Source organism: Roseobacter fucihabitans (assembly GCF_014337925.2).
Lineage (GTDB): Bacteria > Pseudomonadota > Alphaproteobacteria > Rhodobacterales > Rhodobacteraceae > Roseobacter > Roseobacter fucihabitans.
The window spans coordinates 92501-207843 of record NZ_CP143423.1; the positions used below are offsets into that span (position 1 = coordinate 92501).

The 115343-nt window shown below is 57.6% G+C and carries 96 protein-coding genes, 1 tRNA gene, 2 rRNA genes and 7 pseudogenes (1 of these 106 cut by a window edge); 70 read left to right on the plus strand and 36 right to left on the minus strand.

The window, feature by feature from the left end; all coding sequences use genetic code 11:
* Positions 1-386 precede the first annotated feature (386 nt).
* Both ROLI_RS00475 and rrf read left to right on the plus strand, forming a co-directional pair.
* Positions 387-3753, plus strand: a 23S ribosomal RNA gene (locus ROLI_RS00475).
* A gap of 88 nt (positions 3754-3841) precedes the next feature.
* Positions 3842-3956, plus strand: a 5S ribosomal RNA gene (rrf, locus tag ROLI_RS00480).
* 266 nt (positions 3957-4222) lie between these two features.
* On the opposite strand, the gene ROLI_RS00485 is transcribed toward rrf, so the two are convergent.
* On the minus strand, positions 4223-4720 hold the full coding sequence (locus ROLI_RS00485; RefSeq protein ID WP_187430664.1) for a hypothetical protein: 498 nt from the start codon (positions 4718-4720) through the stop codon (positions 4223-4225).
* Between the two features lie 222 nt (positions 4721-4942).
* On the opposite strand from ROLI_RS00485, the pseudogene ROLI_RS00490 reads away from it, so the two are divergent.
* Positions 4943-6120 (plus strand): annotated as a pseudogene (locus tag ROLI_RS00490) (IS3 family transposase).
* Positions 6121-6414: 294 nt separating this feature from the next.
* On the opposite strand, the gene ROLI_RS00495 reads toward ROLI_RS00490, so the two are convergent.
* Both ROLI_RS00495 and ROLI_RS00500 read right to left on the minus strand, forming a co-directional pair.
* The gene (locus ROLI_RS00495) at positions 6415-7392 is read right to left on the minus strand and encodes a CoA ester lyase (RefSeq protein ID WP_187427998.1); all 978 of its coding nucleotides are present in this window, start codon (positions 7390-7392) and stop codon (positions 6415-6417) included.
* A 101-nt stretch (positions 7393-7493) separates the two neighbouring features.
* Positions 7494-8087 carry a response regulator transcription factor gene (locus tag ROLI_RS00500; protein WP_262386361.1) on the minus strand — a complete coding sequence of 198 codons (594 nt, stop codon included), beginning with the start codon at positions 8085-8087 and terminating at the stop codon, positions 7494-7496.
* A 251-nt stretch (positions 8088-8338) separates the two neighbouring features.
* On the opposite strand from ROLI_RS00500, the gene ROLI_RS00505 reads away from it, so the two are divergent.
* The 14 genes from ROLI_RS00505 to ROLI_RS00570 all read left to right on the plus strand — a co-directional run bounded on the left by ROLI_RS00505 (position 8339) and on the right by ROLI_RS00570 (position 28604).
* A complete protein-coding gene (locus tag ROLI_RS00505) occupies positions 8339-9583 on the plus strand; it encodes an aminotransferase class V-fold PLP-dependent enzyme (RefSeq protein ID WP_187428000.1) in 1245 nt (414 codons plus the stop codon).
* A gap of 9 nt (positions 9584-9592) precedes the next feature.
* A complete protein-coding gene (locus ROLI_RS00510) occupies positions 9593-10783 on the plus strand; it encodes a malate--CoA ligase subunit beta (protein ID WP_187428001.1) in 1191 nt (396 codons plus the stop codon).
* 2 nt (positions 10784-10785) lie between these two features.
* Positions 10786-11664, plus strand: a complete 879-nt coding sequence (sucD, locus tag ROLI_RS00515; protein WP_187428002.1) for a succinate--CoA ligase subunit alpha — start codon at positions 10786-10788, stop codon at positions 11662-11664.
* Between the two features lie 10 nt (positions 11665-11674).
* Entirely contained in the window at positions 11675-12646 is a 972-nt protein-coding gene (locus ROLI_RS00520; protein ID WP_187428003.1) for a D-glycerate dehydrogenase, read from the plus strand.
* Positions 12646-15282 carry a phosphoenolpyruvate carboxylase gene (locus tag ROLI_RS00525; RefSeq protein WP_187428004.1) on the plus strand — a complete coding sequence of 879 codons (2637 nt, stop codon included), beginning with the start codon at positions 12646-12648 and terminating at the stop codon, positions 15280-15282. The genes ROLI_RS00520 and ROLI_RS00525 overlap by 1 nt, the downstream gene beginning before the upstream one ends.
* A gap of 19 nt (positions 15283-15301) precedes the next feature.
* On the plus strand, positions 15302-16588 hold the full coding sequence (glyA, locus tag ROLI_RS00530; RefSeq protein ID WP_187428005.1) for a serine hydroxymethyltransferase: 1287 nt from the start codon (positions 15302-15304) through the stop codon (positions 16586-16588).
* A 523-nt stretch (positions 16589-17111) separates the two neighbouring features.
* A complete protein-coding gene (locus tag ROLI_RS00535) occupies positions 17112-17954 on the plus strand; it encodes a calcium-binding protein (protein ID WP_187428006.1) in 843 nt (280 codons plus the stop codon).
* A gap of 395 nt (positions 17955-18349) precedes the next feature.
* Positions 18350-20032, plus strand: a complete 1683-nt coding sequence (locus tag ROLI_RS00540; protein WP_187428007.1) for a hypothetical protein — start codon at positions 18350-18352, stop codon at positions 20030-20032.
* Positions 20029-21276 (plus strand): glycosyltransferase family 4 protein, encoded by a 1248-nt coding sequence (locus ROLI_RS00545; RefSeq protein ID WP_187428008.1) that lies wholly within the window; start codon positions 20029-20031, stop codon positions 21274-21276. The genes ROLI_RS00540 and ROLI_RS00545 overlap by 4 nt, the downstream gene beginning before the upstream one ends.
* A complete protein-coding gene (locus tag ROLI_RS00550; protein ID WP_187428009.1) occupies positions 21273-23396 on the plus strand; it encodes a hypothetical protein in 2124 nt (707 codons plus the stop codon). The genes ROLI_RS00545 and ROLI_RS00550 overlap by 4 nt, the downstream gene beginning before the upstream one ends.
* A 53-nt stretch (positions 23397-23449) precedes the next feature.
* A complete protein-coding gene (locus tag ROLI_RS00555) occupies positions 23450-24682 on the plus strand; it encodes a glycosyltransferase family 4 protein (protein ID WP_316247385.1) in 1233 nt (410 codons plus the stop codon).
* Complete coding sequence (locus ROLI_RS00560) at positions 24679-26418, plus strand: type I secretion system permease/ATPase (RefSeq protein WP_262386339.1); 1740 nt, start codon at positions 24679-24681, stop codon at positions 26416-26418. Before ROLI_RS00555 ends, ROLI_RS00560 begins: the two co-directional genes overlap by 4 nt.
* Entirely contained in the window at positions 26415-27728 is a 1314-nt protein-coding gene (locus ROLI_RS00565) for an HlyD family type I secretion periplasmic adaptor subunit (protein WP_187428011.1), read from the plus strand. The genes ROLI_RS00560 and ROLI_RS00565 overlap by 4 nt, the downstream gene beginning before the upstream one ends.
* Positions 27729-27800: 72 nt before the next feature.
* The gene (locus ROLI_RS00570; protein WP_187428012.1) at positions 27801-28604 is read left to right on the plus strand and encodes a CatB-related O-acetyltransferase; all 804 of its coding nucleotides are present in this window, start codon (positions 27801-27803) and stop codon (positions 28602-28604) included.
* Here ROLI_RS00570 and ROLI_RS00575 read toward each other — a convergent pair.
* Positions 28561-29733, minus strand: coding sequence for a hypothetical protein (locus ROLI_RS00575; protein WP_187428013.1), 1173 nt, complete (start codon positions 29731-29733; stop codon positions 28561-28563). The genes ROLI_RS00570 and ROLI_RS00575 overlap by 44 nt on opposite strands.
* Before the next feature lie 89 nt (positions 29734-29822).
* Between ROLI_RS00575 and ROLI_RS00580 the strand changes: the two genes are divergently transcribed.
* The gene (locus ROLI_RS00580) at positions 29823-30473 is read left to right on the plus strand and encodes a hypothetical protein (protein ID WP_222869332.1); all 651 of its coding nucleotides are present in this window, start codon (positions 29823-29825) and stop codon (positions 30471-30473) included.
* 31 nt (positions 30474-30504) lie between these two features.
* The gene (locus tag ROLI_RS00585) at positions 30505-31746 is read left to right on the plus strand and encodes a glycosyltransferase (protein ID WP_316247391.1); all 1242 of its coding nucleotides are present in this window, start codon (positions 30505-30507) and stop codon (positions 31744-31746) included.
* Positions 31747-32742: 996 nt separating this feature from the next.
* Here ROLI_RS00585 and ROLI_RS00590 read toward each other — a convergent pair.
* Together ROLI_RS00590 and ROLI_RS00595 are read right to left on the minus strand one after the other, a co-directional pair.
* Positions 32743-32877: pseudogene (locus ROLI_RS00590) on the minus strand (phosphonate ABC transporter ATP-binding protein); the annotation flags it as partial.
* Positions 32878-33500: 623 nt separating this feature from the next.
* Positions 33501-33577, minus strand: a tRNA-Arg gene (locus ROLI_RS00595).
* A 217-nt stretch (positions 33578-33794) separates the two neighbouring features.
* Here ROLI_RS00595 and ROLI_RS00600 point away from each other — a divergent pair.
* On the plus strand, positions 33795-36194 hold the full coding sequence (locus tag ROLI_RS00600; RefSeq protein ID WP_187428016.1) for a bifunctional diguanylate cyclase/phosphodiesterase: 2400 nt from the start codon (positions 33795-33797) through the stop codon (positions 36192-36194).
* A gap of 86 nt (positions 36195-36280) precedes the next feature.
* Here the strand turns inward: ROLI_RS00600 and ROLI_RS00605 are convergent, their stop codons facing one another.
* Positions 36281-37231 carry a DMT family transporter gene (locus tag ROLI_RS00605; protein WP_187428017.1) on the minus strand — a complete coding sequence of 317 codons (951 nt, stop codon included), beginning with the start codon at positions 37229-37231 and terminating at the stop codon, positions 36281-36283.
* 130 nt (positions 37232-37361) lie between these two features.
* A complete protein-coding gene (leuB, locus tag ROLI_RS00610) occupies positions 37362-38468 on the minus strand; it encodes a 3-isopropylmalate dehydrogenase (RefSeq protein ID WP_187428018.1) in 1107 nt (368 codons plus the stop codon).
* 435 nt (positions 38469-38903) lie between these two features.
* Here leuB and ROLI_RS00615 point away from each other — a divergent pair, with 435 nt between their 5' ends.
* Positions 38904-39515 (plus strand): DUF2306 domain-containing protein, encoded by a 612-nt coding sequence (locus tag ROLI_RS00615; RefSeq protein ID WP_405049018.1) that lies wholly within the window; start codon positions 38904-38906, stop codon positions 39513-39515.
* Here the strand turns inward: ROLI_RS00615 and ROLI_RS00620 are convergent.
* The 3 genes from ROLI_RS00620 to leuC form a co-directional block, all read right to left on the minus strand.
* Positions 39505-40656, minus strand: coding sequence for an endonuclease/exonuclease/phosphatase family protein (locus ROLI_RS00620; protein ID WP_187428019.1), 1152 nt, complete (start codon positions 40654-40656; stop codon positions 39505-39507). The genes ROLI_RS00615 and ROLI_RS00620 overlap by 11 nt on opposite strands.
* Before the next feature lie 261 nt (positions 40657-40917).
* Positions 40918-41523 carry a 3-isopropylmalate dehydratase small subunit gene (leuD, locus tag ROLI_RS00625; protein ID WP_187428020.1) on the minus strand — a complete coding sequence of 202 codons (606 nt, stop codon included), beginning with the start codon at positions 41521-41523 and terminating at the stop codon, positions 40918-40920.
* Positions 41524-41658: 135 nt separating this feature from the next.
* On the minus strand, positions 41659-43065 hold the full coding sequence (gene leuC / locus ROLI_RS00630; protein ID WP_187428021.1) for a 3-isopropylmalate dehydratase large subunit: 1407 nt from the start codon (positions 43063-43065) through the stop codon (positions 41659-41661).
* A 219-nt stretch (positions 43066-43284) separates the two neighbouring features.
* Here leuC and ROLI_RS00635 point away from each other — a divergent pair, with 219 nt between their 5' ends.
* From ROLI_RS00635 to rlmH, 4 genes and pseudogenes are all read left to right on the plus strand, one after another.
* Entirely contained in the window at positions 43285-44616 is a 1332-nt protein-coding gene (locus ROLI_RS00635) for a mechanosensitive ion channel domain-containing protein (protein WP_187428022.1), read from the plus strand.
* A 160-nt stretch (positions 44617-44776) separates the two neighbouring features.
* Positions 44777-44842 (plus strand): annotated as a pseudogene (locus tag ROLI_RS23775) (hypothetical protein); the annotation flags it as partial.
* Positions 44817-45137: a ribosome silencing factor gene (gene rsfS, locus ROLI_RS00640; RefSeq protein ID WP_350340415.1), complete on the plus strand. Its 321-nt coding sequence runs from the start codon at positions 44817-44819 to the stop codon at positions 45135-45137. The pseudogene ROLI_RS23775 and the gene rsfS, both read left to right, overlap by 26 nt.
* A 23-nt stretch (positions 45138-45160) precedes the next feature.
* Complete coding sequence (gene rlmH, locus ROLI_RS00645) at positions 45161-45631, plus strand: 23S rRNA (pseudouridine(1915)-N(3))-methyltransferase RlmH (RefSeq protein WP_187428023.1); 471 nt, start codon at positions 45161-45163, stop codon at positions 45629-45631.
* 30 nt (positions 45632-45661) lie between these two features.
* Here the strand turns inward: rlmH and ROLI_RS00650 are convergent, their stop codons facing one another.
* Both ROLI_RS00650 and ROLI_RS00655 read right to left on the minus strand, forming a co-directional pair.
* Entirely contained in the window at positions 45662-45976 is a 315-nt protein-coding gene (locus tag ROLI_RS00650) for a hypothetical protein (RefSeq protein ID WP_262386342.1), read from the minus strand.
* A 71-nt stretch (positions 45977-46047) separates the two neighbouring features.
* Positions 46048-46740 (minus strand): DUF599 domain-containing protein, encoded by a 693-nt coding sequence (locus ROLI_RS00655; RefSeq protein ID WP_262386363.1) that lies wholly within the window; start codon positions 46738-46740, stop codon positions 46048-46050.
* A gap of 91 nt (positions 46741-46831) precedes the next feature.
* Between ROLI_RS00655 and ROLI_RS00660 the strand changes: the two genes are divergently transcribed.
* From ROLI_RS00660 to ROLI_RS00795, 28 genes are all read left to right on the plus strand, one after another.
* On the plus strand, positions 46832-48280 hold the full coding sequence (locus tag ROLI_RS00660) for an FAD-linked oxidase C-terminal domain-containing protein (protein WP_187428025.1): 1449 nt from the start codon (positions 46832-46834) through the stop codon (positions 48278-48280).
* A 45-nt stretch (positions 48281-48325) separates the two neighbouring features.
* A complete protein-coding gene (locus ROLI_RS00665) occupies positions 48326-49453 on the plus strand; it encodes an FAD-binding protein (protein ID WP_187428026.1) in 1128 nt (375 codons plus the stop codon).
* Between the two features lie 80 nt (positions 49454-49533).
* The gene (glcF, locus tag ROLI_RS00670) at positions 49534-50856 is read left to right on the plus strand and encodes a glycolate oxidase subunit GlcF (protein WP_187428027.1); all 1323 of its coding nucleotides are present in this window, start codon (positions 49534-49536) and stop codon (positions 50854-50856) included.
* A 109-nt stretch (positions 50857-50965) separates the two neighbouring features.
* A complete protein-coding gene (locus ROLI_RS00675) occupies positions 50966-51787 on the plus strand; it encodes a serine protease (RefSeq protein WP_187428028.1) in 822 nt (273 codons plus the stop codon).
* A gap of 3 nt (positions 51788-51790) precedes the next feature.
* The gene (locus ROLI_RS00680; RefSeq protein ID WP_187428029.1) at positions 51791-52552 is read left to right on the plus strand and encodes a serine protease; all 762 of its coding nucleotides are present in this window, start codon (positions 51791-51793) and stop codon (positions 52550-52552) included.
* Positions 52553-52754: 202 nt separating this feature from the next.
* Positions 52755-53222, plus strand: coding sequence for an Hsp20 family protein (locus tag ROLI_RS00685; RefSeq protein WP_187428030.1), 468 nt, complete (start codon positions 52755-52757; stop codon positions 53220-53222).
* A gap of 285 nt (positions 53223-53507) precedes the next feature.
* Entirely contained in the window at positions 53508-54164 is a 657-nt protein-coding gene (locus ROLI_RS00690) for a DUF4157 domain-containing protein (protein WP_187428031.1), read from the plus strand.
* Between the two features lie 44 nt (positions 54165-54208).
* A complete protein-coding gene (locus ROLI_RS00695) occupies positions 54209-55465 on the plus strand; it encodes an ABC transporter substrate-binding protein (protein WP_222869334.1) in 1257 nt (418 codons plus the stop codon).
* On the plus strand, positions 55465-56256 hold the full coding sequence (locus ROLI_RS00700; RefSeq protein WP_187428033.1) for a bifunctional 2-polyprenyl-6-hydroxyphenol methylase/3-demethylubiquinol 3-O-methyltransferase UbiG: 792 nt from the start codon (positions 55465-55467) through the stop codon (positions 56254-56256). Before ROLI_RS00695 ends, ROLI_RS00700 begins: the two co-directional genes overlap by 1 nt.
* Positions 56253-57947, plus strand: a complete 1695-nt coding sequence (locus tag ROLI_RS00705) for a transporter substrate-binding domain-containing protein (RefSeq protein WP_187428034.1) — start codon at positions 56253-56255, stop codon at positions 57945-57947. Before ROLI_RS00700 ends, ROLI_RS00705 begins: the two co-directional genes overlap by 4 nt.
* Complete coding sequence (locus ROLI_RS00710; protein ID WP_187428035.1) at positions 57944-58540, plus strand: hypothetical protein; 597 nt, start codon at positions 57944-57946, stop codon at positions 58538-58540. The genes ROLI_RS00705 and ROLI_RS00710 overlap by 4 nt, the downstream gene beginning before the upstream one ends.
* 180 nt (positions 58541-58720) lie before the next feature.
* Positions 58721-59302 (plus strand): DUF4255 domain-containing protein, encoded by a 582-nt coding sequence (locus ROLI_RS00715; protein ID WP_187428337.1) that lies wholly within the window; start codon positions 58721-58723, stop codon positions 59300-59302.
* Positions 59302-60030 (plus strand): hypothetical protein, encoded by a 729-nt coding sequence (locus tag ROLI_RS00720; protein ID WP_187428036.1) that lies wholly within the window; start codon positions 59302-59304, stop codon positions 60028-60030. The genes ROLI_RS00715 and ROLI_RS00720 overlap by 1 nt, the downstream gene beginning before the upstream one ends.
* A gap of 13 nt (positions 60031-60043) precedes the next feature.
* On the plus strand, positions 60044-62218 hold the full coding sequence (locus ROLI_RS00725; protein WP_187428037.1) for a cadherin-like domain-containing protein: 2175 nt from the start codon (positions 60044-60046) through the stop codon (positions 62216-62218).
* Between the two features lie 29 nt (positions 62219-62247).
* Positions 62248-62706: a phage tail protein gene (locus tag ROLI_RS00730; RefSeq protein ID WP_187428038.1), complete on the plus strand. Its 459-nt coding sequence runs from the start codon at positions 62248-62250 to the stop codon at positions 62704-62706.
* Positions 62707-62710: 4 nt separating this feature from the next.
* Positions 62711-63166 carry a phage tail protein gene (locus ROLI_RS00735; protein ID WP_187428039.1) on the plus strand — a complete coding sequence of 152 codons (456 nt, stop codon included), beginning with the start codon at positions 62711-62713 and terminating at the stop codon, positions 63164-63166.
* Positions 63166-63339 carry a hypothetical protein gene (locus ROLI_RS00740; RefSeq protein ID WP_187428040.1) on the plus strand — a complete coding sequence of 58 codons (174 nt, stop codon included), beginning with the start codon at positions 63166-63168 and terminating at the stop codon, positions 63337-63339. Before ROLI_RS00735 ends, ROLI_RS00740 begins: the two co-directional genes overlap by 1 nt.
* Positions 63340-63342: 3 nt before the next feature.
* Positions 63343-64029 carry a peptidoglycan-binding protein gene (locus ROLI_RS00745; RefSeq protein WP_187428041.1) on the plus strand — a complete coding sequence of 229 codons (687 nt, stop codon included), beginning with the start codon at positions 63343-63345 and terminating at the stop codon, positions 64027-64029.
* Positions 64030-64032: 3 nt separating this feature from the next.
* Positions 64033-65799: a type VI secretion system tip protein VgrG gene (gene vgrG / locus ROLI_RS00750; protein WP_187428042.1), complete on the plus strand. Its 1767-nt coding sequence runs from the start codon at positions 64033-64035 to the stop codon at positions 65797-65799.
* 11 nt (positions 65800-65810) lie between these two features.
* On the plus strand, positions 65811-66101 hold the full coding sequence (locus ROLI_RS00755; protein ID WP_187428043.1) for a PAAR domain-containing protein: 291 nt from the start codon (positions 65811-65813) through the stop codon (positions 66099-66101).
* Position 66102: 1 nt separating this feature from the next.
* Positions 66103-66540: a GPW/gp25 family protein gene (locus ROLI_RS00760; RefSeq protein ID WP_187428044.1), complete on the plus strand. Its 438-nt coding sequence runs from the start codon at positions 66103-66105 to the stop codon at positions 66538-66540.
* Entirely contained in the window at positions 66537-67487 is a 951-nt protein-coding gene (locus tag ROLI_RS00765; RefSeq protein ID WP_187428045.1) for a hypothetical protein, read from the plus strand. The genes ROLI_RS00760 and ROLI_RS00765 overlap by 4 nt, the downstream gene beginning before the upstream one ends.
* A 152-nt stretch (positions 67488-67639) precedes the next feature.
* Positions 67640-71572: a hypothetical protein gene (locus tag ROLI_RS00770; RefSeq protein WP_187428046.1), complete on the plus strand. Its 3933-nt coding sequence runs from the start codon at positions 67640-67642 to the stop codon at positions 71570-71572.
* Complete coding sequence (locus tag ROLI_RS00775) at positions 71569-72426, plus strand: hypothetical protein (RefSeq protein WP_187428047.1); 858 nt, start codon at positions 71569-71571, stop codon at positions 72424-72426. The genes ROLI_RS00770 and ROLI_RS00775 overlap by 4 nt, the downstream gene beginning before the upstream one ends.
* On the plus strand, positions 72423-74588 hold the full coding sequence (locus ROLI_RS00780) for a hypothetical protein (RefSeq protein ID WP_187428048.1): 2166 nt from the start codon (positions 72423-72425) through the stop codon (positions 74586-74588). Before ROLI_RS00775 ends, ROLI_RS00780 begins: the two co-directional genes overlap by 4 nt.
* Complete coding sequence (locus ROLI_RS00785; RefSeq protein WP_187428049.1) at positions 74585-77644, plus strand: contractile injection system tape measure protein; 3060 nt, start codon at positions 74585-74587, stop codon at positions 77642-77644. Before ROLI_RS00780 ends, ROLI_RS00785 begins: the two co-directional genes overlap by 4 nt.
* On the plus strand, positions 77637-78992 hold the full coding sequence (locus tag ROLI_RS00790) for an ATP-binding protein (protein ID WP_187428050.1): 1356 nt from the start codon (positions 77637-77639) through the stop codon (positions 78990-78992). The genes ROLI_RS00785 and ROLI_RS00790 overlap by 8 nt, the downstream gene beginning before the upstream one ends.
* Positions 78989-82267 (plus strand): hypothetical protein, encoded by a 3279-nt coding sequence (locus ROLI_RS00795; protein ID WP_187428051.1) that lies wholly within the window; start codon positions 78989-78991, stop codon positions 82265-82267. Before ROLI_RS00790 ends, ROLI_RS00795 begins: the two co-directional genes overlap by 4 nt.
* 81 nt (positions 82268-82348) lie before the next feature.
* On the opposite strand, the gene ROLI_RS00800 is transcribed toward ROLI_RS00795, so the two are convergent.
* The gene (locus tag ROLI_RS00800) at positions 82349-83827 is read right to left on the minus strand and encodes an NAD-dependent succinate-semialdehyde dehydrogenase (RefSeq protein WP_187428052.1); all 1479 of its coding nucleotides are present in this window, start codon (positions 83825-83827) and stop codon (positions 82349-82351) included.
* Positions 83828-83910: 83 nt separating this feature from the next.
* On the opposite strand from ROLI_RS00800, the gene ROLI_RS00805 reads away from it, so the two are divergent.
* Together ROLI_RS00805 and ROLI_RS00810 are read left to right on the plus strand one after the other, a co-directional pair.
* On the plus strand, positions 83911-84708 hold the full coding sequence (locus ROLI_RS00805; protein ID WP_187428053.1) for an alpha/beta hydrolase: 798 nt from the start codon (positions 83911-83913) through the stop codon (positions 84706-84708).
* A gap of 261 nt (positions 84709-84969) precedes the next feature.
* Positions 84970-85385: pseudogene (locus tag ROLI_RS00810) on the plus strand (M24 family metallopeptidase); the annotation flags it as partial.
* Positions 85386-85743: 358 nt separating this feature from the next.
* Here ROLI_RS00810 and ROLI_RS00815 read toward each other — a convergent pair.
* Positions 85744-85883, minus strand: a pseudogene (locus ROLI_RS00815) (IS30 family transposase); the annotation flags it as partial.
* Between the two features lie 11 nt (positions 85884-85894).
* Here ROLI_RS00815 and ROLI_RS00820 point away from each other — a divergent pair.
* Both ROLI_RS00820 and ROLI_RS00825 read left to right on the plus strand, forming a co-directional pair.
* Positions 85895-86371: a hypothetical protein gene (locus ROLI_RS00820; protein WP_316247386.1), complete on the plus strand. Its 477-nt coding sequence runs from the start codon at positions 85895-85897 to the stop codon at positions 86369-86371.
* A 13-nt stretch (positions 86372-86384) separates the two neighbouring features.
* On the plus strand, positions 86385-87035 hold the full coding sequence (locus ROLI_RS00825) for a DUF1523 family protein (RefSeq protein ID WP_187428054.1): 651 nt from the start codon (positions 86385-86387) through the stop codon (positions 87033-87035).
* Here the strand turns inward: ROLI_RS00825 and ROLI_RS00830 are convergent.
* Positions 87032-87409, minus strand: coding sequence for a histidine triad nucleotide-binding protein (locus ROLI_RS00830; RefSeq protein ID WP_187428339.1), 378 nt, complete (start codon positions 87407-87409; stop codon positions 87032-87034). The genes ROLI_RS00825 and ROLI_RS00830 overlap by 4 nt on opposite strands.
* 72 nt (positions 87410-87481) lie before the next feature.
* A pseudogene (locus ROLI_RS23780) lies at positions 87482-87661 on the minus strand (hypothetical protein); the annotation flags it as partial.
* 132 nt (positions 87662-87793) lie between these two features.
* Between ROLI_RS23780 and ROLI_RS00840 the strand changes: the two are divergent.
* Positions 87794-88094 (plus strand): annotated as a pseudogene (locus tag ROLI_RS00840) (hypothetical protein); the annotation flags it as partial.
* A 9-nt stretch (positions 88095-88103) separates the two neighbouring features.
* On the opposite strand, the gene ROLI_RS00845 reads toward ROLI_RS00840, so the two are convergent.
* Positions 88104-88955: a metal-dependent phosphohydrolase gene (locus ROLI_RS00845; RefSeq protein WP_187428055.1), complete on the minus strand. Its 852-nt coding sequence runs from the start codon at positions 88953-88955 to the stop codon at positions 88104-88106.
* A 146-nt stretch (positions 88956-89101) separates the two neighbouring features.
* Between ROLI_RS00845 and smpB the strand changes: the two genes are divergently transcribed.
* The 3 genes from smpB (at position 89102) to ROLI_RS00860 (ending at position 91786) form a co-directional block, all read left to right on the plus strand.
* Entirely contained in the window at positions 89102-89590 is a 489-nt protein-coding gene (gene smpB / locus ROLI_RS00850; protein WP_187428056.1) for an SsrA-binding protein SmpB, read from the plus strand.
* Between the two features lie 157 nt (positions 89591-89747).
* The gene (gene sseA, locus ROLI_RS00855; RefSeq protein WP_187428057.1) at positions 89748-90602 is read left to right on the plus strand and encodes a 3-mercaptopyruvate sulfurtransferase; all 855 of its coding nucleotides are present in this window, start codon (positions 89748-89750) and stop codon (positions 90600-90602) included.
* Positions 90602-91786: an amino acid aminotransferase gene (locus tag ROLI_RS00860; protein ID WP_187428058.1), complete on the plus strand. Its 1185-nt coding sequence runs from the start codon at positions 90602-90604 to the stop codon at positions 91784-91786. The genes sseA and ROLI_RS00860 overlap by 1 nt, the downstream gene beginning before the upstream one ends.
* 92 nt (positions 91787-91878) lie before the next feature.
* Here the strand turns inward: ROLI_RS00860 and ROLI_RS00865 are convergent, their stop codons facing one another.
* Positions 91879-93201 carry an ammonium transporter gene (locus ROLI_RS00865; protein ID WP_187428059.1) on the minus strand — a complete coding sequence of 441 codons (1323 nt, stop codon included), beginning with the start codon at positions 93199-93201 and terminating at the stop codon, positions 91879-91881.
* Positions 93202-93231: 30 nt separating this feature from the next.
* The gene (locus ROLI_RS00870; protein ID WP_187428060.1) at positions 93232-93570 is read right to left on the minus strand and encodes a P-II family nitrogen regulator; all 339 of its coding nucleotides are present in this window, start codon (positions 93568-93570) and stop codon (positions 93232-93234) included.
* A 255-nt stretch (positions 93571-93825) separates the two neighbouring features.
* Between ROLI_RS00870 and ROLI_RS00875 the strand changes: the two genes are divergently transcribed.
* Positions 93826-96024 (plus strand): transglycosylase domain-containing protein, encoded by a 2199-nt coding sequence (locus ROLI_RS00875; protein ID WP_187428061.1) that lies wholly within the window; start codon positions 93826-93828, stop codon positions 96022-96024.
* 21 nt (positions 96025-96045) lie between these two features.
* Here the strand turns inward: ROLI_RS00875 and ROLI_RS00880 are convergent, their stop codons facing one another.
* Together ROLI_RS00880 and ROLI_RS00885 are read right to left on the minus strand one after the other, a co-directional pair.
* Positions 96046-96645 carry a phospholipid-binding protein MlaC gene (locus tag ROLI_RS00880; RefSeq protein ID WP_187428340.1) on the minus strand — a complete coding sequence of 200 codons (600 nt, stop codon included), beginning with the start codon at positions 96643-96645 and terminating at the stop codon, positions 96046-96048.
* A complete protein-coding gene (locus ROLI_RS00885; protein ID WP_316247387.1) occupies positions 96635-97414 on the minus strand; it encodes a VacJ family lipoprotein in 780 nt (259 codons plus the stop codon). The genes ROLI_RS00880 and ROLI_RS00885 overlap by 11 nt, the downstream gene beginning before the upstream one ends.
* Positions 97415-97853: 439 nt before the next feature.
* Here ROLI_RS00885 and ROLI_RS00890 point away from each other — a divergent pair, with 439 nt between their 5' ends.
* The 5 genes from ROLI_RS00890 to ROLI_RS00910 are packed head-to-tail and all read left to right on the plus strand — an operon-like array spanning position 97854 to position 101450.
* Positions 97854-98312 (plus strand): RidA family protein, encoded by a 459-nt coding sequence (locus ROLI_RS00890; protein WP_187428063.1) that lies wholly within the window; start codon positions 97854-97856, stop codon positions 98310-98312.
* Positions 98309-99076: a glycerophosphodiester phosphodiesterase family protein gene (locus tag ROLI_RS00895; RefSeq protein ID WP_187428064.1), complete on the plus strand. Its 768-nt coding sequence runs from the start codon at positions 98309-98311 to the stop codon at positions 99074-99076. Before ROLI_RS00890 ends, ROLI_RS00895 begins: the two co-directional genes overlap by 4 nt.
* A gap of 47 nt (positions 99077-99123) precedes the next feature.
* Positions 99124-100311, plus strand: a complete 1188-nt coding sequence (locus tag ROLI_RS00900; RefSeq protein ID WP_187428065.1) for a GNAT family N-acetyltransferase — start codon at positions 99124-99126, stop codon at positions 100309-100311.
* Complete coding sequence (locus ROLI_RS00905) at positions 100308-100604, plus strand: 4a-hydroxytetrahydrobiopterin dehydratase (RefSeq protein ID WP_187428066.1); 297 nt, start codon at positions 100308-100310, stop codon at positions 100602-100604. The genes ROLI_RS00900 and ROLI_RS00905 overlap by 4 nt, the downstream gene beginning before the upstream one ends.
* 3 nt (positions 100605-100607) lie before the next feature.
* The gene (locus ROLI_RS00910) at positions 100608-101450 is read left to right on the plus strand and encodes a mechanosensitive ion channel family protein (protein ID WP_187428067.1); all 843 of its coding nucleotides are present in this window, start codon (positions 100608-100610) and stop codon (positions 101448-101450) included.
* A gap of 53 nt (positions 101451-101503) precedes the next feature.
* Here the strand turns inward: ROLI_RS00910 and ROLI_RS00915 are convergent, their stop codons facing one another.
* Complete coding sequence (locus ROLI_RS00915; RefSeq protein ID WP_187428068.1) at positions 101504-101992, minus strand: peroxiredoxin; 489 nt, start codon at positions 101990-101992, stop codon at positions 101504-101506.
* 95 nt (positions 101993-102087) lie between these two features.
* Here ROLI_RS00915 and ROLI_RS00920 point away from each other — a divergent pair, with 95 nt between their 5' ends.
* Both ROLI_RS00920 and rsmD read left to right on the plus strand, forming a co-directional pair.
* Positions 102088-103296, plus strand: a complete 1209-nt coding sequence (locus ROLI_RS00920) for an NAD(P)/FAD-dependent oxidoreductase (RefSeq protein WP_187428069.1) — start codon at positions 102088-102090, stop codon at positions 103294-103296.
* Entirely contained in the window at positions 103293-103850 is a 558-nt protein-coding gene (gene rsmD, locus ROLI_RS00925) for a 16S rRNA (guanine(966)-N(2))-methyltransferase RsmD (RefSeq protein ID WP_187428070.1), read from the plus strand. The genes ROLI_RS00920 and rsmD overlap by 4 nt, the downstream gene beginning before the upstream one ends.
* A 4-nt stretch (positions 103851-103854) precedes the next feature.
* Here rsmD and ROLI_RS00930 read toward each other — a convergent pair whose 3' ends face one another.
* Positions 103855-103995: a hypothetical protein gene (locus ROLI_RS00930; RefSeq protein WP_187428071.1), complete on the minus strand. Its 141-nt coding sequence runs from the start codon at positions 103993-103995 to the stop codon at positions 103855-103857.
* A 39-nt stretch (positions 103996-104034) separates the two neighbouring features.
* Positions 104035-104853 (minus strand): type I methionyl aminopeptidase, encoded by an 819-nt coding sequence (gene map, locus ROLI_RS00935; protein WP_187428072.1) that lies wholly within the window; start codon positions 104851-104853, stop codon positions 104035-104037.
* A 170-nt stretch (positions 104854-105023) separates the two neighbouring features.
* On the opposite strand from map, the gene ROLI_RS00940 reads away from it, so the two are divergent.
* Positions 105024-105215 carry a hypothetical protein gene (locus tag ROLI_RS00940; protein ID WP_187428073.1) on the plus strand — a complete coding sequence of 64 codons (192 nt, stop codon included), beginning with the start codon at positions 105024-105026 and terminating at the stop codon, positions 105213-105215.
* Positions 105216-105285: 70 nt separating this feature from the next.
* Here ROLI_RS00940 and ROLI_RS00945 read toward each other — a convergent pair whose 3' ends face one another.
* The 11 genes from ROLI_RS00945 to ROLI_RS00995 all read right to left on the minus strand — a co-directional run.
* Positions 105286-105588 (minus strand): hypothetical protein, encoded by a 303-nt coding sequence (locus tag ROLI_RS00945; RefSeq protein WP_187428074.1) that lies wholly within the window; start codon positions 105586-105588, stop codon positions 105286-105288.
* Positions 105589-105774: 186 nt separating this feature from the next.
* Entirely contained in the window at positions 105775-107259 is a 1485-nt protein-coding gene (locus ROLI_RS00950; RefSeq protein WP_187428075.1) for a phospholipase D family protein, read from the minus strand.
* Positions 107260-107917: 658 nt separating this feature from the next.
* Positions 107918-109132 (minus strand): 5-aminolevulinate synthase, encoded by a 1215-nt coding sequence (gene hemA / locus ROLI_RS00955; protein WP_187428076.1) that lies wholly within the window; start codon positions 109130-109132, stop codon positions 107918-107920.
* Positions 109133-109197: 65 nt separating this feature from the next.
* On the minus strand, positions 109198-109434 hold the full coding sequence (locus ROLI_RS00960; protein WP_187428077.1) for a hypothetical protein: 237 nt from the start codon (positions 109432-109434) through the stop codon (positions 109198-109200).
* On the minus strand, positions 109431-110156 hold the full coding sequence (locus ROLI_RS00965) for a CbiX/SirB N-terminal domain-containing protein (protein ID WP_262386345.1): 726 nt from the start codon (positions 110154-110156) through the stop codon (positions 109431-109433). Before ROLI_RS00965 ends, ROLI_RS00960 begins: the two co-directional genes overlap by 4 nt.
* The gene (locus ROLI_RS00970) at positions 110140-111687 is read right to left on the minus strand and encodes a nitrite reductase (protein ID WP_187428079.1); all 1548 of its coding nucleotides are present in this window, start codon (positions 111685-111687) and stop codon (positions 110140-110142) included. Before ROLI_RS00970 ends, ROLI_RS00965 begins: the two co-directional genes overlap by 17 nt.
* Positions 111662-112876 (minus strand): heme d1 biosynthesis radical SAM protein NirJ, encoded by a 1215-nt coding sequence (nirJ, locus tag ROLI_RS00975; RefSeq protein WP_187428080.1) that lies wholly within the window; start codon positions 112874-112876, stop codon positions 111662-111664. Before nirJ ends, ROLI_RS00970 begins: the two co-directional genes overlap by 26 nt.
* Positions 112876-113367 (minus strand): Lrp/AsnC family transcriptional regulator, encoded by a 492-nt coding sequence (locus tag ROLI_RS00980; RefSeq protein WP_187428081.1) that lies wholly within the window; start codon positions 113365-113367, stop codon positions 112876-112878. Before ROLI_RS00980 ends, nirJ begins: the two co-directional genes overlap by 1 nt.
* A complete protein-coding gene (locus ROLI_RS00985; RefSeq protein WP_187428082.1) occupies positions 113364-113813 on the minus strand; it encodes an Lrp/AsnC family transcriptional regulator in 450 nt (149 codons plus the stop codon). Before ROLI_RS00985 ends, ROLI_RS00980 begins: the two co-directional genes overlap by 4 nt.
* Positions 113803-114849 carry an Lrp/AsnC family transcriptional regulator gene (locus tag ROLI_RS00990; RefSeq protein ID WP_187428341.1) on the minus strand — a complete coding sequence of 349 codons (1047 nt, stop codon included), beginning with the start codon at positions 114847-114849 and terminating at the stop codon, positions 113803-113805. The genes ROLI_RS00985 and ROLI_RS00990 overlap by 11 nt, the downstream gene beginning before the upstream one ends.
* Positions 114850-114859: 10 nt before the next feature.
* Positions 114860-115343, minus strand: partial view of a cytochrome D1 domain-containing protein gene (locus tag ROLI_RS00995; protein ID WP_187428342.1) — the 3' end only. The gene runs 668 nt beyond the window's last position; the window shows 484 of its 1152 coding nt (coding positions 669-1152); its start codon lies off the right edge, out of view; the stop codon is at positions 114860-114862.

Sequence of the window (115343 nt, forward strand, 5' to 3'; positions counted from 1 at the left end):
GCAGACGATCGTGACGGTCTTTTAGACCGCACGAAATTGACATCGTATAGAGAGATACAATTACAACACTGTTTGATCCCGCCGAGTAAGGCGAAGATCTCAGGTTTGTGCCAATCCCTTTGGGGTGAGGCGAGCGATTTTGCGACTGTTTCCTCGGTCAATCTTTCGTATGCAACCTGAAATGAACAGAGTTGTCCAAGTCAAGTACACTAACCCGAACAATGACGCTGATCTCCTGCACGGATGGTCAGCTATATGCGTTGTTCATTGTCTAGTTCTAAGGAACTAGGCGGGAAAAAGTATGCTTTTGATCCAGGATAAAGGTCATCTTTTAGTTACCAGCTGAGAGGGCCGCGATTGACGCAAGTCTTTCTTTTTCTGGATCAAATCAAGCGCGAAAAGGGCGTTTGGTGAATGCCTTGGCAGTAAGAGGCGATGAAAGACGTGATACTCTGCGATAAGCCATGGGGAGCTGAGAATAAGCTTTGATCCATGGATTTCTGAATGGGGCAACCCACCTGATACTTTGTTATTATTGTTCTTCGGAGCAGCTAATAATGAGGTAAAACAGGTATTTATAGACTGAATACATAGGTTTATAAAAGCAAACCCGGGGAACTGAAACATCTAAGTACCCGGAGGAAAGGAAATCAATTGATACTCCCCTAGTAGCGGCGAGCGAACGGGGATCAGCCGAGCCATGAGTGTGGTTAGAATGCGTTGGAATGCGCAACCAGAGTGGGTGATAGTCCCGTATAAGAAGCATGATTGGACGTATTAAGTAGGGCGGAACACGTGAAATTCTGTTTGAAGATCGGAGGACCACCTTCGAAGGCTAAGTACTCCTTACTGACCGATAGTGAACCAGTACCGTGAGGGAAAGGTGAAAAGCACCCCGACGAGGGGAGTGAAACAGTACCTGAAACCGAACGCCTACAATCAGTCGGAGCTTGACTAGAGTCTAATTTGGATGGAAAAGCATGAGCATGAAATCGCTTATGCTTACCATACCGTTAGTCCTTGCAACTACAGCATCCTTATCAGCCGCCGAATATGTTTTCGGTCTTGGTCAGGATGATGTCAGTGGTCAGGACGCGGAGGCTGCGGCCATTCAGCTCGAAATTCATTCCAACCCGGTACGCGAGTATCGGTGGGGAACGATTTCTGGAATGGTTGCTGCTCAAGTTGACGAGGATGGCGACACCTATCTGGGTGTTGGCTTATCATCGTTGTGGAACACATCAGATAAATGGTTCATCGAAGGAAGCCTGGCAGCAGGTTACTACGGTGAAGGCAATGGAGGAACCGATCTCGGTGGAAATCTTCAGTTCAGAACCCTTGTAGGTTTTGGCTACAGGTTGTCCGATCGGGCACGAATTTCCATCGCTGTTGACCATCTATCAAACGCAGGGATCGAAGACGTTAATCCAGGTCGTGAAGCAATTTGGATACGATACGGTAGATCCTTTTGATGCGTCCAAATTAGTCTCTAGTCTTGTGACGGCGTACCTTTTGTATAATGGGTCATCGACTTGGTCTCACGAGCAAGCTTAAGCCGTTAGGTGTAGGCGTAGCGAAAGCGAGTCTTAATAGGGCGTTGAGTTCGTGGGATCAGACCCGAAACCGAGTGATCTAGGCATGGCCAGGTTGAAGGTTAGGTAACACTAACTGGAGGACCGAACCCACATCCGTTGAAAAGGATCGGGATGAGCTGTGCCTAGGGGTGAAAGGCCAATCAAACTCGGAGATAGCTGGTTCTCTGCGAAATCTATTTAGGTAGAGCGTCATCCGAATACCCTCGGGGGTAGAGCACTGGATGGGTAATGGGGCCTTACCGGCTTACTGATCCTAACCAAACTCCGAATACCGAGGAGTACTAGATGGCAGACACACGGCGAATGCTAACGTCCGTCGTGAAGAGGGAAACAACCCTGACCTACAGCTAAGGCCCCTAATTCATGGCTAAGTGGGAAAGCAGGTGAGACGACCAAAACAACCAGGAGGTTGGCTTAGAAGCAGCCATCCTTTAAAGATAGCGTAACAGCTCACTGGTCTAAATAAGTTGTCTTGCGGCGAAGATGTAACGGGGCTCAAGCCATGAGCCGAAGCTTAGGATGCACATAGTGCATGGTAGCAGAGCGTAGTGTGACATAATTCCATGTGTCCTTACTCCCTTCGGGGATATTGGACACGCGGAGTTTTCTGTGAAGCCGGCGCGTGAGCGATCCGGTGGAGAGATCACTAGTGAGAATGATGACATGAGTAGCGACAAACAGTGTGAGAGACACTGTCGCCGAAAGTCCAAGGGTTCCTGCTTAAAGCTAATCTGAGCAGGGTAAGCCGACCCCTAAGGCGAGGCCGAAAGGCGTAGTCGATGGGAACCAGGTTAATATTCCTGGGCCAGATGGAAGTGACGGATCTCGAGGGTAGTTCATCCTTATTGGATTGAATGGGCTGCTTAGAGGTTCCTGGAAATAGCTCCATCGCTAGATCGTACCCTAAACCGACACAGGTGGACTGGTAGAGAATACCAAGGCGCTTGAGAGAACTATGTTGAAGGAACTCGGCAAAATACCTCCGTAAGTTCGCGAGAAGGAGGCCCAGTTTCTACGCAAGTATTGGCTGGGGGCACAAACCAGGGGGTGGCGACTGTTTATTAAAAACACAGGGCTCTGCGAAGTCGCAAGACGACGTATAGGGTCTGACGCCTGCCCGGTGCCTGAAGGTTAAAAGGAGGGGTGAGAGCTCTGAATTGAAGCCCAGGTAAACGGCGGCCGTAACTATAACGGTCCTAAGGTAGCGAAATTCCTTGTCGGGTAAGTTCCGACCTGCACGAATGGCGTAACGACTTCCCCGCTGTCTCCAACATAGACTCAGCGAAATTGAATTACCTGTCAAGATGCAGGTTTCCCGCGGTTAGACGGAAAGACCCCGTGCACCTTTACTACAACTTCACACTGGCATTAGGCCGAACATGTGCAGGATAGGTGGTGGGCTTTGAAGCGTGAACGCTAGTTTGCGTGGAGCCTCCCTTGAGATACCACCCTTGTTCTGCTTGATGTCTAACCGCGGTCCGTTATCCGGATCCGGGACCCTGTGTGGTGGGTAGTTTGACTGGGGCGGTCGCCTCCTAAAGCGTAACGGAGGCGCGCGAAGGTTGGCTCAGAGCGGTCGGAAATCGCTCGTTGAGTGCAATGGCAGAAGCCAGCCTGACTGCGAGACTGACAAGTCGAGCAGAGTCGAAAGACGGCCATAGTGATCCGGTGGTCCCGAGTGGAAGGGCCATCGCTCAACGGATAAAAGGTACGCCGGGGATAACAGGCTGATACTGCCCAAGAGTCCATATCGACGGCAGTGTTTGGCACCTCGATGTCGGCTCATCTCATCCTGGGGCTGGAGCAGGTCCCAAGGGTACGGCTGTTCGCCGTTTAAAGAGGTACGTGAGCTGGGTTTAGAACGTCGTGAGACAGTTCGGTCCCTATCTTCCGTGGGTGTAGGATACTTGAGAGGAGTTGCCCCTAGTACGAGAGGACCGGGGTGAACGATCCACTGGTGGACCTGTTGTTGCGCCAGCAGCAGTGCAGGGTAGCTATGATCGGAAAGGATAACCGCTGAAGGCATCTAAGCGGGAAGCCCCCCTCAAAACAAGGTATCCCTGAGGGCCGAGGTAGACCACCTCGTCGATAGGCCAGAGATGTAAGCACAGCAATGTGTTCAGTTGACTGGTACTAATTGCCCGATAGGCTTGATTTGATCCAGTAGAAGAGAGATTTTCTAGGATAATCAAAAGCATACACAGCACATTAGAGTGCATGACTTGGATGACAGAGGTTTTTCATGGTTTGGTGGTCATAGCGCGAGCAAAACACCCGATCCCATCCCGAACTCGGCAGTTAAGTGCCGCCGCGCCGATGGTACTGCGTCTTAAGGCGTGGGAGAGTAGGTCACCGCCAAACCTAGTAAAACCTCTGTAAAGTATCTCTCTATCGATGATATTGCACATATAAGTATTATACGCGTGCTGTAGTTTTGGCATTTATCTGTCGGTTTGAGCTTTTCGTATTTAAAACGGACGTGCTTTACCACGCAGAATCGTCATATATTCGTATGCTCCAGAAAATGAACCGCCCGTTGGGGTAAGGTTCATTTTCTGGAAGATTCGAAGATGCGATACTCGACCGGAAAGCATTGCGTTTTTGTAGCGTTGCATCGGATCATCTATTTAACGCCTTCCCACCTGTTTAAGTAGGGTATATATTAGCGGCCCCAATACGGCGATGCCTGATTTGGGCGTTTCTGGCCTAAAAGCGATACCATTGCGCATCGACAGGACGAGGTTACTCCCTCCGAAACGATCCACAATCTGCCCGCACAGTGCATCGAAAATGAGCATCACCCAGCTTCCCACTCTGATAACTTCAGCGGCCGATATGGCCGTATCGCCAAGACCTTCAAGGACCTTTGGGCCGAAGGAAAGATATGTGATGTCGGCTGCATTAAAAACGCCCCATGCGGGCGCAGCGCAGATTATCAAAAGCCACTCAAGGGCCCTCAGCGATGATGCTGATCGGCCGTGTACGGCTGACAGATCGTTTGGAGGTCGATAAAACAGCAAAACACCCGCGGCGGCGAGTAGGCAATAAGTCGAGGCGACTTGGAAAAGGGCTTGCCATGCGTAAGCTAAGGTAAGCGTGATCGACTTGTCCCATGGCAATGCCAAAGGGCCAGCTCATCACGAGAATGCTCATAGCGGTTGCGATCTCACAACCCTCAAATCAATCCGCCACCATTTTGGTGAAGTAGAGCGTGGTGAACAGGAATTCTGCGCCCGCAAATATGCGCCCCAACCCTATGGCCCAGCTTTCTGATGCAATGGATGTGACCTGCGCCCCTTAAACTCCTCCAAATTTGTGTAGAGTCTGCCCACCAGCAGGACGGACAAATGAAGGCACGTTTCACGGACGAACAAATCATAGCAATGATCAAAGAACAGGAAGCTGGTGAGAAGACTGCGGACGTATGTCGGCGGCATGCATTGCCCGGCAGGCGATTGCGAAGCAATCTGCCGGGAGGGGGATCAGCTCAGCAACGTTCTACAAATACAAATCGAAGTATGGCGGCATGGAGCCGTCCGACGCGAAGCGACTGGGTGCGCTTGAGGATGAGAACAGCAAGCTGAAGAAGCTGTTGGCTGAACAAATGTTGGACAACGCCATGTTGCGAGACATCAATTCAAAAAAACGGTGACGCCCGCCCTGAAGCGGCAAGCTGTGGTGCATTTGATGGCGGCCCATCAAGTCAGTCAACGGCGGGCGTGTGATGTTTTACAAGTTGATCGATCCTCGGTGCGATATCTGTCGCGCCGAGGCGATGATGCTGAGCTAAGAGATGCAATCAAACGCGTTTCTCGTGAACGACGTCGGTTTGGGTGCCGCCGCATCCACGTGATGATTGCGCGGGAGGGCTTTGAGGTGAACCACAAGAAAGTGCGGCGCATCTATCGTGAAGAGAGAAGCTTCAGGTGTGTCGCAGGGGTGGCAGGAAGCGCGCGTTGGGAACGAGGAAGCCAATGGCATTGCCCAACGGACCGAACCAGCATTGGTCGTTGGATTTCGTGTCTGACGCGCTGACAGATGGACGTCGGTTTCGCATTTTGGCAGTTGTCGATGGCTTCAGCCGCGAGAACTTGGTGCTGGTGGCCGACACGTCGCTGTCTGGTCAACGGTCGCGCGTGAACTGGATCAGATCATTACTGAACGCGGCATGCCAACGACGATTGTATCGGACAACGGTACCGAGTTCACCAGCATGGCGATCCTCTCAAATGGGTTCAGGATACCGGCATTGACTGGCACTACATCGCGCCCGGAAGGCCCCGGCAGAACGGTTTCATTGAAAGCTTCAACGGCAAGCTGCGCCCCTCTCGTGCATGTAAACATGCACTGCCGGGCAGTGGATGAATGCCTCAACGAAACGCTGTTTGGTGCTTTAGGCGATGCTCGCAAAACGCTCGAAGAATGGCAGGAGGATTACAACTGGCAAAGACCACATTCAGGCTCGGGCAACCTGACCCCGATGGAATTCTCGCACAGAAAGGCGATGGACAAAATGGCCGCCTAACGCCAAAGATCTAACCCAAAGGATTCCGCGCAAAGCCGGATGAGACTTGGGGATCAGGGCATATTTATAGCAGCATCTGGTAAAAAGCCGTGTCAGTACCCGCGGGAGAAACGAAGGTTCTGATAGGTCAAAGGCAATTCATGCACTGACTTTCAATCCGTACCACTCAAGCGAGGCTGCCTGCCGCCTGAAGCCTTGTCGTACTCAGTGCTCGTTTCATTGCAGCCAAAAAGTCAGCAGCCCAGTCACCTGTCATAAGCAGGTTCTGGGCTACTTCGTTTAAATCAAACGGTATTATCCAGCTGCGATTTGCTTGGCTTTTTCGACAAGAACTTCGGCCTGGCGTATGGAAGCGTAGTCAATCAGGCGGCCATCTAGAGAAACTGCGCCCTTTCCGGCCGCTTCGGCTTCGGCCATGGCCTCAATGATACGGTTGGCTTTGGTCACTTCGGCCTCTGAGGGGCTCATCACCTCATTTGCCAATGCAATCTGGCTGGGGTGGATGGCCCATTTGCCTTCGCAGCCCAACACCGCAGCCCGGAATGCAGCGGCTTTGTAACCCTCCGGATCAGAAAAGTCGCCGAATGGGCCGTCCACAGGGCGTAGACCATTCGCCCGCGCTGCCACGACCATATTGGCAATCGCAGAATGCCACATATCGCCCCAATGCACCTGCCGCCCACCATCGTCATCAGGGTCTGTCAGGACCGAGTAATGTTGGTTCACACCACCGATCACAGTGGTACGCGCACGCATGCTGGCGGCATAGTCTGCGACACCGAAATGGAGGCTCTCATTGCGCTTGGATGCAGCAGCAATTTCGTTGACGTTTTGCATACCCAAAGCGGTCTCGATGATATGCTCAAAACCAATGCGTTTCGAGTAGCCCATAGCGTCCTCAATTTGGGTGACCATCATGTCCACTGCATAGACGTCAGCGGCGGTTCCAACCTTGGGGATCATGATCAGATCAAGCCGCTCCCCGGCCTGCTCAACCACGTCAACAACATCGCGATACATGTAGTGCGTGTCCAACCCGTTGATTCGAATCGACATTGATTTGTTACCCCAATCGATGTCGTTCAGACCCTTAATGATGTTCTTACGCGCTTGTTCTTTTTCATCCGGCGCAACCGCATCTTCGAGATCAAGGAAGATCACGTCCACGTCAGATTTTGCAGCTTTTTCAAACATTTGTGGCTGGCTGCCGGGGACTGCCAGCTCCGACCGGTTAAGGCGCGCGGTGGCTTGATCGATGGGATGAAAACTCATTTGCGATAATCCTTGAGGTTGTGATGCGAAGGTCGGACCAACACAGAGGGAAAAATAATTTCCTGTCAAGAATATTCATTCACCCTTTTGAACGCCGTACCTCAGCTGTCGCCCGAACTGCGCGCGCTGATTTGGGCGGAAAAGAAAAATGCAACGGCTTGGGTGCGGCTGGTCACGGAGAGCTTTTCGTAGAGGTTTGAGAGGTGGAATTTCACCGTGTTTGCAGAGATCTCAAACTCTGCGGCTAACTGCCTGTTTGAGAGTCCCCGCGAGAGGGCTTCCAGTAAGGCTTTTTCGCGCTTGGTCAGCTGGTGGATCGGATCGCTCTGAAGCTCGCGCACGTCAAGAAACGGAAAAACCATTTGCCCGGCTGCCACCGCGGCGCAGGTGTTCAGCAATCCCTCCACCGGCCCGTTACGTGGGGTGAACCCAGCCGCGCCCGCGGTCAACGCCTGTCGCGGCAAATCGCCTGCGTTATCGCCGTAGACCAAAACGCGAGGCGCTGTGGCCTGGTCACGCAGGACTTCGATCAATTTTTGCCCACCAAGTGCGGGCAGGTTCCAGTCGATCACGCCAATTTGCACAGGCACCCGCATCACGGTGCCCAGGAAACCTTCTGCGGTCGATGTGGTCGCCACCAGCGAGAATCGGGGGTCGCGGTCGAAAATCTCTGACATGGCGGAAAGCACCAGCATATTGCTGTCCGCAAGTGCGACGGTAATCTGGTCTGGGTGTTTCTTAACATCTTGCAATTGCTGATCTTTCACAAATAACCCACCCTTTAGTATGGGCTTCATCTCGGTATACCTTGGTATTTCAAGCCGTTTAGGTGGGTATTTTCCTACCCAAATAGATACCCAAAAGCAGGAGTAATCTACGTTGCGGTAAAAAACAAACAGACGTTTCATTAAGGTAAGAATTGTTTCCTAATGAGATAGGCAAAACCATGACAAACGCTTCTTCGTTTCCACAACTCGTTATCCCGAACACTTTGGCCGCCGGACCCGGACCTGGCAACACCGATGCTCGCGTGCTGGCTGCCTTTGCCGGCGCAGGCATCGCAGATCACATGCAGCCAGATGTTCTGCGCGGGATGATCGAATGCAAACACATGCTGCGCAGTTTCATGGGCACGACAAACGTGCATACGTTCGGCGTCGCAGGCACGGGTTGGAGCGGGCTTGATTGCATGATGTCCGCCGTGATGCCCGGTGACACAGTTGTCGCGTTTTCAAACGGCACCTTTTCCGGGATTGACGCGCTGACGCTTCGCATGAAGGCCGCCACCCGCGAGGAACTGGCCGCTGACAGTCTGAACCCGCAACCTGCCAGCGTCACTGTGATCGAAGTGCCGCACGGCCAATCCGTCACCGCAGATATCGTTGAGGCCGCATTGGCTGAACACAAACCCAAATGGGCGTTCATGGCGCATTGGGAAACGGGCTCTGGCCGGATCAACGACATCAGAGGTTTCTCAGATGCCTGCGTAAAGCATGATGCGATGGGCCTCGTTGATGCCGTGTCCTCGCTCGGCGTCGAAGATTTCGCGATTGATGAATTTCCCGGTGTTGTAGGCTGGGCGTCCTGCCCGCAAAAAGGTCTGCTTTGTCTGCCCCTGACCTATGCACCAGTGAGCTTTTCTGATCGCTACATCGAGACACTGAAAGCCAACGGTGCCTACACCTATGCCAATCATCCGATCATGGAGGCGCGCCATTGGGGTATCGTCGACGGGCAGGATGTTGAAAAAGGGGCGTATCACCGCACACACTCGGCCTACGCTGTTTCGGCTTTTCACGAGGCGCTGCGGATCAATCTGGCTGATGGTCTTGCAAAACGGGCTCAGGATTACGTGTTCCACGAAAAGGCCCTGCGGGACGCCGTCACGGCCATGGGGTGTGAGGTCACGTCCAACATGACCAGCCTGGTTGTGCTGAACTTGCCCGCCGCTTTTGCCGGGCGTGAGATGGAACTGGTGCAGAACTGCCGCGCAGAGGGTTTTGGCATTTGGCCAACGCTGTCAGCACCTGTGCAAGTCCGCATCGGCATTCTGAACTTACTGACCCAAGCCGCGATCACCGAGATCGTGACGAAGTTCGCACAAGCCATGAACGCAATCGGAGCAGAGGTCGATATCGATGAAGTTCTGGTCGGGCTGGAAGCACATTACCAATCCCGTATCGCGGCCTAGGGGACAAAAATGGACATTCATGAATATCAAGCCAAAGAGATACTGAGCAACTTCGGTGTCGAAATCCCCGCAGGTGCGCTGGCCTATAGCCCGGAGCAGGCCGCTTACCGCGCCCGCGAGATGGGTGGAGAGAAGTGGATCGTAAAGGCGCAGGTACATGCCGGGGGCCGTGGCAAAGCAGGGGGCGTCAAGCTCTGTGACACTGACCACGAAATTCAGGCTGCCTGCGAAGACATGTTTGGCAAAAAACTGGTGACGCATCAGACCGGCCCCGAAGGCAAGGGTATCTACCGCGTCTATGTCGAAGCTGCCGTGCCGATTGATCGCGAGATTTATCTGGGGTTTGTTCTGGACCGGACGTCGCAGCGTATCATGATTGTCGCCTCTGCCGAAGGTGGGATGGAGATTGAGGAAATCTCTGAAAACAAGCCAGAGAGTATCGTGCGCTCTACGGTGGAACCTGCGGTCGGTTTGCGCGATTTCCAGGCACGCGAGATCGCGTTCAAATTGGACATCGAACCGGGTCTGACGCAGGCCATGGTGCGCACCTTGCAGGGTTGCTATCGCGCTTTCCGCGAGTTGGATGCCACGATGGTAGAGATCAACCCGCTGGTGATCACAGCCGACAATCGCGTGTTGGCGCTGGATGCCAAGATGACGTTTGATGACAACGCTCTTTTCCGCCATCCCCAAATCAGCGAGCTGCGCGACAAGAGCCAGGAAGACCCGCGCGAGGCACGTGCGGCGGATCGGGGGCTTTCCTACGTTGGTTTGGATGGAAACATCGGCTGCATTGTGAACGGTGCGGGTCTGGCCATGGCGACGATGGACACCATCAAGCTGGCGGGCGGAGAGCCTGCGAACTTTCTCGACATTGGGGGTGGTGCCACGCCCGAACGGGTTGCCAAGGCCTTCCGCCTGGTAATGTCCGACAAGAATGTTCAGGCGGTTCTGGTCAATATTTTCGCAGGCATCAACCGCTGCGACTGGGTTGCCGAAGGGGTCGTTCAAGCCCTGAAGGAGGTCAAGGTCGAAGTGCCAGTCATCGTACGCCTTGCCGGCACCAACGTTGAAGAGGGGCAAAAGATCCTCGCCAAGAGTGGCCTGCCGATCATACGCGCGACCACCTTGATGGAGGCCGCAGAGCGTTCTGTCTCCGCCTGGAAAAGTGACAACTCCCCAAATCTCAAATTGGTGTAATCATGAGCATTTATCTAAATCGCGAAACACGGGTTATCGTTCAGGGTATCACGGGGCGAATGGCGCAATTCCATACCAAGGACATGCTGGAATATGGCACCAATGTTGTCGGTGGGGTGGTTCCTGGAAAGGGTGGCGAAACCGTCTACGGGGTGCCGGTGTTTGACACAGTCAAAGAAGCCGTAGCCGCCACACAGGCCGATGCCAGCCTTGTGTTTGTTCCGCCTCCTTTTGCCGCGGACAGCATTATGGAAGCCGCCGACGCCGGTATCAGGTACTGTGTATGTATCACCGACGGTATCCCCGCGCAGGACATGATCCAGGTGAAACGCTATATGATGCGGTACCCAAGGGAGCGCCGGATGGTTCTGACGGGCCCTAACTGTGCGGGTACGATTTCACCGGGTAAGGCGATGTTGGGGATCATGCCGGGGCATATTTTTCTGCCGGGCAATGTGGGCATTGTTGGACGCTCTGGCACACTTGGCTATGAGGCTGCGGCTCAGTTGAAAGAGCGCGGCATCGGGGTTTCCACCAGTGTTGGCATCGGCGGTGATCCGATTAACGGGTCGTCTTTCCGCGATATTCTCGAGCAGTTCGAGAATGACGAAGAAACGCACGTCATTGCCATGATCGGAGAGATCGGCGGGCCACAGGAAGCCGAAGCCGCCGCCTATATTCAGGAACATGTGAGCAAACCGGTGGTCGCCTATGTCGCGGGTTTGACCGCACCCAAAGGGCGCACAATGGGCCATGCGGGCGCGATCATCTCGGCATTTGGCGAAAGCGCCTCTGAAAAGGTGGAAATTCTCAATGCTGCCGGTGTAACCGTGGCTGAGAACCCCGCTGTGATCGGCGAGACCATCGCAGGCTTGATGTGAGGTGACGGCCATGATCAAACCCAAAGTTCTCGTGACCCGCCGTTGGCCCGCCGCTGTCGAGGCCCAGCTGTGCGAAAAGTTTGACGTTGTCCTTAACAAGGGCGACGTCCCTTTGATGGCGCATGAGTTCCGTCAGGCTTTTATGGATTTCGACGCGGTTCTGCCAACGGTCACCGATAAAATCGGTGTCGATGCGCTGGATTTGTCTGGCCCGCGCACGAAACTGCTGGCGAACTATGGGGTTGGTTACACGCATATCGACATGCCAAGTGCGATGGCCCACGGGATGACGGTAACCAATACGCCTGATGTTCTGTCAGAATGTACCGCTGATCTGGCGATGACACTGATGCTGATGGCGGCGCGGCGTGCGGGTGAAGGGGAACGCGAAATCCGTGAAGGCCGCTGGAGCGGATGGCGGCCGATGCATCTTGTTGGCACCAAAGTGTCGGGCAAAACGCTGGGGATCGTGGGGTTCGGCCGTATCGGCCAAGAGATGGCCCGCCGTGCGCATCATGGCTTTGGCATGAAAATCATCGTGCACAACCGCAGCCGCGTGGCCCCTGAAGTTCTGGCCCGTTACAATGCTGTTCAGGCGGATGATCTGGATGATCTGTTGCCCCGTTGTGATTTTGTATCTTTGCATTGTCCCGGGGGGGCCGAAAACCGCCATCTGATCAATTCCCGTCGGCTTGATTTGATGCGCCCGGATGCATTCCTGATCAACACCGCGCGCGGTGAAGTGATCAACGAATACGATCTGGTGCAGGCCCTGGCGTTTGAGACCATCGGGGGCGCGGCGCTGGACGTTTTTGATGGCGAGCCAAACATTGCGCAGAACTTACTGGACAGTGACCGCCTGGTGATGTTGCCGCACCTGGGCAGTGCAACCTCCGAAGCGCGTGAAGAGATGGGATTTCGTGTCATGAATAACCTGCAGGCCTTCTTTGAGGGTCAAACACCGCCAGATCGTGTAAACTGATGTCGACGACGACGCTCTCGTCCCAGACGGATGATGACGCCTATGCAACGTCTCTGCGCGAATTGCTCTGGGACCAGCTTTTTCTCACTGTGCAGCAACGTGCACCCGCCATTGCGCCTCTTTTGAAGACCTCGGAACGTATCGAACGATTGGCCGAGGATCAGACCAGTGATTTCCTTCAGGCGGTCAATATCTGGTTTCAATTGACCAAGATTGCTGAAGAGAACGCAGCCGTCCGCGAACGGCGGCAAATCGAGACAATGGACGGTGCTGAATGCGTCGAGGGCAGTTTTGCCCAAGTGATGGTTCGGATTGCGGATGAAGTGCCCGAGTCCCTGGACTATGCCGTCGGGTGCTTGTCGGTTGGTCCAACACTCACCGCGCATCCGACAGAAGCGAAACGTGTGACCATCCTTGAGATTCACCGCCGCATCTACCGCCTGTTGGTTTCGCTTGAAACGCAAAGATGGACCCCGCGCGAACGGTCACGCAAGATCGAAGAATTGCGCGGCGAGATTGATCTGTTGTGGCTGTCTGGTGAATTGAGACTTGAGCGCCCCAGCCTTTCAGACGAAATCGAGTGGGGGTTGCAGTTTTTCCGCGACAGTTTGTTTGACGCGACGCCGGAGTTGTTTGAACAATTCATCACGGCCATGGAGAGCACATTTGAAAACGGCAACACAGCGATCCGCCCTTGTTTGAAATTCCATTCGTGGATCGGCGGTGATCGCGACGGGAACCCGAATGTCAACGTTGAGGCCACCAGGTCGGCGATGGCGCGAGGGCGACAAGCGGCGATCGACAAACATGTCGCTGAGCTCACGGCGGCTGCTCGCCATATCAGCATCAGCCGCGATATCGCGGAATTGCCGGCCTCTCACCTGCAAGCGCTGGATGCTGTTGTCATGCGCGCTGACGATCATACTGCCATTACGCAGCGCAACCCCGGCGAAATATTTCGCCAAGCCATCAGCGCAATCATCGAACGCCTGTCTGATCGCCCGGCCTATGCGCATGTGGAGGAAATGGTCTCAGACCTGCACATCATCGAAGACGCTCTGACGGCAATCGGGGCTGAGCCGCTAAACAAAAAATTTATCCGCCCGATCCGATGGCGTGTCGAAGTTTTCGGATTTCGCACAACGGCTTTGGATATTCGGCAAAACTCGACCGTGACCACGGATGTTTTGGCGGAAATTTGGGACGATGGATCGGAATATGGAACTGCGCTATGGGCTAAACGCCTTCGCGACGAGCTTGCGTCTGAGGCTTTGGCGAAGATCAATATTGAGACTTTGAGCGAACAGGGACAAGAATTGCTGAACCTGCTGAGCACAATCGTTCAGGCCCGTGAGGGGACCGATCCAAATGCGGTAGGCGCGTTTATTCTATCGATGACACGATCCACCGACGATCTGTTGGGGGTTTATCTATTGGCCCGCTATGCTGGTGCGCCTGGCGAGGCACTGGATGTTCCCATCGTGCCGTTGTTCGAAACCATCGATGATTTGCGCAATGCGCCCCGTATCCTGACGGAGCTGATCAACGTACCGACCGCACGGCGTAGCCTCAAGCGGCAGGGCAAACGTGTTGAGATCATGCTGGGGTATTCAGATAGCAACAAGGACGGCGGTTTCATCTGCTCGACCTGGGAGTTGGAACAGGCGCAACGCAAGATCACCCAAGCGCTCGACGCAGTCGGATTTGTGCCCGCGTTTTTCCATGGGCGCGGTGGGTCGGTCAGCCGTGGCGGTGCGCCAACCGGACGCGCAATCGCAGCGCAACCGGCCGGTACGTTGAACGGCGCGATGCGCACAACGGAACAGGGTGAAGTCGTTTCCACAAAATACGCCAACCGTGGAACGGCGCTGAAAGAGCTTGAGCAACTGGCCTCCTCGGCCCTTTTGCATACCGCTTTGTCAAGCAAATCCGCGCCGAAAAACCCCGAATTTGACGACGCCTTGCAGGCGCTGTCGGGAATGTCGCAGGCTGCCTATTCCGCTTTGCTGAACAGGCCTGGCTTTGTTCAGTACTTTCAGGAGGCAAGCCCGGTTGAAGAACTTGCCATGCTCAAGATTGGATCGCGCCCTGCGCGGCGGTTTGGGGCCTCCAGCCTCGCTGATCTGCGGGCAATCCCCTGGGTGTTCGCCTGGTCGCAAAACCGCCATTTGTTGACCGGTTGGTATGGGTTTGGAACGGCTTGCAAGTCCTTTGCCAAGGTGCGCGACGATGCAGGCTGGCGCATGTTGCGCAGCATGTTTGCAACCTCGCCGTTGTTCCAATTGATGGTGGATGAGGTCGAAAAGACCTTGTTCCAGGCCGATATGAAAATCGCGGCCCAATATGCGGAACTTTCCACCGACGTTGAGAACGGTGCCGCAATCTTTGATCTCGTGCAGGCTGAATATGCGGCCTCGGTCGAGGCCATTTGCGCCATCACGGGACAATCGGATCTGGCGTTGCGTTTTCCGAAACTGACCAATCGGTTTGAACGAAACCGCGCCCATCTCGGCACAATCCACACTATTCAGATCAACCAGCTGCGCAGCTTGCGCAACAGTTCAGAACTCACCAACACTGGCCCTCTGCTACAATCAATGAACTGCATCTCCGCAGGCCTCGGTTGGACCGGATAATATTTGACAAGGACATCCTATGACCGCGACCGACATCAAAACGTTCTTTGAGCAGCCTCTCGAGACTCGGGATCCAGAGATTTTTAATGCCATTCAAGGGGAACTTGGACGGCAACGCGAAGAGATAGAACTTATCGCGTCCGAAAACATGACTTCTGCGGCCGTGATGGAGGCGCAAGGGTCTGTCATGACCAACAAATACGCCGAAGGGTATCCGGGGCGACGGTATTATGGCGGCTGCCAATATGTGGACGTGGCTGAGAACCTTGCAATTGATCGCGCAAAGCAATTGTTTGGATGTGACTTTGCCAATGTGCAGCCTAACTCGGGCTCTCAGGCCAATCAGGGCGTGTTTCAGGCTTTACTAAAACCGGGTGATACGATCCTCGGGATGAACCTGGCGTCTGGTGGGCACCTGACGCATGGGGCGGCACCGAACCAATCCGGCAAGTGGTTCAACGCGGTGCAATATGGTGTGCGCAAGCAGGATAACCTGATCGATTATGATGAGGTGCAGGCCCTGGCAAGCGCGCATCAGCCAAAGATGATCATCGCCGGTGGATCAGCGATTCCGCGCGTCATCGACTTTGCCAAGATGCGCGAGATTGCTGACAGTGTTGGTGCGTATCTGCATGTGGACATGGCGCATTTCGCCGGTCTTGTGGCGGCGGGCGAGCACCCCAGCCCATTTCCGCATGCCCATGTTGCAACGACGACAACGCATAAGACCTTGCGGGGTCCACGCGGCGGTATGATCGTCACGAACGATGAAATAATTGCCAAGAAGGTCAATTCCGCCATTTTCCCAGGTATTCAGGGCGGGCCCCTCATGCACGTCATCGCGGCAAAGGCTGTGGCTTTCGGCGAAGCGCTGCAACCCGAATTCAAATCCTACATGAAAGCCGTGCGCGCCAATGCCGACGCGCTGGCGGATCAACTCATCAAGGGCGGATTGGACATTGTGACAGGTGGCACGGACACCCATGTGATGCTGGTCGATCTGCGCCCCAAAGGCGTAACCGGCAACATCACCGATGCCGCCTTGGGTCGCGCCCATATCACCACCAATAAGAATGGCATTCCGTTTGACCCTGAAAAACCGACTGTGACGTCGGGCATCCGTCTTGGCACGCCTGCGGCAACAACACGTGGATTTGGTGAGGGTGAGTTCCGGCAAATTGCAGATTGGATCGTTCAGGTGGTAGATGGGCTCGCGGCCAATGGTCCGGACAGGAATGGCGAAGTCGAGAAGAAAGTGGCGCGTGAAGTGGTTGCGCTTTGCAAGAAATTCCCGATTTATGCCTGAAGGCCTGGCGGGTTGAGTGGCTATCATCAGGCCGCGCTTTGTCTGAGGCCTGATGTGCTCCTCACCGCTGATGTTCGGAAGCCAATTGGAACGGGTGCGATCTAACGATCACCCGTCTAGTGTTCATCAAATACATAATTTTCAGGCCAAAGAGTGCAGTGTTCAAACGACATCGCCTCATGGGGCAGCGTGACAGATTGTATCGTAACACCGCGATGGTAAGCAAGGCGATAAAACGCTGACCGGCGCAGTTGGATTTCAGATAAATTTTAGACGTGTCGTAAATAGAATGCCTGGGAAATGGTCCAGGCCTGCCAGAGTAATTCTTGGCTGGTTGGATCGTTCACAAGATCATAAATCGCCTAAAAATTCAGCATAACAGGCGAAAACCGCAGATGCTGAAAACATGAAATAAGTTGAATCCCTATAGATGATCCGTTGGTCGAAATTTTAACGCTTCGGAAACTTTCTGCAGCGCAAAACGCCGTGGTGAAGTTCTACAACCAGTACAGGGAGTTTTCTAATGGCCACAATCTCAGGCGGGGCATTTAACGATTTTGTTTTTGGCACATCTGCATCGGATTTTATTGCAGGTGGGGCTGGGCATGATGCCCTGTTCGGCGCCAGCGGAGACGACGTTCTGCATGGGGAGACCGGTAATGATTTTATGAATGGCGGGACGGGCAACGATGTCCTGGATGGCGGCGAAGGTAATGATACGCTGCACGGCGGTACCGGCAATGATGATCTTTCGGGCGGTGCGGGCGACGATACGTTGATGGGCAACGCCGGCTCTGACAACATGCGCGGCGGTTTGGGCGATGACCTGATGCGGGGTGGGACCGGCGATGACGCACTTCGCGGCGGCGCGGGCAATGACGAGATGTACGGTGACGCCGGTGACGACAGGCTGCGGGGCGGCAGCGGCGATGATGAAATTAGCGGCGGCACGGGGGATGACCGGCTTTGGGGCGGTGCCGGCGACGACCAGTTGTTTGGCGACAACGGCGACGACCGTCTGATCGGGGGCAATGGTGACGATATGCTGATGGGAGGGGCCGGGGATGACGTTCTGAACGGTGGTCGCGGTGATGATGTTATGATCGGGGGCCAGGGTGATGATCTCTTTGTCTTCTCAGGTGGCGGCGATGTGATTATGGATTTTTCGGAGGGCGACATGTTGCAAATTGCAAGCTCGCTGCCCGGTGTCGTCCTCGACGACGCTTCCAGCATTGCCGATTTTGCGGTGGATCTGGGGCAGGCGGGAACCTTGATTGATTTTGGTCAGGGTGACAGCGTTTTCCTCAATGGTGTGTCTTATGACGATATCGCCGCAGATCCCTCAAAGTTCTTTGAAGTGGTCTGATAGCGAGGTGCTCTGCCTGTCGCGTCCCTGACCTGTACAGGCAGGCCTCTCAAGCCTGGAATGAACCAACAGAAAAGTAGCTGATGTCTGACCCAATTTATTTGGCAGAAAGCCACGATCACGCGAACAGCGGTGTCAGTGCAGACCGGCCCGTCGCGGCGAAAGTCGCATATTTGTCCAAAGACAGATGTGCTATTTTCTTTAACGCCCCCACGGAAGCGGTGGATCAGAAAAACCGTTTGACCGTTTCCGTCGGTGGTCGGCTTCGCTGTACGCCTGTAATGATATTGCGTTTGCCCCTCGAGGGTGCGGGTTTGCGTTTCGTTATCCTGTTGTCGACGGGTGACATGCCAATTCATCGGCAAGATATCAAAATTCATGCCGGTCCGCGCCTGATGGCCTCAGTTGACCCGTCGGCGCTGCAATCCCCCCTCGTTGATCAGTTGAGTCTGGTGTCAAACCTATCAAGCGAGGGGCAAACAAAACTGTTGCGCGCCCTTCTGACCACCGGCCCTTCCTTGTTCAAGAGCAATGCGCAATCGGGCAAGTCCCTGGAGGGGTTCGACCGAATAATCAAACAGCTTTTGTCGTCACTCTGCGTATCACGCTTGCCGCTCAAGAGCTTTCGCGCAGTCGGCAAAGATGCGCGGGTCCTGAGCTATGTGATGCCTGCGGACGCTGATGACGTTGCCTTGACCGATCTTGTCCAAGTGACGGCGGGGCGCGTCAAACGCATTTCAAAATTTAACCTCATGGCCGAAAGGGATGCGAAGGGCGTGACGCTTCACCTCGTGCTGTCAGAGCCGATCGCGCCTGATGCGACATTGATCGGCGTATCGGACAAGCCCCTCCATCTGATGGGGCCGACACGGGATGAGGATTTGCGCCCGTTGCAACCCTGGCTCGACCGTCAGGGTGCGCCTGTCCAGCGTTACATGATCGACGTTCTCAAAAAGCTATGCAGCGATGATCCGATGGCCAATAGCCTGTATCAGGAATTGCGCTGTGCCGCGCGCGATAAGCCGCAGCTGAATATCCTCCATGCCGCGCGATGCGGTGATGGTCTGCTTTATATGATCAAGGCACAGGACCCGCGGGGGCTGCTCTCGAATGCAAGATGGGTTTGTGAGGACATCGAACTGGACGTTCCGCTTGATCGCGCCGTCTGGCATCCGACCCATGGTGACGTTCACGTGGGATATCTACGGGGTTTTCAACTGACGGACCCCTTGCCAAAAACGTTCCACCTCTGGGGTGAAATGCGCTCGCGTCGGGCATTCTTGGCGCAGAGTGTTGAGCCGCATGAGTTTGACGGGCGCATCCCCGAGATTTACGAACACCTCGAAAATAAAATGGTCGACCGTATGCTCGGGCAGGCGTTGGCGGCATCCCTCCAGGGCAGATCGGCACCAAGGGCGACGGTCGATTGGTTCGGCACCCGTCCCGCGGCACCGAAGACCCGGTTGATCGTCTGTGTTAACCAGACTTTTGATCACCCCAGGGCGCTATTGACGCAACTGGCTCAAGAGCCGGGGGCTGATGGCTGTGTCACCTATCTTGTGGCCTCGGATCCCGCGCAAAGATCGGGTTTGCGGCGCATTGCCGAAGACATGAATGCTGTCACAGGTTGCACAGTTGCGGTCGTGGTATTCGACGCAGTGGCGTTGCCCTCTGAACGGCTGCGCGCCGTTTTGACGCTGGAAACTGCCGAGGCCACAATTGTGTTCCCTCGGGCATGGTTGCCAAAAACATCGGGATGGCTGAAGCGGTGGCATACCCTGGTGGCATCCCAAGGCGAGGCTCAAACCGCCAGAATCGCAGGGGGTGGCGGAGAATATTTGGAGTTGTCGCCTGGGCGGTGCCAGATTTTTAACCAAGCCGCTGTAGAGTTTTTCGTAGGGCTTCCTCTAAGATCGGCCTCCGTTGAAGCAGACCTGAACGGGATCAACGAAATGTCCGGTGCCGCCGTTCCGGAAACCGAAAGTGCAATCTGTTATGAAACCGCCTCAGCGATGAGTAACACCCAACGACGTGCGGATGCCGAGGCCGTCGCCCATCTCGCGCAGAGGGCGGAATGAATATACTCGTCATCTGCCACGATCATCCACATTATACGACCGGTGGGACCGAGGTTTTATCCCATGATCTCTGCCAGGCCTATTCGACGGCAGGGGCCAAAGCCACGTTTGTCGCGGCCACAACCGGTTTGAGCAGACCGGATATGCCCGCTGGCAGCTTGGCAAAACTGGGCGATGATTACCTGCTGCGCACGGGGCATTATGACATGTTCACTATGTCCCGAATGGATGGCACGACCTGGGTCTCCTCGTTCAAAGAAATCGTGCAGAAAACCAATCCGGATGTTGTGCACCTGCATGGGCTGGACCGGCTTGGTGCGGACCTGGTCACGTTGCTGCGGCGTATTTTGCCCGAGGTCTCGATCGTTCTGACGCTGCACGATTATCAACTGATCTGCCCGAACGAGGGTCTGTTGCTCACCCGACCCGAGGCCGCATTATGCCATCGGCCGTCGCCCGAGGCCTGCAACCGCTGTTTCAGTGACCTTTCCATTGACCGGCACGTCCTACGAAAGGCACATCTGCTGGGTGTTCTTGGGATGATCGACGCCTTTGTCGCACCGAGCGAAGACCTCAAGGCGCGGTTTGTCGCCTGGGGGTTGGAAGCCAATCGTATCCATCTGCTTCGAAACGGTGTTCCCGAACAGAAACAAGCGCCTGCCAGAACCGTCGACGCCGCCGCCAGGCCGCGCAACCGGTTCGCCTTTTTCGGCCAGTTCGCGGCCCACAAAGGTCTCTACACGCTGCTGGATGCGGCAAGCCGACTTCAGGCCAGTGGCGCGTCCCTGCGCCTCAGCCTTCATGGCCGCATGTTTCATCCGTCCAAGGAGGCGCAAGCTCGTTTCGATCACGCGATGCAAACAGCACAACCCCTTGTTCAAAACCTCGGACCGTATGACCGCTCGGAGCTCACGGACCTGATTTCCGGTTCTGACTGGGTTGTGCTGCCCAGCCTATGGTTCGAAAATGCGCCCCTGACAGTTTTGGAGGCCCAAAGGATTGGTAGGCCAGTGATCTGTACCGATATCGGCGGCCTGGGGGAGTTGGTGCAGGACGGGGTGAACGGCCTGTGCGTACCGCGCGGGAATGCTGCGGCTCTTGCGGAGACTATGGCCCTGGCGGCAAGCGATATCCCTTTGTGGGAACGGCTGGCCGCCAGTGTGCAACCGCCGCCCTCCACGGCAACGGCCGCAGGCGAACATCTCGCCTTGTTTGACCGTCTCAAACGGAAGGCCGCAGCATGACACAGGTCATCACTCCTGAGACGCTCATCCTTCTCCCGGGCGATTTCTGTATTCTTGTTTTCAAGGCGTTGGACGTCGACTTCCCGGACCAGGCGAGGGTCGAAATTGGTGCCCAAACTTCCTCCTGGATGAACATTGGCTGGGAACATGAAGGCCAGAGGCATGCGATCAGCATGATCGGCACTGTCCCTTCCGTGCCGTTTGAGGTGATGTGCGCGGACGGGCAGTTTGCACAGATCGGGCCGGCCCGATCCATGACGCCTGACATCAAGAAGTTGGCGGAGGCCGTGCGCTTTTCGGGTGGGCCTTTGGGTGATGTCTTTCAATTGTTGCGTGCCACGATCGACGAGTTGGCCAATAGTGAAATGACTGAAGTTCTGATGCGGTTCCTGGACCTCACGGCAGAACACAGCGGTTTTGTTGAGATCGCGGCCCTGCCCGAGACAGGTGGCTTATTCCTGCAGGGCTGGTCAAATCCAGAGATTGCGCAAGATTACACGCTCTTGACAGGCACTGGCGAGGTATCCGCCGCCTGCGCGGGCTTTGCGCGCGAGGACCTGATCGCCCCCGCGTCTGGGTTTTGTCTATACGCCCGGAACCATCCGGAGACGTTCCTTAAAACCAAGAGCGTTTTTCTGTGGCGAAACAACGATTTGCGCCGCCTTGATGTCTTGCCCGAACTCCCCGAGCCGATGCGCGCAGAGACGGCCAATGACCATGTTCGCATGATGCTGCCGAGGCTATCCGCCAAACCGTCCGTCATGGCCCAGTTCAAGCGGGTATGCAGGCCGCGATTTCGCGGGCAGGATACGTTGTCTGCCTACGATGGGCCCGTCGCCGTCGGATTGGACAGGGTCTTGCAGGCAGAAGGCGGGTTATTCGTCACGGGTTGGATGCTGGATCCGCTGGCGCAGATTGATCTTGCGCTCATCAAGAGCACATCGAACCTATATGCGCCGATCTGGCCTGACGCCCATAGCCTGCATCGCCCCGATCTGCTTGAGGCTTTCGCTCAGGATCCCCGGTTTGCAGGTCTTCTGGATCCTTCTGAGACGCGGAACGGCTTTTTGTGCTTTGTTCCCGCTGCGTCTGCAAAGGTGAGCAATTCAGAAGTGTATCTGGAATTGGTGCTGCAGGATGGGCAGTGTCTTTTCCTGCCGATCACGCCACGGAAATGCCGTGATCTTGGGGCGGCGCATGCGGTTCTGAACGCGGTGCCCCGGCATGATCCTGCGCTGAACAGTATTCTGGCCAGACATGTGGCCCCTTTTCTCGTTGGACTCACCGCGAAGGCCTCTGAGAGTCGGTCTCAGATGATCCCGATGGGAGAGCCCTATGAGCCAGGCCAAAGGGACGTCGCGGCCTTGATGAGCATGTCCAAACCCGAAGACCTGAAACCCGTCTTCGCCAGTTTGAGCAATACGGCCGAAGCACATCAGATCGAACTGATCGTGATCATCGACGACACGCTTGACCCGCAGGTGGTGTCGACCTTGCAGGATCAGTTTTTGTTTCATGGTCTGACGGGCGGTGTAGTGTCCTGCGCTAAGCATATGTCGCAGGCGGCACGGCTGGATGTCGCGGTTGGCGTGACCAAGGCCGAACATATCTTGTTGTGGGGTCCCCAGGCTTTGCCGCAGACGACAGGGTGGCTCGATCTGTTGCGTCAAGAAGCTGCGTGCCTGCCCGCGCCCGGTCTGGTCTCCCCGCTGTTGTCCTATGAGGATGGGTCCATCCACTTCGGGGGACAGCGCATGGCGGGCCGTCCCGCGCAAGCCATCAGCCAATTGGCCGGTTTCAACCGGACGAACCGAGATACTCTGCATAAAGTCGAAGTCTCCGCAGGGGCGCATGAACTGGCTCTGATCGACCGCGATCTGTTGATTGAGGTCGGTGGGATTGCTGGTCGCCTGCTGGGGGACAAATACACCCATCATGGTCTCGGGGCGCGCCTGCGTCAGCACAACGCCGCTGCCTGGTGCACGCCGCAGGTGGAATTCTGGATGCTGCCCGACCAGGCAACCCCGCAGCAAAGCGGGGCGTCCTCCTTCATCGACAACGTGGATGCGGCAATCATCTCGCATCTCTCCGTTCCGCAGAAAGCGATAGTAACGTTATGAAAACACTTATTATCTCTCATGCGCATCCAGATTTTTCAATTGGAGGCGCGCAGGTGGCGTCTTACAATTTGCATTGCGGTATCAAGGCGCAGGAGGGGTGGCATTCGCATTATCTGGCCGGTGTCAGCCCCCCGGTCGCGGCCCATCCCGAATCGCCATTGATGTCGCTGGAGCGTGCGGCGGATGAAAGCCTGTATTGGTCCGATGATTTTGATTGGTTCTATCTGGGGACAAAGAACCTTGGCAACCTGATGCAGCATTTTGAGCGTTTCCTGTCAGACCTGCAACCTGATGTGGTGAATTTTCACCATGTCATGGGGTTTGGGGTGGAAGCGATCCATTGCATCCGCCGCGTCCTCGGGGATGTGCCTATTGTTTATACCCTGCACGAATTTCTGCCGATCTGCGTGAACCACGGGCAGATGATCAAGACCAAGACCCACGCCTTATGCACCAAGGCCTCGCCCTCGGACTGCGGCATGTGCTTTCCGGAGATCGGGCGCGCGACGCTCAAACGGCGCGAGATTTACATCAAATCGTTCTTTGACCAAGTGGATGCTTTCGTCAGCCCCTCGCATTTCCTGCTGTCCCGGTTTGAGGATTGGGGATTGCCAAAAGACAAGCTGGTGATGATCGAAAACGGGCTGGAAGGCGGTGTCCCGGCACCTATCCGTCCGATCAAGCCGGGGGCACCGCGCAACCGTTTCGCCTATTTTGGGCAGTTGAACCCGTTCAAGGGTATTAAGGTGCTGATCGACGCGGTGACGCGCATTCCTGCGGATGTTTGGGGCGATAGTCTGCTGTATGTTTACGGCGGAAATCTGGAACACCAGCCTGAAGAGTTTCAGGCCAGTGTCAAGGATCTCTTCCGGCAAGCCCGCAACCGTATCCGCTTTGGGGGGTCGTACAAAAGCCATGAATTGCCCGAGCTGATGCGGAACACGGATTGGGTTCTGGTCCCCTCGACCTGGTGGGAAAACGCGCCCGTGGTGATACAGGAGGCGCAATTTCATGGCAGGCCGGTCATCGCGAGCAACATTGGCGGCATGGCCGAGAAAGTCCGCGACCAGATAGATGGCCTGCATTTTCAGGTGAGCAATCCCGATAATCTGGCGGAAACGATGGCGCGGGCGATCCGCGAGCCGCAGCTTTGGGACAGGCTGCACAGCGGCATTCAACCACCCATCACGGCCCCTGACAGCGGTCAGTTTCATGTCGAATTGTTCGAAAAATTGCTGGTGCGCCAGACCGCGGCACGGCGGCTGGCACAAACGGCTGCGGAATGACTTCGTCTGCCGGTTGGCAATCCTACGATGCGGCGCGCCGTGATCTGATCAGGGGCGGAATCGCTGCCGGATCGCTGGGCGTGTTTATCAATATCCTCCACCTGTCGTTGCCGCTGTTCACGATCCAGGTCTATGACCGTGTGTTGTCAAGTGGCAGTCTCGAAACCCTGGGCGCATTGGTGCTTTTGGTGGTGATCATCCTGGGGTTCCAGATCTTGCTGGATATCCTGCGACAACGCATCTTCCTGATCCTCAGCGGGCGGGTCGCAACGCGCCTTGGTCGCCCGGTTCTTGGGGCCGCTGTTGAGACCTCTTTGCGCGAAGGCTCTGCCGGGGTCGCAAGCTCATTGCGGGACGTTAATGAGGTACGCGCATTCGTGTCCAGTGGGTCCCTTGCCCTCCCGGTTGATATCGCGATGACACCTCTGTTTTTGGGCGTTCTGTTCTTATTGCATCCGGGTTACGGATTGGTTGGCCTTGTGGGTGTGTTGCTGCTGAGCGGATCGGCAATCGCGACCGAAATGTTGATCCGGCGCCCAGCAGCAGAGGGCAATCAGGCCGCCGCGACCGCGCAGTCAGAAACAGCCGAGGTCATTCGCCACGCGGAAATCGTGACGGCCATGGGCATGTTGCCCGCACTGGCGCGCAGATGGCGGCGCAATCAAACAGCGGCGATTGAAAAGACCGAAACCGGGCAACGGCTTGTCAAGGCGCTGGGCTCATTGACGCGCGGTCTGCGGTTAATCCTGCAGATCGCCATCGTGTCCGTCGGTGCGATCCTGGTGACATCAGAAGCGGCCTCCGCAGGCACAATCATCGCCGCAACCGTGTCATTAGGACGGCTTTTGATGCCTTTTGAGCAATTGATAGACGGGTGGCGGAAATGGTCTGATGTCATTGAACGCATGGGTCGGATGCGGGAGGTCTGCGATACGGGCGCGGTGGGGCGTGACACGGTCCCTATCGCCATTCAGAACGGCCATTTGACCGTTGATCGACTGACCTACATCCCTTCTGAGAACGCACGGCCCATTCTGCGCAATGTGTCATTTGAACTTGAAACCGGATCAATGCTGGGGGTGATCGGGCCGTCCGGGGCCGGTAAATCAACCTTATCACGGATGCTGGTGGGGGTCTGGAAACCCACGGCAGGCGGGGTATATCTTGATGGGCAAAGCACTTTTAGCCATGAGCGGGGCAGTTTCGGACAGGCTGTGGGCTATCTGCCGCAGGAGCCCACGCTCTTTAACGCCTCGGTGCGCGACAATATCGCCAAATTCGATGACGTGGACATGGCCGATGTGGTGAAGGCTGCGCGTATAGCGGGCGTGCATGATTTGATCGGTAGTCTACCGCAGGGTTATGCCACGCGCATCGGAGCGGGCGGCGTCGAGCTCAGCGGCGGGCAAAAGCAACGGGTGGCGCTTGCCCGTGCCATTGTCGGTGACATTAAATTATTGGTGCTGGATGAGCCTAATGCACATCTGGATGCTGAAGGCGAAGCGGCTCTGGTGGCCGCCCTGTCCCATCTGAAAAACGAGGGAAAGACGATCGTCGTTATCGCGCAAAGGATGTCGATCCTGACGCGGGCGGACCGGCTATTGGTGCTGCGCGACGGTGCTGTTGCGAATTTCGGCGCGCCTGGCGATGTCCTGGAGGCAAACGAAAACCGCAGGGTCCTGACCAATCCGGCGTTGGCCGCAGACGCGCAACAGCAGCAGGAGAAACGATCATGAGCGCGTCGTATCAAGACGACGAAACCCTGACGTCCTATAGGCCGACCCTGATCGCGGCGTTGCTCATTTCACTGGGCATGATATTGGCGATACTCGGCTGGTCGATGTTCGCGCGGCTTGATGCGGCGATTGTGGCGAACGGCATTCTGCACGCGGAAAGTGACCGCAAGACCGTTCAACATCTTGAGGGGGGCATTCTTGCGGAACTGTTCGTGCGCCCCGGCGATGCGATCAAAGCCGGTCAGGTCGTCGCCCGTCTGGATGACACTCAGATTTCGGAAAGGCTGGTGCAGCTGCGCGCAGAGTATGAGTTCAGTCAGTTCACACTTTGGCGGCTCTCAGCCGAACAAGATGGGATCCGCCCGGATCCTGATATCGCTCCAGATCTTGGAGCCGACCAGATTCCAAAACGCCGCGCACAGACCGTGGCGGCGATGGCCCTTTATGAAGCGCGATTGCAAAACCATAATGCTCAGATCGCCGCATTGGATCACCAGATCGCGCAACGACGAGCACAGATAGACGCCAACACGGGCCTTGCGCGATCTTCCGCTGCGCAGCTCGCATCCTGGACCACTGAACGCGAAACGATCAACCGACTGGTTCAAAGCGGGGCTGCGCCGGAACGGCGACTTTGGGAGCTGGACCGCGCAATCGCCGTCAGCGCAGGTACGCGGGATGAGAACGAAGGTCTTATCGCGGCGGCGCGGCAGGATATTGCGCGCGCGGTTTCGGACAAGGAAGCGCTCACGCAGACCCGTCTGGCAAGCATCGCCTCTGAGTTGTCGGATGCGCGCCGCACCCTGCTGACACTCAACAGTCAGATCCGCGCGGCAGAAGACATCAGGGAGCGGCATCTGATGCGCGCCCCTCATGGCGGCCGTGTCGTTGATATTAGTGTTGTGACGACGGGCGCGGTTCTTGGTCCGGGGCAGGTTTTGATGGAAATTCTGCCTGCCGATGATCAGTTGATTGCTTTGGTCAGGCTGGCACCCAACGCGATTGATTCGGTGAAACCCGGCGGTCCCGCCAAGGTGCGCATGATCGCCTACAAACGCAGTGATGCGCCTTTGGTCAATGGCACGTTGTCTTTTGTATCACCCGACATACTCGAAGATCCCGCCACTCAAACCCCCTATTTCGAGGCCCGCGTGACGCTAGACGCCGATGATCTGGGCAAGCTCGACGAGACGCCGATTTCCGCAGGTATGCCGGTGGAAGTGACGCTTGTGATCGGAACGCGGCGTGCGGGAGACTACCTCATCGAACCCTTCGCCCGACATTTCCGGCGGGCCTTCCGGGAAGAATGAAAAAGAACCGTCTTAACAGCAATGCAAGGTTTCAATGGTCTTTGACAGCAAATGAACGAAAAAGGACACCCTATGAGTACAGATGATCTTAAATTGTCGTTTTCTCAGGCACAGCTCAAAACCTTTGCGGAACAGGGGCTCAAGCTCTACGGACTCGCGGGCACATCCAGATTGGCAAAAGGCTCTTTCGTGGAGGGGCCAACCAGCTTGCTGTCGACGGTTACCCCCGGCGCGTTTCTTGAAGTTGGTGCGTTTTGCAATCTCAGCGGTGGCGCGCTCAACAATATCCGCGTGGGGCGGTATTGCAGCATGGCGCATGGTGTCGTGACCGGCAGCCACGAGCACCCGACTGACTGGCTAACGACCTCGCGCGTGTCCTATTATCCTGAGGTGAATGGGTGGGATAAATTGATGCTCGGGGATCGTGCGCGGGAGATTCACGCAAAGAAAAAACCTTTCGCGGCCAGTTGTCCGATCACTACTTTGGGCCATGACGTGTGGATTGGGCAGGGGGCTTTCATAAAATCAGGAATCACCATCGGGCATGGTGCTATTATCGGTGCGCGTGCCACCGTCCTCAAGGACGTGCCACCCTACGCGATTGTGGTCGGTACACCCGGCCGAGTTGTCCGGCTTCGGTTCCAGGACGCCGTCGTAGAAAGATTGTTGGCTGTGAAATGGTGGGACTACAATATATACGATCTGTTTGACGCGCCGATGGATGAAATCGAACAATGTCTTGATGCTCTGGAAGACCTGATCGATCGTCAAAAGGTCAGGAAGTTTTCTGGCATCAAGCTTGACCGCCAAACCCTTGCGGCACCTGACAAGATCATTTCGGCTCTGGCACCTCTACCGCTTGCAGAGGCCAGTTAATCCGATGCCCGATCAGGTCTCTTTGGGTCTGCGCCTTGCAGTCCCCGTTCAGGGCAATGCGCACATAGATCAGCCAGAGTTCTTCCCCGACGGTATCAAACATGCGCGACGTGCTCTGAGGGTTGAGCAGGCTGGGATAGGCGACGGCATAGGGCAGGTCACAATCACGCCGCCAAAGCAGCGGTGCGGCGATCAGAAGTTTCGGGGCCTCCCATCGCAACAGGTCGGTGGATTGCATGGTCCAAATACCAGACACCATCCGCCCATCCGAATGCCGCGCCGTCATCGGTGTAACGGCCAGAAAACGTTTGCCTTGCTTGATAACCGACGAGATAACCGACTTCAGGCCGGGCAATGGCATGCAAACATGACGTTCGGGATCGGCTATCGGTTCGCGGTAAGGATCAGCGAAACGGCCAGTAAAATCCTGTCCGTTCCAAAAACGCCAGCTGTGCGGGTTTCCCTCAATCGCCCGTCGCATCAGACAGACGCCGCGTTTCTGAGCCTTGTAGGTTTCGGCAAAGAAATAGGCATAGAGCCAGCCATCATGCACAAACATATTGCTGGGATTGAAATACCCGCTGCGGCGCGATTGCGCGGGATCATATCGATAGGGCAAGGTTGCGACCGGTGCTTGAGCCACTTCGAAGCTGCGCCCACCATCCACGCTCTGGGCGGCAAGGATCGCATTGCGCCAACAGGGCATATAGCGCGCGGCAGCACAGCGACCCTTGTGGCGATGACCATGGTATTCCGCGTGAACCAAGGCGGCGACGCGCGATCCGTCATCGGTAAAAACCGAGGCAATCCAGCGCCGATCATCGCGCAGGGCGGGATCGGGATTGCGCGCGCTGGTCAGACGTGGCGCACAGTCCCTGGGCATGGAGAGCGACAATGTCTCGCCAACACTGGCGCGCGAAGTTTCGGCCCCCGCGAGAAGATGTACAAGACCCCGATCGTCTCGCCATGCACGCGCCGGCGTATCAACGATGTCCCAGCGTTCGCATCGCTGGCTTTGCCAGTCAAACAGCGGCCCCAGCGGGTCAGGGTCCAACGTCTGTGCCGTGCTAAGGCTGGCGAGACAAAAGCAGGTCAGCCAACAAAACAATGGCGTTATATAGGGTGTCATGATCGGCTCTCCCGCTTTCTGTTTGGCACTGAAACCGAGGGGCACCCGGCCCATGCCAGAATCAGGGGTAGCCGAAGGATATGAACAAAATGATAGAGGTTGCCGCCCCGCCCGGTTCTGACAGTGAAGAGCGCGTCAATGGCATCGTTGACCGTCCGGCAGCCGGCCGTATCGCGGGGTGGGCAATCGACCGCGCAGATCCCGCCGCCCATGTTGTCGTTGACATCTATTTCGAGGAGGCGTTGATCGGTCAGGTTCCGGCAACGGACTATCGTAAAGATCTGCAACGCAATGGCATCGGCACGGGGAGATATGGTTTCAAATTTGATCTGCCTGATGGTATTAATCCTGAAATGTCATTTGCGATCAAGGCAGTAGCACGTACGAAAGACAATACCTTTGCGAGCTTGCGAGGCACCGGGCGCATGGTGCCATCAGAGGATCCCAAGGTCAGAATGAGCCAACGGGCCTATCTTCATACTTGCACCTTGCGGCAGGAGTTTTTGCAGTTATCACGCAAACTGGACGCCGTGGTTCAGGACGCGAAATCGACAAAAGGAGACTCGGATATTCTGGAGCGGATCGAGCTGGTTCAGGCGCGTTTGGAGAGCTTTGTGAATCAACAGCCGACCCATCCGTTGCAGCCTCACAATAGCGGGTTGAAATGGGCGGTTGCCTTTGCGCTTTTGTTAGGAATTTCATCTTTTAGCTTTGGCATCCTGTCATTTTGGTTGGGATAGCGTGACGTCTCCAAAGCCGTCCATTCTGTTTGTGCATGACAGTTACCCCGGACAGTTCGGTGCCTTGGCCCAGTATTTGCACGATCAGGGATGGCGTGTTGCCTTTGCAACGCTCGATGACAATCTCCCCAAAAATGCCCCCTACCAAATGTTCGGGTATACGCCGCATCGCGCGCCATCCGCACAGACACACCCCTATGCGCAATCCTATGACAGGGCCGTCCTGCAGGGACAGGCCTGCGCGCGTCGGTGTGCTGAGGCCAGAAATGCCGGCGATTTGAGTGCAGATATCATCATTTCGCATGTAGGTCCGGGTGCCGGGTTATTCCTGCGGGAAGTGTTTCCAACTGCTTTGATCGTGGCCTATTGCGAATGGTGGTATCAATCACCCGGCATCGATACCCTTTATCTTATGGCTCTTGATGGACACACCGCCAACGTCTCTCTCGATGATCTGATCCTTGCGCGCAGCAGGAATGCGTCGATTTCTGCAGAGCTACTGTCTGCCGATCTTGGCCTGTGCCCCACGCATTTTCAGGCGGATCAGTTTCCAATCGAATTGCGACAGAAAATCAGCGTTTTACATGATGGCGTCGATACGGATTATTATGCGCCACTGGCGCAGAAGGATAGGCTGGGACAGGCAGAGCATCCGGCTTTGGCACAGATTCCAAAGAATGCGCAGCTTGTGACCTATGCCACAAGAGGCATGGAACCTCACCGCGGTTTCCCGCAGGTTTTCAAGGCGTTCTGGGAGATATCGAAAGAGTGGGATAACGTTTATTTCGTACTCGCGGGAGAGAACACCGTCTTTTATGGCTCAGATCAGGATCGACGTGTTGACTGGTTGGAACGCTGCAAAGCGGCATACCCGATCGCGCCTGATCGGCTGATTTTCACAGGGACTTTGAACAAATATGATTACAGGTGGCTGCTGCGCCGTTCCTGCGTTCATGTCTATTGTACGGTTCCGTTTGTGCTCTCTTGGTCGCTGCTTGAAGCGATGTCGGTTGGTACGCGTCTTGTAGTTTCTGATGTTGAGCCAATCCGTGAGGTCATGCCGGATGATGGCGCAATATTTGCAGATTTGTTGATAAAAGACGGGTTGAAAAATGCTCTGTCTTTGGCGCTCTCAGATCAAGAAGCTACGACGCAAGCAGCAAAGGCCACACGCGCCAGGGTCGCGACACACTATCGGTTGGCTGACTTTCTGGACAAACGCCGATGCTGGCTGCTGCACGCGCTTGATGCAAAGAAAAATTCAGGTACCTGACCGGGGATACCAAAGCTGCCCGCTTTCAGTTCTCTGACTTTGTTGTTTAAATTGTGCTCAGACGAATGAAACGGGTGAAAGCGCGATGTCGGCAAGTGTTTGGCGCAGTTAGGGCTGCGCTACGGTGCAACATAGCGAGGCATGTCGGCCGAAGCGTGGTCGAGGTAATTTTGCACATTTCGCTTGTCGACTTCGCGCCAACCCGGTCTTGCCATATAGGTTGAGAACAGCGTCGTCTGTCAGACTCTCGATCCAACAATAACCGTCTTCGGTCGCATCCTTGCTGAGATCGAAACAGACGATTTCCGAGCAGCGAGGGTCACCAGCATAACCGATCAGCAGGATGCCTCTATCCTGCATATGGTGCGGACCAAACGACAGGATCGAAGCCATCTTTAGCACATCTTCGATCAGAACGGCTTCTTCCTGGACTGGGGATTTGGCGTGTTTACGTCTTGTAACGGTCCGACCGGGGGTGATGTGGCGATCCTTGCGATTGAGCACAAACCCGCATTGCCAATACTGCCACGCCATTCCTGAGAGCCGCCGTTCGACCATATAAACAGAGAAAGGGGGGCACCATCCGGCGATTTTCCGCCCAATCAATTCAGAAGTCGGAGGAAAGCATTCGCTCCACGACCCCTGTGCCAGCTGTTAACCGGAACCGACCATTGTAGTGGGCGCGGCGATATCCTTTGGGGTGCCTGCATCACTGTCAGCACTTGAATCAGCCAACAGATCGCCGGGATCAACATCTGTCATATTTTCGGTAGAAGCACGAGTTTCCTCGTTGCCCGCATCGGGTGTGGGCGGGTCAGTCGGAACTGAGGTCGAGATTGCGCGATCTGTCACATTGCCAAGGCTATTGAGACTGCAGACAAAAAAGTCATTTATTTGTATGGATTTAGCTGTACGATGATCGTAAATATGTTCGCTAATTTCGAAACTGATAAGGAATGGAAGGCGGATGAGCAACGTGCCAAAGTGCTTGCGGGGTCTTGTCAGTGGTTCGATTTCGGTGGACCTGACGGCTTTGGAAAAATCCGCTTCTGCACCATAGATGTCTCGGGCTGCGCCGGTCGTGAGTTGCGCAGGCGTGCCATAAAAGACGATCCGACCGTCCCGTAGGCCACCACGCAGTGGCGTTAGCCGGGTCCGGTTCACTTCGCTCAGGTGATACATGCCAGTGGAAGTATGCACGCGCTCCAGAAGTCGTATGGCGCGGCGTTTGATACGGCGCAGGTCAGCCTCGTTGACTAGGTAGTAGGGCTGGACGAGGTCATCCTCGGTGATCAGTCCAGCCTCTAGGTCAGCGTTCTGCGCGTTACAGCGGATCTGTTTGAGGAAACTCTTCCAGCGTGCCTCGACATCGCGAAACTTGGCCACCTCGTCGATGAAAGTGAGATCATGAGACGGAATCGTCGTAGTTGCGCGGGTCATGGCGGAGTCCCTTCTGAGCGCAAAGCTTCGGCCTGCGCATCTGGCCGCACTCGGATGGGCGGGACTAATGAGAGTGAAAGGTTCCGGAGCCTTGAGAGCAAACAGTGATCACGGAGCGTGGCTTGTCAAATCAGCGGCGGGCGGCATGGATGGGCTTCATTAGTGCAAGGCTCCTCATGCCCCCTTATAATACTGAAAAGAATATAGAACTTAATGAATAGCAAAGAATTTACGTCGCCAAAAACCCACGTTTGCGCGCACTATTGATTTCTTTTGCGCGCACATCTGGTTTTTCTGGCAGCAGGCCGATGTATTGGTGATCCCGGCAGGAATTGAACCTGCGGCCCCCAGATTAGGAATCTGGTGCTCTATCCAGCTGAGCTACGGGACCACGCGTTTGATCGATACTCCACATCCAATTTCAATGTAAAGGTGGATGTCTTTGTGACGAATGTTGTCAGTGTTTTGCTTTATGAGGCCGGGTACAGCCCAAAATCAGGCGTCAACCAACCCCATGTCTGAGGCATGAAATCCACCTCGACCGTATCAATCATTCCTAAATACTGAGCCGGTAAAGTGAAAACAGGTGGTGTTGAGGGAGTTGTTTTATGGCGCATGATGCTCGCCAGTCCGCTATTGCGCGCTTATCGGGCGGGGTTTCTTCGCTGCTCGGGCTTCAGGACCTTGATGATAGCCACCTGAACGAAGGGGCTGCCAACCGCTTGCGCCGCGAACAGATACGCGGGTCGATTGAGCAGATGCGTGTATTTCTGGCGGGAAATACTTTTTTTGCGCCAACGCTGTCGATGCAGGCCTGGAACAGCGGAATCAACGCGGTGGTGATTGGCTGGACCGTGGTCATGCTACTTTTCTCCTGGCGGCTTTTTTTTTCCTGGAAAGTGACATACCAAACGGATGGTAACCGCAAGGATATGCGCCGTTTCGTGCTGGAGACCTACGCGAATTCTGCAATGTGGGCTTTGGGTATGGTGTGTTTTTATCCGGTCGTGAGCGGCGATCAAAAGGCTGTTCTGACCTGTATTATGGCGGGTAGCCTCGCCCTTGGCACTGTGGGGTTTTCACGTACACCTGCGGCAGCCTTTCCTTATCTGGGAATGCTAACGCTGGTGAGCTTTCTGGTCGCTTTTGGGACGGGTATCGCGACGGGGTCAAGAACGGATTTTCTAATCTCTTTCCTTGCTTTAGTGGCGGGTGCGGGCGTGTTCAACGCTGTTCTGGAACGCGCAAAATCCTCCATGAAGGCCTTTAATGACCACGAACAATTGGTGCAAAAGAGTGAGGTGATCGATCTTTTGCTTAAGGATTACGAGGAACAGGCGACAGAATGGCTCTGGCAAACAAATAGCGCGCTCTGTATCCAAAGCGCACCGCAGCCGGTTTTGGATATGCTGGGGGTTCCACAACATGAGGCGACGCGATTTTGTTTGCTTGGCGCAATCGAGGGTCGTCTATGTGGCAATAGCCTTGACGAATTTTTACGGCTCAAAAAGGCGATCTCTGATCAAGTCGAATTTCACGACATTCTGGTGTTGATCACGGATGTGCAAGATGGGATGCGCCGCTGGATCATGATGCGGGGTCGTCCGCAATATGAAAACGGACAATTCTCTGGGTTTCGCGGTATCTTTGCCGATGCAACCATGACGGTGGAGGCCAAGAAACAAGTGGAGTTTCTGGCTTCACATGACGTTCTGACGGGCATCTATAACCGGAATGCTCTGCAGGATCGGCTGACTGACCTCGATCCTGATCATGAGCATGCGGCAGTTTTTTTGGTTGATCTGGATGGCTTCAAACAAGTGAACGACAGCTATGGTCATGGCGTGGGGGATCGGCTTTTGCAAGTGGTCGCGCGGCGGTTGTGCGATGGCATTGCGGCAAATGATTTTGTCGCCCGCCTCGGCGGAGACGAGTTTCTTGTGTTGATGAAAACACCGCAAGAATTGCCAGTAGCAACGTTGACAGCGATAGGTGATCGAATGGTACGCGACCTGTCGCAGCCCTATCTTGTTGATCATCTTGATTTATCGCTCTCTGCGTCTGTCGGGCTTGCGCGTTTCCCTCAGGATTCCAGAGATGGCGAAGACCTGCTGGTTCAGGTTGATCTGGCCTTGTATGCAGCCAAGAACGGCGGCCGCAATCAGTGCCGGATGTTTGTTCAGGAGATGCAAAAAGGTCTGCAAAAACGGTTGATCATCACGGAACGATTAAAGGCAGCCGTCGCTCGTGAAGAAATCGTGCCCTTCTACCAGCCTCAATACTCGCTCGTGGATGGCGGTCTGGTAGGGTGCGAGGCCCTTGCGCGCTGGGCTGATGCGGAACTGGGGTTTGTCGGGCCGGACATTTTTATTCCCATCGCAGAGCAGACAGGTCTTGTAACCGTCCTGGGCGAACAATTGCTGAAACGGGCTTGTCTGGACGCGCTGACCTGGTCCACGCCGGATCGCGGGCTGGGATGCCCGATGGTTTGCGTCAATATCTCCCCGATACAGTTTGAGCGAGATGATATCGCGAAAATGGTGCGGCGTGTCTTGGACGATACTGGCTTGCCCGCAGCGCGCCTTGAAATCGAAGTCACGGAAAGCGTGCTGATCGCGGATACGCAGAAGGCTGCTGCGACATTGCTTGAACTGAGCGATATGGGAGTCACAATTGCCTTGGACGATTTTGGGACGGGGTATTCGTCGCTGAGCTACCTGCGCTCCCTGCCGCTTAATCGCCTAAAAATTGACCGCACGTTTGTGCGAGATATGCATGAGCGACCCGCCCAACAAATCGTGAATGCAATTATCCAACTTGGAGCGAATTTGGGGCTCTGCGTGATCGCCGAAGGCGTGGAGACCGAGGAGCAGCGACAGATGTTGGCCAAGATGGGGTGTCAGGATGGGCAAGGGTATCTGTTCTCCGCAGCGGTTCCCGCAAGGGATGTCCATCGTCTCATCGAGGCCGCCGTCCCCCAATCTGCAAGGCTGAAAAATGCGCCCTAGGCCAGGCCAATGCCTCGACGGGGGAAGCATTGTGATACCGTTGAGCAAGCGGCATATCCCTTTCGGTGCAAATCGAATTCAGATCGCTACTTTTTGTTTTTGCCGCGCTTTATGAAAGTCGAGATACGTGGGGTCGTACCGGTTTCGGCAGGTGAGCGCGTTCGCAAGACGGGCTGCTCGGAACCCGGAGCCTTGCTTTCACGCAAAACAATGAACAATCCACTGGCGATAATGATTGTGGAGCCGATGATGGTGTATGTGTCAGGCCGTTCGTCAAAGAACATCAAGCCGTAAAACGACGCCCATAGGATTTGTGAATATTGCATCGGGGCGACCACGACGGCCTCACCGGTATTATAGGCAGCGATGAGGAAACGCCCGGCGATCCACGCGAAAACGGCGACGACCCCAAGCTTGCCCAGATCTGCGAGTGGCAGAGGTTCATAAACCAGCGGCAATAACGCGGCCATGACCACGAAATTGGCCATCATCGGGTAGAGCATTATGACAACAGTGCGTTCTTCACGGCCAATCTTGCGCACGATGATGGAGGCAAATGAGCCGCAGATGGCGGATACCAGCGCCGCGAGATGGCCGAGTTCCAGATCGGCCTGTCCGGGGCGCAACACGACCAGAACGCCGGTCAGCCCCACGGCAACTGCAAGCCAGCGGCGCATTTTGACCTGTTCCCCTAAAATAGGGATCGCCAGAATTGTGATCAGCAGGGGGGAGGCAAAGAGGATCGCATAGACCTGCGCCAGGGGGAGTACAGAAAACGCATAAAAAGCACAAAAGCCTGTGATCACCGCCGCAACCGTGCGGGCCATCATCCACCAGGGATGTTTCGGGAGCAAAGTGCCGGGCGTTGCATCGCGCAGCAGGTAGAACATTGCGAGAGGGAAGCTGAACAGGACGCTGAAAAAGACGATCTGCACGGGGGAGTACCCACCGCCGAGCACCTTGATGATCACGTCATGGCTGGCAAATATGCCAAAGGCGACGAGTGCGTAGAGCGCCCCTTTTGCATTCGGGCTCATGGCGTTCTCATGCGTCGCGGCACCGGGATATGAGGTGGTAAAACCCGCTCATCCCGGTTGGTGTATGCATGGCAACTTGCCGCCCGCGCACCAGACGCTCCGCCAACCGGGTATGACCCATGTAATATCATCACAGGCTTTGATCAAGCGCCGCCAGAATTGCATCGCCCATCTGGGTGGTGGTGACGGGAGTGCCGCCATCCTCGCCCATCAGATCCGCCGTGCGCGCGCCATCCGCCAGCACTTTTTCAATGGCGGTTTCAACCCGTGTGGCCTCTTCGCCCTGATCGAATGAATAACGCAATGCCATCGCAAAGCTGAGGATGCAGGCGATTGGGTTCGCCTTGCCTTGTCCGGCAATATCGGGAGCGGACCCGTGTACGGGCTCATAAAGCGCGCGGGGCGGGCCGTCACCCGTGGGAGCCCCGAGGCTTGCCGAGGGCAACATGCCCAAGGATCCGGTCAGCATGGCCGCGCAATCGGACAGGATATCGCCAAAGAGATTGTCGGTCAGGATCACGTCGAATTGTTTGGGCGCGCGCACCAGCTGCATCGCGCCATTGTCTGCATACATATGCGACAGCTCGATATCAGGGTAATCCGCGTCGCGCACCTTTTGCACGACTTCGCGCCACAGGATGCCGCTTTCCATCACGTTGGCCTTTTCCATGGAGCAGACCTTGCTGGACCGGCGCCGGGCCAGTTCAAAAGCGGAGCGTGCCACGCGGTCGATTTCACCCTCAGTATAGCGTTGCGTGTTGATGCCAACGCGTTCGTTGCCCTCTTCGAAAATACCACGCGGCTCGCCAAAATAAACGCCGGAGGTCAATTCACGCACGATCATAATATCAAGACCCGCCACGATGTCTTTCTTGAGCGAGGAGAAATCCGCCAGCGCGTCAAAGCACTGCGCCGGGCGCAGGTTCGAAAACAGGTCCATCTCCTTGCGCAGACGCAACAACCCCCGCTCGGGCTTCACGCTAAAGTCGAGGTCGTCATATTTGGGTCCACCGACCGCGCCCAGCAGCACCGCATCGACCTCAAGCGCACGCGCCATTGTGTCATCATGCAGCGGCGTGCCATGCGCGTCATAGGCAGCCCCCCCCACGAGGTCTTCGCTCACGTCGAAACTCAGATCCCGCTTGTCACCAAACCAGGCGATGACGCGTTTGACCTGATCCATGACCTCCGGGCCGATACCGTCGCCGGCAAGAATGAGAAGGGAAGGGTTGGCCATGATGAGACTCCTGCAACTTATGTCACCAGCGGCCTATCGCGCGACCTGCGCAGGGTCAAGAAGTCGCAGCTGATAATGCACGATGCCGATCAGGTTACAGGCTGGTCTGTGCGCGTTCATGCTCAAGCGGTCATTTCTAGGATTTGGCGGTACATTGCCAAACAGCCGTCGGTTGTCGTTTTGAGCAAACTCCTCGGAATGGAAGTTTCATTGCTGGTGGCTGGCCCGTCCGGGTCATCCTGCACAGTATGCCTCTGCGTTGGTAAGTCGCGGCCCAGAGTGCGATTTTCTGGTATGGATTATCTTCGCAATAGCGCAGTCTCGAAACGCAAAACGTTCAACTGGAAGCCTTGAAACATGCACAAAATGGAGGGTCCTGTGGTATCGAACAGATCACGTAATGTTCTGATCGGTATATGTATCTGCTTTGCAATAGTGGTTTTATTGCCCTTTTCCCTGCACTCATCGCGCCTTGGTCTCACGGGCCTGGCTGCGGCGGATACACTGGATAGCCGCTTTTTCGCGGCAGGGAAAAGCTTCGGCAACCACGCCATTTTCGGGCATATGGTTCTGGGCGGGTTTCTTACGCTTTTGGTGCCTTTGCAACTTTGGGGCACCCTTCGGCGGCGTGCGCCCGCGCTGCACCGTTGGTGCGGACGTTTATTATGTGGTTGTGCCGTGCTGACAGGGGTGGGCGGTTTGGCCTATATCGCGGTGCGCGGGACAATCGGCGGCGCATGGATGAACGCGGGGTTCGCCCTTTATGGTGCCCTGCTGATCATCTCTGCGCTCCAGACCGTCCGATATGCCCTCAAAAACCGTTTTTCGGATCACCGGACCTGGGCCTTGCGGTTGTTCGTGCTCAGCATCGGATCATGGATTTACCGGATCCATTACGGGGTTTGGTACGCTCTGACGGATGGGCTTGCCTCGACCCCGACCTTTGAGGGGCGGTTCGATCTGATCCAGAACTTCGCTTTTTACCTGCCCTATCTTGTGGCTCTCGAAATCTGGCGGCGCTGGCGCAAACCCGTTGTCATCGCGTGATATCGACCCAGACCAGTTTGTGACGGCTGGCGATGCGCGCGGTTTCGCCCAGTTCGGTGCTTGGGTCGGGCCAGAGGACGCCGGAGGCAAGCACGCGCCAGTCCGCCGAGGGCAAGACGTAATCCACCCGCAGATTGCCTGGAACCGGGTCTGTCCAATCCGCGGTGTCCAAGGTGTCGCCAGACACGATTTTACTCCCATCGCTACCGGACATCGGGTCCTGCAAACGGGGGTCTTCGAGGAGCGAAGTGATCGCCGTCTTGATCCCCTCGCCGCCGCGCCGATCCTGATTGAAATCGCCCAGCAGGATGAAACGATCCTGTGGTGCCGGGCCGAATGCGCCGTTCAGGAAATGGTCCCAAAAGGTGATCTCATCATGATTGCGTCTGCCGTTGCGGTCTTCGGGTCCGTCAAACACCGGGGGGCTGGCGTGAAACGTCATCAGATGCACAGGCCCCAGTTCCGGGACGTCGATTGGCACGATCCAATGGCCCGTGGTTGAGAGCCGCTGGATGGCTTGCGCCTCGGGCGAGGGGAAGGGGCCGTCTTCGGTTTGTGGCAGCAACGCGCCGGGAAAGTCCCGCCATAGCAGGGCTGAGAAGTCCTGAACGGCACCTTGATCGATCGGGTAACGGGACAGGATTGCCATGCCGCCCTGGCCCGAGAATTGCCCGTAGCTTTGCGCATCCCGTGCGTCACCCCGTCGCCCATCGCCATCCATATCAAGCCCGGTTGGCATCCCGGTGTTGGGTCGGGCAGAAAACTGGAAGGGGTATTCCACCCCCGCGCCCGCCAGCGCCGCGACATAGGCCGACAGGGCCGCCCCGGTGAGGTCGTAGTCAAAGCCCTGCAGTGCGATGATATCGGCATCGGCCTGCGCAATGATGCGCAGCGTTGCGAGGATTTGGGCGTCTTCGCCGCGCGCGATATCGCGCAACAAGAGACCCGGCCCTTTGCGTTGGAGTTCGGTGTTATAGGTGGCAATCCGCAGAGTTTCCGCAAAAGGAGCGGTGCCGATCAAGGTAAAACCAACCGCGATACAGACGCAGATCAAGGGGCCATTTCTCTGGTTCGGCGGCGCAATCGTGACGCGATACCACTCTGCGCGCGAATGATCGTTCCAATTGGAAAGAAGGCCCATGCAATCAGACTCCAGCGGAGGCGTTGTTTGAGCTTAGCCTATCAGAACACTGCTTGCCTTGACCACTACAGGTTGAAAGAGCACGCAATGGTACGGATTAAAAGTTGCGTGATTGCGTCAGGGGTGCAGCGCCTGTCCACCCATTGTTATACGATTATTACCGCCCAATCGCGCAAGGAGAGCCATTTGCGACCCTATTGTTCGCAAATGATTGTTTGCAAATGGCAAATGGCATCATGGATCAGCGCAAAGGTCAGCCTATCATACCCAGGGACGCGCTTGTGACGCTGCGGCCTCAAAGGTGTCGATGGAGGTGGCTTTTTCCATCGTCAGGCCGATGTCGTCCAACCCGTTCATCAGGCAGTGCTTCTTGAAGGCATCCACCTCGAAGGGGATCACCTCACCGTCCGAGGTCGTGATCGTCTGCGCATCCAGATCGATGCTGATCCGCGCGTTGGAGCCCTTTTCGGCGTCTTTCATCAAGACGTCGACTTGTTCCTGCGGCAGTGCGATTGGCAGGATGCCGTTCTTAAAGCAGTTGTTATAGAAAATATCGGCGTAAGACGGCGCGATGACGCAGCGAATTCCGAAATCCTTGATCGCCCAGGGCGCGTGCTCGCGGCTGGACCCACATCCGAAATTGTCACCGGCCACGAGGATTTCCGCATCGCGGTAGGCGTCCTGATTAAGGATGAACGTCGGAATTTCAGAGCCATCATCGGCGTAACGCATCTCGTCAAAGAGGTTCACGCCTAGTCCCGAGCGTTTGATCGTTTTGAGGAATTGTTTGGGAATGATCATATCCGTGTCGATATTGATCATCGGCATGGGTGCCGCGATCCCGGTGAGTTTGTCGAATTTATCCATCTCAGCTCTCCTGGCCTCTGAAAGGCTCTCGGTGTGACGCCCTAAAACGTCGCGTTGGTTGTCCTATCGCCCCCAGGTGACGCCTTGGGCGTCTCCGAATGCGGCGTAGGGTGGGCTTTCAGGCCACCTTTGTCTCTACATCAAGTCACGCACGTCCGTGAGTTTGCCGGTAATCGCGGCAGCGGCTGCCATGGCGGGTGACATCAAATGCGTGCGCCCACCCCGTCCCTGACGACCCTCAAAGTTGCGGTTCGACGTGGCGGCGCAGCGTTCCCCCGGAGACAGTTGATCAGGGTTCATCGCCAGGCACATGGAACATCCCGCAAGGCGCCACTCAAACCCGGCGTCCTTGAAAATATCGGCCAGGCCCTCTTCTTCGGCCTGTGCGCGCACCAGGCCCGAGCCCGGCACCACCATCGCGCGAATGCCGTTTTTTTTCTTCTTGCCCTTCAGAATGGCGGCGGCGGCGCGCAGATCTTCGATCCGCCCATTAGTGCAGGAGCCGATAAACACCGTGTCGATTTCCACGTCCGACAGCGGCACGCCCGGCGTGAGCCCCATGTAATCCAGAGACCGTTGTGCTGCGCCCACCTTGCCGCCGGTGAAATCGGAAGCCGCGGGGACCGTCGCCGTGATCGGCAAAACATCTTCGGGAGAGGTGCCCCATGTGACCACCGGCGCAATGTCCTCGCCCTTGAGGGTGATGGTCTTGTCCCAATGCGCGTCATCGTCCGAATACAACGTTTTCCACCACGCCATTGCCGCTTCCCATTGCGCGCCTTTCGGAGCGTGCGGGCGCCCCTGGCAATACTCATATGTCTTTTCATCCGGTGCGATCAGACCGGCACGCGCGCCGCCCTCAATCGCCATATTGCAGACGGTCATGCGCCCTTCCATGGACAAATCACGAATCGCCTCGCCGCAATACTCAATCACGTAACCGGTGCCGCCAGCGGTGCCGGTGGCCCCGATCACGGACAGGGTAATGTCCTTGGCGGTGACACCGGGGCGCAATTTGCCGGTGATCTCGACCTTCATGTTTTTGGATTTCTGCTGAATCAGCGTTTGCGTGGCCAGCACATGTTCAACCTCGGAGGTGCCGATCCCATGGGCCAGCGCGCCGAACGCCCCATGCGTCGCGGTGTGGCTATCCCCGCAGACCACGGTCATGCCGGGCAGGGTCCAGCCCTGTTCGGGGCCCACGATATGCACGATGCCCTGACGCACGTCGGACACAGGGTAATAATGGATGCCGAATTCCTTGGCGTTGGTATCGAGCGCTTCGACCTGAATGCGGCTGTCCTCGGTCATGGTGGCGGCATTTGCGCGGTCCAGCGTGGTGGGGACGTTGTGATCCGGCACGGCGATGGTTTTATCCGGCGCGCGTACCGTCCGGCCCGTCATGCGCAACCCTTCAAAGGCTTGCGGAGATGTCACCTCATGCACCAGGTGGCGGTCGATATAGAGCAAGCAGGTGCCATCATCCGCCGCGTGGACAAGATGGGCATCCCAGATTTTATCATAGAGTGTTTTGGGGGACATGTGGTCCTCTCCCGTAATAAGAAAAATGAGCGTTTGGGTCGGCGCGTGCGCCTATTGCCGTGCAAGCACGGTATGGGTCGCCCCAAAAAAGCGTTCGCGCAGTCGCGCGCGGTCGTCCATGTCAAAAACACGTGCCATGACGTTCAGATACAGCGGTCATGGCCTTGCTGCAAGGCCCGGTGACTTGTTGATGTCAAAGCACTGTGCAAATGTCTGCAAATGGCAGATCCGATCGCTAATCTTGAAGAACCCCTTGGGCACGTTTTGATGTCCGTCGATGAAATATGGCACCTCGTTTCGGTTTTCGGAGCGGACCTGATCGAGCCGGGCTGGCGGCAGAATCAGGCCATCATCATTCTGTCCCTCGCGGCGCTTGCCTATCTGCTGCACGGCATATCCGGGCGATTGATCGAGGCGCGCGTGCGGGCCATTGAGGGCTGGTCCAAATGGCAACTGCGCATGATCATCCAGATCAAACGGCGCATGGGTCTGATCCTCTTCGCGCTGATGTCTTATGGCGTTTATGTCGTGATGCAAAACATCACCTGGCCGTCGCGATCCTATATGATCGGGGGGGTATCAACCTTGGCGGCGACCTGGGTGATGATCGCCTTTGCCGCGCGTTTGGTGCGCAACCGCTTTATGCGCCGCATGGTTGTCTATGGGCTCTGGATTTATGTGACATTGCGGTTTGCGGGGCTGGGTGATGAGGTGTCGGCCTTCCTGGATGGGCTGGCCATTGAAATCGGTGATTTCCGTATTTCCATGCTGGCCCTTTTGGTCGCTGCGGTGGTCATCGGGTTGCTGTTCACCGGCGCGCGCCTGGTCAGTACAACCGTGTCGTCGCGCATTCGCATGAACGAAGACATCAGCCCTTCCATGCAGGTGCTTGCGGTCAAAGCCATTCAGATCACGCTTTATGGGTGCGCTTTTTTCATCGGAATCAAAGCCGTCGGGATTGATCTGACCGGGTTGGCGGTTCTGTCCGGGGCCATCGGTGTCGGTCTGGGGTTTGGTTTGCAAAAGGTCGTCTCGAACCTTGTCTCGGGTGTCATTATCTTGCTGGATAAATCCATCAAACCGGGGGATGTGATCTCGCTTGGCGAAACCTTCGGCTGGATCAACGCGCTTGGAGCGCGGTATGTGAGCGTCGTGACGCGGGACGGGCGGGAATACCTTATCCCGAACGAAGATCTCATTACCGGGCAGGTGGTGAACTGGTCGCATTCGGATCAATATGTGCGTCTCGATATCTATTTTGGCACGTCTTACGGCTGTGATCCGCATAATGTGCGCCGCCTTGCCATTGAGGCGGCGTCGGGGGTGGATCGGGTGCTGTCGCATCCAAAACTGCCCGTCTGTCATATTGTCGGATTCGGGGACAGTTCCGTTGATTACATCCTGCGGTTCTGGATCAGGGACCCCACGGGGGGGCTGACGAACATCCGCGGGAACGTATATCTTGCACTTTGGGACATCTTCAAAGCCAATGATATTTCAATTCCCTTCCCGCAGCGCGAAGTGCGAATGCTGGACCCGATGCCCGATTAACGGATAATTTACCCTGTCATTGAATTGTTGCACCGCAGTTGTTATCCTTGTTCCATCCCAGCGCCGGGGGTCTGTCGGCGCGTTCAAAGGAGGACAATGTCCTGTCAATCCATGCTGAGGCAGCCATCGCTGCTCAAAACGGGCAAGCAGTAATGGTCACTGCTACCGACACAGCCACCAGCGACGCGCTTCTGGCAACCATTCTTTCATCCCTTTCCGACGATAAGGCCGAGGATATCGTGCAGATTGATCTGCGCGGCAAGACCGAGATCGGTGACTATATGGTCATCTGTTCCGGGCGTTCGACCCGTCAGGTCTCGTCGATTTCGGAAAAGCTCGCGCAGAAGGTCAAAGACGACTACGGCCGCACCGCGAAGATGGAGGGCAAGGACACTGGTGATTGGGTCCTGATCGACACAGGCGATGTGATCGTGCATGTTTTCCGCCCGGAAGTGCGCGAATTCTATCAGCTGGAGAAGATGTGGCAGCCCGTTTCCGGCCCGGAGACAGCCGCGAACTGAGTCCATAGCGCGGTGGCCTGATCATGCGTGTGCACATCATTGCGGTCGGACGCCTTCGGGCGGGGCCGCAAAAAGATCTGATTGACGACTACCTGAAACGATTTGATCGCACGGGCAGGGCGCTGAGCCTTGGCCCGGCGCAGGTTGTTGAGGTGGATGACCGCAAGGCTTCCGGTATGGGAGCTGAGGCGGAATTACTGCGTCGCGCGGTGCCCGAAGGGGCCATCAACGTGGTTCTGGACGAACGGGGGCGCGTGGAAACCTCGCCCGAATTCGCAAAACGTATCGGCGCGTGGCGCGACGCCGGGAGCCGGGACCTGGCGCTTATCATCGGGGGCGCGGACGGTTTGGCCCCGGCATTGCGCGCAGAAGCCGATTTCAAGCTGTCCTTTGGCAAGATGGTCTGGCCGCATATGCTGGTGCGTGTGATGTTGGCAGAGCAACTCTATCGTGCCGCCTCAATTCTATCGGGCGGCCCCTATCACCGCGAATAACCATTTGTGCCGCCGTCAAAACGGGGCAATTCAGCGCAAGTTGACGATCACCGTCTGCGGGTTCCAGCCACCGGGCAGGTCGCGCGCCTGTATTTGCACCTGCGCAGTACCTTCGGGGATACGCACCCCGGAAAGCGACCGCGTGAAGGGCTGCTCCTGAACATGGGGATGGGCCAGAATGCGGATCGCGATTTGATTGCCCTGCATATCCAGCACGCGCCAGGCGTCCGCATAGTGGTCCCAGCCGGTATCGGGATGAGAGATTGTCACGTCAAAACGCCAACCATCCCCGGATTTCCGTGCTTTGACATTGTCGATCCGGGGCGGTTCCGCAAACGCAGTCATTGCTGATAAAATCAAAACCAATATGGCGTATTTCATTTCGGGCCCAACCAAGCGATAGCGATCTGCATCATTTAAGAAGCCAAGAGGATTTTACGAGACACCGAGGCAAATTCTCGGCGCCAGATGACGGTTACGGTGCAAAACGCGGCAAGGATGAGCGGAATCGGTCCGGCCAGCCAGGCGGCTGCGGCGAGTGCAAAATAAAGCGATCTGAGGCCACGGTTGAAGCTCTTGGTCCCGGTGATATTAATCTGGGCGGCTTTTTCCGCGAACTTATAAGCGTCCGGATGTTTGGGATCATTCGGCACTGCGCCCATCAGCACCGAGCAATAGCCAAACAACCGGTTGGCCCAGACGAATTTGAGAAAGGCATTAGTCAGGAACAGCGTCAGCACCATCAGCTTTAATTCCCACACGATGGTGGGATGATCCAGCAGGGTAATATCGGAGGCGACACCGGCGAGGCGTTCGGCATTTCCGATCACCGCGAGCGTGCCGCCAATGGCCACCATGGAAGTGGAGGCGAAAAAGGCGGTCCCCTGACGCAGGGTCCCCAGGACATGGGCATCAAAAATGCGCGGCTCTCTCGTCACCATTTGCCGCATCCATTCTTGCCTGTAGCTGGCCATGATAAGCGATGTTGAGAGGTGTTTGGGCGAAGGGTGCTCCACGCGAAGCCCAATGCCGACCCACAATACAAAGAGCAGGGCCACAGCGGCGAAATCCAGGGGCTGAAACAGGGTAATGCGGTCCATGAAGGTCATGGCATGACGCATCGCATCTCTGATAAAGCTTGCCAATGGGTCAAATTGGTAATAATACTTTACCAAATAGAGGTCAAGTGGAGGAATACCCATGGAAATGCCGATTCCCGATCCGAATGTGCTGGCCCGTAAATCGCGGGTTGTGTCGCGTTTGCAGTCCGTCTTGCCGATGGACGCCGTGATCCATGAGGTCGCCGAAACGCGTGCCTATGAGTGTGATGCTCTGACAGCCTATAAGTGCCCCCCGATGGTGGCGGTGCTCCCGTCGAGCACTGAGGAGGTGTCACAGGTTCTAAAAATTTGCCATGAAGAGGGCGTTCCGGTGGTGCCACGCGGATCCGGCACGTCGCTTGCCGGTGGGGCCTTGCCGACGGCGGATTGCGTCATACTGGGCGTGGCGCGGATGAATGACGTGCTCGAAACCGACTATGACAACCGGGTCATCCGGGTGCAGACCGGGCGCACGAACCTAAGCGTGACGGGTGCTGTGGAGGAGAACGGCTTCTTTTATGCGCCCGATCCGTCCAGCCAATTGGCTTGCGCGATTGCGGGCAACATCGCGATGAATTCGGGCGGCGCGCATTGTCTTAAATACGGTGTCACGACAAACAACCTTTTGGGCGTGACCATGGTGATGATGGATGGCGCGGTCGTCGAAATCGGCGGGGCCTATATGGACAGCGGCGGGCTGGACCTGCTGGGCCTCATTTGCGGCTCCGAAGGGCAGTTGGGTGTGATCACCGAGGCGAGCCTGCGCATCCTGGCCAAACCGGAAGGCGCGCGCCCCGTTCTGATGGGGTTTGATGACAGCGAGGTCGCGGGGGCCTGCGTCAGCGACATCATTAAGGCGGGGGTTCTGCCGGTCGCGATTGAATTCATGGACCGTCTCTGCATCGAATCCTGTGAAAAATTCGCCCAGGCGGGGTATCCACTGTGCGAAGCGTTGTTGATCGTGGAGGTCGAGGGTTCACCCGCCGAGATCGACCACCAATTGTCGCTGATCATGGAAATTGCGCGTCGCCACAACCCCGTTGAGCTGCGCGAAAGCAAATCCGCTGAGGAGAGTGCCAAAATCTGGTTGGGTCGCAAATCCGCCTTTGGCGCGATGGGCCAGATCAACGATTACATGTGTTTGGACGGCACGATCCCAGTGAGCTCGCTGCCCTTCGTGCTGCGCCGCATCGGCGAGATGTCCAAGGAGTACGGGCTGCAGGTCGGCAATGTTTTCCACGCAGGGGACGGGAATATGCACCCGCTGATCCTGTTTGATGCCAATAAACCGGGTGATCTGGAGCTTTGCGAGGAATTCGGGGCCGAAGTGCTCAAGCTCTGCGTCGAGGCGGGCGGGTGCCTGACCGGAGAACATGGCGTCGGCATCGAAAAGCGGGATCTGATGTCGTACCAATATACCCCCGAGGACCTTGAGGCGCAGATGTCGGTAAAGGATGTGTTTGATCCGCACTGGTTGTTGAACCCGGCCAAGGTCTTTCCGCTGGCCTCCTCGGATGCGCGCCGAACTGTGGCACTGGCGGCAGAGTAACCATCCGATTGCGGTGAAACCTCGATATATTGGACCCAAAACACTATGACACCTGAAACCGAAGAGGCCGTGGCCGAGGCCATCAAGACGGCCCAATCGCCCTTGGCCATCCAGGGTGGCGGCACCCGCGGCTTTAAGATTGAGGGCGAGACGCTCTCCCTTGCGCGGTTGTCGGGCATTTCGCTTTATGAACCCGGTGCCCTCACGATTGTCGCACAGGCGGGCACGCCGCTGCGCGACATCAACGCCGCCTTGAGCAAAGAAAACCAGCGTCTGGCATTTGAACCGATGGATCACCGCACGCTTTTGGGTACCACGGGCGAGCCGACGATCGGGGGCGTGATAGCCGGCAACATCAGCGGTCCGCGCCGCATCCAGGGCGGGGGCGCACGTGACTATGCGCTGGGCGTGCGGTTCGTGGATGGGGCCGGGGCCATCGTCAAGAATGGTGGCCGCGTGATGAAGAATGTGACCGGATATGACCTGGTGAAGCTGATGAGTGGTGCCTTTGGCACGCTGGGCGTGTTGACGGAGGTGTCGCTGAAGGTATTACCGATCCCGGAGACGCAAGCGACCCTGATCCTGCACGGTCTTGATGACGCGCAGGCGGTGCAGGCGATGTCCGCCGCGATGGGCTCACCCTTTGAGGTCAGCGGTGCGGCCCATTCCGCCAAGATCATGGAGAGTGGCCCGGCAACGCTCTTGCGTGTCGAAGGGTTTGAAACCTCTGTTGAGTATCGCATCGGGCGTTTGAGGGACCTGCTGGCTCCGATCTGCTCTGAGGCGAGCGTCGCCGATGCGGCCCTGACCGAAGACCTCTGGTGCAACGTAAGGGATGTGGCGCAATGGCGCGACCTGCCCGACGACATCTGGCGCATTTCCTGTAAGCCCTCTGATGCGCCGGCACTCATGGGGCGTTCTGGCGCGACCGCCTGGTATTTCGACTGGGCCGGTGGTCTGATCTGGGTGCGCATGCCTCAGGGGGGCGATCTGCGCGAGACGCTTGGGGCTTTTGAGGGCCATGCAACGCTTGTGCGCAGCGCACCTGAAACGCGCGCGCGGGTGCCGGTCTTCCATCCCGAAGCCGCCGGTATCGCCAAAATTACGGCCGGGTTGCGCGCGCGCTTCGATCCGCGCGGTATCTTGAACGCCGGTCTGATGGCGGGCGTCTGATATGGGCTGCACGCCTGTCGATCCCGTTGTTCCCCCTCATTCGCAGCTTGCCTGCGTTCCTTTCGATAGGTCCGATTGATATGCAAACGACATTCTCACCAGAGCAACTCAAAGACCCAGGGATCAAGCGCAGCAATGAAATCCTGCGCAGCTGTGTGCATTGCGGATTCTGCACGGCGACCTGCCCGACCTATCAGGTGCTGGGCGATGAACTCGACAGCCCGCGTGGCCGCATTTACCTGATCAAGGACATGCTGGAAAACGACCGCGATCCGGACCCCAAGACCGTGAAACACATCGACCGCTGTCTGAGTTGTCTGGCCTGTATGACGACCTGCCCCTCGGGCGTGCACTATATGCACTTGGTCGATCATGCGCGCGAATATATCGAAGAGCGCTATAAACGACCGCTGAGCGACCGCGCCCTGCGCTGGGTGCTGGCGTTGATCCTGCCCTATCCGATGCGCTTCCGTCTGGCGCTTGCGGGGGCAAAACTCGGACGGCCCTTCGCGCGTTTCATGCCGGATGCCCGGCTGCGCGCCATGCTGGAGATGGCCCCCAAGACGATCCCACCTGTCAGCCGCAACGATGATCCGCAGACCTTTGCTCCTCAGGAACCGCGCAAGAAACGCATCGCCTTGATGACCGGTTGTGCACAGCGCGCGCTGAATACCGACATCAATGACGCCACCATCCGGTTGCTGACGCGTTTGGGCTGCGAAGTGGTGGTGGCGGAGGGCGCGGGTTGTTGTGGTGCCTTGACCCATCACATGGGAAAGACCAAGGAAAGCCACGCGACGGCGGCCAAGAACATCACAGCCTGGGTGCGCGAGATGGATGGCGACGGGCTCGATGCCATCGTGATCAACACCAGCGGCTGTGGCACCACGGTCAAGGATTACGGCCATATGTTTCGCAATGAACCGCTGGCCGCGGACGCCAAACGCGTGTCCGACATCGCGATGGATGTCTCCGAAGTGTTGATGCAATTGGACCTGCCGGAAGGGGGCGATCAGGACATGGTGGTCGCCTATCACGCCGCCTGTTCGTTGCAACATGGTCAGCAGATCAAGACCTTCCCGAAGGATTTGCTGAAACGCGCTGGCTTTACGATCGTGGAGCCTTCTGATCCGCATTTGTGTTGTGGCTCTGCGGGAACTTATAATCTGATGCAGCCGGAAATTTCCAAACAGCTGAAGGACCGCAAGGTCCGCACGCTGGAGGCCAAGAACCCGGATGTGATCGCAGCCGGTAACATTGGCTGCATGATGCAGATCGGCACCGGAACACAAATTCCTATTCTGCACACGGTGGAATTGCTGGATTGGGCGACCGGGGGGCCAAAACCCCCCGCGCTGATCAACGGCGCGCGCGAGAGGTCCGAAATCCCGATTCTACGCTGAGCCAAAGACAAAGAATCAGTAAACAAATGCCACGATTGGGCCTCAATAGGCCGTAATTCCGCCGTAACTGCTCCGTAACTTCATCGGATCAGTTACAAAGGAATGTCACATGATCCGGTGGTTATGTTCAGCCGCGCTCGCCTTGAGCGCGCCAACAGGGGTGGTCGCTCAGCAACAACCGCTCAGAGCGTTGGAAAACGGCTTTGAAGCGCGCCCCTGGGAAGCTGTCGGGCGTCTGGACATCGCCGGAAAGGCATTCTGTACCGGCGCATTGATCAGCCCGGATGTGGTCCTGACCGCCGCGCATTGCCTTTTTGACACATCCAGCGGCGCGCGAATAAATCCAGAAACAATCGAATTTCGTGCCGGTTGGCGTCAGGGGCGCGCTTCGGCTTACCGCGCCGTCAGCCGGGCGGTGGTGCATCCAAAGTATTCCTATGCGGCGGCGGTTTCGCCCGAGCGGGTGCGGGATGATATCGCGCTTTTGCAATTGGCCCATCCGATCCGAAACACGACCATTCATCCCTTTGACACCGGTGCGCGCCCGCTCAAAGGCGCAAGCGTGAGTGTTCTGAGCTATGTCCGTGGCCGCGCCGAAGCGCCCTCACTGCAAGAGCACTGCACGGTTCTGGACGCGCAGCAGGGGGTGTTGGTGACCTCTTGCTCGGTCGACTTCGGATCCTCTGGTGCGCCTATTTTCGCAGTGTCGCAGGGCCGTGCGCAGATTGTTTCGGTGGTGTCGGCCAAAACCGAAATCAACGGGTCCGACATTGCCCTGGGCACCTCGCTGGAGGGCTCTGTGGCATTTTTGCGTGCCGAACTCGTGGCTGGCAAGGGCGGCTACACGTCCAGTTCTCCACTCCCGATACGCCTGCGGGTTGGCGAGGGGCGTAGCGCCACAGGTGCCAAATTCATCCGGTTGGGGGAATAAGCCATGTTGCGTATTTTCACCCTCCTTCTGGCCGCCTGGATGCTGGCCGTACCAACCCATACTGCGGCGCAGGAAAAAGCGACATTGGCCAGCCTGCGCGTCACGCCCGACGCCATGACCTGGCGCGCGGTAGGCCGTCTGGATGCGGCGATGTCCGGATTTTGCACGGCGACCCTGATTGCGCCGGATTTGCTTTTGACGGCGGCGCACTGTGTGTACTCGTCCAAAACCAACCGATTGATCAAACCTGCGGGGCTGACATTCCGGGCCGGGTTGCAGAAGGGTAAAGCCGTTGCCGAACGTCGCATCGTTCAGGTCGAAGTGCATCCAGGCTATGACGCCAGCGCCGGTCCCAGCGCGCAAAGCGTGGGTCACGATGTCGCTTTGTTGCGCCTGGCCGAACCGATTGGCGCGGATGTGCTGGACCCGTTTTCGGTGCAGGATTCCGCCCAGACACATGGGCCGGTCAGCGTGGTTTCTTATGGTAAGGGTCGCGCCGAGTCGCTCTCAGCGCAAAGCGCCTGCGAGGTTCTTGATGGCTACCAAAATGTGATCCTGATGGATTGTGAGGCGACCTTTGGGTCCTCGGGCGCACCGATCTTCAATTCCCAAAACGGGCGGAGAGAGATTATTTCATTGGTGTCCAGCATTGGCCAGTTTCGCGGCAAGCGCACGACATATGGTATGATTTTGCCAAAACTGGTGGCCGACCTGAAAGACCAGATGCGGGCAAATCAAACGCAATCCCTCGCAGATGCCAGCTGAGGCGCGCAAGGCGGGCGTTGATGGGCAGAGACGGTTACGCCAGCCTCAAAATTCTTGTCTCCGAAGGGTCTTGAAAGCGCAAATTCCTTTCCCACATTATTGAGACCAAGGTGCCTATTCAGGGCTTTGGGATAACCGATTGTCGGTCTGCGTCCCCCAGGAGCGACCGGCATTTCATCGCTCAAAGAATGAGGATAACACTATGCGTACTTATGATTTTGCACCGCTTTATCGCGCCACCGTTGGCTTTGATCAAATCGCCAATCTGATGGATCGCGTGTTGACCAGTGAAGGCACCCAGCCTTCCTATCCCCCCTATAACATCGAAAAACTGGACGGTGATGCCTATCGCATCTCGATCGCCGTGGCCGGATTTTCGGACGCGGATCTTTCCGTGGAAACCCGCGAGAATGCGTTGATCGTCTCGGCGCGCAAGGCCGATGAGGACGAGGAGCGCAGCTATCTGCACCGTGGCATCGCAACCCGCGCGTTTGAGCGTCGTTTCCATTTGGCGGATCACGTGCATGTCACCGGTGCAACCCATGTCGATGGTATGCTGAACATTGATCTGACGCGTGAAGTGCCAGAGGCGCTCAAACCACGCCAGATTTCGATCTCTTCGACTAAACAGATTGAAAAAGATGTGGTTGATGCAAAATCCGTGAACTAACCAGTTTCCGGATATATTCGTTCAGAGGTCCGGGCATTGCGCCCGGGCCTTTTTTATTGCGCTCGGCGGTGGGTTGTTCTGCCGTCGGGTTTGATTTTCTGAGGTGTGATGCCACGGCGAGGTCTTGAAAATTCAAGCGCCTTCATGTTCCGTAAATTCCAGTCGGGTATCAGCACCGTTGAAACGCGCAACGCCTGTGCGGAAGCCGTGCGACGGCCATTTGCCCAAATGCAACGTGACGCGATCATATGCTTCGTGCTAGAGTTGTGTGAAAGAGGATTTGAGATGGCATATATTTTTGCTTCCGAGCACGCGCGAAAGCCCTCCCCGTCAGCACGTCCGGCAAGCCGCGCTTTGACCGGCTCTAATCTGACATCGCTGCAGGCCGGGGCAGACACCAGCACAGGCGCGCAAAGTCTTGCGACCTTCCAGCTGGCGGCGGACACAGTTCAGCGGATGGAAGAGGAAGAGATGCTACAGGGTAAAGCCGCCGGGTCCACTCTCGCGGAGGGGGCGGTGCAGCTTATGGAGGAAGAGGAACCCTTGCAGGGTCGCGCCGAAGGGTCCGGGCTGAGCGATCAAGCGTTGCAGCAAAAACCGGACGGCGGAACGGCGCAAGGATTACCGCCAGGGCTGAGGGCAGGGGCTGAATCCCTTTCCGGGATCGATATGAGCGGCGTTCAGGTGCATTATAATTCCGATAAGCCATCGCAATTGCAGGCGCATGCTTATGCTCAGGGGCAACAGATTCACCTTGCGTCTGGTCAGGAACGGCATCTGCCGCATGAGGCATGGCATGTCGTACAGCAGGCCCAGGGCCGTGTGCGGCCGACGCTCCAGGTTGCCGGGCAAGCGGTCAACGATGAGCCGGGTCTTGAGAGCGAAGCCGACCTGATGGGCGCGCGCGCGATGCAAGAGGGGAGCGCATCCTTGCGCGACTGACCCGCTCTGACGAAATTTGACGTATGTACGGACGATCCCCGCCGATGCCACAACCCTCCTTAATTCACGGTTTTGCCCGGATCAGGCGATCTGCGCTGATGCAGGTGGTGCCGGCTTTGCTGGTGGTGCTTGTGTTTTCGCCACAGCCCGCCATTGCCGCTTGCCAATCGGTCGCAACGGGGGCTGACGCGCCGGATGTGATTGTTGCGATCCGCGATGCGCCGCCCTTTACCGCGCGCAGCGACAGCGGTCTGGCCGAAGGGTTTGCCGTCGATATCTGGACCTCCATCGAGCATGAACTCACGGCATCCGGCCTGATGAGCAAAAGCCAGATCATCATGTGCGATGGTATCGACGATCATCTGAGGGCCTTGGCGCGCGGGGATGTCGATGTGGTGATCTCGCCCCTGACCATTACGGCGCAGCGCATGGAGGGGTTTGATTTTTCGCAACAATATCTGCAATCGGGTCTGACGCTGGCGCATCGCACCTCCAGCGCGATTGATTTTGCTGCCGCAACCGGCGTCATCGTGCAAACCATATCCCAACCTGGCGTGATCCGGGCGATTCTGATCTTTCTGGCGATCAACCTTGCGCTTGCGGTCCTGATCCGTGCCGCGTTGCGCGCAGGCTCGACCCCGGATGAAATTGAAACGGGCATCGGGCATTGGTTTGACAGTATGGTCGAAGCTCTCGTGCGTACCGTTGGCCTTAAGGGCCTTTCAGAACAGTTTCGTACCCGTTGGGGTCGCTTGCTGGAAATCTTCATGGCGCTTTTGGGCACGGTTCTGTCGGCAACCATCCTGGGGGTTTTAACGACCGCATTCGTGGGTTCGATTGGCGGTCTTGGGGGCACGCCGTCCTCCAGGCTTCCTGAGATGCGGATTGCAACGCTTGAAGGCTCCACAGCGCAGGCCTTTCTGATCGCACAATATCCGCAAGCGGAGGTCAACAAGACGCAAGCGGTCTGTACGCAGGCCGCGATCGCGCGGGAGGTAGACAATTGCCTCGTGTATGCGACCTGGCCCGATGCGGTCGAGGGTCTGGAGAGGGGTAATGTCGATGCTGTCCTTGGCGACTGGGTGGCGTTGACCTATTTGTCGCGGCTGGATCAATATGTCGACCGGATCTCGGTGGATTCCAAAGTCTATCGCAACGAACCTTATGGCTGGGGTATTTCGCGTGATCGCAGCGACCTGCGGCGCGGTATCGACAAGGCGATGATCGAACTGATGCGCGATCCCAGATGGCGCAAACGGATCGAGGCCTATCTGGGCGTTGGCACTGTGGCACCGAACTGATGCGCGATGAGGAAACAGCGCGCAAGGCCAAGGCCGGCTCACAGATTGCCGCATCCTATCACACCTATTTTACCTCCGGTCAGTATGACAAACGCTACCCCAGCCCAAACAAAACGACCTGGCAGCGCATCTGCCAATTGGTGACGCCTAGCACGCATTTGATCGATTTCGGCTGTGGCAGCGGGCGATATCTGCTGCGCTTGCAAGGCAAGGTCGCGCGTGCCGCCGGATTTGATATAAGCCCCGCCGCGATCGCGTTGATCCGGGAACGTGCGGCCCTGTCGGGTTGGGATGATCTGGAAATCCTCGGCCCGGCCCCCGAAGCCTTGCAAGGTTACATTGACCGGGTGGGTCAGGCCGATGTCGTATTATGCCTGTTCGGGGTGCTGGGTCATATCCAGGATGCGCATATTCGTCATGAGGCGCTGCTGCAGATGCACCGCGCGCTGAAGCCGGGGACGGGTCGTTTGCTGGTCTCCGTTCCCAATATGGCGCGCCGGTTTTACGCCGAACAGCGCGTCGCTGGCGCGGATGCAACGGGGTCAATTGAGTATGAGCGGCATATGGACGGGGCGCATGTCGTGCTGCCTTATCAACTCTATGATCCTGCGCGATTGTGCCGTGAACTGGCTGAGGCAGGGTTCGAACTGCGCGGGCTGGGTGCGGAGAGTGTCCTGCCCGAAAGCTGGCTCCTGAATAACGCCTTTGCGCGCTGGGGGGATGGGGTCGTGACGCCGCTATGTCCTGCGCGCTGGGGCTATGGGATCATCGCCGAAGCCGCCCCGATATGAATAATTTTCTGACCCTTTTGATGGTGGTGTTTGCCCTTTTGTCCGGGCCGGTGGCCGCGCAATCTTCCAGTGGTGCAACTCTGGAACGCCGCGCACAGGTGCCGGAAAATCCGGGGGGGCGGCTTGAACACATCCTGCGGCGTGGGAGCTTGATTGTCGGGGTCAAGGATGACTACCCGCCGATGGGATTTCGCGACCCTGTGGATGACACCCTCATTGGTTTTGAGCCCGATATGGCGCGTGCCATGGCCGAGCGTCTGGGCGTTGCGCTGGAATTGGTGGCCGTCACCTCGAGCAACCGGCTGAGCCGGGTCAATCAGGGTCAAATTGATCTGGTTATCGCAACCATGGGCGACACCAAGGAACGGCGCACGCAAGCGGGCCTGATCCAGCCGACATATTATGCCAGCGGGGTCGCGCTTCTAGCGCAGGAAGGTCAGCCCTATACCGACTGGGGGCAATTGCGCGGTCGCCCTGTCTGCATGGTGCAGGGGGCTTATTACAACCGAACTCTGGATGATACCTACCTGGTGTCAGCGCAGTATTTCCCCAGTGCGCGCGACGCGATGCTTGCGCTGCGCCAGGATGCCTGTGTCGGGTGGGCCTTTGACGATGTGGCGCTGGTCAGCCTCACGACAGGGCCTGACGCGACGGGTCTGGCGGTCTCACTGCCATCGATCTTGACGGCCCCCTGGGCGGTCGCGGTTGCCAAGGGGGAGGAGGACGCAGATTGGGGCCGGTTTGTGTCTGATCTCTTGGCCGAATGGCACGCAGCCGGGAAATTTCTGACGTTGCAACAAAAGTGGGGACTGTTGCCAAACCCCTATCTGAGCGTGGCGCAAGAAACCTGGTCGCGCCAGAATGATGGCACGTTCTTTTGCGCGCGTGATCCTGAAACGGGCGCTTTCAGCCCCAGTTGTGTGACCACTGATGTCCTGCGCACAGGCGCACCGCCGGTCGAGGTTCCGCCCTGGGCTGCGCGCATTCAAGAGGCTACCGGCTGGGAACTTTCGATCCTTTTCGACGCCTATGACCGCACAAGGCTGACACGCGGGCTGGGTATGACCTTAGCGTTGAGCCTCTGCGCGATCATCGGGGCGCTCTGCGTCGGGATCGGTCTTGGGCTTCTCAACGCGGTCCTCTCCGGCGGCCCTGTCTGGCGCCGGGCGTTGCGGATGCCTGTGCTTGGCGTGATCACGCTCTCGCGCATGACACCGCCGATCTTGCAGCTTTATATCGTGTTTTTTGGTCTTGGCGGTTTGCTCAGCAGCGCTGGCCACGTCACGCCCGGTGCCTTCGTCACCGCAACACTTATTTTCTCCTTTTACGCCGGGGCAACGAATGCGGTTCTGATCACCCATGCTCTGGAACAGGAACGCGCGGCGCATCCGGAGATCGGCCTGATGCAGGCGCTGCCACGCGCAGTTGTCCGGTCGTATGATGGCCTGGTGTCAACCTGCGTGAACATCGTCAAAGCGGCGGGCATGGCGAGCGCAATTGCGCTGACCGAATTGATCGCGACGGTCAATTTGATCATTACCGAGGGCGGGGATGCCTCCGTTCTGATGAACGGGTTGTTGCTGCTCTATTTCGTCTTCGTCATGGGCGTGATGTGGCTGTTTCGTGGCCTCAAAGCCGTGTTGCTGCGCAAACCTGCCAATGGTGCATCGGTGCAGGAGAGCGGCGCATGATCGATGTGTTGATTGAACGTACACCCTATCTGGCGGGGGGCTTCGCGATGAATATCGTGATCTCGATCCTGTCCATGACCTTTGGGACGATGTTGGGTGTTGGGATGGGGGCGCTGCGGGTGCGCGGGGGTGTCATCGGTAAACCTGCCCGGCTGATGACGGATCTGTGCCGCAATGTGCCGAGCTTTGTGCTGATGTTTTATATGGCCTTCATGTTGCCCTCCGAGGTCGACGTTACCGGGGTCATCTATCAAGTGCCGCTGTGGCTCAAAGCGACCCTGGCGCTGACATTTCCCGTGATCGGTTTCGCGTCGGATCAGACATTGGGTTATGTTCGCCAGCGTGATGCAGGGCTGCACGGCGCGCGCGAGACGTTCCTGGTGGCCTGGGTGCAGTATTTCCTGATCATCATCATGGCGTCCGCCACGGCCTCTGTCATCGGTGCGGATGAAATCGTCGGGCGTGCGAATATCGTGATCGCCAGCGGTGACGGGGCAGGTTTCTTACTGGCGACATATGTTTATGTGGCGTTCTGGTTCATCCTGACCGGGTTGATTGTTTCAGGCCTGAGCAAGGCGTTACTGCGCGCCTGACACGCCGCTCCGCAAATATCGCGTTAAAAGAAAATTCACTCATGAGTTGATTTTTGATGCAGCATCTCTAGGCTGCGACGAAACACTTTTTTAAATGGGGTCTGGCGATGGGGGTCGAAATTTCGGGACCTGGCATTTTTGACGTTCTGGATACCCTGCGTGTCAATGAAGCATTGCACAATGATTGATCTGGCGCTGGGCCTAGTTGCGGATCGTCTCAACGCGCATCTGGTGTCGCGCTATGGCGTGTCGGACGCATTGGTCAGTGTATCGCCGCTGTCAGATGGCGAGGGCAAGCCGACCGCCGATGCGCGCAACCGGCTGGTGATGTTCCTGACCAATATCGCGCAGGATGCGACGCCGCGTGCTGCCGCCGGGACCCGCTCTTCGGTGCAGATGACGCAGGCGCGGGCCATTCACCTTGATATCTACTTCATGTTGGCCTCCGCCTATGATGCGGAAACCTACAGTGAAGGGCTCAAGCTGATTTCCTCTGCGCTGGCCTTCTTTCAGGCAAACCCGGTCATGACGCCCCGCAATACGCCGGATATGCCCGCGGGGCTGAACCAGCTCAGCCTCGAAATATCCAACCTCAAAGTGGAGGAAATGGGCCAGATGTGGGGCAATCTGGGGGGGCGCTATGTGCCTTCCGTAATGTTCAAGATGCGCTCGGTCATGATCGACGCCGGTGCTGTCTCCGACGTGGTGCCGCTGATCACGCAACCGGGTCAGGCCGCGCGCCCTGCCGAGGGCGTTTCGTGATGGCGTATCGGTCGATCCTGACACTCACATTGTCGCATGACTATTACGGATCAACCGCCCTCCCGCTCCGCGTGCTACCTGCCGATGCGCCGGCCTTTGCCAAGGCTGGGTTGCTGCTGCGCCAGACGCAAAACACTGTGCTTGTCCTGGCGGATGACGGGGATGAACCCCCTGAGACGATCGCGCTTGATCTGCGCGTGACCAGCCCGGAAGTTTTCACGCTCACTCAGGGTGCCGATTGGGGTCATGTGCTGGCTTTTGACGTGACGGGCGAGGCTTTTGAATTTGACGCCGGGAAGGCTTCGGCCCGCTTGCCGCAGAGGCGCGCGCAGTCTTTGGCGCGGCTGAGTTTTGATGTCGCTGGGGCGCATGAACGCGCCTGTTCGGTGCATTTCAACACGGTGGAGGCGTTTTGGGCCTATCATGTGACCGGCGCGCGCACCTCCGAGGATCTCGAAATTATTGATACGGCCTCCCAGACGACCTTTTCCGCGCAAGGCATGGTGATCTTGCCTGATGGTCGCGAGGCTTTCGTCATCCGCTCGGATAGCCCGCTGCCCGCGCGCGCGCGACCAGACCAGAAATTTACCTTGCAGCGGCCCAGTGCCTTTGGGCCAGAGCCGCTTGTACCAGTCCTCCCCGCAGCGGGGATTTCGTTCAAACCGATCGATCAACAGCCGGGCGTTGCTGCGCGCCTGCAATCAGACATTTACGTCTCACTATGGTGAAGGAGAACCGAAGATGGCCATGAAGACGCCCGGCGTTTACATCGTTGAGAAAAACGCATTCCCCAATTCGGTTGTGCAGGTTGCAACCGCCGTTCCGGCCTTTATCGGCTATACCGAAAAGGCGATGAACGGCAATGTGTCGCTGTCTAATACGCCGTGGCGGATCACGTCGATGTCGGAATTTCACAACTATTTCGGCGTTGCACCCGACCCAAAGTTCGAGATTGTACCCTGGGCCGAGTTTGACGGTGTCTCGCCTTTGTCGCCGCAGGGTGCTGCCAAGCCCGCCGCGCTGCCACGTGCGAAATTCACCACAAAGGGGCCACAGGGTGACGAGCCCTATGAGCTCAAGCAAACCAACAAGGCCTATGCGCTTTACGGTGCGATGCGGTTGTTTTTCCAGAACGGGGGCGGGGCGTGTTACATCGTATCCGTGGGAACCTACGCGGAGGAGGAGATCGACGCCGACAAGATCATGGCCGGTATCGCGCTGCTGAAGAAAGAGCCCGAACCGACGATGGTCGTCATCCCCGAAACCACGCGGATGGTGCGTCAGAACGCGGTCAAGGTGCAGCAGGCCATGCTGAAACACTGCGGGTCGGACAAGAAGAACCGCTTTGCAATCCTCGACATTTCAGGCGGGCATCTGGCGCAGGCCGACCCCCTGGGCAATCCGGTGGCGACCTTTCGCAATGACATCGGGATCAACGATCTGGATTTTGGCGCGAGCTATTATCCGTGGCTTAATACCTCGATTTTTCAATCGCGCGATTTCAGTTTCGAGAACATTGATGCCAAGAGCCGCAAGATGTTCATCGGCTTGATGAAGCGCAGCGTAAAACGTGACCCGGAGCTGTCCCTCGAGATTGATCGTGTGGGCGCGCCGGTTCTGGCGGGTGATTTCACCCTGTCTGTGACGCGCGGCGGCACGGTTGCCGTGACCGAACAGGACGTGGTCTCGCAGGATGATGACACAGATGATGAAGGTCTTATCTATCAACTGGCCGGTGGCACCGATGACATGACCGGTGCGTTGAAAGTTGATGGCAAGGACGCCACCAGCTTTACGCAGGCCGAATTGAAGGCGGGCAAGGTTTCCTTTGTCCACAAGGCCGATGCCGGGGCAAAGGGCAAATTTGATCTGAGTGTTACGGACGGAAATGGAATTGCCGCAGACGCCAAGACCATCGACATTGAGGTTGTCGGCGGTCTGCTGGATGCAAGCGCGGTTGAGGCGGGCACAGCCGTTGAGATCGACGTGCCAGCCGATCACCCTGGTGCTGATAAGGCGACGGTGAAGCTGATTGATGCCGATGATGCGGACGGCAAGGCCAAGTCGCAAAAAGGTGTGGGCGATTGGAGCGTGGCCAAGACCGGCAAGGTAACATTCAAGCCGAACGCTGAATTTGCCGGTCCAGAGGCGGTTGTCAGCTACACGATTGTGGATGGGGACGGGGCGGAAACCGCGCCTGCCTTGTTGCGCGTGTTGATGGATGGCCCGGTCACGGGACCCGTGTTTGAAAACCCGTCAGCGGGAACAATCGACAAGACCCTGCGCGCGGTGGTGTCGCTTTATGGGGATGTGATGGATGAAATCACCGCCTATATGAACGCGATGCCTCCCGCTGCAGCAATGGCCGGGATCTACACCGCAGTGGATGCCAGTCGGGGTGTCTGGAAGGCCCCGGCGAATGTGTCGGTGAACTCTGTGGTTGGTCCAAAGGTCAACATCAACTACGAGGAGCAGGAGAACCTCAACGTCTCGACCACGGGTAAATCGATCAATGCGATCCGCCCGTTTGTGGGCGAGGGGACGTTGGTGTGGGGCGCGCGCACGCTGGATGGCAACAGCCTTGATTGGCGGTACATCAACGTGCGCCGGACCATGATCATGATCGAGGAATCGATCCGGCTGGCTTCCAAGGCCTATGTGTTTGAGCCCAATAATGCCCAGACCTGGGTCACCATGCGCTCGATGATCGAGAACTTCCTGACCTCCGTCTGGAAACAGGGGGGCCTTGCGGGTGCCGTGCCGACGGATGCTTTCAGCGTTCATGTGGGCCTGGGTGAAACCATGACGCCGGTCGATATTCTTGAAGGTATCTTGCGGATTACCGTGTTGGTCGCCGTCACGCGCCCGGCGGAATTCATTGAGGTCACGTTCCAACAGCAAATGCAAAAATCGTAAAAGCGATCATAAAATGAAGGATTTAACACATGGCAGATGATGGCTCCGCCCAAACGCAGGCAATCTGGCCGCTCCCCAAGTTCCATTTTCAGGTGAAATGGGACGACACGGAACTGGCCTTTCAGGAGGTGTCGGGGCTCGACATCGAAACCCAACCGTTGGAATATCGCGCTGGCAACAACCCGGTGTTTTCCACGACCAAGATGCCCGGCATGTTGAAAACCGGCAATATCACGATGAAAAAGGGTGTGTTTGCTAAGGATAACGCGATCTGGGATTGGTTTGCAGAGATCAAGATGAACACGATCAAGCGCAAAGCCCTGACGATTTCGCTGCTGGATGAGGCGCAGAACCCGACGATGGTCTGGAAGGTTCAGAACGCCTTTCCGGTCAAGGTGACGGGCACGGATCTCAAGGCCGAAGGCAATGAGGTCGCGGTAGAGAGCATCGAGATCGCGCATGATGGTTTCGTGATCGAAAACGCCTAAAACCATGAACTTGACGGACCCTCCTGTTGCGTTTCATTTCATGGTATCCTTTGTGGGCATTGTCCCACCGGTGCCCGATATGGCGTTTCAGGAGGTCTCCGGTCTCGAAAGGTCGATTGAGTTGGAATCTGTGACGGAAGGCGGTGAAAACCGCTTTATTCACCAACTGCCCAAACCGGTGAAACAATCCAACCTCGTGCTGAAACGGGCCATGACCACAATGGCGAGCGGGTTGGTGCAATGGTGTAAATCCACGCTGGAGGGGGATTTTTCGCAGGCCATCGTGCCCAAGGATATGGTGGTTTCGCTGCTCAGTGAAAGCCGTGCTCCGGTGGCGACCTGGTCGATCGGCAATGCCTATCCGATCAAATGGTCGGTGGGGGGGTTCGATGCGATGAAAAATGAACTGGCGATTGAGACAATCGAGTTTTCCTACACGACGCTCAAGAGGATGATGTGATGGCGGTAGAAATCGGCAGCCTTGTGGTGCGTGGCACCTTTGGAGCACCCGGCGGTAAGCCGGGTATCAGCCCCGAAGAGATGGAAGAACAGATGGCGATCCTGCGCCAATCGCTGCTGGATGAGGTGCGCGACATGATGCAAGAGGCGGACCGCCGCGCGCGGGAACGTTAAGGCGTGGCCAAGCTCAAGATCATCCGCTGCAAGGTCAACAATGATCAGATCGAGGCGCAATCCGGCGATGACAACATCTTTGAGGCCACGATAAACCCGGAAAAATACACCCATAAGATGGGCCTGAAATATTCCGGCACGTCACAAGCGGGCGCAGGGGCCATCGGAAAATCCGCGGCCATCACCAAATTCGCCAGCACGGAACCGGAAAAGCTGGACTTTTCGATCACGCTGGATGGCACCGGCGTTGTGGCGTCCACGCGCGACACGACGGTGGCCGATCAGATCACGAAGCTGCGCGATATCGCCTATGATTACGACGGCGATACGCATGAACCCAACCCGGTGAAGGTTGTTTGGGGCGAGGGGCTGGATGCGTTTTTTGGTCGCCTGACGAGCCTGTCGGTGGAATATACGCTGTTTCATCCGGATGGTGCGGCGTTGCGGGCCAAGATCACGCTCGCTTTTGTCGAGGCCATCACCGAGGCGCAGGAGGCGCGTGAGGCCGGGCGCAATTCCCCCGATATGACCCATATGGTGCGTGTGCGGCAAGGCGATACGCTGCCTTTGTTGTGCCAGCAGATCTACAGCGATGCGTCGCGCTATCTGGAGGTGGCGCGGCTCAACAATCTGGATGGGTTTCGCACGTTGGTTCCCAACACGCTTTTGCGTTTCCCGCCTGTGAGGTGATCTATGGCCGATAGTCCGACATTTGACACTGATGGCCCCGTGGGGGTGAGCATCAAGATCAATGGCAGCGCCATAAGTGACGTGCTTTTGGTGGCCTCCGTCAAGGTCTACAAGCAGCTCGGGCGGATTCCCGAAGCCGTTGTCACCATCGAGACCGGGTCGATCCCGGCCAATGAATTCGACGTGGTTGACGGGGCCGAGTTCGATCTGGGTGCGAAAATCGAGGTCTCCGCTTTTTATGGTGATGAGGCAGAAGGGTTGCTGTTCAAAGGTATCATCTATGGCAAACGCCTGCGCATTCGCGCCGCTGATCCGCCGCAGATGATCCTGACGTGCCGTGACAAGGCGGCGGTGATGAATGTTGTTTCAAAAACGACCCCTTTCGCCGATCAGAAAGACAGTGACGTGATGAGTAACATCATTAAACAAAGCGGCCTGACGGCGGATATCAAGGCCACGCAAATCGCGGCGCGGGACCAGTTGCAACACAATTGCACCGATTGGGATTTCCTGCGGATGCTGGCGGATCGCAACGGTTACATTCTGCTTAGCGACGATGAAAAGATCAAGGCCGCACCGCCCGATGTCAACGGGGCGGCGGTCCTGAGCCTGACTTTGGGGGTGGATATTATCACCTTTGACGCGGAGGCAGATACACGGGCATTGATCGGTGAGGCGTCCGGGCGTTCCTGGGACGAGGCGGGTCAGGATATTGTGGAGGAAGACGCAAAGGCACCCAAGGACCTCAAGTGGGGCAACCTCAAAAACGATGCACTGTCGGATGTGATCGGCGGGGCCAAGCGTGGTTTTGCCATCCCCGATGTGATGGATGCGGCAGATATGGGCGTCATCGCCTCCGCACGCAGGCTGCGCTCGTCCCTCTCGGCGCTTCAGGGCCGTTGTTCCTTTCAGGGCAACGCCAAGCCGCTGCCCGACACCATGATCGAAATCGCCGGGGTCGGTGAACGTTTTGGCGGCACCGCCTATATTTCCGGCGTGGAACAGCAGATCGAGAGAGGCGAGTGGACCACCGAGGTGATGTTGGGTCTGCCGGCGGATTGGCGTTCCGATGTCTCTGATCTGGGTGGGGCGGATGCAGCGGGGCTGACCACCCCGATCAGAGGGTTGCAGATTGCAACAGTCGTCACCCTCATGCAGGATCCGGATGACCGACTACGTGTGCAGGTCAAGCTTCCCATGCTTGGGATCGAAGAAACGCTCGTTTGGGCCCGGTTTGCCGCGCCCTATGCGACGGCGGACGCTGGGATACAATTCATGCCCGAAATTGGCGATGAGGTGGTTGTGGCGTTTTTGAACGCCGACCCCAATGCCCCCGTGATCCTTGGATCTTTGCACAATGGCACCGCCGCGCAACCCTATACGCCGGATGAACCCAATACGTTCAAGGGTATTGTAAGCAAGTCGCGGATGAAGATTGAGTTCGAGGATGAGAAGAAAATCCTGACGCTGGAAACCCCCGGCGGGCATAAGGTGGTGATGGATGATGACACGAACACCGTCACAATCACCGACAGCAACGGCAATGAGATGGAAATGGCCGCCGCCGGGATTGCTTTGGATAGCCCCGGCGATATCACGCTGACGGCCAAAGGAAAGATTGCGCTTGAAGCAGTACAGGATGTGACGGTCGAGGGCTTGAATGTCGAGCTGAGCGCAAACGCCCAGATCACCGCTTCCGGGAACGCGAGCGCAGAGCTTTCATCAAGTGGTCAGACGGTCGTCAAAGGCTCCATCGTGATGATCAATTAGGAGGATATGCCATGCCGCCCGCCGCCAGACTGACCGATATGCAAACCTGCCCGATGGTGACGGGGATCGTGCCGCATGTGGGCGGGCCGATTGTGGGTCCGGGCGAGGCGACGGTTCTGATCGTCAGCCTGCCCGCCGCCGTTGTCGGGGATAATTGTGTCTGTGTGGGACCGCCCGCGACCATCGTCAAAGGCTCCGCCACCGTGTTGATCGGGGGCAAACCGGCGGCGCGGATGGGGGATACAACCTCGCATGGCGGGGCGATTATTCTGGGCGCGCCGACCGTGCTCATCGGGGGTTGATATGGCACAGAACGATCCCTCTTTTCTGGGGCGCGGGTGGTCTTTTCCCCCGCGTTTTGATGGCTATACCGGGCAAGCCCATCTGTCCCACGGAGAAGAGGACATTGTTGAAAGCCTGCGGATCCTGATGGAAACCCGACCCGGCGAGCGGGTGATGCATCCGACCTATGGGTGCCGCCTGCACGACCTGGTTTTTGCGCCAATGAACGGGGAAACCAAAGCGGCCATTCGCGTGGCGATCACCCAGGCGATCCTGTTTTTCGAACCCCGGATCACCTTGAAATCGGTGGAGGTTGTGACCCGTGACTGGACAGGTGGCATCTTGCGGATCGCGTTGAGCTACACGGTCAATCAGACCAACACGCGCCATAACATGGTTTTCCCCTATTACATCAACGAGGGCACGCTGGTCTCTGATTTGCCTGTTGCCGCTACATGACACCGCTGCGCCCAACGGCCAGACCGCTCCGCGCTGGAGGCAGGCGGCTCTGTCTGACCTGGACGGTCCTGGCTGTCGCGCTGGCGGGATGTGGGCCTATCGAAGCGTTTAAGGCCAGTGCGGTCGGTGAGCGGTTGGGGCTCGCGCCCATCACGCCCTGTGATGTAAGTAAACTGGAAGGCAAACGCCTGATCGGGGCCTATTTGCGCCAGGTGACAGTGACGCAGGGGTTTGAGATGTTCTCGATCACCGGCGTTCCGCGCAGCACCGGTTTGCCCCGAAATCTCGACTTTGATGATAGCAAGATCAGACGCCTGTCGCTCTCACCGGACGGCGCATTGACAGGCTCAAGGCGCTCCACCATTACGGCGCGCGAAGGCTTTCCCAAAACCGCGACACTGCCTGCGGTCTATGACATGACGTACCGCGCGGAGCGGATTGATTACACGGGCCCCATGGTGGTCGGCACAAGTGCCACGGGGTTTGAAATTCCCACCACTGGCCGGGCTCTTTATGGCGGCACCGTGCAGCTTTCGATGACGCGCTTTCTGGAGGATGGAAGCGTTCAGACTTCCGATTCAACCGGCAGGTTCACCGTCGATATTGGATATGGGTCCGGGCGGGCGCGTTTCGATGTGAGTGCGCTTGAAACCACAGAAGGTGCCGCGTTGCCGTTTGACCGCCTGACCTGGGCCAATCTGGGGGTTTGCGGCACCCGTGTGATCAGTAGTGGCCAGGGAAACGTCAAGACCATCAGCGCAGAGGGCCGCGCGAGCAGCCCCTTTGTGATCGGGCGCGCGCTCGCCCCTGCGCGTTCAAATTTTGAATCAATGCAATTTGCAAATCAGGAACGTCCGGCACCGCCCGGCGCCTATGGCGGTATTTTCTCCATCGAAAGCGATATCGGGACGCTGTCGGCGGTTTTTCTATCGGATAATTCGCCCTAGGCGAGAACCTTTACCTTGCGTCATACCATTGGGTGCTGCACTCTGGATTTGGGGGAAATTAAGGTGCTGATCGCGGTATTCATGGGTGCCTCCGCCGGGTCGTTATGCGCGGCCAATATGAATATCTATCTCCTGTGTTGTGGTTGGATGTGTTGACAGACTGGAAAAATATCACGGTCACTCCGGGTGCCTTGGAACATCTGCGCTTGCCACAAGCCTTGGAGGATCCGTCGCTCAAGATCCTCCCCTTGACCCTGGCTCAGGCGTTTTCCCGTGCCGGGGATCGGTTGGGTGCGAGCGATGCTTATTTGCGCCTTGCCAAAGATGTTGGCCCCTGGGCGCGCCTGTTTTTGGCCGAACCGGCGTATGTGTTGTCGGAGTTGCTGTCGTTTCACGCCGGGGATGCGGCGCGCGCCTTTGAGACGGCGCTTGAGGAAAACCCCGATGATGCCGTGCAGCAGATCGGAGACCTGTCGCGGCGCTTACGGGATTGGATTGAGCGGATCGAGGCAGGTCAAAACCCGCAGTTTTCCAAACAGATCGACCAGATCAATGCCGAGGCTGATCTACTGGATCGTCTGAACGATATGTCGCGCAATAAATCCAGCGATATATTGGCCGGGGTCAAAAAATGGGGTGTATCGGCACGCGCATTGGCAGAGGACCGCGACGCGCTGTATAAGGCCCGCGCCATTGAAACGGGGTTGCGTGGCAATCACGCTGTGCTGCGCAATACGGTGGTCACGCTGCAACCAACCGCACAGGCCGCCTTTGACGCAAGGATTGCCTCCGGAGATATCGATCCCGCATTGGGTCTGTTGATTGCCGAATTGCGCACCTCGATGCTGGTTGAGACGCAGATCAACGCGTTTATGGACCGTTTTACGCAGTATTATTACCATGATGTCATCGGTCAAAGCCCCGCCGGTCCCTCAAAGGAACGGGTCCTGCTGCATCTGTACAACAGCCAGAAAACAGGCGTTCTGGAAAAGGGGACATCGCTTCAATCCCGATCCGGCGATGGCATGATCCAGCGGTTCGAAACAGAGACCACCGTCCCCGTCAGCCGGGCGCAGTTGGCGCGCACGACCGTATTGGCCTATGACATGGACCCGGCCATCTCGCTGAATGCGACGCTAAACGGCATCACCGGTGTGCGGGCAGCCTCCTATGCGCCGGGGCCTCGCGCTGTGAGCGAACCGATGTTTTCGCCCCGCACAAGCGGCCCGGTGCGCCTTGGTCTGGATCTTTCTTCTGCGATGTTCATGCTGGCTGAAGGGGAGCGTTGGATCGAAGTGTCGTTCAACATGGAGCGTCGCAGTGCGTTGCCGGCCATTTCCAGCCAGTCTCCCGACCGTGCCGCCCGCAAGGCGGACCCGGACCAGTTGGACCCTGATCTGGTATTGGCGCTGCGCGAGGATCCCGAATTGATCCAAGCCTTCAGCCAGTCCGACCTTGACGTGGGCGTGGATATGATCGCGCGCAAGGTACAGGCACTGGCAACCGAACGGCGTGTCACGCTCTCCTTGTCGCTGGTCTATGAGGTGCTGGCCCACCACGTGCTCGAAGTAAACGCCTTGCGCGTATTGCTGGGCCGGATCGTCACGCTCAGCCTGATCGAAACCCGCGTGTTTCCCAGCGGTAACTATTGGAACGCGCTGCGCACAAAGATCGACGTCTGTCGCTCTCAACTGAGCGGCCAGGCGGGCGTGGCTGCCAGTGAAACCGATCACCAGTCAATGATTTTCGATGCCTTTGACTCCACGCCGGATGGTACTTTTGTTCTGGCCCCCGAGGATGTGTTTGAAAAACTTCTCAGCGATGCGTTTGAAGTGACGTTGAGCACGGGGGCGGGGCCGGTAACCCCCAGTGTGACGCAGGTGCTTTCCAATATTCATGCGGATAACGCGGGCCTGACGCTCAAGTTGAAACTGGATGACAAGGTGGCGCCAATTGTCGGGCCTGATCCGACAAACGCCCCGGTTTTGTCTCTGCGCTATGCCAGCAGCGCGCGCATCTGTCCGGTGTCTTTTTTTGAACGCTACCACATCAAGAATTTCGATATTCGCGTAAAGGCCGCAGGAATTCGCCAGATTGCGGCGCTGTCGGATGACGGACCGGTTGCAACCGGCCAGAACTTCATGCCTTTTGGTGCGCGGCCCAAAGATGGCGCATCCCTCTGGGTGGGGTGTGCCGAAATGGCGATCAAGCCTGTGACGGACGTGGGTGTCACGCTGACATGGGCGCAAACACCGGGGAAAATCGGTAGTTTTGAGGGCCATTACGCGCATTATGCCAATCGCAAGGACATACCGGACCCGAAGCTGACGCTCGCGTTCCTCAGCGCGGATGGCTGGAAAGGTCTGGGTGCGCGCGCCCTGCCGATGTTTGAACGCTCGGATTTGGGCGAATTGAGCCCTGATTGGTCTTTTGAAGGCGCGCTTTATGCGCCTTCCAACCCCACCGACCGTGTGGTGACGCCGCAAGATTTCCATGCTCGCCAAAAGGTGCCTGCCGGCATGATCAGCCTGAGCTTGAGCGATACGGCGAATGGTTTTCTGGCGGATGAATACCCGCTTGCCCTGGTCAAGGCGATGCGCCCACGGCTCTTGCCACCGCCCCTTTTGCCGCCCCGCCCGGTGCCGCCTGCGCCCTTTGTGCCACAGATTGCACGGATGTCGCTGTCCTATACCGCGCAGGCCAAGATCGAGATCAATGCCCCCCAGACCGCGCGCGCGGGCGAAAAAGTCGTGCAGGTCGGGGCCTTCGGGCAGGTCGAGGTTTTCCCCAAGCGGACCCTGCGTCATGTGACGCTGTTTCCGCCCCGGCTCGGATATGGGCATCTGTTCATTCAGATCAGCGGGCGGGATGCCACGGGGCCTTTGACGCTGTTGTTCAATGTGGCGGAGCGCGGGCATTTGCGCCGGGTGCCGGAGGTTAATCCGATTGCCTGGCACTATTTGACCTTTGCCGGATGGGCACCACTGCCTGCGACGGCAATTGCCTCAGACAGCACCGCTGGTCTGATGCGGTCGGGACTGGTCGCGATCAACCTGCCCGAAGATGCCCTGCGTGTGAGTTCGGAAATGCCGGGTGAGGGCGCATGGCTTGCCGCAGTGGCCACGAAACCCGACCTCAGCGTCTTTCCCAGTGTCACCTCGATTGAAACCAACGGGGTCTGGGCGTTGTGCAGCGACGCAACATTTGCCAAATCGCCCGGCGCGCGCGTCTGGACTTTTGAGCCACCGCAAGCCGGGCTGCGCGCGCCCGTCGAGGTGCCCGTGGTCGCCGATGTCCGCCCGCCGGAGACACCGCGCGATTTCAAGGCGCGTGTCGGCGAGAGGCTACGGCATCGTAAACGCGCGGTGACGCCCTGGGACGTGGAGCGCTTGGTGCTGGACGCCTTTCCGCAGGTCTGGATGGTCAAATGCCTGCCGCATCTGGACCGCCATACGCCGCGCCCCGCACCGGGTCAGGTCACGGTGATTGTGGTGCGCAAACCCCCGCGCCTGCCAGCCGGTGCCCCGGCGAGGCCAGAGGTGTTTGACGTGGCCACTTTGCAACGAATCCGGGATCATCTGCGCAATCTGGGCTCTGAATTCGCGTCTTATGATGTCGCAAATCCGAGCTTTGAACGGCTGCATGTCCGGGCCAGCCTGGTATTTGAATTTGACCGCGATGACGGTGCTGTGGCGCAACGCCTCAAAACCCATCTCAACCGGTATTTGTCGGTCTGGACGGGCTCTGATGCGCTGGCGCGGTTTGGCTGGTCGCTCAACGTCAAGCTGTTGCGCGCGCATATCAATGCGCTGGAATATGTGCGTGCGATCAATGATTTTTCGGTATTGCACCTGGCCTCGGATGACGCCGGGACGCATATGCTGATGGATACCGCACAAACGGATACGCGCGGGCCACACGGGCCCTGGATCACAGCCGCACGGCCATGGAGTCTGCCGCTGTCGACGATTGATCACGCGCTGACGCCACTTTTGAAACCACAGGATGACAGACCGACCCAAAGTGGCATTGGGCGGCTGTCAATCGGTGACATGCTCATCGTGGGCCAGGGAATGAACTCGTGACAAAACAAGACCGCACCACGCTCAAATCCTTTTTCCGCGAGGGCGCGCTGCCCACCGCGGAACATTACCGCGACCTGATCGACAGCAATGTGAACACGGTCGAGGATGGGTACTCCAAGACGGCCATTGACGGGTTGAACCTGAATTCCGTCGGCACCTCCCTGCGCGTGATGAGCCTCTATCAGGGTCTCAGCACCCCCACGCCTTCCTGGACGGTGGAACATGGTACCACCACATCCGGGCAGGCCCCCGGCGCGTTGCATTTCAAACCGCACCTGGGTGCGCAGGCAAACCAGATCGACACCAACACCCCGTCCAAACAGGCTCAAGGGCTGAGCCTCACACGGGACGGTCGCGCGGGGTTTGATACGGAAAACCCCGCATGGCGTCTTGACGTTAATGGCGTGGCGCGTATGGCGGGCCGGGTGGGGGTGACCTCGCCCGACATCGCCCATATTCCCGCGGATGGAAAATGGCACGACATCACGCCCGCGATGACCGGGTGTCAGGCGTTTGAGGTCATGGCCGGCGCCGGTGCCGAGGTGAACGCGGGTCATTATGCCATGCTGCATGCCATCGCGATGAACGCGTTTCATCCGCGTAATCCGATCCTGAACTGGCTGTTTGGGCGGCGCCGCATCAAGGCGCAGACGGCGGTTTATGGCAGCTATGCGGATCGTCTCAAGCTCCGCTGGATCGCGACCGAAGAGCGCCATCATTTCAAGCTGCAACTGCGCTCGAACGCCAATTACGGCGCGGGCAAGAACATTCGCTATTACCTGACGCGCCTGTGGTTTGATTCGCTGATGGAGGGATCACGCCGCAATACCGACCGCGACGAGGGGCTGTTATGACGCCCCCGCCCGCACCACAGAGTTTCGAAACGCTGCGTCATGCCGCGATCGGATTTGCGCAGGCGGCTTCGGGCAATATCTGGACCGATTTCAACCTGCATGACCCTGGCGTGACCCTGCTGGAGCAGACCTGTTTTGCCCTGAGCGAAGTGTCCTATCAGGCGACCCACGAAACGGCCGACCTTTTGACTGACGAAAAGGGCGATATCCGTTTCGCGCCCATGTCGCTTTTCCTGCCCCGGCAAACCTTGCCCGGCAACCCGGTCACCCTGCTTGATATCGCCGCGCAACTGTCTGAAGTGCCTGGAATTGCGAGAGTTTTGATCTCGTGCGGACCACGCGCGGGGCTGCTCAATGTCGTCATCATTCCGGCAGGTGGGTCCCCCGATGCCGCGCGCCAGGACGCGGATATCAAAGCGGGTGCCAGGATCATGCGGGCGTTTCGCGCGCGTCGTCCATTGGGCTGTGACATTCACCGGATGCGTGTTGCAAAACGCGTCTCTGCGCGCCTTGCCGGGAGCGTGCAGATTACCGGAACGGCCATTCCCGAACGCGTGGCAGCGGAGATCTACTACCACGTGTCGGCGATTCTGCGCGGCCAGGCCACGGGGCATGACACCAGTGTCGGGGCCACGCGCAAAACCGTGTTTGACCACCCCCAGACCTTCTTGCACGCGCCCTCCGATCAGGACGGCAAGGTGCCCAATCTGGAGGATCATCTTGCGTCTTTTCGAAAAATCCCCGGCGTCATCGATATTTCCAGCTTCTCCCTGACGCGCCAGATTCCGGTGCCAAAAGACGGTGATGCGCGCGAAGACGTTCATTATCTGGACTTGACCTTGCCCGACACGGTTGCGGATATCGAGTTGGAATTGACGTTGGACGGGTTGCCATTGAAGCTCGACCCGAGCGGCATCCTCGAAGAGTTCGTGCGTGTTTCGGCGGATCATATCGCACATGCGCGCCACCACTTGGATGGGTCCGACTGGATTTTGCCCGCGGCCGGTCAGCGGCGCAATTTCGACGTCGCATCGATTGATGCGCTTTTGCCAGGCGTTTACCGCGCCGGTTTGAAAAGCACGCCGGAGGCCGCGTTAATGACGCAGTATCGCCAGGCAGTGAACGCGCATGTTGATGATATGTCCGCCACCCTGCGCGATTTGCCGCGGTTTCTGAGCGCAAGTACGGATGCGACGACCGATGATCCAGCGGTGCAGCGTCGGCGTATCGCGCTTTTGGATGTTCTCATCGCCCATCAAGGGGAGGAAATGCCAGAAACCCTGCATGCCGGGCTGCACAGCTATCGCACTGCCGCCGAGCGCGCTGCTTTCGAGCTGCGCTGGCGGTTGGATTATCTGACGGCGCTACCCAATCTCAATCGGGGCCGAGGAACAGGGCCCAATGGCGAAAACCCCGGTGCCTTTCTGCTCAAATTCCGGCAGCTGGCGGACCTGCAACATCCGCGCGACCTTGTGCAGGGGCTTGAACGGTTGGATCTATCCCTCGCGGACGGGGCAGACAGGATCGATCCGGATTTTGCCCGTCTTGATTTGATGTTGCCCGATAACCCCTTTGACATGCTCGTACCTCACCAGCCCGACGCGCAACCGTTGGATGACGCGGCCTTGCGTGCCGCCAGCCCGTGGATCACGCAGAACACATGCCCTGCGGAATTGTTCATTCTATGCGCTGATCCTCGATCGTTTTTGGTGTCACAAACCGCCGATGGTGATTTTGCGGTGTTCTTTGATGCGCAGAGCCCCACGCATCTCTATACTTGTGGGCGTTTTGAGACGCTCGAGGCGGCAACGGGTTTTGCTCAACGGCTGCGCGCAAGCTGGAAGGCGTTGCATGCCAACGCCGAAGGTGCCTATCTGATCGAGGACATTCTGCTGCGCAACGCCAGTAGCGATTTCATTTCCAACAGTGCCACAATGGTGATGACGGGGTGGACCGCGCGGACCGGCCAGGCGACCTATCGCGCCTATGTGACACGGTTGATCGAAACACATGCCCCGGCCCATATGAAGATTGACGCGCTCTGGATGGACCCTGAGGCGATGGCCCGTTTTGAGGATTTATTCGATAAATTCAATTCGGGCAGCCAAGACGCAAAACGCGAGATCCGGGCCTTGCTGGCCGACGTGAAGGCGGGATCGTGACGCGCGCCACTGCTCAGATGACCAAGGTGCCGGCACAGGCCCATGCCATCACACGCATGACTATTGATTTTGATGTGGTATCGCAAAACGGGGATCTTGCGACGCCCGAAGCCGTTTTGATGCGATCACGGGAACATTTATTGCCTGTTCTGGAGCAGGTGCTGAACGATGCTTCTGTTGCGGGCGGCGTTGCGCGGATTGATCTGTTGGAAATTGATCTGGGCGACTGGCCGGATGCGCCTGACTGGCGGGATCTGCGCCGGGTGTTTGCGGAAAAGCTGACCAGTGCGCTGCACCCGTTTTTGACATGGCCAAAGAGCGCTCAGGTCTCAGCAGGTGATGAAACGCCCCACGCGCATTTTGCATCGCCGCCAGCCGGACAAGAAGCAGAGACCACCGCATCGCTGGCCAAGCGGCGCGCATCAGAGGAGCAGGACGGGGGATCGCGGCCGGGGTTTTTTGAGGCTTTATCGGCCTTTTTGTCGCGGATAGAGCGATTGCGATACCGCGAGGTCGATCCCGTGCGGCGCGGTGGCATGGCGCGGCTCCTTCGGGCGATGGACGTATCACGTCACGCTGATGGTTCAAAAAACAACGCTGGCAGTCTTCTGCAAGAACGGATTGAGGCGCTGGACGCTACTGCACAGGAAATACTCGACGCGTTGATCCAATTGCCGCAGGTGCCGTTCGACGCGCCCCCATCGCATTGGCGCGCCCATCGCGAAGCTGCACCCGTCGTGGCCCCGGAGGCGACCCCAAATCTGTACGGGCATGAACGCGTAGAAAACCGCGCTGTAACGGCGCGGGGCCACCCGGCGGATCCGACAACCTCTGAGGCTGTGGAAACGACGGTCCCCCAAAACGCGTCGGATCACACCCTCGATTATCCCAGCGATCGCCCAGCCGAGCAGCGTCGCGAGATTGCTGTCGCAGAGGGTTCCCCGGTTCCAGTTGCCGCGCAAAATGTCGGCGCGACGCTGGTGGACCACCTTGAGACGGCAACGTTGCGCAGTGTCGAGATCGAGACGGCCCTCGCCTTGCTGCTGGAAAAAAATGGTCTGTCACTTCGGGCCGCTCGGGATCGCGCCCAGGCCATTGCGCCTCATATCGCGATCCGAACGGGTGCGACGCAGCGCAGAGCACGCCCACCAGCGCCGTCCCGCCTGAGCAACCCCGATGAAATCGCAGACCGGAGCAACAAGCCTTTGCCCCCCGTGGAAATCGCGCGCGCGCAGGGGTCAGGAAAAAGCCCGGAAGATCTTTTAAAGCAAGGGCCTGCGGCGCGCAGCGAGGCCCTGCAGGGGTGGTTGGAATTGCTGAGAGCGGCGGGACATGCGCCTCGAGATGCCCGGGGTCTGTTGGATTTTATCTATGGTGAAGATGTGGCGCTGCGATCAGCGCAGGAGGTTCGCACGGATGCATCTTTTGGCGCGGCAGTACCCGTCCCGGATGAGGCGTCCAAACCGGCAGCGGTGCAAGATCGCGCCGATCATTTGGCGAAAAGACCGACCGCGCCCCTTCCGAATAAGCCCCCAGCACAAGCACCCGTTACCGGCACGCGCCCTGATGCGGGCGCATCGCCAATCCCGGCCGCACGTCATACAGATGCTGTTACACCACGAGGAGATCGAAGGCCCGAGTCGCAGGCTGAACGCATTTCGCGTGGTGTCGGGGATATCGCTGATACGGGAGGACCATCGGATGTTATCTCCGTGGCATCGACCGTTCTCATGCTTGCAGAGCTTGTCGATACGCAGAGCGGTCGACATTGGCGGGCTATGCTTGATGTCATCTGGTCTGCTTTGCCAGATCGGTTAGGACAAGCCTTTGATAAAGAATATATAAATACGTTTGGGATGACGCATGATGTGTCTGGAAAACCCGGCACTGCGACGCTGGAGGGGCGACAGAACAGGTCTGATACGGGCAATGAGCCGCATCGCATCACGCGGCCCCTGGGGCACCAACCGGGCGCCGCATCGGCCCCAGATGGGCAGGCGTCGAAATCGAAAGAACCTCCGCCTGGAGGCAATACCGGGGAACCACGGGAACAACCGATTGATGATGCGGATGAGCGCGCGGCACCGGACAGATCAACCAACGCGGGGGGGGCAGGAGGAGACCTTGACGCGGCCCCTCATCCTGATCAGGCATTATCAGCGCCGCATCAAACCCGAACCCCGTCCGATCCAACGCAGCCCGGTGCGTCTGATGATACCATCACACCCGCCCTGCAAAACCACGACCGCGACTACCTGCGGGCGGTGATGGCGCTGGTGACGGCGCAGCGGGGTTCATCTGAGCAGTTTACGTCCTTTTTGGAAGACGAAATGCGCCAGTTGTTCCCGGACATGCAGCAGCGCCGTAGCGCCCTGCGTCAGATCGCCGCCCGCCTCAGCTATAGCGATGGTGCCACGGCCCCAGGTTTGAGGCATCAGGCACTGGCAGCGGTCGAAGCATTACTATCCGAGCCCGTGAAAGCCGCGGAAAACAGCACACGGCAGGAAGGTGGTGAGGCCAGTGCAATCGCGCCTCAAGGCGATGAGGCCTATCTATCTCAGCGGGGCGGATTGGTCCTTTTCTTCCCCTTCGTAACGCTCTTGTTCGAGCGGTTGGACCTGTTGGACAAAAACCGCCAATTGCCAAAGCAAAACATCCCCGCCGCGCAACGCGCGCTGCAACTTCTGGCCGACAGCGCCGCGCCACAGGATCAACCCCCTGATCCGGTTGAAAAGTTATTGCTTGGGCTTGCACAGAATTGGACCCCGGCACCTGTACCGGCCCAAAATACGGCTGATGTTGAGCTCATCGACAGCCTGCTTGTTTCCGTGATCGAGCGGTGGGGCGCGCTTGGTCAGACATCACCGGATGGGCTGCGCGATGCCTTTATCCGGCGCGATGCGATCCTGAGACGTCAGGAGAACGGCTGGCTTTTGCATGTTGAAAGCGGCCCGTTTGACATGCTGCTTGACCGTTTGCCCTGGAGTTTCGGAACTGTCGCCCTGCCGTGGATGCCGGAGCCCTGTACCGTGCATTGGAGAAACACCGATGCCTGATGCAAACCTGAGCACCGTCGCCAAGGATGCGCCTGTCTGTGATCACGCGCGTGCGATCAGTATGGAACTTGCCTGGCTTGCAGAGGTGATCGAAGGACGCCTGCAACATTTTTTCGCTGGAGACCGTGCCGAATTTGCATTCCCCGCCCCGCCCGCGCTGCCTCCCGCCTCCGCTTTGGGGCAATTGGTGGATCGTACTGCTCTGACGGGTAACGCACGGCTGATCCTCGCACTTGCACTCGCGCCGCATGTCCACTCTGCGATCCTTGACCCCTTCTTTGTCAAAAATAAACCGATCGATCGGGTGTTCTCGCAATTTGGTGGCGTCATCAGCGACAACGCGTTTTATCCCACGGCTCAGACGGCGCTCTTTCTGGTGGCAGGCGCGGATTCTACTGCGCGTATCCAGGCAATGCATTATTTCGACGTGGATAATCCGCTGCGTCGATACACCGGGCTGGAGTTGGGCGCGGTGACGCAGACCGCCTTTGCCGCAACGCTGCAATTGCCTGTGCACCGGGTTGTGGCGCTCTGTGAAGGCTCCCCGCCCCGGCCGGATTTTGCGCCGGGCTTTCCCGCCAAGCGCCTTGAGACGGGGCTGGATTGGGCAGATCTCGCCTTGCCGCGTGATCTGCACCACAACCTTGGCCATATCATCGCCTGGCTCGAAAATCGTGATCGTATATTGGGCGACTGGGGGTTGTCGCGTCACTTCGGCGAGGGGTTCAAGGCCCTGTTTTATGGCCCGCCGGGTACGGGCAAAACGCTGACGGCGTCGCTTTTGGGCAAGCGTACGGGCTTGGATGTCTACCGTGTGGATTTGTCGATGGTGGTGTCCAAATATATCGGGGAAACCGAGAAAAACCTTGGTGTGGTCTTTGACATGGCTGCCGAGCGCGAATGGATTTTATTTTTCGACGAGGCGGATGCGTTATTTGGCAGTCGCACGGCCACGACCTCCTCCAATGACCGCTATGCCAATCAGGAAGTCTCCTATCTATTGCAACGCATCGAGGACTGCCGCAGCCTTGTAATCCTCGCGACCAACCTGCGTGGCAATATCGATGATGCGTTCTTTCGCCGGTTCCAGATGGCGCTGGGATTTTCGAGACCGGATAAAGAGCAGCGCAAACAGATATGGTCCGGCCTGCTGGCGCATGTGCCTGTGGCAGGCGATGTGGATATTGACAAGATCGCGCAGGATCACGGGCTTGTCGGTGGGTCGATCACGAATGTGGTGCGCCATGCCGCGATCACCGCGTTGCGGCGCAATTCCGAAACCGTATCCAAGCAAGATATTCAAAGCGCCATTTCCAGCGAAATGCGCAAAGAAGGACGTACCGCATGACCCTGCTCATTCGTAACCTGTTATTAATGCTTTGTTTTATGCTCTCTTTTGTTCCGGGAAGCGTACAGGCGCAGCAAAATGAGCCGGGATTTTGTCAGCCCCTTTTTGCCGATTTAACCGCCGCGGAACTCTTTGATGCACAAAAGCGCGCCGATTTCAGCGCGCGGACCAGGGATCAAAACCAGCGTAGTTTGTTTGCGACGATGCAGAGCGGGCTGGCGACGGCCTTGCAGGACCCAAACCCGTTGCTGCGCGATGATACATGGGGCGATTATACCCGCAACGGGCTGGCGCGATTATGTCAAGAAATTCCGGATCTAACGGCTGAAAACGGGGCCACAGAGACGATCAAACTGGCGGTCGAATTCGGCGAATTGACCAGTTATGTGCCGTTTTGGCGGGGACGTTTGACGGCGGTAGATGATTTTTTACCGATGGGGCCGGATACCACGCCAAACCTGACGCTGTTGCGTCTTGCCGGATCGCCAAGCAGCACGGCAGCGGTTCTGCGTCCAAGCAGTGGTGATGGCTGTGCCGGTCTGACGGGTGCCGCTCTGTCACAGCGGGCTCAGGTGGCTTTTGACACTCTGGCACCCGGTGGCACGCTTGAGACCTTATGCGCTGTCTTGCCGGTTTTTCCGGGCGGGGCGGGCTTTGCTGATGCGCTTGATGCCTATGGCAAGCTGGAGGCGGCTTTTCCGGGCGCGCTGGATAAATTGCGGGATCCGGCTTTCGCCAGATGGATGGCCAAGGATCTGCAAAACCGCCTGTTCTTGCTGGCCGGGACGCGGCACACGGTGACGTTCTTGTTGCGCGCATTCGCGAAGACAATACCTGATGCACCCCTCACGGATCCTGCGGGTGATCCCCCCTCTTGTCAGGTGGCCTCAAACCCCACGACCCTGACCTTCTACAATTTTGATCAGCCACAGCTCGACCTTCTTGTACAAACCATTGACGTTGCCGGGCTTTTGGCCCCTCTGGCCGAGCAGAGTTTCTCCAGCGCGGAGCTGCTGAACGCCGCCATACGCGGTGCCCTGGCGGAGGCGTTGGATCTGTGTACGGTGGACCGGATCAGCCAGCTTGTGCTGGGTTCTGACCCGCTTGGTCTGCGGTTTCAGCTTGATCCGCAACGCGTGGCGGGCTTCGTGCTGAACCCCGATTTGCTCGATAGTGCACCGGTTCTACAGCCGCTCACCGGGGTCAAGACCGCCAACCGCGATGATCTTATCGCGGGGTTGGAAATCAACCTGTCCAACGCCTTGAGCGCCGCCTTGAATGCGCAGATCGAAGAGGCTGCCGACTTGTTGAGCGCCGCCGCTGAGGAGGTAAGCGAACCTCTGGATGCGGCACGCGTTGACCCGGAAAACTTCGACCCGCTCGATTTGCCGCCCCTGATCGGGGTGACAGACGCCAGCGTCACCGCAGCCCTGCAAACCCTGCCCAACGAGGCTTTCAAACAGGCGATCTATGACGGGCCGTTCCTGACAGGGACCAATGTCGAATTGATCAAGGCAGATGTGCGCGCCTTGTTGCGCCCGCTGGTTGCGGATCAGGTAAAGGACATTGTGGCGCGCGACATGGCACTGATCGACGCGGCGATCAGCAGTGACTGGCAGCTCACACCAGACTTGCTTGACCGGATCATGAGCGTGGAAGGCGTGGCACAAAGTGCGGGTGATCCAAGTGCTGCCAACCTTGAAGAGCGCATGCAAAGCCTGTTGCGCATCACCTATCCCACCGAACGCCTGTTTCAGGCGGCGTTGAACACGATCCCCGCTGCGACCGGTCAATTGGTGAGCGCGCCGCTGTCGCCGGACTTGAACGCGCGGGCGATCAAAGTGGCGACGACCAGTCTTGAAAATCCCAATGACCCGCGCGTGACGGGTAATTTTGCAGCACCGGATTGCAACTGCGTGCCCAAGCGGAATTTGCCCGATAACAGCCATGTTTATGGGTTTTACCCCTTCTGGTTCTCACCGCTTGAAGAGGCGGCGCGTGAAAACCCCGAGGCGGTTCTGGCCCCCGCGCCGATCGATTTCGGTATGATCAGCCGCATCGCGTTTTACGGATTGGAATTCCAGTTCGAGTTCCCGCAGGCCGCTGCCGGGGATCGTAACCTGCAACTCAAGAACCTGACGCATTGGGTGAAGATGAAGCGCGATTTCATCAATTCCGCGCATCAGCACCGCGCCGAGGTGGACCTGGCTTTTGATCTGCGCAATTGGGCGGCGTGGTCGGAAGTCGAGCAAACCTATGCGATCGAGCGCATCGTGGATCATTCAGGCCCCATCGCGCGATTGCAGGACCGCTCGCTTGCAGGCGTCAGAAACGCGATACCGACGCTTTTTGACGTTATGCAACCTGACGGCGTGACGCTGATTTTTGAGGATTACTCGGGCCGCCCGAATGATGAGATCAACACCAGCAAGATGATCCGCATCATCCGGCAGGTTCAGGATGCGCTCGAACCGCGCGGGCAGACGGTCAATCTCGCCTTTGACTTTTCGTTGATCGACGTGCCGCCGAGCGAAGCCTTGATGAATGATCTGCGCGAATTATTGATCCCCGGCGAAGATGGCGAGAAAACCGTCGACAAAATCCTGGTGTTTCTGGAACGCCCGACGACGGAGACCAAAAAGAACCTGCGCGCGCGCATGGATCAGGGTGATTTTCGCGGCACGGAGCGCTCCACCGTGTTGCGCAGTTTCATCCCCATACTGCCCCCGAGTGCACATGAACAGGTTAAACAACGTCTGCTAGACGGGCAGGACCCGGACCCTGACGCTGATGCCTTCAGCCAGTTTTTGGATGATGTCGTGTATTTTCAGGATAACTTCGCAGGTATTGGCTTCTGGCCCGTACCACTGCCGGATGGTGTTGAAACGCCGGCGTTGAACGAGATCATTGCCACGGAATGGAACGCGGCCACGCTGCCGGTGCAGCTGACGTTGATACAGGGCAGTTTTGATCAGGTCTGCACCTGGTCCTGCCCGCGGCGCGCTTATATCACGCTGGTTGCAATGGCGGTTTTTGCGGTGGTCATCCTGTTGACCTGGCGGTCATTCTACAGTGGGTTGATCGACAAGATCGCCTTCAAGATGGGCGTGGTGCGCATTGGTGTGGCCGGTGTTTTCGTGATGCTTGTGATCCTGAGCACCTGCGATCACAAGGCGTTCTGGCCTCCGATACTTCTCATTGCGTTGATTGTATTTCTGCTTTTGACGCTTTTGGGAACGATCATCCAGCGTGCGCGTAACGGTCCCAAACCGTGACGCAAAAGCAGGGCCGCAAAATCGACGGGTGCGCATAAAAAAGGCCGCGCAGGGCGGCCTTTTTCGATAGATTTGTGAAGATCACACGCTCATGCAGATGTATTTCATCTCCAGATAATCGTCGATCCCGTGATGCGATCCTTCGCGACCCAGGCCGGATTGTTTTACCCCGCCAAAGGGTCCGACTTCGGTCGATATGATACCGGTATTCACACCGACGATCCCGTACTCCAGCGCTTCAGCGACCTTATAAACGCGGCTCAGATCCTTGGCATAAAAGTACGAAGCCAAACCAAAAATCGTGTCATTGGCCATCGCGATCACTTCGTCTTCATCCTCGAATTTGAACAGCGGGGCAAGTGGCCCAAAGGTCTCCTCCGACGCCACTTTCATATCCTGCGTTACGCCGGTGACGATTGTGGGCTCAAAGAAGGTTCCGCCCATTTCATGCGCCTTGCCCCCCGTCAGGATGGCACCGCCATGCGCGACCACATCTTCCATGTGTTCCTTGACCTTTTCCACCGCGTCCTTGTTGATCAGCGGGCCGGTGGTGACACCTTCCAACAGGCCATCGCCGACCTTGAGGTTCTCGACGGCCACTTTCAGCTTGGCGGCAAAGGCATCATAGACGCCCGCCTGCACATAGATACGGTTGGCGCAAACACAGGTCTGGCCGTTGTTGCGAAACTTGCACAGCATCGCGCCTTCGACGGCGGCGTCCAGATCGGCATCGTCAAACACGATAAAGGGCGCGTTGCCGCCCAGTTCCATGGAGCATTTCATCACTTGATCGGCGGCTTGCTTGAGCAGGATGCGCCCCACTTCCGTCGACCCGGTGAAGGTCAATTTGCGCACTGCCGGGTTTTCGCAGAACTCTTTGCCCACGGCGGAGGAGGACGAAGACGGCACCACGTTGAACACGCCCGCCGGAACGCCCGCGCGTTCGGCTAAAACACCCATCACGATGGCGCTGAGCGGTGTTTCGGCGGCAGGGCGTGCGACAAAGGCGCAGCCAACGGCCAAAGCGGGGGCTGCCTTGCGCGTGATCATCGCATTGGGGAAATTCCAGGGCGTGATTGAAGCGGCCACGCCAATGGGTTGTTTCAAAACGGTAATACGCTTGTCGCGTTGATGGCCGGGGATGGTTTCGCCGTAAACGCGCTTGGCCTGCTCGCCCATGAATTCGATAAAGCTGGCCCCGTAAGCGATCTCGCCTTTGGCCTCGGCATGCGGCTTGCCCTGTTCCGCCGTCAGGATGGTTGCCAGATCATCGGCGTTTTCCATCATCAGATCGAACCACTTGCGCATCACGCCCGCGCGTTCCTTGCCGGTCCAGGTGGCCCATTCCTTCTGTGCCTTTTCGGCCTGCGCAATCGCGCCTGCGACCTGAGCGCGGCTGAGATTGGCGACAGAGGCGATCACATCGCCACGCGCAGGGTTGATCACGTCGAACGTCCCGTCGTCCCCATCCACCCATTGCCCACCGATATAGGCGCGGGTTTCCAGCAGGCTGGGGTCTTTCAAAAGAGATTTGAGGTCGGTGTTTAGAATATCTGTCATTTCGGGTCCTCCGCGAAAATGTCTATGGCTCTCAAACCAACTCTGAGTATGATTGTCCAGTTCCGAAGAGGAGGGAGAGCGAAATGAAACCCCTGGATGATGCCTATGCCAATGCTGCCTATATCGCTGGGGCTGACGCCTATCCGCCTGCGTGGGAAAAAGCCGCGGCTGCCTTTCGTGAAGAGCTAGGCGCGCGCGCAGAGCTGGGATTGTCTTATGGGCGATCAGAGCGGCAGGTGTTTGATTTCTTCAACGCCGAGGGTGTTTCACGCGGCACGTTGATCTTCGTGCACGGCGGGTATTGGAAGGCGTTTGATCGCAGCCATTGGTCGCATCTGGCAGCTGGTGCGATGGCGTCGGGCTGGTCGGTTGCGATGCCGAGTTATGATCTGTGCCCCGACGTGCGCATTTCCGATATTACCAGACAGATTGCCACAGCCGTCAGCAAGATCGCCGATCGCACCTTCGAACCGATTGCGCTTGCGGGTCATTCTGCCGGGGGGCATCTGGTGTCGCGGATGATGGATCCGCTGGTGTTGCCCGAGCCCGTGCGTCGCCGAATTACGCGAATTGCGTCGATTTCGCCCGTTGCGGATCTTGAGCCGCTACTGGAAACCTCAATGAACGACATCCTGCGTCTGGATGCGCAGGAGGCGCGCGCGGAAAGTCTGATGAGCATGGCGCGTCCTCAGGGCGCGGAGGTGAAAATCTGGGTGGGCGCACAGGAACGTCCCGCCTTTCTGGAACAGGCAGAGGCGCAGGCGCGCGCATGGGGCGCGCGGCAGGTGGTCGTACCGGACAAGCATCATTTCGATGTGATCGACGCTTTGGCGGATCCGACAAGCGACATGGTGGCTTTCCTCATGGGCAATAAGGTTTGATTTCGCTTGCGAATTCGGCCGTTGGAGCAAACACTTTGTGGGCGATGGCGTCGCCGCTGAAAAGCCGCACCCCGTCCTGAACGCGGTGGCCTTTCTGGTACAGGAACAGGAGGGTCCAGCATGGCCGTCAAAACGCGACACTGCGCAAATGCTTGGATTGCAGAACGCCAGCCGAAGCGTTCCGAGATGAGCTGATGAAATTAGCGCGGCGATTAGATACCCTGCCTACGCAAACGGACGCGATCAGAATGGAGCTCACATTTGTTCGTGGAGGAGGCAGACCCTGCGAGCCTTGAAGCCTGGAAGGTAAACATTGCCGCGCATAAATTTGGGATGAGCCTTTTGCAACCGGACGCGTCTTGTGCCGCGATCACGCAGAAGATCAACGCCTTCCTCGCGGAGCGGGATATGCTATAACACCGGACGTTTGGATATGGTCACTCCTTTGGCGTTTTGAGCCATTATTACGGGCGTGAAGCGGGGTTGGAACTGCGCGAAGACATCGATACCGTTCTGGAACCTGGCATGGTGATCTTGATGGAGCAAATGCTGAACATCGCGGCGGATCAACCCGGGTCGGGGGGATACCGCGAACATGATATTCTGGTGATGACGGACGAAGGCAATAAGAACATCACGGGATATCCCTATAGCCTGAATTCAACGTTGTCCCCTGAAAAGTAGACCGCCCACCGGTTTGGTGCCGGGTTTCGTGGGCCCAAGGCCCTCGCGCGAAGTGGGCGCGGCCCTTTGTTGATACGGAAAAATGGGGAATTGCGCCGGTGGGGGGCGATGAACGAGCGGGGTTTGAGCCGCATTGTGGATATTGAGCGGGTCGGGGGGGGGCAACATTGCAACCGGGGCGAAAATGATGGACGTGGCGAAATGCCAGGTGTCAATATTATGTTTTAAACCAATCGGTTGTGTATTTATATCTACGTTTTTTCGAAGATTTCAGCGGGCGTCCGGTGTCGGATGTACTTGCGCGGCGTGGCATTAGGCGATGGCAAATCGACCTGAAATCACGATTTGTTGACGCCGGTATCCTCTTGGCCGGCGGCGTCTGCGGTGTTCTGGCCGGTGGCGACTGACTGCTCCGCGCGAGCGTCCTTGGAATAGGCGAAGCGATGGATCGTCTCGTGGCTGACCCGGACCGGAGGGGGCGCGCAGCGCATGCAGCAGCTGATTGGCAGCTTTGCCCGCGCCGGGTCAGGCTTTGCGCCCATCGGCCCCCTTTTGTTGGATTTTTCGCTTTGTCCTGCGGGTGCAAATCCCACTTTGTTGCAACATTGCGCTGTGCATTTGCGAAAGAGACAAGGTTTCTTGCGCCTGTATGCTGTGCTGCGCGCTGAAACATCTTATATGGAGGAAAGGAGATAAACATTCGGAGGCAGAAATGGTTGCACTGGCACGTTTGCTGGTCATAGGATTCGTCGTGCTGACGATAATCTATGTCTGCCTTTCCTTTTATTCGCGAGCGGTCAGGCGTAGCAAGCTGGAGGCGGAGTGGGATGAGACCCGCGGACCGGGAAACCGCGAGAGCTTTGTGAAAACCGGTTTGAGGGAGTATGATGGATCGCTGCGGCGCAAATTGATTCTCGGTGTTTATGTGGTTCCGACAATTGCGGTTGGCCTGTTGATTTATTTCACGAATTTCGCCTGAGAGAGGATTCGTCATGTTCTATGTAAAATGGTTTTTTATCGCCGCCTTCTGGATGTTGATGGCTGCGTTCCTCCATTATACCCTGCCACAGGTGGATATCGTGCGGGTGACAGATACCTATGAAAAGCGGATTGATCCGGGCGAAAACCGCTTGTTCTGGGCGCAGGCTGACACGGGTTCAAACGTCAATGCGGCCAGCCGGGATGTGTTTTTTATCCAGTCCCGGCGTGTGGATGACAAGGTGATGGTCTATCGCAACGAGGACACCGGATGGGGCTGGCCGCCCTATTTCAAATTCGACACCTCCAACCTTCAGGCTGAGGCCTCCGATTTGAAAGCAACCGCCGCAGCGCCGCAATATGCCGCGATTCGTCATTATGGATGGCGGATAGAGTTTTTCACGATCTTTCCAAATGCCATTTCTGTCTGGCCCGTCGATGGGCCAGATGCCGGCAAGCCGCTACCGTGGATGAACGTCCTCATTCTGGGAACTCTGGCGGTGATTTTCGGAGCGATCTGGATTCGCTGGCGGCGTTTTCGTGAAGCCCGGATCGATCCAAAGCTGGAAGAGATGCAAGATGGCTGGGAGGCCATGGAAGATAATATGGCGGACAGGCGGAGCCGCTTGCGCCGCTGGTGGGCGGCCAAACGACGCGGATATTAGGCCTGGGTGAGCATGAGCCCCAAGGGGCGTCCGCCGAGGATGTGAACATGCAGATGGGGGACTTCCTGTACGCCATCCTCTCCCGCGTTCGAGATCATCCTGAAGCCATTTCCAGCCGTTAAGGTAACACCCTCAAGGCGGCATACCTCGCCAATCGCTCGGGTGAAATCCACGATCTCGTCCTCTGACGCTTCGGCGGCAAAGTGGTCATAGCTGACGTAGGCACCCTTCGGTATCACCAGAACATGGGTCGGAGCCTGCGGATATAGATCGCGAAACGCGAGGCTGTGTTGCGTCTCCAAGACGGTGGTATTGGGAATTTCACCGCGTAGGATTTTGGCAAAGATATTTTTGTCGTCATAGGTGTAGCTCATGCGGTTTCCTCCGTCAGCGAACAGGTTCACGCTTTTGGCAATATCACGCGCCATGCCCCTTGGAACAGACAGAAATTTAACCGGCGTTTCTGCATGGGCGGTCATCGGCGCAGCCGCATCCAAATGGCGATCGTTTGGAAAAGCGGCATCTCGATTTCGGGTTCCTTCACACGCAATGTCGTTTCGGATCGGTGGCAGCGGGTCCCGAAACGCGGCCATTGTGATTTGTCTATCGGCGGGGCGACCAGGCATAGCAGGATGTTCATCGCCAAATGCACAATCGATTTCCAAAAACGTGCTGCAGACCTGTCGGAAATAAAATCTGCCAGCGCCTCAATGTCTGCGCTATCCATGTGGATGATCATACGGTCCGCCCGGGGGGATGTGAGCAACCCATACAGCCGTATTCTGAGTTCCTTTTTCGACAAGATTTGTGGGCCCCTGCGCAATGGCAGGCGAAATCGCGGTAATCTGATCCTTGTGCTGATGCAGAAATGCGGAATCGATGTGGCGCGCGCGGACGGCCAGTCTCAATAATATCCCGCGTTCCAATGAAAGTGAGGTGCACGCTCCCAAGCGCGCACATCCTGCCGCGGACTGCTTCGATGATCTGCCGATACTGCTGATGCATGAGCCGTTTGGTAAGGTCGATCTGGCCGAGGTCCATGCCAAACGGGGCGATTGATCTATTGCCTTAGCTGCCCGCGAAAGGTCCCAGCACGCTGGTGCGATGATCGACCTGAAAGATATGGTTATACAGTTGCGCGACCCATTGCTTGCCCTCCATGGTTTGCTCCAGATACCCCAGAGCGGGCCCGATCAGGGGCTGAACCTGAGACCAGAAGAAATCCGGAAATTTTTCCATCAGGTCCACAGCACTGACATATCCCAACTGGTCGGCCATTCCGGTCTCCTGGAATTCCAGAAACAGCGCGCCGATCTTGCGGTGATAGAAGGGATCCGCCATCTGGCCGATCAAATCCGCGGCGCGCACCAATGCGGGTTCGCTGGTGGTGGAGTGATAATAAGGGTCTTCGGGCACCGGAAAGCTCGTGTAATCAATGGCCGCGGCGATCCGCTCCTCGTCGATGAAGCTGGACTCCGAAAAACGTCGGCGCGCATACATCATGCCGCGTTCGACGTGATAGGGGGCCAGAAAAGCATCGGATGCGCCGCGCGGGGGCGTGATCGTGTTGCCTTGGGCATCAATAACCACCGTGGCACCCGCGTCACCTTCACAGATATCGCGTAAGTAGCCGACATCATGCACAAGGAGTGCGACGATGTAATGCAGCCAGTCGCGCGGTTGAATGGCTTGTGTCACCAGCCGACCCCGCATGATTTGCTGACCCACGAGTGTCACCATGATCGTATGTTCCGCATTATGATAAAGCGCGTCCGAATTCGCGAGGCGCTCCAGAACCATCTTGGCACACCCGTTGATATAGGCGGCATATTCCGGATCACGGCCCGAAAAATACTGAAGAAACGTTTCCGCGAGATGGTCCCCAAAAGAGGAAGCCAGCGCGGCCGTCGGATTGAACATGGCAACCCCCAGTCAAATACCTGCAAACGTCATACACCAATTTGTGCCAAAGACCTATGCGCAGTCCTACTGATGCGGGGCATTATGCCTGTTCCTTCCCGTAAGCGGCCTTGCACCCTGTCCTGTCTCCGCCTACATCTGCGCGCATGTCCCAAGTGAAATCCGCCTCCAAATCTGATCCCAATTACAAGGTCGTCGCTGAAAACCGGCGTGCACGCTTTGATTACGCGATCGAAGATGATGTTGAATGCGGGATCATCCTGGAGGGCTCCGAGGTGAAGTCATTGCGCGCCGGGGGTGCGAATATCGCCGAGAGCTATGCAACTGTGGAAGATGGTGAATTATGGTTGGTGAACAGTTATATCGCGCCATATAAACAAGCCAAGACCTTCCAGCATGAAGAGCGCCGCCGCCGTAAATTGTTGATTTCGCGAAAGCAGCTGTCCAATTTCTGGAATGCCACACAGCGTAAGGGCATGACGCTGGTGCCGCTGGTGCTATATTTCAACCATCGCGGAATGGCAAAAATCAAGATCGGCGTGGCGAAGGGCAAGAAAATACACGACAAGCGCGAAACGGCAGCGAAGCGTGACTGGTCGCGTCAAAAATCCCGCCTGTTGAAAGACAACGGATAACGGCCGAGGTGGCCTAAAGCCCACCCTACGCGCAGAAATCCGGCCCTGTGGTGCGCCGTAAGGTGGGCTTTAGGCCACCTTGGGATTGTCAGCAGGCTTGATACCGTCGCTTGCTGGCGTTACCGAGATGCATAGACGCACTGCAAGGGAGAGGCTCATGATCGATGATCCGAAAACACTGGTTTCGACCGCTTGGCTGGCCCAACATTTGAAAGACCCTGATCTACGGGTGCTTGATGCCTCCTGGTATTTGCCGGAAGCGGGACGAGACCCGAAGGAAGAATACGATGCCGGCCATATTCCGGGCGCGCGTTTCTTCGACATTGAAGATATCTGTGATAACCGGTCGGATTTGCCACATATGGCACCACCGGTCGAAAAATTCATGTCCCGCCTGCGCGCGTTGGGTGTGGGCGACGGCCATCAGGTGGTCATTTATGATGGTGCGGGTCTTCTTTCGGCAGCCCGCGTCTGGTGGTTGTTCCGTCTGATGGGGCAGGCAAACGTCGCGGTGCTGGATGGTGGTTTTCCCAAGTGGCAGTCCGAGGGTCATGCGGTGGAGGACATGCCCCCGATCATTCGTGACCGCCATATGACGGTCCGCATGCAAAACCAGTTGGTGCGCGACGTCACGCAAGTGTCCTCCGCCTCTAAGCTCGTTGACCATGTCATCGTGGACGCGCGCGCCGCGACCCGGTTTCGGGGCGATGCTCCGGAACCGCGTGAAGGTCTGCGAGCGGGCCATATTCCGGGATCACGCAATGTGCCCTACACCAGCCTTTTGAATGAGGATAAGACGATGAAAGATCCCGATGCCTGTCGTGCTGTCTTTGAGGCCGCCGGTGTCGATCTTTCGAAACCCATCATTACTTCATGTGGTTCCGGTGTTACGGCGGCCATTCTGGCGCTGGCACTGGAGCGCCTGGGTCATAATCAATGGTCCCTCTATGATGGATCCTGGGCCGAGTGGGGCATGTTCCCGACTGTCCCCGTCGCAACCGGAGACGCGTGATGTTCGAAACACTGCAAAGCCGCCCCGCTGACGGCATTCTTGCCTTGATGCAGATGTACAAGGATGATCCACGCCAGACAAAAATTGATCTGGGTGTTGGTGTCTACAAGGACGCGACGGGTCTGACGCCGATCATGCGCGCCGTAAAAGCGGCGGAAAAACAACTTTGGGAGCAGCAGGACAGCAAGGTCTACACCGGGCTTGCCGGTGATCCCGCCTTTGCAGATGCGATGATTGATCTGGTGCTGGCGGATGCCGTTGCGCGCGACACGGTCGCGGCGGTCGCGACACCGGGCGGTACGGGGGCTGTGCGGCAGGCGTTTGAACTCATTCAAATGGCACGGCCTGAGGCACGGGTGTTCGTGTCCGACCCCACCTGGCCAAACCACATTTCGATCCTGAACTATCTGGGCGTTGAAATTGTCCGCTACCGCTATTTCGATAAAGACAGTTGCGGCGTCGATTTCGACGGGATGATCGAGGACATCAAAACGGCGCGGGCGGGCGATGTCGTCCTGCTGCATGGCTGTTGTCACAATCCGACCGGGGCAAACCTGAACCTGACGGAATGGCGGGCGGTCGTGGAGGTCTTGAATGACACTGGCGCGGTGCCGATGGTCGATATCGCCTATCAGGGGTTTGGTGATGGGCTGGAGGAGGATGCCGCGGCGACGCGGTTGGTGGCATCTTCGGTTCCGGAATGTTTGATCGCGGCAAGCTGCTCCAAGAACTTCGGCATCTACCGCGAACGTACGGGCTTGCTGATGGCCATCAGCCAAAATGTCCAAGCGCGCAAGCTGCATCAGGACACACTGGCGTTTCTGAACCGGCAGAACTTCTCCTTTCCACCGGATCATGGGGCGCGGCTGGTGACGATGATCCTGAATGACGCGGCGCTGCGGGCGGATTGGCAGGCAGAACTCGAAGAGGTACGCAACAATATGCTGGGCCTGCGCAGCCAATTGGCCGCCGAATTGCAGCGCTTGTCGGGGTCGGATCGCTTTGGCTTCATTGCCCAACACCGGGGCATGTTTTCGCGTTTGGGGGCGACACCCGAGAAAGTCGAAGAAATGCGTCAGAAAAACGGAATTTACATGGTTTCGGACAGCCGGATGAACATTGCGGGTCTGAACGAACATACTGTGCCGATATTGGCAAAGGCGATTGTTGATGCGGGTGTCTAGACCTGTCGGTTTCTAATGATCCGGGCGTCACCGTCCGAAACAAAAAACCCGGGCGTCAGGGCCCGGGTTTTCTTTGTTTTATCCAGAAGTGGTTACCCTTTGGAGAATTCCGGGTAAGCTTCCATGCCAAGCTCCGTGGTGTCGAGACCATTGATCTCGGCCTCTTCGCTGACGCGGATCCCCATCGTGGCTTTGAGGATATACCACAGGATCAATGACGCCACGAAGGTGAAGATACCATAAGCCGCGATCCCAGTAAGCTGCGTGATAAAGCTGGCGTCACCGTAGAAGATAACGGCAATCGTGCCCCAGATACCGGCAAGCAGGTGGACGGGAATGGCACCGACAACGTCATCGATCTTGAACTTATCGAGCATCGGTACGGCCAGAACCACGATGATACCACCCACGGCACCGATCCAAAGCGCACCAAAGAGCGTCGGGGCGAGAGGCTCAGCCGTGATGGAGACCAGGCCGGCCAAGGCACCATTGAGCACCATGGTCAGGTCGACCTTTTTGTAGGTGAGCTGTGTCATGATCAGCGCAGCGGAGGCCCCGGCAGCGGCAGCCATGTTGGTGTTGGCGAAGATGCGCGAGACGTCAGAGATGTCACCAACGGTGCCAGCCGCAAGCTGCGAGCCGCCGTTGAAACCGAACCAGCCGAGCCAGAGGATGAACGTCCCCAAGGTTGCCAGCGCAAGATTTGAGCCCGGAAAAGGGTTCACACGGCCATCTTTGCCGTATTTGCCGATGCGTGGACCAAGCACGATCGCGCCCGCAAGTGCCGCCCAACCCCCGACGGAGTGTACGACCGTGGAGCCAGCGAAGTCAGAGAAACCAGCCTCAGACAACCAGCCACCGCCCCACTGCCAGGAACCGGAAATCGGGTAGAAGACACCCGTCAGCACGACGACAAAGATGAGAAACGGCCAGAGCTTGATACGTTCAGCCAAGGCACCCGACACAATCGAAGCGGTCGCGGCAACAAACACCAGCTGGAAGAAGAAATCCGACCCCACAGAGGCATAATCAAGCGCTGCATCAGCAGCCGAAACGCCAACCGGATCCAGGATCGTTTGCGAGAAGAAGGGGCCGACCCAGCCGGAGATCGTCCACCCATCGCCCGGATACATCAGATTGAACCCGATCAGCCAATACATGATGGCAGCAAAAGAAAAGAGCGCGATGTTCTTGGTCAGTTGCATTGCAACGTTCTTGGACCGCACAAGGCCCGCTTCGAGCATCGCAAAACCGGCGGCCATGAAAAACACCAGAAAGCCCGCGACCAGAAACAGCAGCGTTGTCATGATGTAGGGGCCGATTTCGTCGAAGGTCGGGGCGGCGTCCTGTGCCAGCGCCAGCGACGGCAGCGCGATGAGCGCAGCGGCGGCAGCGAGTGTCTTAAAATGTGTCATAGTGATTATCCCTTTTGGTGAAGTGCCGCTTCACAGCGCGTCTTCATTGGTTTCGCCGGTGCGGACACGAACGGCCTGATCCACGCTCAGGACGAATATCTTCCCGTCGCCAATTTTGCCCGTATGCGCCGTCTTCGTAATTGTCTCGACGACCATATCCACCGTGCTTTCCGCCACGACGATTTCGATTTTAACCTTTGGTACAAAATTCACGGCATATTCTGCGCCGCGGTATATTTCGGTGTGGCCCGATTGAGAGCCAAAGCCTTTGATTTCGGTCACCATCATGCCGCGTACCCCTGCTTCGGTAAGTGCTTCGCGCACCTCCTCGAGCTTGAACGGCTTGATTGTTGCAATGATGAGTTTCACCTCGTGTCCCCTTACCTTGGCAGATTCCTCTGCAATGATGCGCCTGCAGAAAACGCCATCAGCTTGCAGGCATGAAGGATTTCCAGCCTTTTTGGGGGGCTATTCCATAGGGGTGTGTCTAAAATTTAATCAAAAAGCGCAAAGCGGCTAAATTTTAATCGCATAATTGATCCGCTTTCAGGTTAAGACAGCCTCAACAATCATCGCCAAGCAGGCTACACTGTAAAAAAATAACACGGGCCGGGCAGGTTCACTATGAGCGACAAACGCAAAGGCAAGCGGCCCCTGGTCGCGGATAAACGCTATGCTGCGCAGCCTAAGAAGCCGCGTAAAGCGACGGTAAAGCCGAAATCCAAACCGCGCAGGACCGCGCGCCGGAAGACCCCCGCGAAACGGCGTGGCGGGCTGATCGGGCTGTTTCAAAGGCTCCTGCGGTGGGTTCTGCGCTTGATTTGGCGCATTACCTGGCGGATTGGGGCCGTAGTCTGCCTGCTGCTCTCTTTGGCTGTTGGCTATTATTATACCACGCTGCCAGAGGTGACCGAATTGCTCGACGGTCGTGCGCGCGGCTCTGTCACGCTTCTGGATGATAGGGGTCAGGTTTTTGCCTGGCGCGGCGACCAGTTCGGCGGCGTTGTTACAGCAGATACTGTCTCGCCGCACCTGCGCAACGCAATTGTGGCCACGGAAGACAAACGTTTCTACCGGCATTTCGGTATCAGCCCGCGTGGTATTGCAAGCGCCGTGCGCATCAACCTCAGCGAGGGGCGCGGGCCGTTGTCGGGCCACGGCGGCTCCACGATCACGCAGCAAGTGGCAAAGCTGCTCTGCCTGGGTGTGCCCTATGATCCCGCCGTTCAGAGTGAGGCGGAATATGAGGCGGAATGTCGGCGCGGCACAATCAAGCGTAAGGCCTCGGAGGCGATTTATGCGCTGGCTATGGAAGCGAAATACTCCAAGAATGACATCCTGACGATCTATATGAACCGCGCCTTTCTGGGGGCAGGTGCGCGCGGGTTCGAGGCGGCAAGCCAGAGGTATTTCGGTAAATCCGCGGCCAATGTCACCCCGGCTGAATCTGCGATGCTCGCCGGTCTGTTGGTCGCGCCCACGCGGTTCGCACCGACAAATGATCTCACGCGCTCGCAAAGACGCGCGGCGACAATTGTGCGGTTGATGAACGAACAGGGCTATTTGTCAGAGGCTGAGGCGCGCAGTGCACGAAATAATCCGGCAGAACTTTCCGCAGCCGCCGAAGCGCGCGCGGGGGGGTATTTCGCCGATTGGGTCATGTCATCGGGGCCGGAGTTTTTTACCCGCAAGACCACCGAGGATGTGATCATCAGAACAACGCTGGATCAGCGCATGCAGCGTGCCGCGGACGACGCCATGAAATGGGTGTTCGAAAACAAGATCCGGGCAGGCAGCAAGGCCCAGGCGGCGATCGTCGTGATGTCCGCGGATGGGGCTGTGCGCGCCATGGTCGGTGGGCGCAAAACCAGGGTTTCAGGCGCCTTTAACCGCGCGGTACAGGCTAAACGCCAAACCGGTTCGGCGTTCAAACCTTTTGTGTACGCCGCAGCATTGGACCTTGGCTACTCGCCCAACGACACGGTTATGGACGAACCGCTGACCATCAATATTCCCGGTTCCGGTCCCTGGACGCCGCGAAATTATACAAACAGATTTTACGGCTCGGTTTCCTTGACCCGGGCGTTAAAAGACAGCCTCAACATACCCGCGGTCAAGGTCTCCGAATTCGTCGGGCGCGATTTGGTGCGCCAGGTTGCCAGCGATTTTGGGTTGCAAAGCGATCTGGCCGCAGGTCCCGCGCTGGCGCTGGGTGCATCAGAGAGCACGCTGATTGAAATGACCGGTGCCTATGCAGGTATTCTGAACGGCGGCTCATCTGTTACGCCTTACGGTCTCGTGGAATTGCGCCTGTTGGGCGATGATGCGCCTGTGATGGGAACGGGTGGTGGGATCGGCGAGCGCGTCATTCAGGAAAGTGCCGCGCAGCAGTTGGTCTATATGATGGAAAAAGTGGTGTCCGACGGGACCGGGCAGCGCGCGCAGTTCGGCGGGCGCGCGCTCGCGGGTAAAACCGGCACGACACAAGCCGCGCGCGATGCCTGGTTTGTTGGATTTTCGGCTGATTATGTCGCCGGTGTCTGGATGGGATATGACGACAATACCCCTCTTACCGGTGTGACCGGGGCCGGGTTGCCGGCAGAAATTTGGCGTGAAACCATGGTGCGCGTACATGAAGGGGTCCCCATCAAGCCGCTGCCGATGATGACGCCCTCGCAAGCGGGAGAAGCGCGCGAACCGTCACCGGGCCAGCAAGGAAGCAGTACCGGCCCGGTCGGAATTCTCGAAGGGTTGCTACGTGACATCTTGGGCGGTGGCAGCGGGCGTCAGCCTGAACCGAATGTCAGCGGGTCGGACCGTTGATTGTGGCGCGCGTGCGACGCCCTAGCTGGTTTTTTTCAGATCGGCGATCAGCGTATTGAGATCGCCACCGCGGCTGTCCAGCATCGACCCGATTTCATTCCGTTCGGTCAAAAGAAGGTTCACACCTTCAATGAAGATGTTAAAAAACTTCTCCTGACCCGATTTGTCAGAAATGTGAAATGACACATCAAAAGGACCATCCCCGCGCAAATAGGCCAGCGTTTTGATTTCATAGCCTGCTTTGATCTGCCGGGCTGACTGAACCTCGATCCGGCCCCCCACGAAATCACGGAACTGCTTGCCATATTTGCGCGCGATATAGCCGGTGAACGCATCGTTGAACGCCCGTTTCTGGGACGCGGATGCCGAACGGCCATCCGCCCCCAACGCATATTGCGCCATGATATTGACATCAGCGTAGCGCACAAAGAGCTTTTCGAATTCACGCAAGATCTTTGCATCTGATTGGCCCGATTCGATGACGCGTTCAACGTCAGCGACCACCTGGTCGACCAGTTTACGGGCACCGGCTTCGGTCAATGCGCGCGCCGGTTGCGCGGCGAAAATGGCAAATGCGGCGGCAGTGAGTGAAAAACGCCTGCGGGTCAGATTATTCGGCATAGGGATCCTCATAGGGGTCTGCTGCGAAAGGGTCGATGTCCTCGCCAGCGTCCTGACCCAATTCAAAACGACGGTTCTGGAGGTAAATCAGGCGAGATTGGGAGTAGCTATCTGCGCTACCATAGAGCACGGAATCAAAGCTGTCGCTGAAACGTTCGCGATCGTTCAGCGCCGCGAAGCCCTTGGAAGTCGGCGGTATGATCCGCGCATCCCCATCGATTGTGTTGTAGGTCAATGGATTCGTAAAGAAATCAACGACAAGACCGGCGGTCGCACGCTGTGTGGACGGGCCCAGGAACGGCAATTCGATATAGGCCCCTTCACCGACGCCCCAAACGGCCAGTGTTTCGCCGAAATTCGTGTCGTGGGCGGGAATATTCAACTCATCCGCGGCATCAAAGAAACCACCAAGCCCGATGGTGGTGTTCAGCACAAAGCGTAACGTCGCAAGGCCAGTCCCGCGCAAATCCCCCTGTAGCAGGCTGTTGACCGCCACGCCGGGCATGTCCAGGTTTTCAGAAAAATTGTTGATCGTATTGCGCATTTCTACAGGCACAACGCCGTATCCTTGCGAGACGGGCCGGAACACATTCTTGTCGAACCCTTTGTTGAACGCATGGACCTTGCGGTTCTGCGGTTCATAGGGGTCGTTGATCCCGTCCGAGCGCGAAGCGACGTCCTGGGAGGTGGCACATGCGCTCAACGAAAGCGCCGCGGCCAGAAACACGGCGGAACGTGTTTTCGCCTTGGATTTTTGGAAAAGAGACACTGGCAGAATCCTGTCAAAAGTTAACTGGTACGTAATCGTTTCCATGAAAATGCCCAGAGGGCAAATGATAGGAATAAGTAAAATGTGGCCGTTTCGTGACAGGGCACTGTAGCGCGGAAGTATCGTTAAGGTCCACAAGGCCCGCGACCATTTGCTATTTATGAGCAAAATTATGTGCGTAGGGTAAAGAACGCGGCATGTAACTGCGCGCGATTGTCATCAAAAACAGCAGAAATTGCACGTAAATGTGACCCCGGTCCCGCAACACTGTGCTTAGGTGTCACCGGGGGGTGTCCGGCCATACGGTTTGGGGGGCCCTTGAAACAAGCCGCTCGAGGTGATGCAAGCACAGCGCGTCAACATCAAATTGCACCTGAACGAAGAATCCCCCATTACTTTGTGGCACAGCCCAAACCACCCAAACCAAAGGACACCAGAAATGAGTTTTGCTTCCCGTCTCGCCGAGCTTGGCGTTACCCTCCCGGACGCGCCCGCGCCCGCGGCCAATTATGTGCCCTTCGTCAAATCAGGCACCACGCTTTATGTCTCAGGGCAGATTTCGAATGATGCGGACGGTTTTGTGACCGGTAAACTGGGCGCAGATATGGAAATCGACGCAGGGGCGGCTGCGGCAAAGCTCTGCGCGATCAGCCTTCTGGCACAGGTCAAGGCGGCATGCGACGGGGATATTGATCGTTTGGTGCAAGTCGTCAAATTGACCGCCTTCGTGAATTCTACCGCCGATTTTACCGACCAGCCGAAGGTGGTCAACGGTGCCTCCGATTTTCTGGTCGAGGCTCTGGGCGATGCCGGGCGTCACGCGCGCTCTGCCGTCTCAGCAGCGTCGCTGCCTTTTGGCGTGGCGGTTGAGATCGAAGGAATCTTCGAAATCAAATGAGAGTGGCGCTTCCCAAGCCGTTCCTTCAGGTCCCTCTTGCGCATCGTGCGTTGCATGATGTGTCAAAGGGGCGGCCCGAAAACAGTCGCGCGGCGATCCGTGCGGCTGTTTCGGCGGGATATGGCATCGAGATCGACGTGCAGCAAAGCGCGGATGTGCAGGCGATGGTGTTTCACGACTACGCTCTGGACCGACTGGCTGAGGCTGAGGGGCCAGTTCGCGCCAAAACGGCACAGCAATTGCAACAGACGCGATTGCGTGGAGGCGATGAGGGCATTCCCGATCTGGGCGACGTGCTAAAGCTCGTCTCGGGTCAGGTGCCGCTGCTGATCGAAATCAAGGATCAGGATGGCGCGATGGGCCCGAATGTGGGACCCTTGGAAGGCGCTGTCGCAAAGGCGCTTCACGGATATGAGGGGCCTGTTGCGGTGATGTCTTTCAATCCGCATTCCGTAAAGCACATGGCCGCAATATGCCCCGACATCGCGCGCGGCATCGTCACCGAATCCTACATGGAGGCGGATAGTACGTTGCCGGTGGAGGTGCGGGAAAGCCTGCACGCCATTTCGGGTTACGATACCGCCGAGTGCAGTTTCATCAGCCACGACATGCATGACCTGAGCCGCCCGCGTGTCGCCGAGTTGCGATCACGAGGGGCCGCAGTACTGTGCTGGACGGTGACATCGCCGCAGGATGAGGCCGTCGCCCGCAGGGTTGCCCAAAACATTACCTTCGAACAGTACCTCGCGCCGTTTCCGGCTTGAACCTGCGCGCAGTGGCCACAGTTTAAGAAAAGGTAGGGCAGGGGTCGATGCAGGAACAGGAATTTGAAATCAGGATTATCCCGTCGTTGCAGGCAATTGCGCCGCTAGATTGGGATGCATGTGCCTGCCCGGAAGCCGCTGATGGCGCGCGACCCAATGATCCGTTCACCACGCACCGGTTCCTGAGCGCGTTGGAGGCCAGCGGATCGGTTGGCGCGGGCACCGGCTGGCAGCCGCAATACCTGACGGCCTATGTCGCGGATCAATTGATCGGTGTGGCCCCGATGTATGTGAAATCCCACAGCCAGGGTGAATATATATTCGATCACAACTGGGCGCATGCCTATGAGCGGGCCGGCGGGCGGTATTATCCCAAGTTGCAGGTGGCCGTGCCGCATACGCCGGCCACGGGGCGCCGCCTTCTGGTGCGTCCGGGTTTTGAGGAGGCAGGTCAGGCCGCGTTGATCCAGGGCGCCGTGCAGCTCGCCGATACCAACAATATCTCATCGCTGCATGTGACGTTTTGTACCGAAGGCGAAGCGCGGCGGGGCGAGGCGCTTGGCCTGATGTTGCGCAAGACCCAACAGTTCCACTGGAGCAATCCGGGATACGCTGATTTTGACGATTTTCTTGCCTCGCTGAGTTCGCGTAAACGCAAGAACATCCGCAAGGAACGCGCACAGGCACAAGAGTTCGGCGGCGAAATCCACACGTTTTCAGGCGATGATCTGCGGTCTGAGCATTGGGATGCCTTCTGGCAGTTTTATCAGGATACGGGCGCGCGCAAATGGGGCACGCCTTACCTCACCCGCAAGTTCTTTGACATTGCACAGGAGACCCTGCGCGATGACATGGCGCTGGTGTTGGCCGAGCGGAACGGGCGTTGGGTTGCGGGCGCGTTGAACTTTATCGGCGCTCAGGCGTTATATGGCCGGTATTGGGGCTGCGCGGAGCATCACCCCTGCCTGCATTTCGAACTGTGCTATTACCGCGGGATCGACATTGCGATCGAACGCGGCCTCAAACGGGTCGAGGCGGGGGCGCAGGGGGAGCATAAATTGGCACGTGGGTATTTGCCCACACCGACGTGGTCGCTGCATTGGGTCAATGATCCCGGCTTTGCTAATGCGATTGGCAGCTATCTCAAGGCTGAACGCGATGCGGTGGACGAAGAGATCAACGTTTTGACGGAATATGGCCCTTTCAAACGGGCAGAAATCGAGGAACAGGAATGACAGAGAAATTAAGCGATGAAACACGCGGACCCTTGCTGGAACCGCTTTTCGCCACGGGCTGGGAAATGGTGGAGGGGCGCGATGCCATCAAGAAAACGTTCGTTTTCAAGAACTTCGTCGAGGCTTTCGGCTGGATGACCCGCGTGGCGATCTGGGCGGAAAAATGGGACCATCACCCGGAATGGTTTAACGTCTACAAGACCGTGGATGTGGTGTTGAGCACCCATGATGTGGGTGGTATCAGCGCGCTCGATGCCAAACTGGCGCGCAAGATGGATAACCTGGCGGAGTAAGACGTGAACGATATACTACAGACTGAAATCTGGCAGGGCAAAACCCTGGCGGATCTGCTGACCTTGGAATTTCTGCTGGGGGCTGCGGGATCCGTCTTTGCCGCCATCGCCATTCTATTTGTCGGCTGGACGATTTCGGCATGGCTGCAACGGCGCGTCAAGGCGCTTGGCAACAGGCACGCCCATCTGGACGACATGCTCTTTGACTTTCTGGCGTCGATTGTGCGCTATGTGGTCTTGGGGTTCACGTTCCTTTTTGTGTTGAACACATTTGGCGTTCAAACCACCTCTGTCATTGCGATCATTGGTGCGGCGGGTCTGGCCATTGGTCTGGCGTTGCAAGGCACCCTGTCCAACATCGCGGCGGGGGTGATGTTGATCCTTTTCCGCCCGATCAAGCTGGGCGATTTCGTCGATGTCGGCGGGACTATGGGCAGCGTCAAGGCGATTAACCTGAACTTTACCGAACTGGCGGATGTCAGCAATGTGCAGGTGATCATTCCCAATTCGCAGGTCTGGGGCAATGTGATCACCAATTACTCCAGCAACCCGACGCGGCGGGCGGAATGGACGTTTGGCGTGGGGTATGGCGTCAATCTGGCCAAGGCGGAAAAGATCATTCTCGACACCATCATGGCCGATCCGCGTTCCAAACAGGATCCCGAACCGTTCATTCAGGTCAATAATCTGGGTGCAAGTTCTGTTGATTTTCTGGTGCGTGTCTGGGTGGATGCGTCTGAATTCTTTGCCTATCAGGCGGATATGAAACGCGCGGTCAAAGAGGCGCTGGATGCGGGCGACATCGACATTCCGTTTCCCACAACGACGATCGTGCAGGCGTCCTGACGGTTGGACAGGACGGAAAAAGGCCCGGAATTTTGCTCCGGGCCTTTTGTCGTTTACATATTGGCCAGCAAGGATTCCCCGGCGGACACCTCACAGGTGCCGGGGCTATCTTCTTCTTGCAAGAGCGTAACCTTGCCATCCTCAACCAGCATCGCATAGCGTTTGGACCGCGCGTGCAACCCGGCGGGGGGCGCGTCGAAATCCATGCCGATGGCTTTGGTGAACGAACTATCCGCATCACCCAACATTGTGATCCCGGCCGCCGCAGCACCGGTGGCTTCGCCCCAGGACCTCATCACGAAGGGGTCATTGACCGACACACAGATGATCTCATCCACGCCTTTGGCATCGAACTGATCCTTGGTGCGCACAAAGCTCGGCACATGCGCGGAATGACATGTTGGGGTGTAAGCGCCCGGCACCGCAAAGATGACAACCTTGCGACCTCTGGTCTTTTCGCTCAATGGCACGGCCGCCGGCCCGTCCGGGCCAAGCGCCACCAGTGTCGCGTCGGGAAGTTGGTCGCCTTGTGAAATGGTCATAGCATATGCCTTTCTTGCAATTGCGTTTATCGTTGATCAGGATATAGGCTGCGGGCTGGGCAGGGGCCAGAAGATTTGTTGAACCCGGAGGACGCATGCGCCAAATTATCGTGATCGGAGCCGGGCAGGCGGGGGCATCCTGCGTCGCCAAGCTACGCAATGACGGGTGCCGGGATCGTATCACGTTGATCGGTGCCGAGCCGGTTTTGCCCTACCAGCGCCCGCCGCTGTCCAAGTCCTATCTGATGGGGGAGATGGCTCTGGAAAGGCTCTATCTGCGGCCCCAGGCATTTTACGACGATCATGATATCAGCCTGCGCATGGGCGTGGCGGTGACGGGGATAAACGCGCGGGCACAAACCGTTTCACTGGGCGAAGAAACACTGGAATATGACGCGCTGGTACTGAGCACCGGATCGGTGCCCCGACGTTTGCCCGCAGCGGTGGGCGGGGAGCTTAACGGCGTGTTCGTGGTGCGCGATCTGGCCGATGTGGACGCTATGGCCCCGCGGTTTCAGGCGGGCAGGCGGGTTTTGATCGTTGGCGGGGGTTACATCGGTTTGGAAGCGGCGTCGGTCGCGGCCAAGCTGAGCCTTGAGGTCACGCTCGTGGAAATGAGCGAACGTATCCTTCAACGGGTCGCCGCCCCGCAAACCAGCGATTATTTCCGCAATCTGCATCGCGCGCACGGGGTCGACATCCGCGAGGGCGTCGGGCTGGATCGGTTGACAGGTGCGGGCGCGGTTGATGGGGCGCTCCTGAGCGACGGCACCCGCCTGGATGTGGATTTTGTGATCGCAGGGGTCGGTATTGCACCGGCAACCGCGCTGGCCGAGGTTGCGGGGCTGGAGATCGAAAACGGGATCAAGGTCGACGCCTATGGCCATACATCGGCTTCGGGTATCTGGGCCGCAGGCGATTGTACGTCCTTTCCCTATCAAGACGGGCGCATCCGGCTTGAAAGTGTGCCTAACGCCATCGAACAGGCTGAAATTATTGCGCAAAACATCATGGGGGCGGATAAAGTATATACGGCCAAGCCATGGTTCTGGTCTGACCAATATGACGTGAAACTGCAAATCGCCGGGCTCAACACAGGCTATACCGATGTCGTAAGCCGTATCGGGCAGGGGCAAACGGCGTCTTTCTGGTATTACCGCGACGCGACGCTTTTGGCCGTGGATGCGATGAATGATCCACGCGCCTATATGGTCGGTAAACGCCTGATCGAGGCGGCAAAGACGGCGGATCCGGCAATTGTGCGCGATCCCGCCGCCGATCTGAAACAGCTTTTGAGCGCGTGAGGATCATTGCTGGACAAAACCGTGGCACGGCCCTCGCCAGTGTTGGCAAGGGGGACAAAGGCGCGCATCTACGCCCGACGACGGACCGGGTGCGCGAGAGCCTGTTCAGTGTTCTGACGCATCATGATGTGATTGCGGGTGCGCGCGTGCTTGACCTTTTTGCGGGGACGGGGGCTTTGGGTCTGGAGGCGCTGTCGCGCGGGGCCGCGCATGTGACATTTGTCGATGACGGGCGGATCGCGCAGACCCTTATTGCTCAGAATATCGCCAAGCTGCGGGCCGAAACCGCGACGCGTTTGATCAAGCGGGACGCAACGCATTTGAGCCTGTGTGATAAGGCACCCTACCACCTGGTGTTTCTTGATCCGCCCTATGGCAAGGGCCTTGGGCAAAGGGCGCTATCGCAAGCGGACACGATGGGCTGGCTTGCGCCGGGCGCATTGATTGTTTGGGAAGAAGCAGCGCCAATGGCTGCGACGCAAGGCTTTGAGCCGGTCGATCAGCGTAAATACGGCGACACCCACGTCACCTTGCTGTCGAAATCAACCTCGTGATCTGTTAGGCTGCACATATGATTGCAGATGGTACGTTCTTCTTCTGGCCAAAGGCGGCCCGCGCGCGCAGCCCTTCAAAGCCGCCGAAACCACGCTCCTCCCCTGTGTTCATCGGCGATTGCATCCAGCCGTGGGGAGGCGACACGATGCTCCTGCATCTGTGGCGCAGGGATGAAAAAGACGATCAGCCCTCTGAGTAGGTCGGGTGGAACATGTCTTTGGGTGAGAGCGTGAAAATCTCAGCGCCCGAAGATGTCACGCCGATGGAATGCTCGAACTGCGCCGAAAGGGATTTATCGCGCGTGACGGCGGTCCAGTCATCCGCGAGTGTCTTGGTTTCCGGACGTCCCAGATTGACCATCGGTTCAATGGTGAAGAACATCCCCTCCTCCAGCACGGCACCGCTTCCAGGGCGACCGTAATGCAGCACGTTGGGCGGCGCATGAAAAACGCGCCCCAACCCGTGACCACAGAAATCCCGGACCACCGACATGCGCTGGCTCTCCACGTAGGTCTGAATGGCGTGGCCGATATCTCCAAACGTCTTGCCGGGTTCAACGGCCTCAATCCCGCGCATCAGCGCATCATGCGTGACCTCTATGAGCCGTTCCGCCTTGCGCGGCAGTTTGCCTGCAACATACATGCGGCTGGTGTCCCCGAACCATCCCTCCACAATCACCGTGACATCGATGTTGAGAATATCGCCATCCTTGAGGGTTTTCTCGCCGGGGATGCCGTGGCACACGACGTGGTTCACGGAGATGCAGCTGGCGTGTTTGTACCCCTTATAGCCGATGGTCGCAGAGGTCGCGCCGGCATCGTGAACCATCTGTGTGATCACCTTGTCGATCTCGGCGGTGGATTGCCCGACGAAAACATGCGCTGCGATTTCGTCCAGAATATGCGCGGCCAAGGCACCCGCAGCATGCATCCCGGCAAAATCCGCCTGATCGTAAATGCGAATGCCGTCTTTGGTATGACGGCCGCGAAGGTCTTCGTTCACGCAACTGCTCCTTCATCTGTCTTCTGTGGCTTTTAACGCGCAAAATCCAAGAGGGCCAGAGGGTCCCGTGATCGAATTCTGTGCGAGCCTTTCATCGAAAAACCGATCTTGCGGTATTTGAGTGAGATGGGGGATTTCAAACCCGCTTTTGCACAGGCAAAGCAGTGGTTTTGAAAACGCCAACAGCGCGCCGTGCTTTGCGGCGCGCTGGCATTTGGTGGCGCAACGATCAACGGCCGGAAATAAAAGAGCCGGCTCAACCGGAAAAGAACTTGTCGAGTGAAGAGCGCATCGTGCCGGTGCCGATTTTTACAGGGCCGTGTATTGTCATCCAGCGGGGCATGATTGTTGTCGAGCATTGATCTGGTGCGCTGTCAGAAATCCGCCGGGCTCCATCGCCCGAGGGGTGCATGTCATTCGGATAAACACGTTTTATGGCTGAGCTAAGTCGATTATGGTCCGCTTTCGCTTGCCGGATAACAGCGCACCCGCGTCCCGAAATGCAATTTTCTCCGGATCACGCGGATCACGCGGATCACCCAATACATTAACTTTCCCGCCATCGGGCCATGTCGGCCTGATCAGATATGATTGCCGGACAGCTTCAAATACACTGCAATGTGACGGTTCTTGACGTCGTAGATAATACGCGCTCTGCGTGATCCGCAGCGCGCTGTACGAAAACTCTGCGCGATGAGCTTCCATCGAGCCGCTATTGTCTTCAAAGATGACCATCGCGCTAAACCCCTTCGTTCTGGCGGAAAGTAACGCATTGATTTCGCTAGGGTTCCTCAAATTGGAAAAACTTTTAAGCGGTACGGGCTCATCGCCGCATTGCTTGTCGGGCTGCTGACAATCCCTATGCTCGGGCGCGATGCCAGCGGTGGGCGGTCGCGCCAACGCTTTTGGCTCGGATCCGGTTCAAACCACGTTTTCAGTGACGCCTGGCAGTGGCTGGTTGTGATCGGACATGTTGTAGGGGTCATGCGATACCAGGAAACCGGATCGGCTCTCAGGTTGGCGCACCGTATTGCGGGCCACTTCACGGCACCACCACTCTGCCGCCGTCCCCACCGCCCGCGCCTCTGAGGGGGGTGCTGTCCACCAATGTTCGTTGATCGCGTGCCAGAGTTGGGAAACCTGCGTTTTTTCGTCCAGACGCAGGGCGGCCTCCGTATCCCAGCGCATGGATCGCCCGTTCATATTGGCGGAGCCGACCAGAGCCATGCTGTCGTCCTTGATCAGAACCTTGCTGTGGACATAGATGATCGGAGAGCCTGCCAGAACAGAAGCTGCTTCGCGCGCCGCAAGACGTTTTTGAACCGGCGAGGCGATGCAGAGGCGCTCGCCAAATGCGTCGATGATGCGGTTGGTACAATCCGATTGCAGCGCCATCCCGTATTTTGCGTCCAGATCGAAACTGCGTCCGAAGGCGACATCATCGGGCAGTGCGGGCAGCACAAGGATTACTCTCAGATCAGGGTTTCGCCGCGCCGCCCGCGCCAAAGCACGCGCCAGAATAGTGGATCGGAAATACTGCGTTTCCAGATAGAGGAACTGGTGCGCGGTCTCGAAGGCGTGAATGTAATCCTCCTCAATCTCGCGCAGCACCGTTTGGGGTGAGAGCGCCCAGAAGCCAAACTTGCGGGGCGCAGAAAGAGTCCGGCGGATCAGCTTGCTCTCCGGGGGCACCACTTCTCCGGTGATCTGATCCAGAAACCCATCAATGTGGCGCGCCGCCTCGGTGGCGGCCGCACCGCGCATCATGATCTGCACATCCATCCATGTTTGGCGCGATGGCTGGTCATGGCTGGGCGTGTCAAACCGGCGTTCATTGAGGTCAAGCCCGCCGATGAACAGGATTTCCCCGTCGATCACAGCGATTTTCTGGTGATGCGTCACGGTGTGGATATCGGGCACTTCACGCGGATCCACGCCGACGGCCGGGCGTGTCAGCCGGGCGGGGTTCAGCCGCTGTGCACCGTGGCGGGCCTTGCGCAGCAGGAACGGTAGCAAGGCGAGCCGCGGTATGGTGCCCGCCTGTGCAGGATGCAGCGAGGAAATGACCTCAAATCGTTCGCGAGCGTCGTGCGACAGTATCTCGCGCATCCCTGCCGCCTGCTTCAGGCTCTTTTGCGTCATCTCGTGCAGGGGGCGTCCGACGATCCGGTCAAAGTCGCTGAGCACCAGTCGGAAACTGACCCCCCTGGCGAGCACATGAAGGATCAGGTCTGCCCATGTCTTCCCGATGTCGAGGGCTTCAGGACTGCGCAACCGGGTTGCGAAATTGAAAATTCTGAAACTTGCCGTGATGCGGCTCCGCGCTGCAAGCACTGCACGTTCCATTTCCGGCCAGGCCTGCTGCGCCGTGATCAGAACTGCAAAATCATCTGTTTGGCTGGTCATCTTTGAAAACACCCTGTCACGCAATGAGCCCATCCTCTTGCGATTGATTGCGGAGCGAAAGGGTTAATTTCTCCCTCATGAAATGCGCTGCCACATGGGTAACCACCAAATGTGCCGCCTGCCGCGCGTCCGGGACAAACCTGTCGCGAACCCCGAAAAGTGATATAGTCCTATAGTGCTCGACGACCAGGCTCACCGACGCAACGTCACCAACGCGCGCTCTGTTTTTGGAAGTACCCTAGGTCGGCAAATGATGCGTTTTGCGCAACGTAACGAGGATCCCCTGTACGGTGTCGATTGCTTCGGCAGGGCGTGAATTTACGCAACAACGGGAGAGCCGCTTTTATGCTTTCCAGAGAGCTGGGCCGCAACGCTGCGCCGCGCATCGCGCTTGCGCGTCACCCAGCCGCAAATGCAATCGTTGTCATTTTTGCAATGTCGATCCCGGTCCCTGGTTCGGCAAAGGTCAGAAGCCAAGGAGCCATAACCACATCTTAGGACGGTCCCTCTTGAAGTTGTTCTGTGCCTGATGCGGGGTCCGGTTCGACAGATACTTAGAACTGGGCCAATTGATGACCTCTTTTGAGCGCATCGAAGCATAGACGTTCCGCGCGTTAAGGACCGGCTTTCGCTCGTTATCGAACAGGGGAGCTGACCGTCACGCCACCGCTCTGTTCAAGGCGCATTGCGACCATAGATCAGATAACGCCGCAACAAGACGCTCGATATCGGCATCGGTGTGCAGGGGCGAGGGTGTGATGCGCAAACGCTCGCTGCCTTTTGGCACGGTGGGATAGTTGATCGGCTGAACATAGATGCCATGCTGTTCCAACAATGTGTCACTGAGGAATTTCGCTTTGAACGGGTCGCCGACCATAACCGGTACGATATGGCTGGGGTTGTCCAGATGCGGCAGACGCAGGGCATCCAGACGCGCGCGTAGCTTGGCCACATTGGCCTGTTGTCGCCTGCGTTCCAGATCGCTGCGACGCAGGTATTGGATGGAACTGAGCGCGCCCGCAGCCAAGGCCGGCGGCAGTGCCGTGGTAAAGATGAACCCGCTGGCAAAGGAGCGCACGAAATCACAAAGTGCTGTTGAGGCGGCGATGTAACCGCCCATCACGCCGTAGGCCTTGCCCAATGTCCCTTCGATCAGGGACACACGATGTGCCAACCCGTCGCGTTCTGCGATGCCCCCACCTTGGGGGCCATAAAGGCCAACCGCATGGACCTCATCCAGATAGGTCATGGCCCCATGCGCCTCGGCCACGTCGAGGATTTCACCGATCGGCGCGATATCACCATCCATCGAATAAACCGATTCAAACGCGATCAGGCGCGCCCCATCGGGGGGCAATGCCGCGAGCTTGCGGTTGAGATCCTCCGGGTCGTTATGTTTCCAGATCACCTTGTTGGCACGGCTATGGCGGATACCTTCGATCATGCTGGCGTGGTTCATTTCATCCGACAGGATCGTGCAGTTTGGCAAATGCGCACCCAATGTGCTTAGGCTCGCCCAGTTCGACACATACCCGGAGGTGAACAGAAGCGCGGCTTCCTTGCCGTGCAGATCCGCCAGCTCGCGTTCCAAGGCGACATGCTGTGTTGCTGTGCCGGAAATATTGCGCGTGCCGCCTGCGCCCGCACCATCTGACAGAACCGCATCGGCAATGGCTTGGCGCACGAAACCCGCCTTGCCCATTCCCAAATAATCATTTGAACACCAGACGGTGACGTCGCGCGCAGGCCCCCGCCCATGCATTTTGGCATATGGCGCATGACAGGCATCGCGTTCCAATTCCGCAAAGACGCGGTAATTCCCCTCTGATTGCAGCTGCTCCAGTTGGTCATTGAAAAAAGCGTCGTAGTTCATGCAGGTGTCTCCCGTGGGGTTTTAACCATCAAAACGGCGGGCGGCGGCAATGGCCTTGACCTTGGTCAAGTCCCTGCGTCTGCCTCATCCATTAAATGGCGCGCCCAACGCCCCGAGGCCCATGCGGCTGGCACACCGAGGCCGATGGACCATTTCAGGGCGGTAACCGGATCGAGTGGTTCCAGACCGAAGACCGGTAACAAAAGGCTCAGCATGAACAGGTTGATCGCGACCGCCCCGGCCGCAAAGGGATAGAGCAACAGCGCCAGTTTCCAGACCGGCCAGGGGCGAGGCTCGCTCATGCGGCCTGAACCCGGAGCAGGGGGGCAATCGCCGCCAGTGCAAGGGCAGGTGTGTCCGGCCAGACCCCAACGGGATCGAGCACGGGCCCGCTGAACCCTGCCGCTTCCAACGCGTCGGGAAGATCGCCCATGACATGGCCCGCGCGTGCAGCGAAAAAGGGCAGAACAATGGCCGGACCCTTGATGGATTTCGCGACATCGCGGATCGCAGGCGGCTCATCCACGTAACAGGGATGGATCGCTTTGAAAGGGCCTTGATACGCCAGCAAACGCGCCGCCGCTTCGGTCGCCGCGCGCGGATTGGTGCTGGAGGGTGAGCCATGCGCGGCGAGGATGACGCTTGTCTGCGCCTCGGCCCAGCCCAACTCCCGCAGCCTTGCGTGCAGATGATCATACATCAATTGCCCGATACCCGGCATAAGCCCCATCGGCAGGGTTGCCTGCCATGTCCCAAGCCCGGCAGCCGCCAGCCGTTTGGGCAAATGTGTGCCCACGAACCAACCATCCGACATGAACCAAGGACAGACAATGGGGTTTTCAAGACCCTCAACCGCGCGCTCCAACGCCCCCTTGGCCGCCAGGGTGGCACCGCGCACTTGCGTATCGGGCATCAGCGCCTGCAAACGGCAGGCCAGATCCCGCACGGCGATCTCCTGGCTCACCGGATGGGACGGCGCGCCATGCGATATGACGAGCACTGCGCGGTTAATGGCTGGTGCCATCGGAAAAGGTAATCTTGTTGAAAACATTGTATTTTCCTGATGGTTTGCTCATGGGCAGGCGCTTGACTTCTTCCAACGTCTGCGCGTCATAGATGATGATTGCGCCGTCATTCTCCCACAGGCTGACCAGCGCATATTGCCCGTCGCGGTCAAACTCGACATGGGCGAGGGTTTTGCCGGGGACGGGTCGCAGGGTCTTGACGATCTTCAGCGTGTTCTTGTCGATGACATGCATTACGTCACGATTTGGTCCGAAAAACACATCTGCCCAGAGGTAGGGCGAATTTTCATGGCTGCGCAGGAAAAACCCCGGACCGTCCGTGTCGATCTGTGTCAGGATTTCCCAATTCTGGATGTCGATCACCGACAGCTTGGCCTCGCGCAGATGCGGCGTGGCCATGACGCGGCGCCCCTGATATTCCCACGAAATACCCGAGCCCAGATGCGGCAAGCCGGAGAGCGGCAATTCATGCGTCTCGCGCCCCACGTTCAGGTTGACCACGACGCCGCGGTCGCTGTCACGCGCGGCCCCGATCAGAAAACGGTAATCCGGCGTGAAAAAGAAATCATCCAGCGGTTCGCTGACCTCGATGCGGCGGCGTGCGAACAGGCCTTCCGAGGAGGCGATGGCCTCGACCATGCCTTTTTCGCGGCTGTGCACGAAACCCTCATAGACGGGGTCGGCGTTGGGGTCGGTGGCGATCTCCCAGATCTCGGGGATGTCTTTCAGCGCAAGGATGAAACTGTCGCGCTGCGGGGCCTGATAGACGGCAGAGACCCGCGAGCTTTCCCCCTCCTTGCCCACCACATCGAATATCCTTTGCACCGATAAATCCGCCGTGGACAGAATGGTCAGGCTATGGGGCAGGTAATTGGCCACGGCGAGGTATTTGCCGTCCTTGGACATGGCGATGTTTCGGCTGTTGACGCCAGCGCGCAGACGCGCGACCTCCTGCATTGACCACAGGTCGATCTTTTGCACCCAACCGTCGCGCGACATCACAAAGGTGAACCGCCCATCGGGGGTGAATTTCGGGCCACCATGCACCGCCAGCGGGGTCGGCAGGCGCGCGAGCACGTCGAATGTATCGCCGTCCAGCACGCTGATATGATGATCACCGGTTTCCACCACAACAAAGAGATTGAGCGGGTCGGCATCGTGTTGCGGCGCGTCCGGGGCGACATAATCGGGGTTCACCTCCAGCGTGTCGGCAATGCGCGCCGCGTCCCAGACCGGGATTTCCGGTAGGGGTGTGTGCAGATAGGCGGCCAGTTCGGCGATATCCTTCGCTGTGATCTGCGCGCTGAAACCTGGCATCTGCGTGCTGATGCGTCCCTTTGCAATCACCGCCTCCAGCTTGTCGCCTTTCAGGCGGCGCAGGCTTTCAGGGATCAGCGCGGGACCAAGGCTGCCCAGACGGTCATCGCCGTGGCAGACCGCGCAATGGGTGCCATAAAGCACGGCGGGTTCGCCCTGTGCGCTCAGCGGTGTGAGCGCCAGCAGGCTAAGTGAAATTATGCGCCGGATCATGTCGCCTCCCGGTGAATTTGCGCAACGCGACGCGGGAGGCATCGCCCGTGTCCAGCCCTATTTCCGCATCGTTGAGATAGCAGGCGGGGTCTTCCTCCCAAGGGTCCCCCGTCAGTTGCAATGCGCGAATGCGCGTGTTCCCACCACAGACGGATTGATGCGCGCAGGCTCCGCAGCGCCCCTTGAGCGGACGGGGTCGCGTGCGCAGTAATGCCAGCATCTCGTCCGGGCCGGTCCAGAGGTTGGAAAACCTGTCGGTCTTGACGTTGCCGACGGTATAATCGGACCAATAGGTATCGGGATGCACCTTGCCGGTGGGGTCAATATTGGCCACGCCAACGCCGGATGAATTGCCGCCCCAGGCCTGCAAATGCGCCGTCAGATGGTCGATTTTTTCGGGCGCAAAACGCGCGCTGGCCCAGTTCAGAAACCGCACGGCGTCGGCGTCATTATTGCCCGTCACCACCTCGAAATGTCGCCCGGCCTGAGGGGCCGACCATGCGCGCTCGATCAGAACATCCACGCAAGCACGAGCCCGCGCATGGCCTGCATCCTCGCCCCGGTTCTTGTTGCCACGTCCGGCGTAAACCAGATGGGACATGTAGAATTTGTCGATCCCTTCAGCCTCACAAAGGTCCAGGATCGCGGGTAATTGCTCGGCGTTATCCTCGGTGGGCGTAAAGCGCAGACCCACTTTGATGCCTTTTTCCTTGCACAGACGCGCACCGTTCAGAGCCTCATCAAAGGCTCCTTCCTGCCCGCGAAACCAGTCGTTCGTTGCCCCCACACCGTCGATGCTGATGCCGACATAGTTGAACCCGATGTCGGCAATCTTTTCCACCGCCTCGGCGTCAATGCGCGTGCCATTGGTGGACAGCGCGAGATAGCGAACCTTTTTGCGCGCATATTGCGCCAGCTCATAGATATCCGCGCGCGACAGCGGCTCGCCCCCCGACAGGATCAGCGCCGGGATCTTGAAATCTGCCAGATCATTGATCACGCCCATCGCCTGCTCGGTGGATAACTCACCGGGAAAGATATTATCTGAGGAAGTCGTATAGCAGTGACGGCATTTCAGATTGCACCGCCGCGTCAGGTTCCAGATCACCACGGGACGCACCGGACCGCGCCGCGGCCGTGGCGGGGTCGGTGTGATCAACTGTTCCATATATTGTGTCAGTCGAAACATCAGTTCGCTCCTTTGGCAGACAATCGCAGCCCGGTCTTTTTGAGAATTGCGGTGGAATAAAGCACGTCATGCGCACGCACTGCCGGTCCCAGAAGGCGCGCGATATACTGGCGTTTTTCCTCGACCTCCTGGCGGGTTGATCCATGCAGCATGGCAAAGAGGTTGTAAGGCCAGACCGGCCTTTTGCGCGGCCGCAGGTAACAATGCGTCACGTCTTCCATGGCACCGACAAGCGCGCCCAGTTCTTTGGCCTCAGCGTCGTCAATGTCCCAAACGGTCATGCCATTGGCTGACATCCCCAGCTTGTAGTGATTGGGCGCAATGCCAACCCGCCGGATGATGCCCTGCGCGAGCAATTCATCCAGGCGCTCCATTACATCGGTTTCCTGAATGCCAAGCGTTTCGGCGATTTGTGCATAGGGTTGTGCCACCAGCGGCAACCCCGCCTGGCAGGCTGTGATCAGGGCGCGGTCCTGGGATGACAGGCTCATGCCGCCACCCGGAAACCGATGAAAAACTCCTTGAGTTTGGGGAATTGATAGACTGGCAGACCGGTAACCGCCTCGATACCCGCCGCCACCTCTGCGATGCCCTCAGGCGTTTCGGTGGCCAGTACGAACCACATGTTCAGCCGATGATCGCGCGCGTAATTATGCGCCACTGCGTCAAATCCGTTCACCGTTTCGGTCATCTCTTCGAACTGCGCTTGCGGAATTTCCATTGCACAAAGGCAAAACGCCCCGCCCATCGCGGCCGCGTCCAGAAACGGACCAAACCGTGTGATGATACCGCCCTCTTTCAATCGGGCAAGCCGTGCGATCAGCTCATCTTCTTGCAACCCGAGGCCCTTGGCCGCAATGGCGAAAGGGCGCGGCGCGATTGGAAAGCCGGTCTGCAAAGTGTTGATGATGCGTCGATCCGTGTCGTCAATCTCCATCGGGTCCCCCGGTTAAAATACCTGTTTGCGGCCCTGTTGGCATGCCGTTTGGTTCGGTTTTTGTAACAGGGACATTGATCAAGGCACCGCGCTGGCGAAAACAACGTGTGCTGAACAAAACACGATATGGGTAAGGCACCATATGTGCGGCCACGCGCGCCTGGCTGAGGACGTCGAGCGTTTCGGCCCGGCTGCGACCGTGGATCATGCAATAGAGGGTGTAGGGCCATACATCCGGTACGGCGCGGCGTTCATAACACAGCGTCACGCCTTGGACGTCGGTTAACGCGCGACCGCAGGCCTCGATCTCTTCGGGCGGGACCACGAAAACGCACATGGCATTGGCACGCCAACCCAGAGCGCGGTGGCGCACGATCACGCCGATACGTGACAAAATGCCAGCCTCGGCCAAAACCCTTACCCGTTCCAGTATGACAGCTTCGTCTTGGCCCAACCGTGCGGCCAGTTCCGCAAAGGGGTAGGCCGTGGCGTTCATGCCTTCGGACAAGGCCTGCATGATGGCGCGGTCGTTCTGGCCAATCTCGATATCGGTATTAACCGCGCGCGGTTGTGGCAGGCTGTTGGACCCATCCAATGCAAACCCAAGATCCACATTAAAGGGGCGCTCCAGTCGCAGATCCAGCACGCGCAAGCCCGTCTGCTGTGTGATCCGGGACAGGATATCATTTACAAAGGCGCGCGTCGGTCCGGTGGCCACGAACCAGATGTTCCATTTGTTTTCACGCTCATAGGAGTGGTTAACGCCGGTCTGGGCATTGATCACCGCCGCGACCTCTTCGATCTGATCCGCGGGGGCGGCAACCGCCGCGAGGGTGCTGGCGGCCAGCGTGTTAGGGCGGCAGGTAGCCCCGATCCGGCTGATAGCACCGGTTTCCAGCAGGTTCTGCAACCGCTCGATGATCCGCTCTTCGGATGTTTCAAGGCGGTTGGCGATCTCCTGAAAAGGGCGCGACACCAGCGGCAATGCGCGCTGCCAGTCGTTCATCAACCTCCAGTCCAGCCCGTCCAGCGTCATGTCGTTCCTCTCAAAGCCCAATGCGATGCGCCCTTGCTGTGAAAAAGATCCCCGAAGGGGTTTGCGCAGGAATTTCGCCGATTTTCTCGAAGGTATGCGTGTCATAAATGTCGATGCGATTGGCATCGCGCACAGAGACCCAGACCCGATGCCCACGCGCGCTGAATTCCATGTGCAGAACCGCAGGACCGGGTTTGAGGGTGTGCAGGATCTCGCCCGAGGCCGCTTCGATCACCTCGATCGTGTCGTTATTGGGGTGGGCGTAGTTCACCCAGACGTGCCGTCCATCAGGGCGCGCGACGGCAAAGACAGGCTGGCCATGGGTTTTCGTGCGGCCCAGTTCGGTCAGGCGCTGCGCATCCAGCCAGAGCACCTCATGACGGCCCACCGCCGGAAGGGCAAAGCGATCCCCCGCCAGCGCCCAACCCTCAAGATGGGGCATCTTGTAGACCGGAAGTGGCTCTTCTCCGTGTCCGTATCCCGGCAGAACGCGT

Excerpts from the sequence above, each read along its gene's own strand:
- ROLI_RS00495 (WP_187427998.1), bottom strand. The coding sequence starts at position 7,392 with ATGAGTTTTCATCCCATCGATCAAGCCACCGCGCGCCTTAACCGGTCG.
- ROLI_RS00500 (WP_262386361.1), bottom strand. The coding sequence starts at position 8,087 with ATGCTGGTGCTTTCCGCCATGTCAGAGATTTTCGACCGCGACCCCCGA.
- ROLI_RS00505 (WP_187428000.1), top strand. The coding sequence starts at position 8,339 with ATGACAAACGCTTCTTCGTTTCCACAACTCGTTATCCCGAACACTTTG.
- ROLI_RS00510 (WP_187428001.1), top strand. The coding sequence starts at position 9,593 with ATGGACATTCATGAATATCAAGCCAAAGAGATACTGAGCAACTTCGGT.
- sucD (WP_187428002.1), top strand. The coding sequence starts at position 10,786 with ATGAGCATTTATCTAAATCGCGAAACACGGGTTATCGTTCAGGGTATC.
- ROLI_RS00520 (WP_187428003.1), top strand. The coding sequence starts at position 11,675 with ATGATCAAACCCAAAGTTCTCGTGACCCGCCGTTGGCCCGCCGCTGTC.
- ROLI_RS00525 (WP_187428004.1), top strand. The coding sequence starts at position 12,646 with ATGTCGACGACGACGCTCTCGTCCCAGACGGATGATGACGCCTATGCA.
- glyA (WP_187428005.1), top strand. The coding sequence starts at position 15,302 with ATGACCGCGACCGACATCAAAACGTTCTTTGAGCAGCCTCTCGAGACT.
- ROLI_RS00535 (WP_187428006.1), top strand. The coding sequence starts at position 17,112 with ATGGCCACAATCTCAGGCGGGGCATTTAACGATTTTGTTTTTGGCACA.
- ROLI_RS00540 (WP_187428007.1), top strand. The coding sequence starts at position 18,350 with ATGGCCTCAGTTGACCCGTCGGCGCTGCAATCCCCCCTCGTTGATCAG.
- ROLI_RS00545 (WP_187428008.1), top strand. The coding sequence starts at position 20,029 with ATGAATATACTCGTCATCTGCCACGATCATCCACATTATACGACCGGT.
- ROLI_RS00550 (WP_187428009.1), top strand. The coding sequence starts at position 21,273 with ATGACACAGGTCATCACTCCTGAGACGCTCATCCTTCTCCCGGGCGAT.
- ROLI_RS00560 (WP_262386339.1), top strand. The coding sequence starts at position 24,679 with ATGACTTCGTCTGCCGGTTGGCAATCCTACGATGCGGCGCGCCGTGAT.
- ROLI_RS00565 (WP_187428011.1), top strand. The coding sequence starts at position 26,415 with ATGAGCGCGTCGTATCAAGACGACGAAACCCTGACGTCCTATAGGCCG.
- ROLI_RS00570 (WP_187428012.1), top strand. The coding sequence starts at position 27,801 with ATGAGTACAGATGATCTTAAATTGTCGTTTTCTCAGGCACAGCTCAAA.
- ROLI_RS00575 (WP_187428013.1), bottom strand. The coding sequence starts at position 29,733 with ATGACACCCTATATAACGCCATTGTTTTGTTGGCTGACCTGCTTTTGT.
- ROLI_RS00580 (WP_222869332.1), top strand. The coding sequence starts at position 29,823 with ATGATAGAGGTTGCCGCCCCGCCCGGTTCTGACAGTGAAGAGCGCGTC.
- ROLI_RS00600 (WP_187428016.1), top strand. The coding sequence starts at position 33,795 with ATGGCGCATGATGCTCGCCAGTCCGCTATTGCGCGCTTATCGGGCGGG.
- ROLI_RS00605 (WP_187428017.1), bottom strand. The coding sequence starts at position 37,231 with ATGAGCCCGAATGCAAAAGGGGCGCTCTACGCACTCGTCGCCTTTGGC.
- leuB (WP_187428018.1), bottom strand. The coding sequence starts at position 38,468 with ATGGCCAACCCTTCCCTTCTCATTCTTGCCGGCGACGGTATCGGCCCG.
- ROLI_RS00620 (WP_187428019.1), bottom strand. The coding sequence starts at position 40,656 with ATGGGCCTTCTTTCCAATTGGAACGATCATTCGCGCGCAGAGTGGTAT.
- leuD (WP_187428020.1), bottom strand. The coding sequence starts at position 41,523 with ATGGATAAATTCGACAAACTCACCGGGATCGCGGCACCCATGCCGATG.
- leuC (WP_187428021.1), bottom strand. The coding sequence starts at position 43,065 with ATGTCCCCCAAAACACTCTATGATAAAATCTGGGATGCCCATCTTGTC.
- ROLI_RS00635 (WP_187428022.1), top strand. The coding sequence starts at position 43,285 with ATGGCAGATCCGATCGCTAATCTTGAAGAACCCCTTGGGCACGTTTTG.
- rlmH (WP_187428023.1), top strand. The coding sequence starts at position 45,161 with ATGCGTGTGCACATCATTGCGGTCGGACGCCTTCGGGCGGGGCCGCAA.
- ROLI_RS00650 (WP_262386342.1), bottom strand. The coding sequence starts at position 45,976 with ATGACTGCGTTTGCGGAACCGCCCCGGATCGACAATGTCAAAGCACGG.
- ROLI_RS00655 (WP_262386363.1), bottom strand. The coding sequence starts at position 46,740 with ATGACCTTCATGGACCGCATTACCCTGTTTCAGCCCCTGGATTTCGCC.
- ROLI_RS00660 (WP_187428025.1), top strand. The coding sequence starts at position 46,832 with ATGGAAATGCCGATTCCCGATCCGAATGTGCTGGCCCGTAAATCGCGG.
- ROLI_RS00665 (WP_187428026.1), top strand. The coding sequence starts at position 48,326 with ATGACACCTGAAACCGAAGAGGCCGTGGCCGAGGCCATCAAGACGGCC.
- glcF (WP_187428027.1), top strand. The coding sequence starts at position 49,534 with ATGCAAACGACATTCTCACCAGAGCAACTCAAAGACCCAGGGATCAAG.
- ROLI_RS00675 (WP_187428028.1), top strand. The coding sequence starts at position 50,966 with ATGATCCGGTGGTTATGTTCAGCCGCGCTCGCCTTGAGCGCGCCAACA.
- ROLI_RS00680 (WP_187428029.1), top strand. The coding sequence starts at position 51,791 with ATGTTGCGTATTTTCACCCTCCTTCTGGCCGCCTGGATGCTGGCCGTA.
- ROLI_RS00685 (WP_187428030.1), top strand. The coding sequence starts at position 52,755 with ATGCGTACTTATGATTTTGCACCGCTTTATCGCGCCACCGTTGGCTTT.
- ROLI_RS00690 (WP_187428031.1), top strand. The coding sequence starts at position 53,508 with ATGGCATATATTTTTGCTTCCGAGCACGCGCGAAAGCCCTCCCCGTCA.
- ROLI_RS00695 (WP_222869334.1), top strand. The coding sequence starts at position 54,209 with ATGCCACAACCCTCCTTAATTCACGGTTTTGCCCGGATCAGGCGATCT.
- ROLI_RS00700 (WP_187428033.1), top strand. The coding sequence starts at position 55,465 with ATGCGCGATGAGGAAACAGCGCGCAAGGCCAAGGCCGGCTCACAGATT.
- ROLI_RS00705 (WP_187428034.1), top strand. The coding sequence starts at position 56,253 with ATGAATAATTTTCTGACCCTTTTGATGGTGGTGTTTGCCCTTTTGTCC.
- ROLI_RS00710 (WP_187428035.1), top strand. The coding sequence starts at position 57,944 with ATGATCGATGTGTTGATTGAACGTACACCCTATCTGGCGGGGGGCTTC.
- ROLI_RS00715 (WP_187428337.1), top strand. The coding sequence starts at position 58,721 with ATGATTGATCTGGCGCTGGGCCTAGTTGCGGATCGTCTCAACGCGCAT.
- ROLI_RS00720 (WP_187428036.1), top strand. The coding sequence starts at position 59,302 with ATGGCGTATCGGTCGATCCTGACACTCACATTGTCGCATGACTATTAC.
- ROLI_RS00725 (WP_187428037.1), top strand. The coding sequence starts at position 60,044 with ATGGCCATGAAGACGCCCGGCGTTTACATCGTTGAGAAAAACGCATTC.
- ROLI_RS00730 (WP_187428038.1), top strand. The coding sequence starts at position 62,248 with ATGGCAGATGATGGCTCCGCCCAAACGCAGGCAATCTGGCCGCTCCCC.
- ROLI_RS00735 (WP_187428039.1), top strand. The coding sequence starts at position 62,711 with ATGAACTTGACGGACCCTCCTGTTGCGTTTCATTTCATGGTATCCTTT.
- ROLI_RS00740 (WP_187428040.1), top strand. The coding sequence starts at position 63,166 with ATGGCGGTAGAAATCGGCAGCCTTGTGGTGCGTGGCACCTTTGGAGCA.
- vgrG (WP_187428042.1), top strand. The coding sequence starts at position 64,033 with ATGGCCGATAGTCCGACATTTGACACTGATGGCCCCGTGGGGGTGAGC.
- ROLI_RS00755 (WP_187428043.1), top strand. The coding sequence starts at position 65,811 with ATGCCGCCCGCCGCCAGACTGACCGATATGCAAACCTGCCCGATGGTG.
- ROLI_RS00760 (WP_187428044.1), top strand. The coding sequence starts at position 66,103 with ATGGCACAGAACGATCCCTCTTTTCTGGGGCGCGGGTGGTCTTTTCCC.
- ROLI_RS00765 (WP_187428045.1), top strand. The coding sequence starts at position 66,537 with ATGACACCGCTGCGCCCAACGGCCAGACCGCTCCGCGCTGGAGGCAGG.
- ROLI_RS00780 (WP_187428048.1), top strand. The coding sequence starts at position 72,423 with ATGACGCCCCCGCCCGCACCACAGAGTTTCGAAACGCTGCGTCATGCC.
- ROLI_RS00790 (WP_187428050.1), top strand. The coding sequence starts at position 77,637 with ATGCCTGATGCAAACCTGAGCACCGTCGCCAAGGATGCGCCTGTCTGT.
- ROLI_RS00795 (WP_187428051.1), top strand. The coding sequence starts at position 78,989 with ATGACCCTGCTCATTCGTAACCTGTTATTAATGCTTTGTTTTATGCTC.
- ROLI_RS00800 (WP_187428052.1), bottom strand. The coding sequence starts at position 83,827 with ATGACAGATATTCTAAACACCGACCTCAAATCTCTTTTGAAAGACCCC.
- ROLI_RS00805 (WP_187428053.1), top strand. The coding sequence starts at position 83,911 with ATGAAACCCCTGGATGATGCCTATGCCAATGCTGCCTATATCGCTGGG.
- ROLI_RS00825 (WP_187428054.1), top strand. The coding sequence starts at position 86,385 with ATGTTCTATGTAAAATGGTTTTTTATCGCCGCCTTCTGGATGTTGATG.
- ROLI_RS00830 (WP_187428339.1), bottom strand. The coding sequence starts at position 87,409 with ATGAGCTACACCTATGACGACAAAAATATCTTTGCCAAAATCCTACGC.
- ROLI_RS00845 (WP_187428055.1), bottom strand. The coding sequence starts at position 88,955 with ATGTTCAATCCGACGGCCGCGCTGGCTTCCTCTTTTGGGGACCATCTC.
- smpB (WP_187428056.1), top strand. The coding sequence starts at position 89,102 with ATGTCCCAAGTGAAATCCGCCTCCAAATCTGATCCCAATTACAAGGTC.
- sseA (WP_187428057.1), top strand. The coding sequence starts at position 89,748 with ATGATCGATGATCCGAAAACACTGGTTTCGACCGCTTGGCTGGCCCAA.
- ROLI_RS00860 (WP_187428058.1), top strand. The coding sequence starts at position 90,602 with ATGTTCGAAACACTGCAAAGCCGCCCCGCTGACGGCATTCTTGCCTTG.
- ROLI_RS00865 (WP_187428059.1), bottom strand. The coding sequence starts at position 93,201 with ATGACACATTTTAAGACACTCGCTGCCGCCGCTGCGCTCATCGCGCTG.
- ROLI_RS00875 (WP_187428061.1), top strand. The coding sequence starts at position 93,826 with ATGAGCGACAAACGCAAAGGCAAGCGGCCCCTGGTCGCGGATAAACGC.
- ROLI_RS00880 (WP_187428340.1), bottom strand. The coding sequence starts at position 96,645 with ATGCCGAATAATCTGACCCGCAGGCGTTTTTCACTCACTGCCGCCGCA.
- ROLI_RS00890 (WP_187428063.1), top strand. The coding sequence starts at position 97,854 with ATGAGTTTTGCTTCCCGTCTCGCCGAGCTTGGCGTTACCCTCCCGGAC.
- ROLI_RS00895 (WP_187428064.1), top strand. The coding sequence starts at position 98,309 with ATGAGAGTGGCGCTTCCCAAGCCGTTCCTTCAGGTCCCTCTTGCGCAT.
- ROLI_RS00900 (WP_187428065.1), top strand. The coding sequence starts at position 99,124 with ATGCAGGAACAGGAATTTGAAATCAGGATTATCCCGTCGTTGCAGGCA.
- ROLI_RS00905 (WP_187428066.1), top strand. The coding sequence starts at position 100,308 with ATGACAGAGAAATTAAGCGATGAAACACGCGGACCCTTGCTGGAACCG.
- ROLI_RS00915 (WP_187428068.1), bottom strand. The coding sequence starts at position 101,992 with ATGACCATTTCACAAGGCGACCAACTTCCCGACGCGACACTGGTGGCG.
- ROLI_RS00920 (WP_187428069.1), top strand. The coding sequence starts at position 102,088 with ATGCGCCAAATTATCGTGATCGGAGCCGGGCAGGCGGGGGCATCCTGC.
- ROLI_RS00945 (WP_187428074.1), bottom strand. The coding sequence starts at position 105,588 with ATGGTCATCTTTGAAGACAATAGCGGCTCGATGGAAGCTCATCGCGCA.
- ROLI_RS00950 (WP_187428075.1), bottom strand. The coding sequence starts at position 107,259 with ATGACCAGCCAAACAGATGATTTTGCAGTTCTGATCACGGCGCAGCAG.
- hemA (WP_187428076.1), bottom strand. The coding sequence starts at position 109,132 with ATGAACTACGACGCTTTTTTCAATGACCAACTGGAGCAGCTGCAATCA.
- ROLI_RS00960 (WP_187428077.1), bottom strand. The coding sequence starts at position 109,434 with ATGAGCGAGCCTCGCCCCTGGCCGGTCTGGAAACTGGCGCTGTTGCTC.
- ROLI_RS00965 (WP_262386345.1), bottom strand. The coding sequence starts at position 110,156 with ATGGCACCAGCCATTAACCGCGCAGTGCTCGTCATATCGCATGGCGCG.
- ROLI_RS00970 (WP_187428079.1), bottom strand. The coding sequence starts at position 111,687 with ATGATCCGGCGCATAATTTCACTTAGCCTGCTGGCGCTCACACCGCTG.
- nirJ (WP_187428080.1), bottom strand. The coding sequence starts at position 112,876 with ATGTTTCGACTGACACAATATATGGAACAGTTGATCACACCGACCCCG.
- ROLI_RS00980 (WP_187428081.1), bottom strand. The coding sequence starts at position 113,367 with ATGAGCCTGTCATCCCAGGACCGCGCCCTGATCACAGCCTGCCAGGCG.
- ROLI_RS00985 (WP_187428082.1), bottom strand. The coding sequence starts at position 113,813 with ATGGAGATTGACGACACGGATCGACGCATCATCAACACTTTGCAGACC.
- ROLI_RS00990 (WP_187428341.1), bottom strand. The coding sequence starts at position 114,849 with ATGACGCTGGACGGGCTGGACTGGAGGTTGATGAACGACTGGCAGCGC.